Below are 114121 nucleotides of genomic sequence, written 5' to 3'. Positions count from 1 at the left end.
ATGATAGCCTCCTTTCTCATACTAAATATTTTAAAACAGCTTTAGTATTGGAAATCCTCTATGGTTTATACGGTGTTAATTATTTGAGTTTTTTATTCATTTTACTGATTATTCTCAAAAATATTAGAATATGGTAAAGTATAATAGTATAAAATTCGAATGGAGGTAGAACATGAATATTAAAGTTGCAATATTGGAAGATATTCCGCAAATAGAAATATTATATGAAGAACTGTTTTTAGAGATGTCAAAACTGCAACCAAAGTACATAGCTCCAGCAAAACAGGATGTGGGTTTTCTTACAAACACAATTTCGGAAGAAAAATCAGATATTTTTGTTGTTGAAATAGATAACAAAATTGCAGGCTTTTTACTAATTCAAGAATTAATTACTCCTCCTTATTCTTGTATTGTCCAGCATAATTATGCGTATATTATGGATGTAATTGTTGGCGGACAATATCAAAGTAAAGGCATCGGTTCACTTTTACTACAAGAGGCAAAAAAATGGGCAGTAGAACGTAAATTAGATCACTTAGAGTTAAGTGTCTTAGCAGAAAATAGCGGGGCTTTTGTCTTGTATGAAAAACATGGATATAAGGAAACGAGCCGTATTATGCGCTTAGAACTTTAAAAGTAAATACGATATTAGAGCCTGCATTGAAAGTTGCAGGCTCTTTTATATGGTCAGAAGTTTAAATTTATCCTTTTTATATTAACTTATACCTTTTTGGTACAAATATCCATAGTCAATTTTCAAATAACTTGGGTTGAATCTCAGGATATGTTAGGTATATTGGTAGACTGCTAAAAAGTTTTACTTCATCGATTTCAGAACCAGGTAATTGACCAATTCCTTAATCCTAGCAAGTTATAACCTTCCAAAACCTTTTTTGAATAATTGCAGATTGGTGATAAGTTGATTTCTTTACACCCAGTTTCTTCAATCTTCTTTTAACGCTCTCTCCCCCAAAAGTGCTAACCGTATTTCCCTGGTTGGCTAGCCATTATTTTTTCTTCTTTCCTATTCGTAAATCCTAATAATTGCGGTTCACCAATCAAACTTGAATTTTTAGATGTAAAATAACCGCTTTCTTTTCAATCATTTCCCCTTGGCTTAAACTTCTCCTATTAGTTTCGGGCTATGCTCCTGTTGAATGATGTCTTTTGATTCTTGATGTGAGTAACCTACTCCGCAAATTGTGATGAAACCTAAAATTTTTTCACGCAATATCCCCTTTTTATTGTTAAACGTTTATTTTCCGTTACAAAATAAATTTTTATCATCGCCATTTCCGTTATATTCTAAGTGTAATTGCACAATCTAAAACGTAACATACAATAACGGAGGTTGTAGCAATGAAAAAATTCTTGTACTTCGGGGCACTGGCTGCGTTCTTACTAACTGCTTGTTCTTCTCATGACGAAGCTCCAGCTAGTGAACAAGCAGAAGCAAAGGAGAAAACCGTTTTTGCTGAAACAAAAGAAAATTTTGAGAAAAGTTATCTATATGAAGCGGAAGATTCATTTACAAAATGATTGCTGAAGACAGATGATTAATTAAGGTTATCTGTTCTTGTTTTTATAAAATCCCTTATAAAAGATACGTCACAATGGAAACTTCCTATGGATTCAAGTACCTGACAAAGACGATTCATCCTATCATGTGGATGTAGGTTTTGAACCTGTGCATATGTTATGCTCCTTAGACGGAAATAGGAATTCACAAACGATACCTGCATTTTACAGTTTTGATTATTATGTAAAATAGCAATAAAAAATATGTCTGAATGTTGTTGGGCTATTTTAGGTCATGTATATTGAAATAACTTTATAACTTAAATAAGGCTTCCTGTATCTATCCTTATTTGTATTATCTTTTCCTTACTCTTTCCATAGTTAAAGAAAAAATCCTGCAGAAACAGGATTTTAAATGGACAGTATTTTTACAAAACTTCACCCCCATTATGAAATGGGGGTGTGGCACCTATTGAATGTTCTTATTTTACCAACAGTTCACGCTGAAACTGGTTTGACTTTTCTTTCTTTTTAAAAACTACGAACGATATGGTTGTACCTTGATTTGGCTTACTTTTAATTTGAAGTCCTTTACCGTAATGTTGTTTTAAGCGAAGATCTGTATTAAGCAATCCAATACCATTTGAACTCTCCGATTTTCTTTCAAGTAAACGTTCCATCGTAGCTTCATCCATTCCAATACCATCATCTGACACAATGATCTCAATATACGTGTCGAAATCTTCAATGCTAATATGAATATTCCCGCCATTTTCACGGGGCAATATCCCATGTTTCAAAGCATTTTCAATTAACGGTTGGATGGTTAGTGATGGTATCATGACGTCTGTGGAAACGTTTAGATCCCAAGTTACGTTTATCCGCTCCCCGAAACGTTCCTTATGAATGTATACATAAGATCGAATAAGATTTACTTCGTCTTCCAGTGGAACAAGCTCATCAATATTTTGAAACTTAAAGGATTCCCTTAAAAATTCACTTAGTGCTTCAACTAGCTTACTAGTACGCTTGATATCAATTTCACTTAATGTGATAATCGCATTTAATGTATTGAATAAAAAATGGGGCTGTATTTGTGCCTGAAGCCAAGCTGCCTCCATTCGAAGCCGTTCTTGTGCAGATTGTTTAACGTCGGTTAATGCCTTCACTCTTGATCTTAACTCTAAAGCGTCCACTGGTTTTGTAACGTAATCATTCGCACCAGATAAGAAACCATTTTTAATATCTTGCGGCTGACTTCTTGCTGTTAGAAGTAAAACTGGTAGTTCAGTTATTGAAAAATGCTGACGAATTGTACGAACTAATTCGTACCCAGACATATTTGGCATCATTACGTCTGATATGACTAAATCCCACTCTTGTGACATTAATATTTCAAGCGCTTTATTACCGCTTGTAACCATCTCTAAGTTGTATTTTTCTATGGAAAGTATTGTTTCGATTACTCTTAAGTTCACTGGATCATCATCAACGACCAATACTCTAGGCCGATTTACTTTCACGATTGAATGATTTTCAATTCGATCATCAAATGATTTTGTAGTAGTCACTACCGTTGATTCTTCCTTCGCATTTGATAGCAGTGCTACATTTTCTGTAGCATCTTGCACATCCGTTATTTCAGATATTGGGAGAGTAAACGTAAATTCTGACCCTTTCCCTACAACTGATTTTACCCATAATGTTCCCCCATGTAGTTCCACTAAACGTTTACTAATACAAAGACCTAGTCCAAATCCGCCTTCTATCATTGCCTTACTAAGAGTCCCCTGCTCATAAGGTTCAAAAATACGTTCAAAAGTTTCCTCATCTATCCCAATACCCGTATCCGAAATCACAATTTCCGCCATTCCATTTCTTACATGACCAGATACCTTCACTTCACCTTCGTTTGTATATTTCACCGCATTATGAAGTAAATTAAAAACAATTTGAATCACTCTATTTTCATCAGCCATTACTTTTGAGAAATTTTCAGGGATTTGATTCATTAACTGAATCTGTTTTCCGTCACCCATAACATAGAGGATATCTAATACACCCGATACAATTGCATGAATTGAAACAGTTCTAAACTTTAGTTTAGGGTTATTTTCTTTTAAGCTCATTACATCTAGTAAATCATTTAACATAAGTGACATACGACTTCCTACAGACAGCACTGTTTCTATATCCTTAACACTTTTGTCACTGAGTACACGTTCTTCTCTTTCCAAAACAGCTTTAGAAATGTTAAGGATTCCATGAAGTGGATTTCGTAACTCATGAGACGTATTAGCAAGAAATTCATCCTTTAACTTATTAGCCTTTTGAAGCTTAGTAGCAAGTTCTTTCGTATCTGAATAAACTTTTGCATATCCTTTAAACCATAATGTAGCCAAACAAGCCATTGTGATAATAAGATCAAATGGATACATAATCACTTTTATTCCAAAGATGAGAAGTAGACCATCCCAAATGTAATTATTGCCAAATGCTAAAATGGCAAGAAGTAAAAATATATTATTTCTGACCTCTTTAATAGTTTTTCTCATGACCGTTAGGATCGTTATTACTAACGCAATACCTAAAATAAATATATATATATCTTGATAAGTTATTATATAGCGAGTAGGCAACACGATTGCCATAAATGCAGCTATACCACAGATAATACTAAACCAACGTGTATATTTACTCACATGTTGAGGCATCCAATGTTTTATGCATTGAAGTAGTGAAAAGCCTATCCCTACCATAGCAAGATGAACTAATTTAAAGCCCCATTCGTAATTAATCGGAAACAAATAAGATAATAATTTGTCATCGCTTGCTAATAAGTAATAATTCATAATGCTCATCGATAATAGAGAAAAATAAAGTAATCTTTTTTCTTCTATGTTCCCTATAAAAAATAAAATGATAGCATAGATTGCGTGTATAAAAAAAACCACTGCAACTAGTTGCTGCATAGCTATCGACCATTGAGTTTCCTTAGCTAATATATTTTCTTTTCCTAATTTAATGGAGCGAACTATACCGCCACCACGAGGATCCTTAAAGTTTGAAGCCTGAACAATAATTTCGATTTCTTTATGACCATTCGCTTCAAAAGAAACAGTATATGGAACATTTTTGGCCACTGTATTTTCTGCTTTCTCCCCTATTTCACCTGATTTTGCTACCTGTCGTCCATTTACATAAATTTCAGAAGAACTCCGAACACTCGGAACTCGAATACTGTAGGTTATTTTGTTTTCTGGATTGACGAGTAATTTTAAGCGATAAGTACCGTAACCGTAAGGGCTCATTTTTTCTACTTGTAAAGAAGAACTCCATCCCTCAGGAACCTGTATGTATGTAGATTGAACCTTTTTAGATTCTAAGTGCTTTTCTTCACTAATCAACCAATTATAAGGATAAAACTCCCACTCTCCATCGAGTGTTATGGCATGTTCATCATTAAAATTCCAATTTCTTAAATCCATTTGGCCTTTTACAGCATGAGGTTGATCTGAATTATCAAATAATTCCAACCATAAAACTCGCGAGCCTGTTAGAAAGACAATAAACAAGCAAATGATGAGAACAATTTTACTCTTTTCCATTAACATTAATTGTCAAAGGTGTTATGTATTTTTCTGTTATGATACAAGCTCCTTAGACCAAATCACACCTCCTCCGATATATTATCGTAGCAGAGTTAACGTTACTTTTAAATCCATTTTTTGTAACACATCCAATTTTTACAAAAAATCAACAAATCAATATTTAATTTACAAAACTATACTTATTACTTCATAAGTTGAAATACTTTTTTACAACGTCTTAAAAAATCACCGCCCCGAATCTGGTGATTATAGATTGTAGACAAATGCGACTTTGTTTATGCTTTAAGCTTGTCTACAAAAGAATATACATCAATTTTTTAGTATCATAAGTACACGGTTTTGGCTCCAATCCCCTCTTCACAACGTTTCTGCGGGTATTCATTTTAAATGTTTCTAGGCATATGCAGCATGCTTTCACTGTCATACTGTGTACCACCCAGGTCGAATAAGATTGTACCCGTATTTCCCCTAAATTACATAAGCTTTAACTGTTTCAGTGCGTATTCTGTAGTCATTGTAATGTTTTCTGGAATTTCATTTATTGAAAACCACTGCACTTTCTCTAAAGCATGCGGTTCTCTATTTTCCACTTCACCATTCGTAATATGAGCAGTGAAAGTAGGCGCTACATAATGAACATCTTCTGAATGTATAATATGGTTGGTCACACATACCAATTGTGTAATTTCGATGTCCACTCCAAGTTCTTCTTTTATTTCACGTATGATCGCATTTTCTATTGTTTCCATATAGTCAACCTTACCACCCGGTAAGCTCCAACAGCCTGCTTCAGGTGCTTTTTTACGTAAAACGAGTAAAATTTTGTTAGCCTTATCTAGAATAACTGCCCCAACGCCAACTTTTGGTGATTTCACTTTTTCCATTTGTATTTCCTCCTATAATAACTAGCTGCTATCGGATGTATATAACTTCAAAATGTAAAATATATATCTTGAATGGTTACTTACGAAGATCATTCACTCCGCCAAGTAGTAGACGCCCTCTTCATAACTATTATACTCGTAAAATTAAATGTAAAAGTATAGGAAAAATTATTTCTAACTATAATCCATTATTTATTTTTATAAGTTAGATGATTACCATCTCTCCTTTTTACAGCTTTACGTATTATATATTGTAGAAAGGAGGGAGTAAAAATGAGTTGTTCAGGTAATGGTTACGGCTCAGGGTCCACTTTTGTCTTAATTGTAGTATTATTCATTCTTTTAATTATCGTTGGCGCTACTTTCATTAGTTACTAATTAAACGACACCTCCAATATCTCTATTGCTCATACTAAAGTAATACTAATTTATCCCTATACCTTCTATATGAATGACTAAGGGTCACTTTCCTCCAGTGACCCTTTTTTTCTACTTACATTTATTTAATTAAAGAAAAAATATTAGTGTCATACGGAACACCATTTTGGTGCATATAATTTTTTAAGATCCCTTCTTTTTCAAAGCCTAATTTGCTTAATAGTTTATTTGAAGCTTCATTTTCAGTAAAAACAATAGCTCCAATACGTATTAAATCCATCTCTTGAAAGCCAAATGCTAGGACTCTATTAATAGCCTCTTGTGCATACCCTTTTCCCCAGCTCTCAGGAAAAAGTGCATAGCTGATTTCAGCTCTTTTATGCTCAGTAGACCACTCTTGAAAGCCGATAGTACCAATAATACCTTTTTGTCCTTTTAATGAAATTCCCCATTTAATTCCACGTTTTTCATCATAATTCTTTGAAAAATTTTTAATTATTTGTTTAACCTGCTCTATATTTGTTAAAGGATTTTGCCCATAGTGGCGTAATACATCAGGATTTGAAAAACAGTTTAATACTTCTTGGGCGTCATGTTCAGTAAGTTCTCTTAACACTAATCGTTCAGTATCTAAAATAGGAAACATCTTCTTCACTCCATTTCCAATTAAGTTATCTTAGATTCTATACAAAAATGGTGATAATTGGTACAGAATTTTAGGTAGAACAATACTTTTTTATTTACACATGTAAAAATATAAATGGATCACGTAATGTTTTCTCATTCCAATCAATTGAGCAACTTCATCCTTAACTTGCAGTGCTGAACCCTTTTATCAATCATTCTGGATTAATTCCTATATACAAAAAGGTAAATTGCCCTGAGTTCGTTACTATGTAAAACATAGTATACCTATAAAAGGAAGTATCATAGTGATCCCGTGAAGACACGATGGGACGCTTGCTTATATTAGCTAGATGAGGTGGGAAATCCTACATTCAATCAACATGGTAGAAAAAAACTAAGTGGAAATGAATGCCCTGAATCACACTTTAAATAAAGGCTGCAACGTATTGTTACATCGTTTATTAATATATACTACCTTTTCTTTCTACAGGAAGGAGGGAGCTGCATTGAGTTATTCATCTTATGGCTCAGGGACGAATTTTGCCTTTGCTATTGTTCTATTCATTCTTTTGATTATTGCCGGTATTGGCTTGGTTTATTTATTAAGAACATTAATATGGAGCGGTGCGTAGCATAAAAGCTATTCTGTTTTGAACCACTATGATGTGTGTTTGATTACAGACAATTAACATGTAATGTCTCCGTTCTAGGGCTTGCGTGTATGAATTGAACCAATAACGGAAGTCCTTTTTTACGTTTTTATATTCTTCATTGGAATGTTACTACCCTTGTCTCACGCTTTTTAATAGGCGATTAAAATACTTCGATTCTACGATAATTGGATTAGAACTTTTCATTTCCTCAAGTTCTTTTATTACCGGGATATCATAAAAAGAATCATACTTAGCACCGCTTAGGAATTTTTCCTATGTACATATAAGACAATTCAGTGAGGATCCCATTTCATTTTCCAGTTTACTTACTATTATTAAATCTCTTACAACTTTAAATTCTAACCAGGATGCCCTGTTTTCTATATATATTTTCAACTATCCATCGATGGAGCCATTTTATTCAGTACAAAGTTGTTCTTCAAATCGATTTCAAATATTAAATACAAAAAGACCAGAACTCATTTTATTAATGAGTGACTGGTCCTCTGACAAGAATACTACATTATTCTACACACTTTCTAGACAAACCGTAAACAACACTTGATTTTGTACTATTTGGAAGGTTTAGACTACAACCACCTGTTTTCCAGGCTCGGTTTTCAAAGTCTACAAATATACAATACATCCTCTTTCTTCCAAAACCTCTATCCAACTAGGGACACTCAATTGATGATTCCATCTTAAATCTAGACGTTCTAAACCTTTAATATCCATTAAGGATTTCGGTAACTCTAAAAGTTGATTACTTCTTAAATCTAGTTCTAATAGATTTTGTAAGTTACCAATATCTTCAGGCAATGTTTTAAATTGATTATGTCTCAAATTTAATCGTCTTAATTTTTGACATTTATTTAATGAATGCGGTATATCTTCTAATTGATTGTCTTCTAAATCTAAAACTCGTAATAAAGCTAATTCTCCAAATTTCTCTGGAAGAGATGTAATTTGATTATTTTTCAAGTGTAATTCTCTTAGATTAGTTAAACTACTTATTCTATTTGGCAACTCTGTTAATTGATTATTCATTACACGTAGCTCTACTAGTTTGGTTAAATTTCCAATTTCCTCGGGCAAATTTTTTAAACTATTATCACTTAAATTTAAATATTTTACTTTTGTCAGATGGCCGATTTCACGTGGAATTGATTGTAATTTATTGTTATGAAAATACAAATAATCTTCCATATTCAAAAGGTGACCGATTTCTGGAGGAATACGGTCTATAGCATTATGCCCTGCATCTAACATTCTTAGCTCTGTTAAGTTCATTATTTTTGAAGGCATTTCGCAAATCTTATTGGCAGAGATGTTCAATACCTCCATACTTGTCATTTCAAAGATTTCTTCAGGTATTTTTATTAAATCATTATCAAAAAGATTTAATTCTTTTATTTCATTTATTAGTGCTTCCTCTATGATAGGCAAAGTTTGTAAATTCTTCTGTGATAAGTTTATTTTCATGTTCTTTCCTCCCACTTCAATCTCAAAACCTTAACTTGATATTCTTCTTTAGAATAGAACGAGTGTTTCGAATTTACAAGTAGTCGGTGTGAGAAATCGATTTCTTCATGAAGTAATTTTAGCTGTCACTCGGAAGACCTTTGATGCTGCCGCTACGTTTACACTACGCTTTCGCCCAGTAATACTATGTAGATCAGTTAGCGGATATCGCATAGATGCAATAATTTTAGGCCACCATCCTATGTGCACTCTTTCCGATTCCGTGACATCCGCTGAATGAAGCTAAATAAAAATAGTTCGTTGAAACTGGCGATGGAACACCGTATTTCCTTCTTGAGGCACCCCTGCAATATTAATCCCCCATGTATTCATGATAATAGGATCGTTAGGAAGAATTGGATCACCTGGAATTACAGGATCACCAGGAATGATTGGATCACTTGGAGTTTTAACAAGCACTTCATAACATGGATCACTTAGTTGCCAAGCATTTGGTGGAGTTGCATGGACTACAAGTAATTTTTTTGCAGGAATTGTAAAAGTAAGAGGCGTTGCTGGGTCATAAAAAGGTGAAGGTTGCGATTCTCCACATAAGAAGGCTTCTTTTGGCATCTCTTCTTGGGCACAATTTTGCCAATCTAATACCGATACTGTTACTGTTTGGGGTGCGTCAGTTTTATTTAAAAGAGAGACAACAATCGTCTCTGTAGATGGATTTCTCCATATTGCTCCTGTCGTAAAATTACTTGGAGCAGGAAGCCTAACAGAGCTACTTTGACAAATCGGACAAGAAGATACTTTATTCGATTGAAATACATTTTTACAATCACAATTGCAGGAAGAATTCATCATTGTCATACCCTCTTTTCAATCGATAATAATACTAGAATATGATAATTCATTTATAGGGTTTAGGTTATTCGTACATAGGCTTAAATAACAAGACTATTAAGTGCTTTACCTAATTCTACTTATGAAAAATATCAATATATTTTTCTTATTATTATTTTCCTATACATCCCATTGAGCATGATGGGCGTATCTTCCTCCACTACTATATTTTCAGGCGAGATTTCTTCAAAGCTCCGACCAATATCAGTTCCTAATAGGCTAATAATGGGTCTTAGTAAAATCTTAGGCAAGGACAGTTTTTCGTTTTTAGGAACAAATTTGTCAAAAACTATTATTCTCCCTTCTTGTTTTAAAACCCTCGTCATCTCTTGAAAACATTTAGTTGCGTCAGGTACTACCGATAGGATTAAACTAGCTACGACATAGTCAAACGATTCATTTTCAAATTCCATATGTTGAGCATCCATTTCTATAAATGTAATTATAGAATGTTCGAACTTTGCCCTCGCTTTACCGAGCATTTCCGGTGAATAATCAATAGCCGTTATTTTTAAATCATTATGATTAATTAACTCTAAATCAGCGCCTGTTCCTACACCTACAAATAGGATTTTTTGTTGATTATTAAATGCTATGGATTGAAATATTTGTTTTCGAGCATTCAAAAAAACACCAGAATTAAAGAACTTGTCATAAATTGGAGAACCTATCCTATAGATAAATCTATTCCAAGAATTACTCAAACCTTATCACTCCCACCTGAATATAATCCCTTCTTGAGACAATCATACATCATTTCCCTTTTGTATAAAATTACCTTTTGATACACCCTCTGTTGTAACATATGTAAGGCAAAAAAGGCATCAAGAAACCTTGATACCTTTTTTACACACCTTTAGTTATCCACGACCAGCCTGGAATTCAGGATATAAAGTCATTCCACCATCCGCAAATAGAGTAATACCCGTTACATAACTAGCCTGTGATGAAGCAAGCCATACTGCGACTGCAGCGATTTCTTCTGGCTTTCCGATATAACCCATCGGAACCATACTTTCTACATCAGCACGTTTGGCTGGATCAGCAAATTTCTCAGCATTTATAGGTGTATTGATTGCTCCTGGTCCAATGTTATTGACACGAATTCCCTTTGGCGCATATTCTAAGGCTAATGTTTCTGTCATTAACTTAATGCCCCCTTTACTAGCAGCATAATGCACAAACAGCGGCCAAGGAATTTTCTCATGAACACTGGACATATTGATAACCGTTCCTTTAATATCATTTTCAACGTAATATTTAATCGCTTCACGACTTCCTAAAAACGCGCCCGTTAAATTTGTATTAATGACTCTATTCCAATCGCTTAATGGCATTTCATGAGAAGCGACTGGGTTTTCTATACCTGCATTATTTATCATCACATCGAGTGTTCCAAATTCTTTTACAGCAGTCTGAACGAGATTAATGACGTCCGCTTCAACAGTCACATCTCCTTGTACAGCAATGGCCTCGCCACCTGCTTTTTTAACTTCTTCCACAACAGCATTTACTTCCGCTTCATTGGAACGATAATTAATAACTACTTTCGCTTTTTCCTCTCCAAAGCGAATGCCCATTGCTTTTCCTAGTCCCGTCGCAGCGCCTGTAATGACAATAACTTTTCCTTCTAAATCTGGATACATACAAGATCCTCCTTTTATCTTTTCGCAATTCCTAACATAATACCAGCAGCGACAATAAATACAATCCCGATAATAATTGCTATAAGTTGACGTTTTGATTTTTTCTCACCTAATATAAAAATTCCACCTAAAGTTGCGATGACAATCCCCATTTGAGAAAGAGAAAAACTTGTTGCAACTCCTACACGTGGCTGTGATATAAATAAAAACATATTTCCGGCAGCCCATATTAAACCAGGAATAATATTACGAATCGCATATTTATTAAATGGTTTATGCTTAAATGTTAATAAAACACCACCTATTACCATCCCGATTGCTTGTGGCAATAAAGCAGACCATCCACTTACATCAAATAAGCGTACTATTACCACATATACTAAATAACCAAAAGTTGAAACAAGTAAAATTAAAATCCCTTTTTTCAAGTTGCTTCCGTGTTCTTCTTGTTTCTCTTCTGGATTAGGAAGTGATGTGAGAACAATACCAATGATGATACTAATAAGCGCTAGAATACCTAATATAACCGACATTGTTGTCGACCATTCATGAAACACGATCACGCCAAATAAAGTCGTTGATACCAATTGCATCCCTGTTGAAATGGGCATTGTTTTTGAAACCCCAATTAAATCAATACTTTTTAATTGGTTTACTTGACCTAATGCCCAAAAAAGACCTGATACAATTCCGACTCCAAACACTATAGGAGATAACTCGGGCTTTACAAAAAAGTAAATACCTATAGAGAATATAAGTGCACCAAATGTTGTTCCAAGTACTTGACTATACGGTCCACCACCGAGCTTGACGTTAAATAATACAATACTTCCCCAAAATAGAGCTGGTAACAACGCTAGGATAATATCCATTTTTCTTTCACCTCACTAAACGCTATATTTGATTTAACAAAACATCTATAATACTTTTTTATATTGCGCTTAGTGAAGCTTTTTATACTTTTAATTAGAACTACCATTGAAGTTGTTTTAATTTGTTATGTAATACTTCCACTATCGTCACACAAAATAGACCAAGATGGCCAATTAAGCTATCTTGGTCTTATAGAATCCCTGCTTGCATTGTGGATTTTTTTACATTACTATTTATTAATTAATTCCTAAGGCAATCCACTATACAAAAGAGTTATTTCATCATAATAATAGTATAAGCTAATTTTTTAGCTTACACCGCCTTGTTACTATGGGTCACTTCTATACAGTGGCCCTTTTATTCAAAGTAAATTACGGAATAATTTATTTCCAAAATTATAATTTTAAGGTACTTTTTGTTGGATAAATACCTCACTCGCTTTCTATATCGATACATATTATAGATGTAGAAAGGAGGAATGCTTCATGGGATGGTTCAGTGGCAATTATAACAACAATTGTTGCTACGGAGGTTATAGCTATGGAGGTGGCAATAACGGTTCAACATTTGTTCTAATTGTTGTTCTGTTCATTCTTTTAATTATTGTCGGCGCTACATTCATGTATTAATCTTTTAATAATTATTTTGAGCTATTAAAATAATTAAACGTGTATACCTTACACCTCTTCATTCAAGGTCACTTTCACAGAGTGACCTTTTTAACTTAAGTAAACTTTGCTTAATGATCCAATTTGTCCACACTTCCCCAGCAATCATCAAAAAATTTCAATACCAACAATTTTTCTTTACATTTTATTTATAAGTATTGTCAGCACTAACTAAATTTATTTTTCAATACTAAGTTATCCCTATACCTTTATTAAGCGGATCACTTTCCTCCAATGATCCGTTCAATATAAACCTAAACAATAAAAACGATCACCCCTATAAAGATCTTGTCGTTTAGTAATAGCGTGGGTTCGGATAGGGCTGCTGTGGGTATTGGGGATGATAGTGGTGTTGGGGATGATAGTGGTGTTGATGATGGTGGTGCGGATGGCGATGATGAGTTGGGTAGTAATGCATTGGGTAGAAATGATGGGATGGATAGTGTTGGCTCGGATATAAATGAGTTGGTGAAACCGGGTAATATGGATGTCTGCCACCATATTGTCCCCCATAACCATCATGTCTGTAATCGTATTGCATATTTTCTCCTCCTTTCGATATCGATATAGGTTATGCTATTAAAGATTAACAGTCTACGCAAATGCCTATATACTCCCCAAAAACGCGCCCTCTTCAACCTACTTATAAAAGAACAATCATCATACCCTCCTATTTTCGATATTCCATCTAATTCTGAGAAATCCATAGCGCGCAGCTTAAATCAACTAGCATAAGTAATCGTTTTTGGTAAAAATCAAACGCTTGCATTTTTTCCATTTAATCCCATTACACCGCTCTATCTATGTTACAATTTAACTGTAGATAAAGTTCGATTGAGAAGCGAAATATATGACGAATAAACAATGTAAGAGATGTGGAAGTACCCAATTTACAGATGCTACAGACTATATCCCAGTAAAGCCAAGTAAAGGTTCATTTAAGGGGGCAAATAAACTATATACATTTTGTGTAAATTGTGGTGAAGTTGATTCAATTCGTATAGAAAATACAACTATATTTAAAAAATAAAAATTTATGATCGCCTATCAAAATCAAAATTATTAGCCGTTCAGCACTAGGGCTTGTGTGTAAAAACCCATACTAGTCCTTTTATTTTGTGTTCAGGTAGTGAGGTACCTCTTCTTTATAAGAGTAATGTTGGGTTATCTTGCTTCAATATTTGTGAAATGATATAGTTTCTCTATCTCTACAATTTGGGATAAATTACCGAGAATATCCGGTTTCAACTCATTCACTTTTGTCAAAGGGAGCCAACTAATTTTTTGACTAATGGAGTCCTGTCCATTGTATTTTGGCTGAATTGGAATTTGACCACGGTAAATAAATAAAATCTCGTGAAAATAGTCCTTATCGTGGAAGAAATTTTCGATTACCGCAAATAATTTTGGGGTACCTAGTCGCACTCCAGTTTCTTCCAATATTTCACGCTCGATTGCCTCAATACTCGTTTCTCTTAACTGTACTCTTCCTCCTGGCAAAGAAATTGACCCGTCAGGAAATTGACTTACTAATAGGTTGTCGTCGTGAACAATCCATGCTGCAACCCGAATGTTCAGTTTTCCTTCATTCATTTTTACTGTTAAATCTTCAGACATTTTTGCTCCTCCAATTACAATTATTTTAGTTTATATGTTGACAGATAATAAAATCAGACCTCATAATTTTCTCTTTCAATAGCCTTACGAGAAAAGTAGAGTAATGATCAAATTTTTCAATGCAATGTGACATTGTAACATTATTATATTACTCAACTAATTCAACAGTAAGTGTAGTAACAGCCATTGGTGCCGTACCTTGTACTTTTCCGTTATAACCGACTTTTACTTTATCACCAACTTTAAATGTTTCGTCGAGATTCTTTGCAAGATTTACATAAACAATTCCGTAAACCGCATTATTTTCTGATTCAGTTACATAAACTACGGCTTTCTGATCGTTTACCATCTCCTCAATTACCCCAACAAAAGTAGCTTTAACTTCACTTTTACACATAACCAACAAACTGCAGAATACAAGAAGAACGATGAATAAACTAAATGTCTTTTTCAAAATAGAATCCTCCTTTCATTTACCTTTCACATTTAAAATAGCTCGATTCAGATAGTTCCAAAGGAGTCGCTTAGTAGAAAAAGAAATAACAATTACAAAAATCCACCCATTTCTGGGTGGACTACTATAATCATACTTCCTTAGACGCTGTCGCAAAAACTAGAATTTAATTTTGCTTAATTCTACGCGGAATTTTAAATCCTAAAGCTATAGCTGCACCTATACAGCTAGACAGACATCCTAAGATTAAATAAATCGAAAGAGGTGATTCACCAATTAGAACAGAGGCTATACCTCCAATTACCGGAAATAAAGCTACCATGTACCCGCTTTTTGCAGCACCTATTCTGTCAACAAGCTTTAAATAAAATAGCCATGCTAGGAAAGATGCAATCAATGTTAAATACAATAAAGCTGATATGTATGTTATTGATGTAGGGATTATGATCTTTTGCCCCTGGAACAATACAATGACTGACATTAAAATACTTCCTACGGTAAAACCAATAGCGTTCGAATAAATAGGGTCAATCTTTCCTCTGGCATTCCTCGCAGAACTTACATCACCAATAGCTGTAAGTACTGTACCTAAAAGAGCAATCAAAATACCTTTTAAAACATCTAAGCTAGAAAAACTACTTAAAGAAGGATAAATGAGGACACAAACACCCACCACTCCTAACACTCCTCCAAACAAAACACGAGGATGTAGTTGTTCTTTTAAGAAAATCCGAAGAGCTAGCGGAGTCAATATCACTTTTAATGAAAAGATTAATGTTACAATTGCTGCTGAGCTCAATATTGTTGCGTAGTATAAGCATAAATAACTTAATGCAAAATTACATATACCAAATACTATGATAAAAGGTATATCTTTACGTGATGGCTTCCCTTTTGGTTTAAGAAATAACACTAGTGCAATAAATAAAAATGCAGTAATAACTAGTCGATAAGTCAAGGATAATTCTAAGCTCACTGGCGTTCCTTGAATTTTCACCGCAATAAAATTAAGACCCCAAACTATTAAACAAAATACATACATTAGATTTGTCACGATATTTACTATACCTTCTGTCGTTCTTTAATTGACGAAATATCAAAAGAGAATATTCAATAGTTCTAGGAAAAAATTCTCTATCCTTGAAATCATCGCCTTATATATAGTATCATCGCATATCATCTTTGTAAAAAGGTTTCTTCCATATCCTGCATCAATTTCATTAGATTTCTTGAAGCTATCGTATTTAATCCATTAAAATTAGAAATAAAGATTCAGAATATCCCCTATCAATCTTGTCTTACATATATTCACCTCATCACAAAGTCACCGTTAAGTCCGTTCTTCCCCGGTTAACTAAATAAAATTCAGAAGAATATGAAAATAATATATATTATGCTAAAATGTAGTGGTATTAATATGGATAATAGATAGATATAAAGGAACAAAGTACAATGAATATCGAGTGAAACAAGGTAAAACGGAAAAAGTAAATGAGTGGTTAGCTTTCTTGAATGAAAATATGGAAGATGTTCTAGTTACTCTTGAAGGCGAGAAAATGTACGTTGAAACGATTTTTCGAGAAATGTTAAATGGAGAAGAATATTTGTATTGGTATGTTGTTCAAGGGACAGGCGGAATCGATGTCGATGATTCAGAACATTGGATTGATAAAAAACATATTGAATACTGGGATGAATGTATTGATAAAACCTTTAAACCTGTAGATTTACAAACTGAGGTAGTGATGATTCCTGAAAAAGTACGAAATTCTATGAATTAAACACTTTCTTAAACAAATGAAAACTTAGGGCTTGCGTTTGAGATTGAATTTTAAATCTGCAAGTCCCTTTGTATGGATTCCTCAATCTCCGTATAACTCCTCAAATAATGCCGAAGCAACGATGTAAATGATGCCTTTACTCTTGGTTTAACTTCACTACAGTAGACTTTTTTCCGTTCATTAAAATTGCACATTACCTTTCCTCAACCACTCACTTTCTGTTCTTAATGAATTGAAGGATACTCTTATGAAAAAAAACTGTTACTTTTGCGGTTGATACTAAATATACAGATAGAATACAAGAAACGTTTAATATAGAAGAATTAGGTATTGATGAGAAGTTGAGCACTAAAGAACTTAAAAAGAAAACAGAGAGTATTTTTAAGGCTTGGGTTAGTTCTAGACTCGATATTTCCTACAGTATCGTAATTGACATGGATTGCGAATTGACATCCTATTTTTAATTTAACAGGGCTATTCGAAACACAAATGCAACAAGTATTGTCATTCATGCCTAATCTCAACATCTATCACCAACTACAAATCAAGCTATATAGGCTTTTAAATCGATTGTTCTAATAATGATGATAAATCTTATTATTGTGCGTTCTATCGATTTAATTTGTTCGATATCTTTTTCGGGAACTGTTGAAAAATGCACTTTTGCAACCCACTAGCCTTCAATCTTGTTTGTTAAATTGCAAAAAGGCAGTTGAAATTCAGATTCAACTGAACTTTCAACTGCCAACTCAAATATTTAATTTTTAGTAGTGCTCATTTAATAATATAAGGTTATTTTCGATTACATTTTGTTGCCGTGAACTACTTTTTTGTTCTGTACCTCTAAAAACTAGCGATTATCAAGGACTAGTAGGAGGAGTAAGTCCGAACAGAACAGGAGTAACTACAGTACTACCAGCTCCAAGGCGGACTTGTTGAACTTGCAGTACTTTTACTGTAAGATCCAGAACAATTTTTTCACGCAATGTGCTAAAAGTACCTTCTGGTGATGCCATAACTGGTGAAAAATCAAGTTCAAAGAAGTTTGCAGCGACTAACTCGCCAAATGGTTGTTCATTGTATTTCACGAGATTTTGGAAGAAAGCCTTATCTAATCTAGCATCCATTTGAGTTCTTTCATTCAGGAAGTTCGCTTCGGCAAACTCAGAAATTCCCAAGATTGGAGTAGGGCCTCCAGTTGTTTGTGGGAAAAATAGTTCTGTAAAACCAGAAAACGGAACATCGGCAATTCTATCTTGTAGCGCTCCATTACATGCTGCTGAAGCATATTCAATATTTTTACGAATATGTCCTGCTACAAATAATTTAGCTCTTGTTACCCTAAAAAAGTCAGTGTTATCAATACGTGCAAATCTAACAGGCACTAATTTAACTTGATTTAGGAATACATTTTTTTTCACTCTTTTAATTTCAGTTGCAGCAGGATTCAGCGTAATATCTGATTCCACAACTATTTGAAGTGTTGGTTCTGCAAGTACAACTGGAATTTTAATAGTTGGAGCTGTAACCGGTGTAGCGATTAGTGGAGTAATCTCACTACCTAATGGTACTAGTTCAGTTGATTCTACTGGACATGGTGATATTTGATTTAGATTTTCTGATTGACTCAAAAAAATTCCCTCTTTTCATTTTATTAGTATTAGAGAGCGCTCTCTATATTGCTAGGATATGTAGCGATTAAATCTATGTATGGATGTGTATACTAGTTATTTTCTAATATTTTAAAAATGAATTTTTAAAAGATAAAAATTGAGCATTAAAGTTCTAGATCACCTGATTTTAATTGTTTAGTTAACCAGCGTTTAGCCATTTCCGTGCACTTTTGTTATTACTTCACAATATCAATTTACAACATTTTTTAGTGAACTTCGCTAGTGTTAGGAAGTTCACTATATTGTGTTGAAGAAATTTCAATCTTTTACACAAGCACAAAAACAACAAAATAGACACATGCTAGAGGAACTGCGTAAGAAGATATACCTTTTAAACTCCATTTGTCCTCATCAGTTGACCAGAGAAAAACAAACAATGTTATCATGCTAATCCCGAAAGCGGTCGTAATAATGTTTAATAATCCAATAATCCCCATCCCCTTTTCTATCCAACATTAATATACTCTTAATAAATTAGGCTCATGCTAACCGCTTGACTGCTTCATCAATTAATGCATTGCGTTTACATAGCACCTTACTTATATTGTTCAGGTAATGATTTCAATATCGCTTGTATCTAAAAAAATGAAACTTTTATAACTCTCTTCCGTAAATACATAAATAGCCAATTCAATGGAGGTGCTTACATGAAAGATATTTTTAAAGGAATTCTAGCAGTAATCATAGCTTTAGCTATATGGGATGGAATTAAATACATATGGAATCTTTTTGTTTAAACGCCGAGAAAACAGCCAATCTTTGGTTGTTTTTTCTGTTTGAACAATTGTTTTCAATCTTCTGCTGAACAATTTCTTTCCACCCCACCGTGTATACATGCTTACAGGATGGAGGTATATGTACGTGTCGATTTTTTATTGGACATACAATCTGGAAAAATCACTACGAAAAAAGACAAAGTAAAAATCATTTGTGAATTAAGGCATAAATCTTTAGTAAAGGCACTTGTGGCGTTAGCGGACATTCCAAGAAGTACATTCTATGACATCGCAAAGAAAATAGATTTACCGGATTCAGACGCCGATCTAAAAAAAGGAATTAAAGCGATTTTTGTAGAACACGAAGGTCGTTCGTTATGACTACAGTCGTATTCGTGAAAGGTGGTCTTGTTCTTGGTATTTCAGTTGTTGTTTTTATAGTGGTACCTATAAACGACACCGAATCATCTAAAGACACTAAAGACAAAGAAAAAGTAGAAACAACTGCAAAACCTAAGGAGGAAACACCAGAAGAAAAAGCTGAAGCTGAAAGACTTGCCAAATTAGAATCTTTAAAATTGTCAGGATCAGGTGATTCTGTTACTAAAAAAGTCAAGTTAGATGCTGGTTTTGTAATTATCGATGCTACACATCAAGGTTCACGAAACTTCGCTGTAAAGTTATTAGACTCAAATGCTAATACTTTAAAGTTAGTAGTAAATGAGATAGGTAACTATTCAGGAAAAAAATATATGCTATACCAGCTGGTGAATATTTATATGAGGTAACCGCAAGTGGAGTGGACAATCAACATGTCACAAGACATCCCGAAAGATGTATCACCAGAAGGTAAAGTTTCTGGTATGGGTGATAGTGTTGTGTTTATGAACATATCAAAAGGAGCAAAGAAAGTTTCTTTTACACATGATGGCTCTAGCAATTTTGCAGTTAAAGCAAATGATAGTGCTTTATTAGTAAATGAAATTGGTGCTTACAGTGGCTCTAAAGTTCAAAAAGTAGAAGATACATCAATTTATTTCTTTGATATAATAGCCCATGGAAATTGGACTATGGCATTTGAATAAATAAAAAATTAAACCACTCAAATGAGTGGCTTTTTATTATTAAAAATAAACGATTTTTATTATGGTAAATAAGTCTCGTTTTGGTCAAAGTTGTCTTTAAAGGTTATTTAGAGAAATTACCTTTACTAACTTTAAAGGAGAATACATAAGTGAGTAATATATTTAAAAATGGTTTTATTTATCTAGCATTAATACTACTAGTACTAATTAGCTATAACGTTGAAAATGCACATGCTGAAGATGGCTATTCAGAAAATTTAATACCTAAAATGACTTCGAATGAATCAGAGTTTGGTAAAGCATCCTCTTCAAGTAACTATGTTGAAACATTGTATAGTTACTGTTAAAAAACTCGAAGGTACAGAATCTAAATCGATCATTTTAGATAGAAATGTATTAGAACTTCTAGAAGGTAGTCAAGATAAGTTAAAAGCAACAGTTACTCCAGATACTGCAAAAGTAATATGGTCTTCTAATGATGAAAGTATTGCCACTGTAGATCAAGATGGAAATGTAAATGCAGTTGGTGAAGGTGAAGTAATAATTACAGCCAAAATTGAAGGCACTGAAATTACAGCCACTAGTACAGTAATTGTTAAGAAACCAAGCAATGAATCTTCAAATGCAATTTTAAGCATCACATTAGTAAACGGTATAACAAAAGAGTATGACGTTACTAATAAAGTATTAAATGACTATTTGAAATGGTTTGATAGTGCTCAAGGCACATCGACATTTAAATTTTCTAAAACAATTTCACCTTACAAAAAGGTAACGGAATATATCGTACATGATAAAATTGCTTCATTTGAAGTAAGAGAATACTAAGACAAAAAAAACAGGTACTCAGCTATTTATGAGCTCCTGGTCTTTATTTTGATGACTAATTAATAAATTTTCAACCTGAGTTTTTAATGACATATTAGCATATCGTAGAACCACATCATTCCCTACTGTCGCTACATGTACATCTCTAAAGTATTCGTCTATCTTTTCCCATTTTACTAACTAATTTTATCTTTGGCTAACAGCCTCTTTGAGTTGTAATATTCTTGTGTTATGTCCTTTAGAAGCTTTTCAAGGATGGCAAGTAGACCTTACTCATTTTAAGATTTTCTATCACTTTGAAATCACGCTGTAATGATTGAACTGCCATATCTAAAATCACAAACTTATGAAATAATTGACGCTGTTCAATATTCAACATACAACGGAGCGCTCCTTTTGAATGATTGGAACAACTGCCAAAACATTATTGATAGTAAATGTGCACTTGGCTTGCCTCGTAAAACTATTTAAAAATTGGTTACGCTGCATTGCTTTAATCAGTTGTTCTTTCATCATTCCACACCCTTTATAAGGAAGTTTTTGGAAATAAAAAAGAACAGGTACTCACTTTTAAAATGAGCTAATGTGTCTTGTTTTCATTTGACACCTTCCTTTTCTGCATAATAAAAGCCCTCCACAGACTATATGGAAGGCGTAATTGAAACTAACTATTTTTTTATAACAAAGTCATATTTTTTACAACATCTGGTATTGTCCATGTACCAGTTGAGTTAATGAGTGAAATAAAGCAAAGGATCATAAGAAGTTACAACTTGCATCAGGTGAAGCTATGACACCAATGAAGGATGATGAGGGCGCTCCAATTAATCTATTGTTTAAAAAAACGAACGTCTTCCCCTCACATCCAGATAGTAATTTTAGAAAGACACAATCTACCTAATCTAACATTCCATGATCTAAGGCATAGCTACGCATCTTTATGGTTAGTAAAAATGTTAATTTTAGAATCATCCAAGAACAACTTGGACATGTTAACATTCAAGAAACAATTAATACCTACAGTCTCTTAACCATGAAAGATACAGAAAAAGCAACCGACTGCTTTGACTACATTTTATAAAATGGTCGATTTTTGCTCGGTTGCTCTTATTCTTAATGTTATAGACTCGCTATAAACGTTGATAAATCAACTATTCTTGAATTGCTGCTTCTAAAGCTACAACGATCATGTCGTTGAATTACGTGTACTTTTTAGAACAACAAGATACTTCAATAGCATTGATTTAACAACGTTTTACTCTTTATTAATTGCATATTAATGTATTTAACTTTTTATAAAGTTATTCAAATTTATGATGTTGGTCGCTTTTTGATCGCCAAAGTCGCCCCTTTTCTTTTATAGATAACAATGAAGACCATCCTTCACGGAGTGGTCTTTTTGGATTATTTAACTATGCACCATAGTTATCTTAAGTAAAATCTTTCTAAGGAGAAAATATAACTGTTAATAAATATGTTCTATATATTGAGAAATAATATTTACAATTTCGGATACAGGTAAAGTTCCATCGACCATGAGGTCAGAATTTGGTTTTATTTTTTCTAACATTTCTAGATAGCCGCGCCTTCCTTGTGAAATATAACTCTCTATATCCATTAAAATATTTTCTACAGAATTATTCTTAAAATCTCTAGATACTCGACGTGCCATTGCAATATCCAAAGGAGTATCAATAAACACAGCAAAATCTATGAATTTACTCGTTTCAAAGTGTTTATAGGCAAACGGAAAGTCCAGCACTATGTAATCTAAAGGTTCATTTAGTAACGCTTCTATATCTCTAATGAGAGGAGCCAAGTTCCACTCATCATAATTAGCTCCGTTGTCAATCCAATCTATAATGTCATCAGGACCATCAAAATCATATTCATCAAAAAATAGGATTTTAGAATTTTGTAATCTTTCGTTTAGGTGAGTCGATATAGTCGTTTTTCCTCCACCAGAAACCGCAGCTATAGCAATAACTAGTGGTTGCTTTCCTTTTCTCATAAATTCCCCCACTTTTATATTTCTATTCTCTAAACCATTTGTCCAACTAAACTACGTCTACAGCTTTATAATACCTTATGCCACATTCGTTTGGATAACTATTTCTCACATCTACCGTTCTATCCAGTTCTCCAAATTATATGGTCTACTACCTATTGATTGTGGAAGGCTATCACTCTCATTAGCAGTTATTATTTCGATTACCCTGTTTAGATTTAATACCAGTAAGCGTGGTTGATAGCCTTTGTTCCCCTACTCTTAACTACATAGGATAAAGACAAAAAGGAGATAACCATCATATGAATAATTGTAGGTGTAATAATGAATCATCAATATTTAAATGCGATAGGTTCGGGACATTTACGGCTAATGATGTAAACTGTATAAATCCTTCCATTCCTGCTGATGGCTCAATAATTCCATTTTCATCTGGAATTACACTATCGTTCGGGATTTTTTGGGAAGTATAGAGGCCAGCTTGTTAGGATTCGGTACCGCTATTAACTTTGTACCTATTATAAGTAATACAATTAATTTAACTAACTTTTTAACTGAAGCCTTCGCGGTACCACGTGATGGTAAAATCACAGCAATTTCAGCAACATTTTCCCCATCAGGTGGGTTTCTTTTTAATGATTCTGCAACAATTCGAGCTCAAATTTTCCTTGCACCTGAAGGTAGTAATATTTTTACTGGCACAAGTGCCAGCGTTGATTTAACTCCACCTATAATAGGTCCTTTTCCAAATGGATAAATAACTTTTGCTTCAGCTAGTATCCCACTGATTCCGGTAACTGTAGGTGATCGTTTATTAATGATATTTTATATTTCGTCGACAACAGGTTTTATTGAAATTGACGATATTATCGGCAATGCAAGTGCAGGAATTAATATTGTTTAACAATATCCCTATCCTCTAACCAATTGTAAAAAGGTACTGGGCGTTCTTTTGATGGAGTTTTTTCTACAGATATTGATTTATTAGGCTTCAAGTTAGAACGCTCTACAGCCTTACTGTAAGATCCTACAAATATGGCTCTTAATGTACTTGTAACTGTAAGTACACCTTCTTTAATATCCATTGCTATTTTGAATAGAACGTTTTTAGCTTTTACAAACTCAGGTGCACTTTGAATCTGAGTAGCTAATACAACCTTGTACAATTTATCTTTTAAGCTATCTGCTAATGGTAGTGATTGCATGAAATCAAATAGCATCACTTGGTACTCATTCATGTATTCCTTTTTCTTTTCAGCTTGCAAAGCCAAATCATTTTCTAATTCACATAAATTATTATTTGCTTGTTTAGAACTTAAAAGATTAAAAGAATTAAATGCAGGATTTATATATGAAGAAAAAATTAATCAGCATCTACCTTTATTTTTCCCACAACAAGTTATAAACTTCTATGCTGCTGGGTCGGAAGCTTTAAGAGTGCTGCGAGTGTATGCATAATACATTTACCCTTAGATACCGCTACTATTTGGATAATTATTTAATTGGAGTATTGTATAGGAATTTCTCCATGAATCGCTGTGCTTTATTGTTGAATAGGTTTCTAAGCTACTTTAGCCTGCTCGACTCGTTGTTTCGTAACAGCGAAGCATTTCTGTCAGTCATACCATTCATTTATCACCAATATTTGTAAAATATTCCGTTATTCAACTAGTGAAACAGATTAGTTTATAAAAGGTATCTTTTGAAAGTGACAGATTATCATTGGGAGGCATAAATAAATGAAAGAAAAAAAGTTTGATGTTTTAATGTTATTTCAAATATTTTTTGCAATCCTTGTTATGTTAATTGGTATTTACAGCAAAGTTGCGGAAAACTACAACTTACTACCATTGATGCTCATACTTCTGAGTATAACGTTACTTATAATGGGGTTACGAGAATATAAAAGAACTAGGAGTTTATTATGGGTTATCTTCCTTATATGCACTTCGTTATACATTTTATTCTCTGCGCTTAGAGGCATTATAATTAATTAAATACAAGTAATATTCAACTAACGTGCGCATTAATTCCAGAAGAACAGGACTTGAGTTTATGATTATAATTATATCACGCAAGTCCTTTTGTTATGCTTTCTCAATCACTCCAGTAGCTTAACACAAAACTTTGTAGCTCCCATCAAGCAATCTGGGTCAATGAATTTAGTTATGAAAGGTTCGAGGAGTGTCAAGAAAGGATTTATTAAACATAAAAAAGAAAAGATGACTTTTATAGTCACCTTTTCACTTGTAAGTAGCAATTTAGTTATTGAATTTTTGTTCGTAACGGTGGAAGAATGCCACTGTGTGCGCTCTTGCTAGAGAACCATTTGGTTTAAAGTCTTCATTTGTTTTAGTAGTTGTTAAACCATTATCACGAAGGAATTTAATAGCTTCTGACTGAGATACAGTCTTACCATAATGCATTGAAGCTAAGATACGAGCGAAGTTACCCCGTGTGATATCCTTCCCTGCAATGGCTTGTTTGGATGCTGTGTTTGCACCTAGAACTGGTAGAGAGTATTTTGTAGCCAGTTGGTAGTTTACGTCTCCATACCATGAAGTATTAGCTATCGTTGAAGCTAGTTCTGATGGTTTGAAGTAACGAAATAGGATAGATAACATTTGGTTTTCCGTTAAGTTATTGTACGGTTTAAGTAAGTTTTCGTACTTACCTGTTGATGGGTTTTTCACGTTTGGGTCTCCACTGATGATACCGATGTTGACTGCCCACTTAAAATCCTCAGCCCAGTATTGGTTTGCATTGTAATCAGCAAACTTTGATACATCAACGTTACCCGTTGTTGGCGGTGTTACCGGAGGTGTTGGCGTTGAAGCTGAGTAGTTTAAATAACTTGATGCTACATACCCCTCTGTCCCGTCACTTCTTTTCACAGGATACCAAACAAAATGGTTTTTCTTCGTTGATACTTTTTCATATTCAAAAGGACCCGTAATGGTAACAATTTCGCCTTCACGTAAAGTACTAAAAGGACTATCCATAGAAGGTCTTGTCCTAAATTTTACATTAGTAGTTGTTGCACTAACTTTTTGATTTGTTTCAAAAAAATACTTTGATTTTGTTAATGGTAAATCAAAAGGATAGTTCATCGCTGAAAATTTAATATTTCCCCTGCTGTTAGAGTCATATTGAAAATGTTCGCGTAAAAAAGGAAGTTCTGTTAAGTGTATTAATTCCATTTTATCAATAATTTGCAGAATTCTTTCTTGATAGGCATTTGCATTTCTTTCACCAGTTGCTTGGACAATTGGACTATTTACTGGCTTAGTACCGTTATAAGCCATGATAGCGAAGTACCAATGTTCCAGTACATCTCTCTCCCCACCGTTGATGCTAGGTAAATCCTTCCGCTTAAACATATTATCTAGAGTCTCTACACCAGCTTGAATATTATAGACAATATCGCTTTTTAGTCTATCTTGATTGTAGCCGGATTGATTTGTAATTTGCATAATGCCAATCCCGTTATCAGCTGTCACAATCGCTTCACCATTCATATCGAAATGACGCCAATTTCCACTTTCACCTTCCGCTATTGCCTTCACAATTTCAGGAGGAACATCATAATTCAGTGCTGTTTCGGTTAACAAACAGTTCATTGTAGAATAATCAGGGTTTTTTTTCGATGCCGAATCATACTTACAAGTATTTGCAATATCATTAGCTAATACATTTTTATCTATATTTATAGATAGAGAGAGGGCACCAATGACAATAACACTAACCAATGGTTTCAATATCTTTTTCATATCTGATTATTACACTTCCTTTCATATTTCATATTTTCCAAAGTTACCAGATTCAGATATATGTTATCATAAACCCAATATTTGAGATAGGGGTAATATCAATGTTTCTTTTATTTAACAGGATTGAGTGATAAATGACAGATCTAACATATGTTATTTAATTCGGTGAAAAGATTGTAAATAGTGATTGTTGGATTTTTACTTTTTTGTGACATAGGTAAGCTTCCTAAAGTCCATTGAAAAAAGCCCAAGCCAAATCTTACAGTCTCGTTAAATGGCTCTGTAAGCTTGCTATTGTTGTTGTAATCTAGCTCAAACTTAAAATCGTTTAGACCTAATCGTCTCGCTATGAGTAACGGTCAAACGATAAAGTTGCACAAATCCTACTACTATTAAAAATACATTGATGCTATCACTTACTACTTCATTTACAATTACAAGTAAAGAAGGAGGAAATAGAGAATGGATTTTTTCTTAAATTCTCCAAATATTCTACCGATAGTTGCTTCAACCATTGGCAAATCTTCAAACTCAAAAGCACCGATTTCATAAAATTTAATTGCATTACTTCGGTTATCCTTTTCACTCTCCGAAGTTGTAGAATTATAATAATCCTGATCCTTCTTTGAGTGATGCTTAATGATAATTCCCATTTAAATCTTCCTTTTCACTGTTTTATTTTAGGTAGTAAAATGGATATTTTAATCTCCACTTTACGAAATTTGAGTTTAGCTTTTTCCTTAGTTATTAAGGAAATTGTGTTGAGCTTTTCAACTCTTTATAATCAAAAAATCCTCAACAGGCTCTCATTTATTGAGTCACCCATTGAGGATTAAAAATCTTTTTAATTTTTAGTGTAGTCCCTTTTAGTCCCTTTGAAATTTATTCCAAACTTCAAACCGTTGATAAGACTATTCTTGAATAGCCGCTTCAAGTGCAACAACGATCATGTCGTTGAATGTAGTTTGGCGTTCTTCTGCTGATGTTACTTCACCAGTTAGAATGTGGTCACTTACTGTTAAGATAGAAAGTGCTTTACGGCCATATTTTGCAGCTAAAGTGTAAAGTGCTGCTGATTCCATTTCTACAGCAAGTACGCCGTATTGAGCTAATTTTTCGTTTTGGTGCTCATCAGAATAGAATAAATCCGCTGTAAAGATATTACCCACTTGTAAGTTTAAACCAGCATCTTTACCTGCATTGTATGCTTTTAATAATAAATCAAAGTCAGAGATCGGTGCGAAGTCGATAGCGCCACCCCAAATGATTTGGTTCATACGTGTATCAGATGTTGCAGCTTGCGCTAAAATAACGTCACGAACTTTTACATCTTTTTGAATTGCACCACAAGTACCTACGCGGATTAATTTTTGAACATCATATTCTTGCATTAATTCTGTAGCGTAAATCGAGATTGATGGCACACCCATACCCGTTCCCTGAACAGAAATACGTTTACCTTTATACGTACCTGTATAACCAAACATGTTACGAACTTCGTTATAGCAAGTAACATCTTCTAAAAATGTCTCAGCAATGTACTTTGCTCGTAATGGATCTCCTGGAAGTAAAATTGTGTCAGCGATTTCGCCTTTTTTTGCATTAATATGAATACTCATACTGCAATCCCTCTTTTCTGTCAGTTATCACTATAAATAATACTGTGTTTCTCATATTTTCGCAATGCTAGACGTCTAGCAACTTGAAATAAATTTTATTGTTTCCACTTATATCACGCGAGATCTACGTATAATGACCACAACTCATCAAATACTTCTATTTTTAAGTTATCTGTGGCGTAAGATTCAATATATGAAGAAAGCTCATCAAAGTCCATGCTCTGCTTCGGAAAATTATGCTCATTGAACACTTCCTCTGCAAACCGCACCCTCGGATCTGACCAATCTCCACCTCTGAATGTTAATACATACAAATAAAAGCTCTTTTTCATACTTAAATCCCCTTTTTAATCATCTGCTTTCCGCTAGTTTATCAAAAAATACCTTCTTAGTCACAATAATATCGTTTCTCCACTATAACTAGTAGCGCAATCTTTTAAGATAACTGGACTTTCCTCACAGAAAAATATATCTATAATTTATCTGAAAAATTAAAATTATTAGAAAAAGGATAGAAATACCTATAAAAATAAGGTAAAATTTAAATCAACTATTCAAAAGTTGGAAGGTGATGACGATCAAAGACTCTCATAAACACAGTAAATTCGTAAAGAAACGACTATCTTTCTTTAAAAATATTTTTTCTAAAAAGAAAAAATATGATTTAGAAGATGGTAGGCATAATATCCCTCCTATCAAAGAAAAACGACAACGTTATTACCATTTAATTCGAGGCAAAGTGCTTATTATATTTTCTCTTCTCATTATTATAAATGGCACAATGGGTTTATTTTCGTATATCAATATTGAAAATCTGCAAAGACAAATGAAGGATTTTACTGAGAAAAACGTTCAAGAACAATTAACGGTTAACCAACTTGCTTATGAAATTGCGAGGCTCACCAATTTAGAACAAGCCTATTTAATTACCGGGAACGGAAGCTTCGCTACTTCTTATAAAATGAAAATTGATACCATCGATAAAAAAATGGAGACCTTAGAAAAGCAGTTTACAGAAAGAGAGCTAGAGTTAGGTCATATACAGGCGATCAATCAATATTATAAAAATTACCTTGAGTATTCTAGTAAGGTTATGACAATGCGTGATGAACTTGGACTTGAACAAGCTCGTAAACTGATGATGGACGGTGCTGGAGAATCGATGAAGGCGTATATTGATAAAAATATCGAGTCCATTAATGAAGTTATGGATGCTGCAAATAAAGCGAAACTAGATAAGCTTAACAAGCAAGTTACTCTATCTATTACTTCTTTCTTCTTCATTTCAATACTTGGACTTATTGCCATTATTATTTTTGGTTTTATGTTATTTAAATCATTAAGAAACAATACACAAGCTATTAACGATTCCGTTCTCGATATTGCACGGGCTGGCGGAGACTTGACACGACGAGTTAAAGTTCGTAATCATGACGAGTTTTCATCTATTGCCACTTCAACTAATACACTAATTGAATCAATATCTAATTTGATAAAACGTGTTAGTAATCTAGCGGACCACGTTTCAAGTAGTAGCCAAGAGCTAATGTCTTTAGCTGACGAAAATGCCCGTACTATACAGAATATTGCAGATGCTACGGCTGATATCGCATCTGACAGCGAGAATACGATTTCAAGTATGACGAGCGCGCAACAAAAAATGAGTGATCTTGAGCATTCTGTGCACCAGTTAAATGAGCAAGCAATTGCTGTTCAGCGTGCATCTTTAGCTATGCAGGAGGCGGCTAATGATGGCAGTCGCTCCGTTCAACAATCTTCGTTTGTCATGCAAGCTATAGAAGAAACAATGGCTAGCACGACAACCACTGTTGAAGCGCTTGGCCGAAAATCCGCCGATATCACATCTATTATCGGCACGATTACTGCTATTTCAGAGCAAACAAATTTACTTGCCTTAAATGCTGCGATTGAGGCAGCACGCGCTGGCGAGCACGGACAAGGCTTTGCTGTTGTCGCTGATGAAGTTCGAAAGCTAGCAGCGCAATCTCAAAATGCTGCGAAAGAAGTAACATCCATTGTAACGTCCATTCAAGATGAAGTAACATCCATCATCTCTCAAAACCACGAGGGTGTATCTTCCGTTATTCGCGGGGTTGAAGTAACGAATGAAACAAATCAATCTTTAGCCAATATTTTGACCCATACTAAAGAAACATCGACAATTATCACGACTATGGTAGAAAAGATTGCACTAACACTTGATTATAGTCATAATGTAGCGAATGATTTTGTACAGGTAAATGCATACGCTGAACAATCAGCTACCAACACCGTCACTTCTGCCGCTGCGGCAACTCAAGGATCTGCATCCATGCAGGAAATTAATGCCGCTGCCACAGAGCTTGCACAACAAGCAGATAGTCTACGAAATCTTGTCAGTGAATTTAAAGTTTGAACGTCGTAAAAGGTTCTCAATCACATGTTTGCGTGAAGCTCAATGTAGTAGCTTACCCAAATTTCCCAGAACCTAACTTAATGTCATTCGATTTCGTGCATTGATTGGTCATTCGTCGGTTTGATGACTCTTTCTCTCGTTCTGACAAGTCCATCCGTCGTTTCGATGACTCTTTCCGTCACTTTAACCTTTCTTTCCATCACTCTCGATATAAAAATCATTTTAAACCATAAAAAAACTCCTAGCACGATTCCTGCTAGGAGTTGTTGTTATTTAAATAATGAAAGGTATTCTGCATAGCCTTCTTTTTCTAAATCCTCTTTTGGTATAAAACGGAGTGCTGCAGAGTTAATGCAATAGCGTAAGCCTCCAAGCTCACTTGGTCCATCCGGAAAGACATGTCCTAGATGGGAATCGGCTTCTTTGCTGCGAACTTCTACGCGACGCATTCCATGAGATGTATCGAAATGCTCCGTTACTTCTTCTTTTTCAACCGGTTTTGTAAATGCAGGCCAGCCGCAACCTGAATCGAATTTATCAAGCGAGCTAAATAATGGCTTCCCTGACACGAGATCTACATAAATACCCTTTTCAAAATGCTTATCATATTCATTTCGGAACGGTGGCTCTGTACCATTCTCCTGTGTTACGTAGTATTGCATGTCCGTTAACTGTTGTAAACGTTGTTCTTTATTCATTTTTCAGCCCCCAGTGATTCTCCTGAAACGCTTTGCGACCAGATCCTACAGCATAGCGCTCGTAGTGCATTGGATTTTTCTTATAATAATATTGGTGATAAGTTTCTGCAGGGTAAAACGAACTTGCCGGCAAAATTTTCACTGCGATAGGTTTATCGAATTTACCGGATGCCTGTAAATCAGCTTTAGAACGTTCAGCCAACTCACGTTGCTCATCATTGTGATAAAAAATCGCGGTTGTGTAGGACTCTCCACGATCATAAAATTGGCCTCCAGCGTCTGTTGGATCAATTAATGTCCAAAATGTCGCGAGTAATTGTTCATAAGAATATAGCTCATCATCAAACTGTATTTGCACCGCTTCTAAATGCCCTGTCGTTTCAGAGCATACTTGTTCATATGTTGGATTGACAACATGTCCACCCGTATAACCGGAAATTACTGATTCAATGCCAGGTGTTTCGTCAAAAGGCTTGACCATACACCAAAAACATCCACCTGCAAATGTTGCATATTGCATTGCCATTTATCTCACTCCTTATGCACCAGGAACAATAATTTCTAGTAAAATTTTATCCTTAGGCAAGTCTAATTCTTTTGCTTTGATACGAGACCCTGAAGCAATGTTTACGCGCGATAAATCAATATAGATTTCAGCCTTATCCGGATTGACTGAAATCCATGAAGGGAAATCCACCGTATCTCGCATAATTTTCATCGTTGTCTCAGGTGGAATATTTAACAGCCCAACATTCATTCCTGTCTGTTTTAATATAATATTCCCTTTCTCATCCACTATCGGATCGAAGTTCATAGAAATATCGATTTCTGTATAGAAAACCTTTAATGTACTTTTCAATTGAATATCGTCGCCAATCGTAAAGTCCAACGGTAATGGTGACCCCGCATCCTTTAAATACTTTTTCGATATAGATTCTAATTCCTTCCTTGTTGTTTGCACAACGAGTACATTTCCTTTTACTTCACTTTCAGCTTTTGTACTTTCCGCTAAATTTACTCCATCTACTGGTCTAGTTGCTAAAAAAACGACGAGGAGGATTGCAAAAAGCAGTGTGCCCGCTAAAGCAAAAAATGCAAATTTCCACTTATTCATTTTGTCACTCCTCGTACCCTATTTCCTTGTTAACAATTTGTTCCATGTTACATTTCTCCATTGCCTTTATTATTCGCTCATTCATTTTGTCATAGCCTTTAGCATTTGGATGGAAGAAATCCGTATGATAAACGAGCTCTTTATTTGAATCAAACAGGTCTTCCACTGACACATAGCACGCATTATTATCTTTCTTAGCTATGTCTTCAATGACTTTATTCCACTCCGTAATAATTGAATCAAATTCATTCGCTTCATTTGTCACGATGGAGAATGGATTATAAAAACCGATAAGTAATAAAGGTACTGTTGGATTTTTCTCTCGAATGCCTTCAATAATTTTACTATAACGTTTCTTATATGCCCGCAATTCTTTATCAAAAGCATTTCGTTTCAAATTAAACAGATCGTTTTTAACGATCTTCATGACATCGTTTCCACCCATTGTAATTGAAATGAGCTGTGCTTTTTGCAACTCTTCATCATAATGCCCTTTTTCCACTAATTTTAATAACTGATCACTACGTCTTCCTCTTTTTCCTCGATTATCGACTTCAACATCTGAAATCGAGGGCCAAGCTATTAATGAATCTGTTAATCTTCCAACATAACCGTCTTTACTATACTCATCACCAACACCGGCAGTTAAAGAATCTCCGAGTGCTAAGTAATGTAGTTGCTTTGCGTTATTATCATCAATCTTCCCTAAATCCTCTGGTGATGGCTCAAAAAAATGTTCATAAATTTGCGTCAATACATTCTTTGAGGTCTTTTCCTCATTTTCTGTTTGTTGCTCATCCTGTTTCATATCTTGCTCCGTCCTTGCTTGCTCCCCTTCTGGGTCTGCTTGCGGATCCGGTTCATCTATTGATATTGCACAACCACTTAGTACTAAGACGGTCAAACATGACAAAACCATTATTCGCCAAATGCTCATTTGACCACCTTCCATCATTTTCTTCTTCTATTATAGAATAGTTCATAGTGCAATGAAAAGTCACTATACCTAGGTTTTGAGTAAAAAATGTGTGTTTACATCTTTTATTCGAATAATGAGCTATGCATTTTTCAACAGCTACATGAAAATAAAAAGCCACTACAATTATTTATGTAGTAGCTCTTATATATTATTCTGCAAAATAAATAAAACCAATAGCACCTGGGCCAGTATGCGTTGAAATGATTGGTGAAGTAAAGGCAATTTCTACTTCATTAAAACCTGTTCCTTCAACTAATTCTTTTAATGGTCCACCCATCGTTGTCAAACCCTCTGCGTGAGAAATCCCAACTGATTTCACTGTTTTTCCAGCTGTGTCTGCTTGGAATTGTTTAAATAAGTAGTTCACAACCTGTTTATGGCTACGTACTTTGGATACTGGATTGTAGGCGCCACCTTCTAAGTTTGCAATTACTTTTATGTTCAATAAAGAACCGATAAAACCTGTCCCTTTTCCAATTCGTCCGCCTTTAATAAGATTTTCAAGTGTATCAACAATAACATACAAATACGTATTTTCGCGCACTTTCTCAAGACGCTCAACAATTTCCTCAACCGTAGCGCCAGCGTCGCGCATTTTAATAGCCTCACGTATTTGAATAGCTAAACCTATAGCAATAAAACGTGAATCGATCACAGTTACATCAGAATCTGTCATTTGCGCTGCCTGACGAGCTGATTCCACTGTTCCGCTCATACCACCAGTCATATGAAGAGAAATAATTTGATCTCCGTCTTTACCAAGCTCATCGTACAATTCTTTAAATTTCCCCGGTGCAGGCTGTGAGCTTTTTGGTAAATTTTTAGCATTTTTCATTAAGCCTAAAAAAGATTGTGGTTCTAAATCAACACCATCTATATATGTTTTATCGTCAATTTGAATCGTTAAAGGCACAATATGTATACCATGCTGCGTTACTTCTTCTTTTGTTAAATCACAAGTTGAGTCCGTTACTATATGAATTCGTCCCACTTCGACACATCCTTTTACTTCATTAAAATTATTATATAGACTAATGAATCATTATGTAAACATGACATTTGTCATTAGGTTTCGCTCGTTTTAGTCCATTTTGAATCCGCTACCTTGGATACTATAGCGCTTTGTTCAGTCCTTGTCTAACAATGTCCTCATACATTTCGACATTTATATGACACTTTTGATGTTGAAAACATGACAAATGTAAATACCAGGATGAAAATTATTGGGGTATAGTAAATGTATGCACGAAAGGAGTGTTCGATATGATTGATTCTTTTGACTACAAAACATGGAAGGAAGAATTGTGGAATGCCATTACTCATGGCATTGGATTTATCGCAAGTATTCCAGCTCTAGTTGTTCTAATTTTAGCAGCAGTTCAAACCGGAAGTGCGCTCCAAATTACTACGTTCACTATTTTTGGCACTTCTGTGATCATTTTATTTTTAATGTCAACATTGCTACATAGCATGCCTGAAAAATACAAACACTTTTTCGCTATTCTTGACCATTCCTCTATTTATATATTAATCGCTGGAACGTATACACCTTTCCTTTTAATCGCAATTGGTGGCAAGTTAGGTATTACGTTATTATGTATAATTTGGTCCCTTGCGATACTAGGCGTTATTTTTAAATGCTTTTTTATTAATCGATTCGAGAAGCTTTCTTTAATTTTTTACATCGGTATGGGCTGGCTAATTATTTTCGCCGTTAAACCTGTCTATCTTTTCTTAGGCTTTCATGGTTTTGCCTTACTATTAGCAGGCGGGCTTTTTTATACGATTGGAGCTCTCTTTTACGCATGGCGTTCACTTCCCTACAATCATACAATTTGGCATCTTTTTGTATTGGCTGGTTGTGGCTCAATGTATGCTTGTGTTTATTTTTACTTATAAATAAGAAAAATCGCTTCCATAAAAAAGAAGCGATTTTTCTTATTTGTTATTACCTTTTAATTCCTTCATTAATGCTTTTATTGCCCACATTATTTCTTGCTTATTTTCTTCATTATTCATTTTATTTCTCGCATGAAGTAGTACTGGTCTAATCGATTCTACTGAATGTCCAAATTCGTACATCCATTCGTAGCGCGGCACCATCCACGTATGAAAATGATGGGTCGTATCCTCATTGTAAAAATAATAAACATGCTCTATACCCAACGTCCCTTTGAGCCTTTCTGATTTTTGATAAAAGGCTTATATAATCCATTTTCTCCTCATCATTTAGCTCATCCAAACATTTAATATGGCGCTTAGATGCTAAAATAATTAATCCTTTTATCGGATAAGCAACATCTTGATGGGCATGAAAATAGTCAGTCTCAATAACTACTCCTCCATCCGGTTCAACGAGTCCATTCGTTATTGCACAGCTCAAACATTCAACTTCTACCGTTTCTCCATTGGATAAGGTTATTTTTCTCACAGATATACCCCTTTCCGTTTGATTCAACTATAGGAATGTGAAGCGGCTCATCGGACCTGGCCAGGAACTTTCCGTCACTTCGGTGGACTTATCGAATTTAAAACGCCCGGTCGAAACATAAATGCCCCCACTTCACGGGAATAAGCCTAATAATCATTTATTCCACAAATATTCCCAAACACCTTTATTTAGTAACACAAAAAAGCACGGTCATTCATAACCGTGCTTCCTTACTACTTATTGTCTTTAATTTTTACGCTCAAAAATCTGATATTGGAATGTGTAGCCCTCTGGTGCAGTTTCTGGCTCCTCTGAGGATACTTCTGTAAAATCCTCATATTTCGGGAAGTATGTATCCCCATTAAACGAATGATTAATTTTTGTAATGTACAGGCGATCTGCGATATCCATGGATAGGCGGAAAATTTGCTCGCCGCCAATAATCATTATTTCCGGAACATCCCCAGCAAGGACGAGGGCACCCTCTAAACTTGTCACCACTTCAATACCGTCCGCATGATAACTTGCGTCACGCGTAATGACAATATTGCGTCGACCAGGAAGCGGTCTACCGATGGATTCAAAAGTTTTACGCCCCATAATCATTGGCTTCCCCATCGTTTTGTCCTTAAAATATTTTAAATCCCCAGGCAAATGCCATGGCATGCCATTTTCATAACCAATCACATAATTATTATCATGTGCCACTATTAAAGAAATCATATTGTCCCCCCAAATACTATCGTTCATTATATTATAAACATAATTTAACTTTACAATCAGATTATTTCTGTATAGAAATTAAATTATTTTCAATTCCGATATCAAATCCTAGTAATATTATAAGAATAGTTTATAATGTAATTAACAAAAGAAATTTAAAGGATTGATGAAGATGACAAAATTAAGAGATGAAGCGATCCGTTATATAAAAGCAAGTGATTCTTCTAAACAGTACTATGAACTAACACCACAAGAAGCAAGAGCTATTCGAATTGTGCCGAAATGGACGTCACCGCACAGCCCACAGCTTGCGGCAATTGACAATAGAAATATTACTGTTCGAGATGGCGCACAAATTAATGTGCGCATTTATAAACCTGTTTTAGACGAAAAGCTTCCTGTCATTGTTTATTATCATGGTGGCGGTTGGGTATTTGGAAATGTAGACTCTACCGAAGCAGGCTGTCAGCTATTAGCAGAAAAAGCACAAGCAATCGTTATCTCGGTTGAGTATCGCCTAGCTCCAGAATACCCATTCCCTACACCGCTCTACGATGCCTACGACGCTTTAGTTTGGGTTAGCGAAAACATCCAAAATTTTGGTGGAGATGCAGCAAATCTGACAGTCGCTGGTGATAGCGCAGGCGGAAACTTAGCAACAGTAGCTGCCTATTTAGCTGCTATATGTAATGGACCCGTGATTAAAGCGCAGGCACTTATTTATCCTGTAGTCAATGTTGATTTTACAACGGCTTCTTACAATGCATACGGCGAACACTTTGGCTTAGACAAACAAGGAATGCAATGGTTTGCAGGTCATTACACAGATGAACAAAACTATATGAATCCACTTGTTTCTCCACTTCAGATTGAGGATTTTAGTGTTTTACCGAAAACGATCATTATTGCAGCTGAGGCTGATGTCCTCTACGATGAAGGTCTTGCATATGCGCATAAGCTTACAGACGCCGGAGTGACTGTTGAACATGTCAATATGACTGGTTTAATCCATAGTTACTTTAGTAAAATGAACTTTTTTGAAGAAGCGACGATTGAAACAGCTGAAAAAATTGCTAATTTCGTGAAATAAGTTTGTCTATCGACATAAAATAGTGCGATAATAGAGCAAAACGTTTTTTAAAGGATGACAACATGACACAATCTATTGCTTTACAAATTAACAATCCATTTTCTGATCAATTAAAAAAAGGCTACCCTCTTATTTCGAAAGATGCAGTTGATGCACGTCATCTTCCAAAAGAAGAAGGTGCACTATTAAGACTTATGGATAATCATAACCGTTTTATTGGTACAGGATACTATGGCATACAAAATAAAGGTATTGGTTGGGTGCTAACGACCGATGCTAACGAAAAAATTGACAAAGCCTTTTTTATGAAAAAAATTAATAAGGCCATACAAAATCGTGAAGCTTTTTTCAACAATCCTCAAACAACAGCCTTCCGAATCTTTAATGGCGAGGGTGATGGCATTGGCGGTCTAACGATTGACTTTTTCGATTCTTACTATATGGTGAGCTGGTATAGCGCCGGCATTTATTCATTTAAAGAAGAAGTATATGAAGCCCTTGCAGAGACAGTAAACTACAAGGCTATTTATGAGAAAAAACGTTTCGATACGAAAGGTCAGTATATGGAACAGGATGATTTTGTCATGGGAACGCCTGGCGAATTCCCAATTATCGTATCGGAAAATAATATGAAATACGCTGTTAATTTAAACGATGGCGCCATGACAGGTATTTTCCTTGATCAACGAGAAGTGAGACTTGCCATTCGTGACCGTTATGCAGAAGGTAAAAATATGCTTAATACGTTCTCCTATACGGGGGCATTTTCTGTTGCAGCGGCACTTGGAGGAGCTGTAAAAACAACAAGTGTAGATGTTGCAAAGCGTAGTTTAGCCAAAACAATTGAGCAATTTAGCGTTAATAGCATTGACTACGAATCACAGGACATTAAAGTAATGGATGTCTTTAACTATTTTAAATATGCTCAGCGCCACAATTTAAAATTTGACCTTGTAGTTTTAGATCCACCAAGCTTTGCACGTACGAAGGAAAGAACGTTCTCAACTGCGAAAGACTACCCTAAATTACTAGTAGATACAATCGCTATTACGGAGAAAAACGGTATTATTGTTGCCTCAACGAACAATGCAAGCTTCGGGATGAAAAAATTCAAGAGCTTCATTGACCAAGCATTTAAAGAAACTAAAACAGCTTATAAAATTGTTGAAGAATTCAACTTACCAAAGGATTTCCGAGCCCCACGTGAATATCCAGAATTCAATTACTTAAAGGTTGTTTTCATTCAAAAACTTAACTAAATGAAAATTAGACAGAATCACTATCACTCCCAAATGATTCTGTCTTTTTGTTTGGCAGAAATATTTAGATAAACCCTCTTGATACATTGTTAAAATTATCAGAATGTTATAAAATATCATTTACAGATTATTGATATATAGTCATATAATAGGGTTGAGTTTTATTTCAACTGGGTGCTTTCCTGGGGCATTTATCAAGTAGTACAAGACGGAAACTTGAAAAGGAGTGAATTAGACTGGAATTTTAAAAAATGTAATCATTCATGATGACAATGACTTCAGTTACTTTTGGATTAATTTGTACAACTTATTTTATTAATTCAACATCTACTGTTTTAACACTTAATATCATTTCATATTTTTGGCCTTTACTATTTCTATTAGGAATCGTTTTCGGATTATTTATGTTAAAAAATTATAAAACAAATAGTTTATTTGACAACTTAATGTCCATCTTTGTTATTTGCTTATATGTTTCCTCTTTCGGGTTCTTAAATAACACCAAATATCGATAAACGAAGATGATTGAATGGGTTATGTTCATGAAAAATTAATGATTACTACAGAAAGACTCGTTCTTAGATTATTTGAAACAACTGATGCAAAAATGGTTGCAAAGCTTTGCAATAACTATAATATTTACAAAAGCACCATGCACCTACCTTATCCATATAGTTTAGATGATGCCTTATCATGGATTGAACATCATTACGATAATTTTACGCAGGATATTTCGTACGAGTTTGCAGTTACAGATAAGGAAACCGGCGAATTATATGGAGCCATTGCATTATCGAATAATAAACGTTTTAAGCAAGGTGAAATCGCCTATTGGATTGGCGAGGAGTATTGGGGAAAAGGCTATGCCACAGAGGCGGCGCAGTCGATTGTTCATTTCGCTTTTGAAGAAAAGAAACTACATAAAGTATTTGCTCGATATTTTTCAACGAACCCCGCTTCTGGAAAAGTAATGGACAAGATCGGTATGAAACAAGAAGGAATTTTAAAGGACCACATCATTAAAGACGGAAAATATGAGGATTTGGTGTATTATGGAATAATTAATGAATAGCTCAAAAGTATTTCAATCAACTATTTCCTTCCTCAAGATGAAAAGGTTTTTCCCTCCCTTTAAAAAGGTGGCCTAAGAAGTCTTTCCACTTCTTAAGCCACCAATATTTTTCTTATAGATAGTCTACAAACCAATCTCTAATATATTCTAGTCGATTAATTCGTAACGTTGGCTTTCCGCTCCTTGAAAGTTCGTGATTGGCTTCAGGGAAGCGCACAAATTTCGTTTCTTTTTTACGATGTTTTAAGGCGATAAACAATTGCTCTGCTTGTTCAATCGGACAGCGATAGTCTTTTTCGCCGTGTAAAATTAACAATGGCGTCTCCACGTTGTCCACGTACTTAAGTGGTGAATGTTGCCATAGCTTCTCTATATCGTTTAGTCCCCCTTGGATTTGCCAGTCTGTAAAGTAATAGCCGATATCACTTACGCCATAGAAGCTTATCCAGTTAGATATGGAACGTTGCGTAACAGCTGCTTTAAAGCGATTTGTCTGTCCGACAATCCAGTTTGTCATGAAGCCCCCATAGCTTCCACCTGTAACACCGAGACGCTTTTGATCAATAAAATCATATTGCTCCAAGGCATAATCAACAGCAGCCATTAGATCATTATAATCATTGCCACCATAATCACCACGTACTGCATCCACAAATTTTTGACCATAACCATGGCTTCCTCGAGGATTCGTATATAGAACCGCAAAGCCTTGTGCAGCAAGGATTTGGAACTCGTTAAAATAACAGTTAGCATACATTGCGTGCGGACCACCATGGATTTCAAGAATAAGTGGATATTTCTCCCCTTCTTCATATCCAATAGGCTTCATCATCCAGCCGTTTACTTTCCAGCCATCTGCCCCTTCAAATTCAATTGCTTCTGGAACAGATAATGCTCGCGTCTTTAAAAATTCTTCATTAACTGTAGTAAGCTGTTCCTTTTCACCGGTATTTAAATTTACGTAAAATAGATCCCCAGGATTTGTAGTCGTGCTGATTGCGGCTACCGCTCTATCATTTTTAGCATCAAGTGAAAAACCATATACATATTGATCATCATGAATAGCTGGATACAATTCTCCCGATAGATTGCCAAAATAAATAGATGTATTTCCGTGATCTGTCAATTGGAAGTAAAAGCTTTTATTATCCTCTAGCCATTGAATGCGCGGAGGAACAACACCTTGAAGGAAATCACCGATAGCAAAATCACCGACAGGCGCGTCAAATTCACTCGTTACACATGTCTGATTATCATTGTCCAAATCATAAATCCATAGCTTTGGTTGTGTTGCATTTTCAAATTCTCTTTCACTTCCAATATAAGCTATGAAGCGGCTGTTCGGAGACCATGAAGTTTGGTAGAACACCCCTGATCCATCTGTTAGCTTACGACCATGTTTCGTTTCTAAATCCAATAAATAAATATCACATATGAATGAAAAGTCTAGATCCTCAGTTAAGTCCGCAATGTACGAAATATATTTTCCATTCGGAGACCATGTACCAAGCTGTAAATTATGTTTCCCTTCCGTCAGTAGCTCTAATTCTCCTGATGCAAGATGAACGATCGCAATTTGAGAAAATTGCTCCATATCCATAAATCCCGCTCCATCTGATTTATGTTTCATCTTTTCTATTACAAGTGGTTTTAGCTCTTTGTCTTCCTTTTGATTGTTCTCAACTTTATCATCAATGGTTTCCTCTTTACCAAGCTGTACAGAGAAGGCAATTTTCTCTCCGCAAGGAGACCAAGTAGGCGATGTCGCACCATTTTTACAATTCGTAACTTGTTTAGCTTCCCCGCCTGTTTTTGAAAGAACAAAAATTTGCGGCTTACCATTTCTCGATGACACAAACGCGATTTTACTGCCATCCGGAGCCCAAACAGGTGAATGCGTTTTATCTTCCCCAAATGTCCATTGTTGCGGTTTTTTATCATCCAAGTTTATGTAAAATAAATTAGACACATAGTCCTTTTTTTTCTCATCAATATGAGTCTGTACATACACCACTTCTGTTCCATCAGGTGATACTTGTGGATCTGCCACTGATTTTAATTTATATAGATCTTCTGGTTTTATCCCTTGTTTCAATGTCATAATTTCCTTATCCCCTTTGTGTGAAAATTTGATTACTTAGTACAATATTTCGATACACTAAGTATTATTCCTTCTTTTTCAGAGAAATTGTTTTTTATTCTAAAGAGGATTTCGAATACCAACTGATGACTTGCGTATAAAAAAAACGTAGCTCTTCGTAATAATTAGGAACAGCTACGGCTTTCATTTATTTCAAGAGTGAATCCGGGATTGATGGTTGTGCCCCCATTTGTGTAACGACATAAGCAGCAACTTTCGTGGCAAAATCGATTGAATTTCGAAGCGAATTTCCCCGGCATAGTCCTACTGCCAAAGCGCCATTACTGGTATTTTTTCCATCAAGTTCACTCCTATAGTTAATCTATAATTTTTACTGTTTTGGGAGGATGGGTTAGGAGAAGTTATTTTTTCGAAGCCGGATTTACTTGAAAGCGATAGAACAGCCAATCAGTCGCTAAGAGCCCTTGTTATGATAAGAGGGAGATTAAATCTTTCCAATAATCTGCAGAATTTGTTCTGCGATAAAATTTATAAAAGGGTTCATTCGGACGAGCATGTTTCTGATAGAGCTCAATGATTTGTTTTAAAAAGCCTTCAATAAGCTCTACTCCTACCTTTTTCGCAAAGAGTGTCCCGGCTTTTGCATTCGCTCCCATCGGCACTGCCCCTAAATAAACATCAAAGCTATCCTTTTGATAGACAAGCCCAATATCATCATACACCGCATTATAACAGGCAGAGGCACAACCATTGACATTTACACGTAATCTTGTAGGGACAGTGATTCCTTTTAATGAATGATATAGCTTTTCTGTAATTGGTGCTGCCTCCATCTTGTCACCATCACAAAAATCACATGCTTTCATCGCTACAATCGGACCTTGCTTTGCCACATAAAAGCCAGCGTCTTCTAGCTCCTCAATCGTCTTTTCAACTTCTACTGTTGGGATAGATAATAATAGGCAGTAAGAGGCAGAGTATTTTATGGCACCATTTTCCCTTACAACCTTTGCTATTGTTTGGAATTGTGCAGGGGTATAATGTTTATTAATAATGCCTGGACTTACTGCAAGGCGAGTAAAATCCGCATTATTGTTTAAGTTTTCGAAGGTTTTGTCCGGTATATTCGAACGGAATGCATTCATAAATACTTCTCCTTATGAAGAAAGAAGCTAGCCAATTGCTAGCCCCCAATTTATTGGATAGCTTAAAAACTCTCAGGATAGAAGCCTTTCGCCAAAATTTGAATGGCTTCTGCAGCACGTACCCCTTCAGAGGCAGCAGAAAGTGGTAGGATCACAAAGCGTTCGTTTTTGACCGCTTCCATTTCCTTTAAGGCTGGATCATTTTTTAAGAAATTTATTTTTGCTTCCGCTGTTGTTTCTCCGTAATCTATGACAACTACGACTGCTGGATTACGTTCTACTGCATCTTCTTTGGACACCGTAGTCCAACCCGATTCTACATCACCAAAAATATTTTTACCGCCGGCCATTGTAACAAGTTCATTCATAATGTTTTGTCCTGCAGTGAAGACCTCTTTATCACCACTATCAAACACTAGAACAGGTAGTTTTTCTCCATCTTGCGGTAATTTTGCACGGACATCCTCTACATCCTTTGTCATTTTTTCAATTAGTGCTTCTCCACGTTCTTCAACACGAAAAATTTTTGCGATATTTCGAATATCTATGAAAATATCGTCTAAAGTTGGTTTCGTCATGATTGAGGCTGTATGTAAATAAGTGTGAATGCCTAATGTTTCAAGCTCTTCTTGTGTACCAACACCTTTCTCTCCAAAGGCGCTTTTCCAACCACCAAATAAAAAATCTGCTTCTGCATCAATAACCTGCTCCTTTGTAGGATACTGATTTGCTAACACAGGCACTTTATCGTAGGCCGCTTGTAGGGGCTCATAAATTTTATCATCTAAGTACGCCGTCCCTACCATTGAATCTTCTAGCTCTAAAGCTAACATAATTTCTGTCACGTGCTGATTTAAGCTAATCGCTTTTTTTGGGGCTTCCTTATATACTTGCGTTGTTCCATTATTTTCAATCGTTATGTCTGACTTTTCAGCTTGTGAAGCCTCTACCTTCTCACTTTGTGTAGCAGATTCTAGTTTGTCCTTTTCACTACAAGCACCCAATATAGCCAGCAATGCGATTGCAAAGACTAGCCATGAGCTTTTCCATTTCTTCATGTCCTCTTCTCCTTTGATGTTAAATATATAGAAAGAAATCGTTTAGACTTCTATGCTACCAGATAGCGATTCTAGAAAAGGGCATAAAAAAATCCCCTTGTTTCCAAGAGGTTAGCATAGCAAAAGAAAGGTTTTTCAACCTGTTCACTATCCCCATCCTCGTGGATTCAGTAATAAATACATAATGGCAGGTATCCTGGCTTAGGTTCATCATCTATACGCCTTCCCATAGTGTGGCTACAGTGGCATCTTGTATAGACTCCCCATTTACAGTTGCGGGACAGCATCGGATTTGCACCGATTTCCCTTTTAAGCAAATAACAAAGGTCATTTACACCAATACGTCGTTTTTATTTTGTTGTATATATTAATTGACTAGTAAATTCGCAATCATACATATATTAACACTATTGCGACATAAACACTATATGAAATATTTTTTATACCAATTCTGTTACAATGTTGTTAAATGAATAAATAGAAACGAGGATCTTTTTATGCATGTAACAATTGGAGTACTTGCTCACGTGGATGCCGGTAAAACAACATTTTCTGAGCAGTTACTATTTCATACAAACAGTATTCAATCCCGTGGACGAGTGGATCACCAGGACACATTTCTAGATAATCATGAGCTGGAGCGTCAGCGAGGTATTACAATTTTTGCAGAGCAAGGTCGCATGACGCTTAGGAATGATACATATACCTTAATCGATACACCTGGGCACGTCGATTTCTCTCCAGAGATGGAGCGTGCCATTCGGGTTATGGATTATGCCATCATTATTGTTAGTGCCGTCGAAGGAATACAGGGTCATACTGAAACAGTGTGGCACCTCTTACGCCAATATCATGTTCCAACCTTCTTTTTTATCAACAAAATTGATCGTGAAGGTGCAGATGTTGAAGCAGTAATGGCTGCGCTTCAAAAAGATTGCTCTGCAGATGTTTTATTCGTAGACGAACCGCTCCGTTCCGACTATGTTTCAAACGACATAATGGAGTGGCTTGCTGAACGTGATGAACACATTCTCGATGCTTTTCTCAATGAAACATTAGATAGCTCTAACTGCCTTACTCATTTAACTCAGATGATTAAACAGGAAAAGGCCTTTCTATGTTTTTCTGGGTCTGCCTTAAAAGATAGTGGAATAAAGGAATTCCTAACACAGCTCCCCCTCCTTACAGAGACACAATTTAATAACAATACTCCGTTTCAAGGTGAGGTGTTTAAAATTCGTCATGATGGACATCAACGCTTAACTTTTATCAAATCTTTGCAAGGAACGTTACATGTTCGTGATGAACTTTCATTTGGAGACGTGACTGAAAAAGTGACGGAGATTCGACTATACAATGGCAACCGGTATGAAACTTCTCAAAAGGTAGAGGCTGGGGAGATTTTCGCATTAAAAGGGATTAGTCAAGCAAACATCGGCGATATTATTGGTTCTTCGAATAATTCTCAGCCCTTTGAGTTAGTACCGACTTTACAGGCAAAAGTACACTATGAAGGTACTCAGCATATAAAGGACGTGTTAAAAACTTTCCGTATTCTTGAAGCAGAAGAACCTTCATTACGTGTGCTATGGCATGAAAAATTCCAAGAAATTCATGTACATATTATGGGTATCATCCAACTCGAGGTTCTTATCGAAGTGCTTCATGAACGCTTCTCGCTAGACATTTCATTTAGCGAACCCCAGATTTTATATATGGAAACGATCGCCACAACGGTGACAGGCTATGGTCACTTTGAGCCATTAAAGCATTACGCAGAAGTCCATTTATTGATGGAGCCAAATACACGTGGCACGGGCAATACATTTGTCAATGCATGCCACGCGGATGATTTAACAGTTGGGCATCAACGACTCATTGAAAAACATTTATTCGAGCGCGATCATCATGGGCTGTTAACTGGTTTTCCAATAACAGATATTCGCTTCACACTCTTAACGGGACGCGCACATAATAAGCATACTGAAGGTGGCGATTTCCGTGAAGCAACATTCCGTGCATTACGGCAAGGGCTCGAACAAGCAGAAAATGTATTACTAGAGCCATACTACCGCTTTAAACTTAAAGCTTCTAGTGATTTCATCGGCCGCATGATGACCGACATTCAGCAAGCTGCGGGTACATTTGACGCACCAATCATAACTGAACATGATGCGATTGTAACCGGCCGGGCCCCTGTCTCAACATTTATGAGCTACAGTACTACCTTTGCCGCCTACACCAATGGGAAGGGCGTAATTTCCCTACAATTTGATGGCTACGATATATGTCACAATACAGAAGAAATTATCGCTCAAATCTGCTACGATAAGAACGCCGATCCCGACTATACATCCTCTAGTATTTTTTGCGCAAAAGGCAAGGGCTACTCCGTTCCATGGCACGAAGCACAAGCAGCAATGCATTGTATTGACTAAATTCATAAAAACAGGACATGATTTGTTAGATCCATGTCCTGTTTTCTTATGTTTCGTGGAGAGTTACTATGCTTTTTGGGTTATCTTGCTTCGCGTGGGTATTCCCTTTCCTTTCGCGGGTATTCGACCTGCTTCCGCAGGTATTCCCCTTCCTTTCGCGGGTATTTGCCTTCTCTCCGCGGGTAATCTTGCTTCGCGCGGGTATCTACCTATACGGACAACTCCATTCTATTAACTTGCAAGGAATATATCTTTCTCCTAAAGGCATTGAAATTCATCCCGCACATATTTAATTTACTAAGCTTGTATCGTTTTCTGACCCTGTCTATAAATAGGATATGAAGATTCCACCACAACGTAGCTATGGGAATGTGAAAAATCCATTAAAACCTTGCCAGGTCGACTTTTCAAAAGTTGTAAATTATCAATCAGTTCAAGCAATAGTTCATGACCATTTCCACGTGGGTGCCAATTTAAATGATGATCATTTAGTTCCTTCACAGCTTTTAGAAATTGAAGATACTCTCGCTCTATAAAATTGATCAGTTGTTTATTTTTATAAACTACTCGTGATAAATCTTCTAAATATACCTCATAAAAGCGCATCACTATCGAGCACAATAAATCATTGACCCGAGCAGCACTTAGTATTGGCTTAGGTGCTTGGGAAAGTCGCTCTAAATTTGGTTTTGCACGAGTCGAATCGATACGTGTAATTAAATGATAATGTTCGCCATTCACATCGTACACAATTGGATTTGTCGGCATATACATCATAAAATCATTTGTTTTTGTTTTAAGTTGGTCCGTAATATTCGCTTTTGCAAAAAGGTGGCCATTAAAACTTTCATTTTGAATCCAAATAATATCTTTGTTATATAAAATTTGTTCAAACAATCGTTCATTACTAATAAGATTGCTAGCTAATAATTGATCGACAAGGGATTCTACAACCATTCTTGTTGTAGCTTTCTTGGCAAGTTCAGTGCGTGGCTGCTTACAAATTTTCATTTCTACATATTGCGATTCCTGTGCTGTACTTACATGAATATTCGTCATCATTGCATCCTCTTTTCGTACATATTTTTCAAAACGGAAGTCTTCTTATACATAAAAAAAGGATTTCCTAAAACTAGAGGAAATCCTTCATTCTATCGTTTTCATTCATCACTTAATGTCAAATTATACCCAAGCATAAAAGAATCGCCTTGAAAGCGATTACCTTCTTTTATTTTGGGCATTTGACGTACGGTGACGAACAGAGCATTCTGTTTTGTCAACATGCCACCTCCTATTCCTCGTAGGGTTATGGTGTGTACTCATAATAGGCAGGTATCCTGACTCATGATCATCGCTACTTTTCCCCTTCCCGTCGCTAAACAGTGGTATACGAAAAGTCGCTCACATTTACAGTTGCGGGACAGTGTCGGATTTGCACCGACTTCCCTTTTAAGTAAATTGCACGCAATTTACACCTATTACTCCACGCTATTCAGTTGTAAAATTAGCCGTTTTAAAGATGTCGGAAACTGTAGAGTAAATATTCCTAACTGACTATCAAACTAAATTGTAATGTGTAGTTTACCTACTGTCAAGAAATTGAAAAACTGCAAATAAAAAAAGAGGGTGTTACCCCTCTAAATATTATAAAGAATCCTTATTCTTTTTATAATATTGATACATCATATCAACAAGTAGGTTCTGTAAATTTTCTCTGTTCTCTTCTACTTCCTTTATTTCTTCTTCTGTCGTAGCCACATTGTAAATAATTTCACCACGACTTACCCCATTTCTAGCTTTAATGTCGCCAACCTGATATATCTTTTTACTCACCACTGGCATTTCCACTAATCGAATGAAACTTTTAACGGTACGACCTGTTTCATTTTTAATCTCTCTCGCTAAGCTTTTAGCAACCATATTTAGTTTAGTTGAATTATCATATTGGTTAGGCGACTTATATTCAGCAGTATTAACTTCGCTTTTTTCTTCGTAAGTATAATCACATTTCCAATACGCCTTATCCTCCATTGCTATCACCTCTTACAACATTATTCGAGGTAAGACGGATATTACCTTTTAATATGTTCAAATAAATACAAAGTTCTTATTAGATTTTCCCCTGTCTTTTTAACATTTCATAAAATAATCTAGCAGCCTTGTCTATATTTAATTCTCCAATTCTAAAGTATGTGTAACCATCATTTTCAACTTTAACTACTTTTGAATTAGGAGGTGCAAATTTTAACGATGCTTCAATAAATTTCTTTTCAGAGTCAGTTAACTCAGCTTTATCGATTTCTGTTTCACGATAATTTTTATTTCTCATTAACATCCCTCATTCACTAAGTCTATGTTAATAAAGTTAAAGCAGTTTTTGCTAACCTTTTAACGTTTAACTCACCACATGTATAATAGATTGTCCCATCATCCATTTTGACTTTTCTCATGACTTGATTTCTTTTTATAGCCTCCTTCTCTAAAATATCTAATATTTTTTCGTTCGTTCATTCATCCATCCTTTCTTTATAGTTTTAAAAGTATCTAATCTATACTTATTTTCTTATGAATAAATTAAGTAAAAAACGAAAGAATAATTACCATTTTATGTATTATTTGTTTTTTATATGTACTTTTAAATCTAAGTTTCCTAAAATGGTAATATAGAGGGGGAATTTTTAAATGAAGAAATTATTTTACGTTGGAGCATTATCAACACTATTATTAACTGCATGTGGAGAAGAAGAGAAAGCTGCTCCTAAAGAAGAAACACCAGCTGCTGAAGAAAAAGATGCAACAGATAAAGTTACTGAAACTAAAGGTCTTTCACAAAATGAATTAAATGAAAAATTGAAAGCTGAAGCGATTAAATTAGATTTTGTAAAAGCAAATGGTGATGAAGTTGAAAAAAACACAAAGGTAACTATCAGTGGGAAAGTTACTAATATTGCTAGCGAAGGTACTGGAGGAACATTTACTGTTACAACAGCTGAAGGTGATGGTAAAGGCATGTACTCAGTAAACAATCTTTCTCTAAAAGATATTAGTATGGATTCTGAAGTAACTATTTATGGGACATACAATGGAAAAGATGATTTAGGATTCCCTGCAATTATTGCTACTATCATAGAATAATTATTTTAAGTCACTCAAATGAGTGGCTTTTTTTATTGAAAATAACCGATTTTTATTATGGTAAATTAGTCCCTTATTGTTTAAAGTTATCTTTGTAGTTTTTAGTATTGCTATATATAATTTAAAGGAGGATACATAAGTGAGTAAGTTATTGAAAAAAGGGTTTATTTATCTAGCATTTTTGTTAGTAGTACTTGTTAGTATAAGTGTTGGGAATGCATCTGCAGCTGAAGTAGTCGATTATGAAGAAGGGGTAACTAATTTAAATACTACTCTTGAGAATAGTGCTGTAGTTGGGGATAGTTTAAAAAAACCTGAAAAGGGTTGGAAGCGATATGATGATTCAAATCTTAAAATCGAGTATCTAGGTGATGTACACAAAACTCAAAATGATCAATATTATAACTCGGGATATTCATCTTATTTATTAAAACATCCATTTATTAACGAATTAAATGGAATTAAATTCAACTTTACTGGTACGAAATTTAGACTTATAGGACTTAAAAGTTCTGTGTACCGCTCTTCTAATATAGTTATAGAAATAGATGGAGTTACTGAACGTTTTAATCAAACTGGTTTTGTTGAAACTAAGAAGGCATTAGTATATGAAAAATCTGGATTAACTGATAAGCAACATTCCGTTTTTATTTATGCGGATGATAATACGTCAAAAGTTGGGACTGACAGTACTGTACGATATGATCTAGATGCTATAGATATAGATGGAGAGTTAACTAACATAGACTCTAGTGATTCTATTTCATTAGATAGAAATACATTAGAACTTTTGGAAGGTAGTTCAGAAAAATTAACTGCCACTGTAACACCAAATAGCGCAAATGTAATATGGTCATCAAGTGATGAATCAATTGCCACTGTAGACCCGAATGGTAATGTAACCGCTATTCGTGAAGGTCAAGCAATTATTACTGCTAAGGTCGAAAACACAGAACTAGTTGCGACTGCTACAGCTATCGTTAAAAAATTAAACAATGAATCATCGAATGCTATTCTAAGTATCACATTGGTGAACGGCATAACAAAAGAATATGATGTTACAAATACCGTTTTAAACAACTACTTAAATTGGTTTGATAGTGCTCAAGGCACATCAACATTTAAATTTTCAAAAACAATTTCACCTTATAAAAAAGTAACGGAATATATTGTTCATGATAAAATAGCTTCATTTGAAGTAAGAGAATATTAAACAAAAAAATGACCAGGTACTCACTTTCAATCGAGCGCCTGGTCTTTATTTTGGTGACTAATTAATAAATTTTCAACCTGCGTTTTTAGTGCCATATTAGCATATCGTAGAACTACATCATTGCCAGATGTAGCTACATGTACATCGCTAAAGTATTCATCTATTTTTTCCCATTTTACTACCTTAATTTTATCTTTGGCTAACAGCCTCTTAGAGTTGTAATAATCTTGTGTTATGTCCTTTAGAAGCTTTTCAAGGATTGGCAAGTAGACCTTACTCATTTTAAGATTTTCTATCACTTTGAAATCACGCTATAATGATTGAACTGCCATATCCAAAATTACAAAATTATGAAATAATTAACGCTGTTCAATATTCAACATACAACCTCTTGCTCCTTGTGGACGATTGGAACAACTGCCAATATACTATCAATCCTAAATGTACGTTTGGCTTGCCTCGTAAAACAATACGCCTGAAACGAATCACCAACAATCTTAATGATTTTGATTCGTCTTTTTGACACATTACCGTCCTTAGCCATGTACATCATATTTAAAAATTGGTTGCGCTGCATCGCTTTAATCAGTTGTTTTTTCATCATTCCACACCTCTCAACAAGAACATTCGTTTGTAATTTAGCAAGTGAAAATTAAGGAAATTAAAAAAATCCCAGGCTCAAAATTAATTGAGTACCTGGGCTTAAGTATTATTTATGTAAAACAAAATTAAGCATAATGATATTCACAGATATCTTTATTTCCATAGTTTTTTCTAGTAATTGATCTTCCTTAAAATCTATAAGTTCTTTTTCTTCTACATTAATAATTTTAGACAAGTTTTCAGTCGTTAACTCGTATTCAGTTAACAAAGTATTCAATATTACTTTTACCCTTTCTTTTGCATCAAAACCTTCAAAACCATAATTCAACATTGCTAATTTATTCTCTACATCTTCAAACTTTTGGTTTGTAATGTTATTTGAACCATTCATTAAATCTTCTACCTCATTTATGGTCATACCAAACATTTTCGAAAGTTGTTGGAACTTTAAATTAAATTTTTTAATTAACTTTTGAAATTGTTCTCTAAGGTAATCAGATTGATTTGATGGAGTGGATAGTAAAGATACTTCTATATTATCTTGAATTTCATCCATTATATTACACCTCTTTATATTTTTTACACAAAAACTTGTTTTATTATTACAATATTATATACTAAATATTGTAATAAATACATATTTCACGGAGGTAAAAAATGAAGAAATTATTTTCACTCGTTCTAACTTTATTGTTATTTATTGGATTTACGGCAATAAATAATGCACATGCCGAGGAATACTCTGAGGAGTTTCAAACAACAGTCAGTATCCCAGTCTACGAAGATGCTGATTCTTAGAGTATGAAGAGGAACCACAGTCTACAGAAATCGAAACTTCTGAAGATGCTTTAACAAGCGTTGCTCCACTTCTTGCTAAAAAGAAAGAAATTGCTAAAGTGAATTTTGGTGTTAATAAAAGCAATTTAATAAGTTATGAAGTGGTTATGAACAAAGGTTATAAATTTAAATCTTTTTCTGGAGCAATATCTACAATGGACTTAACAAGTGGTTTATCACAAGGTAGAAAAGATATTTCTGGACAAAGTGGATCAGTTCAAATCGCTAAACTTGACGGTCATTCATTCCGTTCAACATTAACTGGTGCTGTTACTACTTCAACAGATTATGGTTACAATCTTGGCGGAGCTAGTATAATGTGGGTTTATAAGAAATAATAAATTCAAAGGACTGAAACTATTGCTAAATGGCTCAGTCCTTTGAATTTTCTGCTTATTTACTCCGTCTTTGTTGAATCGTAATATACAATCCAATCAAACGATCAGTTGTCATTGCTCCACTTTGTAAATCCTTCAAATGTGAAGTTTGGATAATACCATCCTTTACAGCCAGTGCAATATAATTTTCTGCTTCTGTTTGCATAGTTGGTGAACCTGGATTCCAATTTGTATCCGTCACTTTATTTTCCTCCTTTTTGTCTTCCACAATTAATTGAACTTTTCCTTTGCTGTTACTTGGAACTATTACTTGTCCTTCTAACTTATAGCCTTTAGGCATCTTCCAAGTTGATTTAACTTCGAAATGAGGTCGGTCAATACTGCCTACCCAATCACCGCCCCATGTAATACCTAGCTTACGAGCGATAGCACCGATTCGATTTAAGATTGTTACATCATTAAAGGTTGATATTAATGAGTTTAGTTGAAAGAATTAAAACACTCTGTAAAGAAAAAAAGTTAACAATTGCTGAATTAGAGAGAAAAAATGGGATTTCCAATGGTCAAATTAGAAAATGGGATAATTCTACTCCTGGAATTGATAAACTAATTGCTATAGCAAATTACTTTGACGTTAGTATTGATTACATTCTTGGACGCTCTGAAAATAAAAGATGTGATAATTTAAAAGTTAATAATGAGAGTGATGCAGACAAAAAACTTCATGAGATATTAAACGAATTAGATGAAGAAGATAAAGAATTATTAATAGCATCATTAGAGAATTCGCTGCTATTAGCCAAGCAATTAGCGAAGAAAAAGTTTATGTAATACAAGTGTCGCTTGTACTCCTCTTTTTTTAAAAATTAAAAACAGGCTGAAAGTAGTTGGAAAAATCCTTTTACTCAGCCTGTTAAATTAAAATAATTAAAGGAGGACTAAGTTTCGTCCACCTATTCTTTATATATCCATATTGTTTAGTGGATTAAACTTATTATTCTGTTCATATAGAGCTGATCCCCATAACGCAAGGTACTTTTCTGTCATCGAAATCGAGGAATGTCTAAGTATTTTTTGTAGCGAGAAGACGTCTCCTCCAGATATAATATATCGGTGTGCAAAAGTATGCCTAAAAGTATAGGCAGAAAGTCGCACGTCCCTAAAGCCCATGACTTCCTGCAACTTCTTAAATACTCCCTTACATGATTCATACGACATCTGTTTACCATCCCTGTGTACGAATACGTGATCTATTGGAGATTTAAAGTAACGATTATAGTATTGCTTTAAGTCCATTAGTTCATTATAGACCTTTTCCGTTAGCGGTACTGTTTCCTGCTTTCGGCTCTTTCCAAATACTACAATATGCTTAGAGTGAATGTCCGTCCATTTAAGACCTCTCATTTCACCTAATCGTATGCCAGTTCCAAGTAGCGTCAAAATTATTACCGTATTCCTGTAGGCTGTAAACTCATGGTCTTTACGTTTCATGCGTCTGTAGTATCGGAGCGTCTGACGAATATGCAAGTCGTTAAAAACTTCTATACGTTCATCTGTGTGCTGTTTCTTTAATTTGAGACATGGATTGTGTTGTACAAACTCATTCTCTATAAGATGATTAAAGAACGCTTTAAGACATTTTACCTTATTGTTGATTGTGTTAGGGCTATTGCCTTTCTCATTTTTACAATACATCAAATATAATCGTAGCGTATTTGCAGAGATGTCTTGAACGTCTTGGATGTTATTCTCTCTTAACCATTCTTGGAACCCTTTAAAGAAACTCCTATAATTCGTGAGCGTGAATTCACTCGCATTCATTAGTTCTCTTTCATCCATGAAATCTTGACAAGCAAACTTAATTAACATAGTATCACCTTTTACAATTTATTAGATAATCGGAAAAAGGTAATCTACTGCTACATATTCCTAAAATTGCTTTAAACGTTTATATATCAACCTTTTCGAGATACACTTTGGTATGATTCCTCGTAGGGTTATGGTGTGTACTCATAATAGGCAGGTATCCTGACTCATGATCATCGCTACTTTTCCCCTTCCCGTCGCTAAACAGTGGTATACGAAAAGTCGCTCACATTTACAGTTGCGGGACAGTGTCGGATTTGCACCGACTTCCCTTTTAAGTAAATTGCACACAATTTACACCTATTACTCCACGCTATTCAGTTGTAAAAGGAATCTAGTAAATTCTTTATTCCTTATTGATTATTAAAATTAATTGTAAATGAGTGTATTTCGAAAGTCAATATATTCCAATTTATTGTACTTATGCTTTTCTTCTAGTTATCTTCTTTTCCATAATGCGTTACATAAAATTTTCATTTAACGTTTTCAAGGTAATTTCCTTTTTCAAAAATTTCTTTTGAACTTACGGCAGTCCATTCCTCTGGTGTTAAAGTTGGATTTAAATCAAGATAGGATTTAACCAATTTATAGCCCACACCGTAACCATAAAGACTAGGAAGACCATTACCTCCCATAAGTATTTCTAATGCCCGATTCGAGTCTGACTTTTCAAGATCTAATGCAATTTTTGACCAATCATCTTTGTTGTATGCTGTAAAATTGGATAAAAATAAATGTCAGGATAGACTAACTTATCAAACATTACCGCCTTTCCTTCAACTACTAAGTCCTCCAAAACAGTTAAAAATACACCTTTACTTGGGTACTTCTCAGTCCAAACACTATGTTAATATTCGTGTGCTATACCAGATCTTAATTCATCTTCTGTTTCATAATTATTGTATAGGACTATAATTTTACCTGTCCCCAAAGTTATCATAGATGCCTTCCATTTGTTTTAGGCAGAATACATACTGTTGTTTCATTTTCGGATGCAATAAGATCAGAAGATTTTATAAAAGCTTCTTTTATAATATTTACTGTTTTTTCCCCATCAATTTTTTCACTTACTTTTTGATTTTCTGTTAAGCAATCAGGATCTACATTTAGAACTGGATCAACAATGAGCAAGACCTTCGTTGCCTATTATCCAATTAACTTCCAATTTTTTTTTTGCTGTGCTACACTCTGTATACAGATACAATTTTCAGTTATTTTATAATAGAACGGGATGGGGGTCTTAGAAAATGCATAGATGCATTTGGGGTGCCTTAATGTGTATATATGGTGTGTCTTTATATATCAAATATTTTCAAAAACTAAGTGAAGGATGGAATATTACCCTTCATTTTTTATCAGGCAGTCTATGTATTATAGGAATTTCATTAATTATTCAGGCAAGAAGAACGGTTTAAAAATCTGGATCTATTAAGCAACATTTGTAATGCTATCGTTTCACACATGCCCGTATAACAAGATTAGCTATTATCTTATTCTTATTGAAATAAAAAGCAGGCTTAAGAGGTGAACGAAATGAATTTCGGACTAGGATCATTAATACTTTTTCTAATTGTACTACTTTTAATTATTAGTATTTTTGGATTTGTCATTAGAAAGTTGCTAGGAGTCGAGAGAAAGAAATGGTTTTCTTATGATTACGTTAACGAAAGACATAAAAAACTAGATTTATCAGTACGAATAATTTATTTGAGTCTAGTATTAATTAGTTCGTATTATAAATTTAACAATGATAATGTTGGAATTGCTTGGTATTATGAGCTATGGTTTATCATAATTGTCTTTTTAGTAACCTCTGAAATGTTACGAGCATTTATGGAATGGAAATACGCGGAAAATAAAAAAGATGCTGTTGCTACGATTGCAGAAATGCTGTTTATGATTAGCATAGTATTTTTGACGATAAAGACTGATTTTTTTGGCTTATTTAATAGTTGATTCGGAAGAAATTGAAAAAAACAAGGCTATTTCGCAAATAATCTATCCCTGCAAAATAGCCTTTTTTCTTTAGTTACTAAATCTCTGTGTAAGCTTTTGTAAATCTTCTGCTTGTACACATAGGTCTTGTGACACCACTGTGTTGATTGCTTGCATTGAGGCACTTTGTTCATCAACTGAGTGTAAAATAACTTCTGTGGAATTCGTTAAACTATCCATTCCATTTGCGATCGTCGAAACTAATTTTGTAACTTCATTCGCGCTACTTGAAAGCTCTTCAGCTGTTGCGGAAATATCCTCTAGCTGATTCGTCATTTTGCTAACATGCTGAGAGATTGTACCAAATGACTTTGTAGCTTCATCAATGACGTGAACGCCCTGCTGAACGTTTTTCAAGTCTTCTTCTACAGAAGTTGCAACTTGTTTTGTATCGCTTTCAATGCCAACTACTAGATCGACAATTTGAATAGCTGAATGCTTAGATTGCTCCGCTAATTTTCGAACTTCTTCCGCTACTACTGCAAAGCCTTTCCCATGCTCTCCCGCACGCGCAGCTTCTATCGCTGCATTTAATGCAAGTAAATTCGTTTGATCTGTAATGGCCGTAATCATGTCTGTCATAGATTTTATATCCGTCATTTTGCCTGATAATTGTTGCATTAAGTTACTTGTTTTTTCAGTAGAATCTGAAATGAATTCCATTTGATTTTTAGCTACATGTAAAATTTCCGCACCATTGCCTGCAATGTCATTTGCTTCTTTCGCATGATCAAATACATCTTGTGTAGCCACGGTAATACGTTCAATGCCATCAGCAGTTTCTTGCATAGCTATAGCGCTTTCATTTGCAGACTGTGCTGCTTTTTTAAGACCCTCAGTCGTATTTTCCATTTGTGAGTCTACTTCGTTTACTGCATCTGCAATTTCATTTGTGCTTGCTGATAGCTCTTCTATACTCGCTGATAAATCGGTAGAACTACTAGCAATTTTTTGTGTCATCATATGTAATTGTTCTTTCATCTCAATAAACGCTTTACCTAACGCCGCAACCTCATCATTGGATTTTATCTCGATAGGAGAAGTGTTCAAATTCCCCTCAGCTATAGCTTGAGCGGATACTGCTAGTTGTTTAATTGGATTAATAATTTTGTATTTCACATAGAAAATACACGATATTGTCGTAGTAAATCCTATTACTGTTAATACAGTGGACACCCACTCTAATGATGTTAAATTTGCTAGGTCTATAATCAAAATAAGACCCATGATTACATTTAAAAAAGAAAAGCCAATAATACTTTTTTGTCGTAAACTCATACTAAATTCCCCTAACTATAATATTATTCCTATAAACAATTATAGTTTAAAATCCCTAAAATTGATAGAAAAAAACACCAACTTTTGTAAGAAAATAGAATTATAAAATAGGAAGTTTTTTCGTATTGTTCAAAACTTTTGTGGCGAAATTGTGATATAAAAGTTCGACTCATCGTTAAGGGTGATTTCTGTAAAGATCAGGCGTCTTCTAGAGGGGGGCGGGCCAACAAATGTATTTTGCGCGAAAGCGAAGCGCCAACAAACACTTGCCCACAGACATGTAAATGAGTCGGAAATTATTACTATTAGTTAGAAAAACATTCATAAAGATTTCCCTTGACCATTTGAATTTTGAACATCTAAAAAAGCACTTTGCTCTAGACAAAGTGCTTTCAAACATAAATTATTTTAATTTCATAATACTTGATCCGGCAATACCTGGATGAGTCATCTCATATGGATCTAAAATTAAATCTAATTGTTCTTTCGTTAGTACACCCTCTTCAAGGCAAAGCTCACGTATTGAACGACCAGATAGAATTGCTTCGCGTGCAAGGCGTGCAGCTACTTCATAGCCAATATGTGGGTTCACTGCTGTTAGTACGCCAACACTTTTTTCCACATATTCTTTCATACGGTCTTCGTTTGCTTCAATATCCTTCAAGCAATTTTGTGTAAATGCTCGGAACACGTTATTCATAATACTAATAGATTGAATTAAGTTAAAGACAAGTACAGGCTCCATTACGTTTAATTCTAATTGTCCTGCTTCAGATGCTAAAGAAATTGTATGGTCATTACCAATTACTTGGAATGCTACTTGGTTAAGAACCTCTGGCATAACAGGATTCACTTTACCTGGCATAATAGACGATCCAGGTTGACGCGCTGGTAAAATGATTTCCCCTAATCCAGCACGGGGACCAGAAGCCATTAAACGAAGGTCATTAGCAATTTTCGACATATTAATCATACAGATTTTTAATGCGCCTGATACTTCTGTATAAGCATCCGTATTTTGTGTTGCATCTACTAAATGTGTAGCGCCTTTAAGAGGTAATCCTGAAATTTCAGCAAGATGAAGATCAACTGCTTGAATATAGTCAGGAAATGCATTTAAGCCAGTTCCAACAGCTGTTGCTCCCATATTTACATCATATAAATTTGGGCGAGTTTGGCGAATACGCGCAATATCACGAGTGATCACACGGCAGTATGCTTCAAATTCTTGCCCTAATCGAATCGGTACAGCGTCTTGTAAATGCGTACGACCCATTTTAATTACATGCGCAAATTGCTCCGCTTTTTGGTGGAACACTGCTTGCATGTTTTCCATTGTAAGAAGTAGTTCATCTATCAAATTCAACACAGCAATATGAATAGCTGTTGGGAAAGCATCATTTGTTGATTGAGACATATTTACATGGCTGTTAGGGCTAATTGTATGGTAATCCCCTTTTTCTTTGCCTAAAATCTCCAAAGCACGGTTAGCAATAACTTCGTTGGCATTCATATTAATCGATGTGCCAGCACCACCTTGGATAGGGTCTACGATAAATTCAGCATCCCACTCACCATCAATAACTTCTTGTGAAGCTTCGACAATTGCATCTCCGATTTCTTTTGAAAGTAGGTGTACCTCCATATTACTCAAAGCAGCTGCTTTTTTAACAATACCCATTGCTTTAATAAGTGCAGAATGAATTGTATACCCTGTAATCGGGAAATTTTCAGTTGCACGAAGCGTTTGGATTCCGTAATAAGCATTGCTTGGTAAGGCGCGTTCACCTAAAAAGTCTTTTTCTATACGTTGTGTGGACATAATTGTCGTCTCCTTTTATGTAATCCTCACACTTGATAGTAGCTAATAACTGTCGTATTGTAAACAGTCAATTGTCTGTAAAGTGAAAAATAATCATTTTCAACTTTACGTTATTGTGTCCGGAGGCTTTGTTTTCATTCATTCCATCACATTTAGCCGCTTCGCTTTCGCACAATAAACACTTGTTTCATAATAAAGATAAAAACCGAGCGCAATTTTTACGCTCGGTTTATCATTATTTATTAGAAGTCACTGTAAAACGGCTGTTTACATGCTTTGGATTTTCAATTTCATCCAACATCGCAACCGCATAATCTGCATAGCTTACATAACTTTCGCCAGAAGCATTCACTAATAAATGATCTTCTCCAGCAGTATAGCTACCTGTACGTGGACCCTCTGGATCAAAGAAAGCAGATGGACTTAAAAATGTCCAAGTAATAGTAGATTGTTGTAAGTCGTGTAGATTTTCACCTTGATTTTTAGCTGTTGCGTAGAACATTTCTGGAAAATCAGGTGTATCCATTACGCGTACATTTTTCTCTGGATCTACAAACAGACTACCTGCTCCACCGACAACCAATAATTTTGTATCAATACCCTTGAATATATCTATTAAATGGCGACCAGCTTTCACATGCAATTCTTCCTGACCAGCAGGAGCACCAAACGCATTAACGACTACGTCAAACCCTTTCACATCTTCTTGAGATAATGCAAAAACATCCTTTTCAATTACCGAAATATTTGTTGTTACTTTGGAAGCTGAACGTACTATTCCAGTTACATCATGACCACGTTGCAGTGCCTCCTCTATTATTTTTTGTCCTGCTTTCCCTGTTGCACCAATTACTGCGATTTTCATCATTCTAATTCCTCCTATTTTTCAATTGTAACCTCTTTAGTTACAGGTTAGATACAAAAGATCGACTTCGTTTATAAACGAAGTTGATCTAGCACATCCTGTAAAGTTTGTGCTTGAAGTTGTTCTTCCATTGCATGCCAAACAGATGTATAAACACCTTCCAATGTCCGTTGGATTTTTTGACCAACTGAACATGCTGGATTTGGCTCATCATGAATCGCAAATAACTGCTCTGGTCCATCAATCGCATGGTAAATAGCTAAAAGCGTTAAATCTTTTGGCTCTACTAAAAGGTCATAGCCTGCAATACCTGTTTGCGAAGTAAGCAAACCCGCTTTTTTTAGCACACCAATCATACGTCGCACAACAACTGGATTTGTATTCACACTTCCAGCAATGTACTCAGACGTCAGCTGATTTTTATCAGATGTTGTTGCAATAAGCGAAAGAATATGGATCGCTACCGAAAACCGACTGTTCACCATATGTATCACCACCCGTTGTAACTATTATAGTTACAGGTTTGAATAAAAGCAAACAAATTGCTTTATTTGTACCTGCATTTATTTTTTTCATTTTACGGAGTATTATACTTTCTTGACGTAAATGACTAATTCTTGTCGTATTTCTCCATCTTCCTCATAAAAATCTAAGTTATGAAATTCATACTTAAAATGGCCAACTGGAAACGTCACACTTTCCCCCTGTGCCGCAGCTAATGTCCCTGCCACATCATGTGACACCATATGCAAAAGCTCTGTACCTAAAACTGAATCTACAAACACCACGTTCATAATAAAACACCTCCTCAGCTATTATAGCTTAGAAGGCGCTTACATTTACAGTCTTTCTTTATAACGTTTCAAGCGAATTTCCTCAATGACTTCCATCATGATTTGTATTTGCTCCAATGTTAATTTTGTAGAGATGTTTGGTAGCTCAGATTCCACTGTTCCTCGAGGAGTATTCGTCAGCAAATTTGTCCTTAAACGCTGCTCACGCTCTCTTCCATCTATTTGAAAAACCAATGATTTCCTCACACCACTCACCTCAAAATCGTTATTTTAACTTCCATATTAAAACTTATATCGGAAAAAACTTCAAAAATTTAAATATCCTTTATATTTTTTAGAAAGTTTTGGTTCTTTTATATGTATTAAAGGGTTTCTCTCTTTTGGTGTTTTATGCGTGGGTTCTTTCTGTAGATTTGGCGGTTCTATCCATGATTTTTATGGTTCTATCCATCATTTTGGCTTCCTTCCGTCGCTTTGACTCTTCTATCCATTATTTTGGCCATTCTATCCACGATTTTGATGGTTCTATCCATCATTTTTGCTTTCATCCTTCACTTTGTCCTTTCTTTCCGTCGCTCTGACTCTCTTTCCGTCACTTCGGCTCTTCTTCACGTCACCCTGGTTCTTCCCTCCGTCTATCTGAACTATATATCTCCGCTTCAATGTTTATTTACATGAAAAAACAGCAGCCAAAAAGGCTGCTGCTTTAGCTTAAACGGCAATTGGTGCTTTAATTGTTGGGTGTGGATCGTAGCCCTCAATTGAAAGATCCTCGAGTTCGATGTCGAAAATAGACGCTTTATTTGGATTGATTTTTAAGGTTGGTAGGTCTTTAGGCTCGCGCGAAAGTTGTTCTTTTACTTGTTCCACGTGATTTGAATATATATGAGCATCCCCAATGCTGTGAATAAATTCGCCTACTTCCAAACCGCATTCGTGGGCAATTAAATGTGTCAGTAATGCATATGAGGCAATGTTAAATGGACAGCCGAGTAATGTATCGAGGCTTCTTTGCATTAGCTGGCAGCTCAATTTTCCATTTGCTACATAAAATTGGAACATTACGTGACATGGAGGTAGTGCAGCTTTACTGCCCTTTGCTCCTGCATTGATAACGTCTTCTGGATTCCATGCATTGACAATAATGCGTCGTGAATCTGGATTGTGCTTGATTTGATGGATTACATCTTGCAATTGATCGATGCTTTCCCCTGTTGATGTTGTCCAATTACGCCATTGCTTACCGTAAACATTTCCAAGCTCGCCGTATTTATTTGCAAATTCATCATCTGTTAATATGCGCTCACAAAATGAGGCTAACTCTTTTTGATAGTCAGCATTGAATGATTCGTCCACTAAGCAGCGACGACCAAAATCTGTCATATCGGGACCTGAATATTCATCAGACTCAACCCATTTTTTAAAAGCCCATTCATCCCAAATATGATTATTGTTTTGCAGTAGATAGCGAATATTTGTATCCCCTTTAATAAACCAAAGTAGCTCACTTGCTACAAGTTTGAATGGTACACGCTTCGTCGTTAATAGAGGAAAACCTTTGCTTAAATCAAATCGCATTTGATAGCCAAATACACTATATGTACCGGTCCCTGTTCGATCTTCCTTTTTAACGCCATTCTCTAATATATGTTGTAGTAAATTTAAGTACGCGATTTCTGGATGCGCCATGTTCATCAACAGCTCCTTCAAGTATGCTGTTGACCATTATATCATCTAATAACTACATGTAAATGCCCAAAAATAAAAACAATATTTACCTATCTAAGCCAAAGGAATTGTATTCTAGCCCCCTTGCGATTTCACTCTCCATCGTGATAAAAAACATTGGCATCAAAATAATATTAAATAAAACTGGGACAATAATAAACAAAAGGTCAATCCCTGGGTCAAAATAGATACAAAACGCGTTCAATAAGCCTGAAATGATTAGAAAAACAATTTGCATACCGATAATTATTATCGGTATAATTTGATACATATAATTTAGCTTTCGGAACTGATGCATATTTTCAGGGTCTTTAATAATTTTCTTTTTTAAGCGCCTCGATAAAATGAAACAGGCAATAAACTGCGCCAATACAAAGCTAAAATAAATAACAATATGTAGTACCATTTGCCCTTTCATAACAGTGCCATTAAAATGTCCTACCCGCTGATGTAGTAGCTCGTTGACCTCTCCCTCATAAACATATTCCTGTTCACTAAAATAAGTAGGCGGTTCTACAAAGCCGAGAGCTGCCAAATCCTTTGAGTTAGCTTGCCAGTCGATTAGTTTGCTAGCCAAAATTTTCAATTGAATGGGATCATTTTCGCCAAACATTCCTATTAAAAAAGTATATGGAATCGCTATCTTTATTTTCCCGTCTTTTTTTTCATGAATTAAATCTTTAATTGAAAAAGTATACGCCACATCCGTCTGGAGGATTTCATAACGAGGATCCTCGACCTTCCAATGACTTGCTAAGGAGGATTCTATGTTATTCTTCATTTCAACATACGGCGTATCATTATGTAAACTCTTTGGAATCTTATAGACAAAACGATTATCACTCCCAATAACGCAAATATCTACTTTCACCGTATCATTTCCAACGTTTTTAGCGATTGTTGTCATCGGGTACGACATTATGACGACTAGAAAAAGGACTATTAACAATCCTTTCTTTGTCATGCAACGCTCCCCCTTTTCGTCACACATGATAGTTTTACACTATCATAGGTTACACCGAAAAAACTACTTCGTTATTCCGAAAAAGCAATAGTGGTTTTCCGAAACAACTTTTTCGGTATTCCAAAATTACCAAAAATTATGGATAATATAGTAGTACTTAAGATTGAAATGGGGCATTATTATCATGCAAATAGTTGAGAGAAAACTATGAGAAAATGGACATATAGTATTTTCATAACCTACCTACTCATCGGTGTTTATGTGCTCGCAGTGGCAATGCGGATACCTTTAATTGATATTTCATTAGACACAAGTAGTGGACAACCTATCATAGATGAATTCATTTATCCCGATTGGGCACAGCAAAATAACATAGAAGAAGGTGATCTTCTACTAACAATCGATGGCAAGTCTGCAGAAAATGTTCGTTCTATCCAACTCGATTCTATCGTTAGAAGTGCAAAGGAACTAACGTTTATGAAGCCTAATGGGGATGTTCATACTGTTACAGTTAAGCATAAAGATATCCCGGAAGAATTATATTTCCAAATTATTTTTCCACTGTTTTATTTCGTCTTATCTTTTGGTGTCGCCATCTATTTATTGCTAAGAAATAAAGATAATCTGCTAACTATTCTACTAACATTATTTTTATTAACTTGTTCATTAGCTTATATAAGTACAGGTGCCTCAGTTAGAGGAAATTTAATTGGAATATTAGTAATATCTATTGGTATCGTTTTATGCATTGTACTTTTTATTCACTTTTTACAATTCTATTTCCGCTATCTACGTATAGAATGGCACTACATCGATACTAAGTGGCTTTATTTAATATTACTATTAATTCCTTGTAATGATTTAATTAATATTTTTTATTCTGACTTCGATACGATGGCATCATTAATTATCTTAGGATTGTTTGCTGTTCTAGTTCTCTACGCCATCTATATTTTACTAACGAGCTATTTACGAACTAAACTGGCAAAAATCCGTCTGATTACAATTGCATTTATTACGCCTTTCTTACCGTTTTTGCTGTTTTACGCTATACCTGAAATATTAGTTCAGAACTCTATTTTACATTTTCAAGTAGCTTCATTATTTTTATTGTTTATTCCTTTTTCTTTTATCTTCATACAAGTGAATGAACGTTTATTCGATATCGAATATCAATTATCACGTTTGCGTTATTATTCGACACTTGCCTTTTTTAGTACATTAATATTAACTGCAGGCATTACCTTAATGTTTATAAACAAATTATCGATTGTTGAAATTACAAGTGTCTTTATATTATTATTCCTAGTCATCATTGCTAGTTTCTATATTAAAGAGCAGCTTGATTTTAAATATCGAAAGATTATTTTTTCATCCACCGGCAATTATGTACATAATTTATATGCTGCCGTTAATCGTATGGGGAAAGCAAAAAACCAGCAAGAATTATTGGATCAATTCAAGTATGAAATAACAGAAAAGCTTGGTACTACAGCCTTTACAATTACAACAATAACGGAAAATACTCGTAATGAAGTTACTATGGGGAATCACCTACTATTACATGATACAGGTGAAGAAAAAATCATGTTACACATTAGACATGTATTACAAAAAGAGGAGCTTCTTTGGCTAGAGTTACTAACCCTCTATGTCTCTATGTTTATTGATAATTTAAAGCTTATTGAAGATTTAATTTATGAAATAAAGCTTATGAAGGATCACAATGATACACAGCTTCCTTGGCTCGACAAAATCTTGTGGAATATTATTGAAAAGGAGAAAAGTATTTTAGCTCAGGAATTACATGACACTATTTTGCAAGAGCAACTTCATTTAGCGAGAGAGTTAGATGTACTTACTAGCTCTCCTATTATTTATAAAGAAAAGGTATTAGATATTCGTGAGCAGTTGCTGAATGCATCGAAGGACTTACGTGAGTATTGTGAGAATTTAAGCCCTCCTTTGCTGGACACATTTGGGCTACAAATCGCCTTAAAAAAACTAATTCAAAAGGTGAAAATTAGAGCAGATTTTTTGTTAAAAACTCAAATAGAACGTGTCCAATTTGAAGATGTAACTTTACATTTAGTCGTCTATCGTCTTGTGCAAGAGCTCTTAAATAATGCCATTAAGCATGCTGAGGCAACTGAAGTATCACTAAGACTACAATCGATAAATCGTGGTTTCATCCTCCAATACGATGATAATGGTATTGGCTGTAATATTGAAAGTTTAATGCAATCTTCAAATTCTATGGGTATTAATGGTATTCGAGAACGAGTTCGCGCTTTTAATGGGGACATCACGATAACCTCCAATTTAAATGAAGGAATGCATATAGTTATTCAAATACAAGAGGACGTGGATTCAGATGATTAATATTCTTATTATAGATGACCATCCTGTCGTTTTAGATGGTACGAAAACATTATTACAGGATTTAACAAATGTCCATATAGAAACGGAACAAGATAGCTCCGCTGTTCTGTCGAGAATGGATGCTCAATCTTTTCAATTATTTTTGATTGATATTAATATGAAGCCAATCAATGGCATACAGCTTTCAGAAATGATTAAGAAAAAGCAACCAGAAGCTCTAATTTTACTCTATACAGGATATGAGCTTTGCGATTATTACGAACTACTGATTGAGAAGAAGGTCGATGGACTATTATCAAAGCTCGCCACGAAACAGCAAGTGATTCAAACCATTGAAGCCGCACTTAGGGGCGAGATCCTACTAGCAGCTGATTTTTTAGACTTTGTACAGCAGCGTACCAATCTTCCAAACGCACAGCAAGATGTTTTACTAAGTGACAAGGAACAAGAGATTTTACAGCTTGTCGCACAAGGATGTACAAATAAAGCAATTGCTTCAGCCATCGGGGTCACGCAACGCACTGTTGAAAATTATTTATCCAAGCTTTTTGTCAAACTAAACGTAGAATCTCGTGCAGAGGCGGTAATTGTCGCTAAAGAAAAAGAATGGTTAAAATAATGGGAATGTAAAATTTACATTACAAATTCGGAATATACTGGATAAATATTTGGAATTGTTATATAATGAGAACAATAATTACATTACTTCATCTTATCCGCTAAAATCATTGAAAATGTGATTTTTTTGCAAGCGATCGAAGCAATATGATTGTTTAATTTTTTTGGGAGGTTGTTCACATGACACAAGGTACAGTAAAATGGTTTAACGCAGAAAAAGGTTTTGGATTTATCGAGGTAGAAGGTGGAAATGATGTATTTGTACATTTCTCTGCTATTCAATCAGATGGCTTTAAAACTTTAGAAGAAGGCCAAAAAGTAGAGTTCGGCGTTGAAGAAGGTAACCGCGGACCTCAGGCTACTAATGTTGTAAAGCTTTAATTTATAGTTTTAACATGTAGATGCAAAATACAAGAGACATCCAAATTAATGGATGTCTCTTTTTTTACGGTTATTTAATTTGTACAGCTCCAGATTTTGAATGGTAGCATATAATATTCAAAGTTCCTATATAAAACGGATAAAACAAGAGCATCGCAAAAAGAATGAACCCTTGAGCTGGCCCTGGCATATTCCCCCGATAAGTGATTGGATACACATTCACAAATATAAACATAAAGAACGCTGTGTAAGGCATCCAAAAAATCGTTGTCCAATATACCAATCGACGATGCGCTATCCATTTATCTGTAAGCATGTATAGCGCAATAGTTGCTACAACAAAACCAACCGCATGCATAATATCGAAATATTGTCCTTCCCACCCGGTGAGTCTCACAATGCGATAATATTTACTTGCATTTCAAGAGAAATAAAGAATATTAACCCATATAACATACTCACTACATTCAATTTTAAAAAATAATTCATTCACAACATCCTTACGCGTAAGAATGTAAACCTGCTATAACTAAATTTACAAATACTTGATTGAACACGATAATTCCAAATCCAATAATCGCTAACCAAGCTGTCTTTTCCCCTTCCCAGCCTTTTGAAAGGCGGAAATGAAGGAAAGCGGCATAAAATAAAAATGTGATTAGTGCCCACACTTCCTTAGGGTCCCACCCCCAATACCTACTCCAAGCAATCTGTGCCCAAATCATGGCAAACAACAGACCCCCTAGTGCAAACAATGGGAAGCCTATAACAACTGCTCGATATGTAATTTCATCTATTAATACTGGCTGTACACGGTTTGTTAATGGCTTTAATAACACAATTAATCGTCTTCGCGTGATGAGTACAATCACTCCATATAAAATCGTTCCAACGATAAATGACCATACAATCGTATTCAATTTCTTCGCATCTAGCTTATTCGTAATCTGGAAAACACCAACCTGATCCCCACTAGCTGTTACTGCACCTTTATTAACAATCCATGGCGTCATCGTATATTCAGCTGTTTCTTTCTTTTCTAGCTTATTTTCAAATTGAACCTCGATTTTATCTCCTGCTAAGTTAAAGTAAGTTGCCACTCCAATAAAGCCAATCACGACAATTAAGCAATACATAACAAATTCCAAAGCAACTGTACTCATCGAAAATTTAGAAACATCTAATGTTCGTAACAAATAAATAATACCTGTTGCAAATGAGACCGATAAAACAGCACTTGAAAAGGCAACTGTCATAACATGAATCGTTAACCAATTACTTTGCAGCGATGGAACAAGTGGGGAAACTGTTTTTGTAAAAACGCTTCCATAACCGAGAATAATTAATGACACAGGGATAGTAAACAAACCTACAACGATTTGCTTATATAAAAAATGAATGATCAAATAACTACCAGTAAGCATAATGCCAAAGAACGTCATAAACTCATACATATTACTTACAGGTGCATGATCAACAGCAATCCACCTTAAAATGAAATAAACTAACTGTAAAGCAAATGCAATATATGTAAGTAAAAGCCCGATTTTCCCAAAAATCTTTCCTTTTGATTTCACGGCAAGTCCAATCGGTATAATGGCGATCAGAAGTAAAATAAATGCCACGAAAAATGAATTACTACTTAAACTTAATAATGTTTCGTTACTCAATATAACATCCTCCAAAGTATTTTTTGCTCATCTCCATAATGCGAGGTTGATTTTAGTTCCTACTGGGCGCTTTACCGCTGACGCTTCGCTTTCGCACAGAGCAAAGCTCCCTGAGAATTTCCAGCCTCCACTCCAACTTATATCAATGGTATTACCTTTCCCTCCCTGTTGTGATGACCCATTTTTTGAGGAAACTTTATTGTAGCTTCCAATAAAATCAACGTCATTCATCAAAGTAAGTGCCATCATTTCCCTTTAAATAGTTTTATTTTTTCAGAATTGTTACAATCCCGTGGCGCAAAGTAAAGAATAAATCTCTAAATGATGCCCTCATATCAAAAAAATAAACCATCTATAAAGGAAAATAGATGGCGAATTTCAAAAAGATGGAACGACTCTAACTACATCCTACTAAAATATGAAATAAAAGTTTATTTTTAAAAATTATTTCTATACTAAATCTTGAAGGACAAAATAAAAGAACTAAGCCCGGTGGAGTACCGAATTATCGCTTCGTCACCTCTCCTTTTCAGTCATACGAGCACGAAAATAACTTTTCATCGTTGCAACTCTCGTAGCAGAAACCTTATCGCGAGACATGCCTTGCTCCTATTTATATTTCACATAAATAATTTCTGGATCTCCTTCATCTAAATTTTCAATACACCCACTTTTTATAAAGCCTGCCGTTTCAAATACCTTATGCATACTAGTATTGGATTGGTTAGTAGAAGAAAAGATTTTTGGAGTTGCTGCCATTTCTACATAAAAAGCTAGTAACGCTGTGGCAATGCCCATTCTTCTCTCAGAGGGCTTCACAATAACTAATGAGATGAAGCAGTTTTCAAAAAAGTCATTCGTAAAAATAAGAAAACCACCAATCCCTTTTTCAGTTTGTTGAATGATACAACGTTTTCCGTTAATGGCTGTACGCAAATATTCGCTTCTTGAATAATCTCCAATTACTTCTTGATCAATCGCACATATTTCATCGAGATGCTCCATACGTGCTTCCAGCAAATGTGTCATTTTGTTCACCTCATTCTTTAGATACGAGAAGATTTTTGTGCAAAATTAAGTTGGTTCATCAATGTTTTTCTAATCAAGCATTTAGCTGTTAGTTTTACTTATGTAATAACTCATCACTTTAATCTCAGCCCTAAATCCTTTTGCCATCTTCCCTTCATCGACAAATCCGCATTTTTTATAAAGTGACTGTGCAGCAGTATTCGGTAGATTAACCCCTAACACAAGCTCATTAATAGTTGGAAAATGGTTTAAAACAAAGTCCGGCAAAAGCTGTAATGCCGCTTTCGCATAGCCTTTCCCCTGTTCATAAAAGTCTGTTGAAAAGGCGCGGATTAAAATAGCCTGTTCATTTGAGGAATATGGCGTAACGCCTTCTTTTTCATGTAACACAAAGAATGTCACAAGCTTATCTTCATCTAAAACAAGAACGGCATGACGATTTTTATCCTGCTTTACTAGTTCAATACTCTCTTTCGGAGACATCGTATAGCGAAGCTGCTCCTCTGTAATCGTATATCGTTCAATTAAGAAATCATCTTTTTTTTCATAAAATTTTAATCTCATCAAAGATCCCCTTTCATCTTAAATTGCCATTCTACCTAGGCGTAATTGTAACTGTCACATTACTATTGATACACAAAACATTCGCCGCTTACGAATCAAAAGCATACATTTCATATCGTTTACTCCTATTTTAAAAATAGAAAATATAATATAATCTAACATAATTTAGAAAAAACACTATAGAGAAGGTGTGCATATTGAAACTATTAGAAAGAGCTCAAAAACGAAAAGAAACTGTCATGCTCATTTTAGAAGAATTGAAGCTGCTAGAGAAATGGAATACTATTGGACAAGCTTATGTGGTCGGCGCTACAGCATATGATTTGCTAGTGGATCAAGATATCGATCTCGAAACATTTTGTGTACATCCAAATGCAGCAGAAGCTATGGCGATATTAACTGATTTAACAAGCAATCCAAAAGTTTTAGAATTAAAGTATCGTAATTATTTGAAAACACCATTTAATGGTATCTATTTTAAAATACAATATGAGCAAATGCCATCAGAAATTTGGACTATTGATATGTGGCTGTTTTCTGAAACACGAGATGGCCCTCTATCAAGAGATTTAGTAACGTTAATGAACGATTCCTTAACAAATGAAAGTCGGAAATATATTTTAGCTATTAAAGAAGAACTTCTTAAGAAATCCCTAGTGCTTCCTTCAATTTATGTGTATGAAGCAGTGTTAGACTACGATATTCAATGCACAGAGGAATTTCTTACTTGGATGGAACAACAAGATGTAGACATTCAGACAAATTGGCGCCCTTCAAAATAATAAATAAAATCAAGCGTTTCCTTAAACATTTTTAAAACAATCACCATAACGTCTAGGTGATTTCCGTTCCGACTGGGCGCTTTCCTTGGGGCACCCAGTCGGAACGGAAATCAGCATAGATAAATTACATATTTTTTAGTAAATTTCATCCTATTTAATTATTACAAGCTACTCACTTTCCCAGCAGGAAGCATTGCTCTGCTATGAAAGTAAAACAATAGGAGCACTCGAGTTTTCATCAACAACAATTAGTAAAGTGGGCATACATTATAATATCAACAAATATCATTCTTCCAGTCACAGAAAACCTTTCATTTCCATATTCAACAGACTTGAACAAAAACATCATTCCCACTAATAACCAAAAATGCTACTATAAAGTTATCAATACATAAGGAGTTGAGTGAATGAGTGCGAAAAGTGCAGTAGATGTTTTGTTTAAACAACAAATAATCCAAGTGTTGTAAACTCTAACTGCAGCTCTTGAACATGGGAGAAAACAAATGGAAAACTATTTTAAAGAATTTCTTACAGGGCAAGCTATTACATTACAGCAAATGACTTCTTCCGACCTAGAAGCATTTGTAAAAATTGAGAGTGAACTGAAGGCGTTGTTATTGGCTAATGACGACATTCCCTTTCCAAATACATTTGAGGATCATTCTTCATTCTTTCAAAGTATTAGTGGAAAAAAAGAAGAGTTTTTCTTCGGTATATTCGAAAAGTCGTCAAATGAGCTTATCGGTTCCTGTGCTGTCTATGGAATCAACTGGAAGAACAGTACTTGCTCTGTAGGCATTTCAATTGGAGAACAATGGCATGGTAAAGGCCTTGGAACGGATGCAATGAAAACACTTATTCACTTTATTTTTAATTATATTCCCATTAATAAAATCAAGCTTCAGGTTTTCAGCTTCAATAAAGGAGCTATTCGTTCTTATGAAAAGTGTGGCTTTACAAAAGAAGGTATTTTACGAAATGAACTTTTCCGTTTCGGTCAATTTCATGATGTAGTTTTATTTGGCCTTTTACGAGAAGAATGGAATCAAATAGAATAAGCTTTTTTCTTCGTGTAGAAATATTTCAGCATTCTCGATAAACCAACGAGCTACAATTTTTTTTCGATAAATTGTAGCTCGTTGGTAAAACAAATTACCATCAACAGTTGAGTGATGATCATACGTGTTCTTCACTATAATTGTTCGTAGCATGTAAAGCTCCTCACATCAAAGAAAAAATATTCTTCCATTTCATTCTTAAAAAGTGTTGTTTATACGTTCAATTCCCCTACAAAAGACATTTAATCTCCCATCGCCTTCCTAGATGCCATCTGGTCTAATTATGCCAATACGAAAAGGATGGCCCAATAGTAATCATTTCCATTTCATAACTTAGAATATGATGTAACCACCAAGGTGATGAACACTTTCTTACCTGAACATGCTGAATAAGACTGAACATTATTTTTGTATAAAGTGTTCAAAGTCATCTGATGGTTATATATGTTTTTAAAAAAATAAAAGGAAGTGACTTTGATGACTTGGCAATATGGTTCTTTTCCTAATGATATAGGCCCATGTCAACAAGAAGGGTCCACAACTTGTGTTGGTGATATGTATTTTGAATGTAGAAATGGTCAATGGAGACCTACCTCCGAATATTGTCAAAGTGATAATACACCAACATGGTCACAATATCGTTATGGTCCACAGCTATCACCACAATATCGTTCTATCGAAGATATGGGACCATGTCAACAAGAAGGGTCCACCGCTTGTATTGGTGATATAAGGTATTATTGTAGAAATGGTCGTTGGAAACCTACCTACCAATATTGTCAAAGTGATAATACACCAACATGGCCACAATATCGTTATGGCCCACAGCTATCGCCACAATATCGTTCTATCGAAGATATGGGACCATGTCATCAAGAAGGGTCCACAACTTGTATTGGTGATATGAGGTATTATTGTAGAAATGGTCGTTGGAAACCTACCTACCAGTATTGTCCGAGTGATATGTATCCCTATGATTAAATATTTATACTTTATTTATAGAGTATAGGGAACGCAAGGGTGTTTTCTCTACTAACTCACATAAACTTCAACTACACCCACCCCATTAGTTAAACAAGAAACTGGAATAGCTAAATGAAATCAATTCGTAAAAACATCGATTCAATTCTTGAACGAGCTTGTATGTCCCGTACACAACAGGTTGACGTATCCTCTGTTTTCGGAAGTTGAATATTTCTGAAACACTGTAATATCAACGTTCTCACAACTTCACTTTTTATTGATTTGCAAGATTTTATACATTGTTGATTTACCAGGCAAGGGGGCTGCCAGTAGACAGCTCCTTCTCTTTTTCTTCCCAAACTCTTTGAACATCACTTAACACGAAATGCTGAAATGTAAGTTGATAAACATCAGGCATTGAAAGTCTGTTCCAAAATGAGTAATCATATTGTGCATCAAAATATTGCATCATTAAAACCATTATATTGCCGTGTGTACCAATCACTATATTGTCATTTGGATGTGCAAGAATAATTTTTTTCAACGTAGTAATAGCTCTTTCCTGGGCGGCTTCATTTGATTCTCCACCTTCGAATGCGAAATTTGGATAACTCCATACTTGTTGCATGGCAGTGTCAAAATCAATTATATTTCCATTAGATAGTGTTCTTTCTTTCAAAGAATCTACCTTACTTATTTCTAACTTATGCCCTTGTGCTATGCCTTCCACCGTCTGTACGGCTCTTTTATATGGACTTGAATATATAGCATGGATTATTTTATTGGTAAATAATCTAGTAACACGATCCCGATCCTCCAATCCTTTATCAGAAAGCGGACGATTGTACTCATCAACTGTATAGTGAGAATGCGCGTGTCTTACAAAGTATAATACCGTCATAATTGTTTCCTCTATTTTTCTTCAGATTTTGCCTTCTTTTCTTTCACATAATTATATATATCTACCTTCCATATATCATCCTCTTTTAGTAAAGAAAATATCTTACGGTAGTGCGAGCTTCCGAAAATTATATCCAATTGTACAACTGCTATACTTTCTGTGCTTGTTTCTTTATCCAATGAAATACTATCGTAGTATCTGTACATTAAATAATTTTGTATATCCTCATCTAATAAATAATCTATATACTCTGCTATAAAGGTTTCTTTATCTGGAAGTTCATTGTTGTTGTAGGTAATTGCATATAATTTATCGAACTTATTTTCAAATATTAAATTCATCATAATTAACACCATTTCCTCTGGTGTAAAAGTCTTTATACTATTCATATTCCCATTGCTTAAAAATTCATCATATAAAACTCTTTTTTCCTCTGGCAATTCCTCTAAATATGTAAAATCATAATCCCTATCAATAATAGGAGGGGTCGGTTTAAATTCTCCTTCATGTTGAACGGAATGGTTAGTAACTATCGTTGATTTTGGAGACTCTTCTGTTTTTGTTTTCACTTCTGAACACGAAATTAACATTAAATAAGAAACGATCATAACACTTAATAATAGTGACCTTACCTTCAACATTGTATCCCCCCTATTATTCAATAGATTTAAAACCCACATTTCCACCATTCAATATATTTCGAAAATTCTCAACATTTTCATCCAAAGTAAAATCCCTTCAATTACAAACAACAAAGAAGTTTATTTGATAAATTGTGACAAGATATGAAGCCTATGAAATTTTCAGTCTATGACACCAAATATTTTTATAGTAAAAAAGATGCAAATCTATTAAACATCACCCTGTCCCTTTTCTAAAATCTAGCCAAAAAAAAACCCTAATATTTTAGCATGAAGGGTAATAAAATATATGAATAATACAATAAAAGTAATTTTAGTAGTCTAAAATATCCATTGTTACTGTTTTTAAATTTACTGCCCAATTTAAGAATAAACATTTTTTTCTATGACTAAATTACGAATTTCTCAACCTATACACAATGTGACATATTTTTCATTTTAGGTGAGATACAATGAAAAAGTTGAATCGAGGTCAATGTATTTCAAGAATATATGGAGAAAAAATAATAGGGGGAAAAGATTTTGGTTAATTATTTAACGCATAAACAATTCTTGAAGATGGAGATTGAAATTAAAAGAAAAATTATGTATAGCAAGGCAATGGATTTAGGTTTCACCCATCCAAGTGTAGTAGATTGTAGCCAAGAATTAGATGTCCTACTAAATAAATATTCAAAAGCGATCAATAAAGCTAGCTAAAACTATTTTCGATGAGTCGTCTAGTTTTACCCTGTATTAGTTTTTGGTTATAAAACCTATTGCTGTTGTTAAGATACGTATAAATAACATAGAAATGGGCTATCTTCTTTATGACAGGAAAAAGGAGGCCAAATAATGCAGGTATTTATTTTATCACTGGTCGCTTCAAGCTTTTTACTACAGCAACCTCAAGATTCAGTAGAAAACACAACACCGGTTCTTTGCATACCTTCTAGAACTACATCTTATAAATACCCAAATAATCAATATCAAGCATTTCGTACTGAGAATGATTTTTATCATATATTAAATAGGACAATCTATGAGGAATATAACAATGCTACCTTGAACATTCGTCAAAGAATAGCCTTTAAGGACGTATCGAAGGCTGAGGAAACATTTAATCTAAAAACAAATTTTATACGTAAAAAGACAGACCTCTCTCAACATACTTTTATTCATCCCAATCGACAAGTATATTTTTTAGCATCCTTTAAGCAATTGGATCAGGAGACTTATCATAAATACCTGGTCATTGACGCTGAGACACAAACTATCCTTTTAGGAAACAGTAATTACCAAAGTAATACCATTAAATAATTGTATTTCGTTTGTTGTTTAATTTATTGTATGCTTGAAAATTGATTAATAGTAGCAAATTCAAAGAAAAAATTAACATTTCTAAGCGAATCCCGAAATTACCATTTATTCCATAGCTGTTATAGCTCGACTCTTGGGAGTGATTCCCCCTAGAGTCGAGCTAAATTATTTTATAGGATTCATTTAATAGTTAAAGCTTTTTGCTGTATTTCTTGCTTTATTTCCTCAATAAACTGCTGTAATGTTTTTTCAATTAATGCTTGCTCACCATATTTACGAACAGTAACATGTTGAGTATCCATTTCTTGATCACCGATCACTACAATATAAGGTATTTTTTTCATTTGTGCTTCTCGAATTTTTTTACCTAGCTTTTCTTGTCGATCGTCAATGCTTACACGGATTTGTACATTTTTTAAAGCATCCACAACTTGCTGTACATATGCTCGATGCTTATCTGCCACCCCAATAACTTTTACTTGTTGAGGTGCAAGCCACGTTGGGAACGCCCCTCCAAAATGCTCAATCAGTATGCCTAAGAAACGATCAATTGAACCGAATACCGCTCGATGAATAACAACAGGTCTTACTTTTTCATTCTGTTCATTGACATATGTTAAGTCGAATTTCTCAGGTAGTTGAAAATCGAGCTGCACTGTTGCACATTGATGACTGCGATGAATGGCATCTTTAATATGAATATCAATTTTTGGTCCATAAAACGCTCCGTCACCTTCATTTATTGTAAAAGGGAAGCCTAGATTCGTTAGTACGTTTTCTAACGCCGCTTCGGCTTGGTTCCAAAGTTCAAGTTCGCCCATATAATCAGAGGGACGTGTTGATAATTCAATATCGTATTGGAAGCCAAAAACCTGGTAAACCTCATCAATAATTTTTAGTGCAAGCGCAATTTCATCTTCAATTTGCTGTGGCGTAACAAAAATATGTGCATCATCCTGGCAAAAAGTACGAACTCGTAAAAGGCCATTTAATGCGCCACTAAATTCATGTCGATGAACTTGACCAAATTCAGCCATACGAATCGGTAAATCTCTATATGAATGGTAATCATTTTTAAAAATCAGCATATGTCCAGGGCAATTCATAGGTTTTAATGCAAAGCTTTGGTCGTCTACATGAGTAAAGTACATATTTTCTTTATAGTGATCCCAATGCCCTGACTTTTCCCATAAACGCTGGTTCATCATCGATGGTGTCCGTACTTCTTGGTAATCAAATTTTGCTTGTAATTGACGTAAATAAGACTCTAATTCATTGCGTATAATTTGACCATTTGCTAAATAAAACGGCATCCCTGGTGCTTCCTCTGAAAACATAAATAACTCTAGTTCTTTTCCTAGCTTTCGGTGATTGCGCTTCTCCGCCTCTTCTAGGAAAACAAAATGTTCCTCAAGCTCTTTTTTTGAGGCAAACGCTACACCATATATACGCTGAAGCATTTGATTATTACTATCTCCGCGCCAGTAAGCACCTGACACATTCATTAATTTAAAGTGTTGTAATTTCCCTGTGGAAGGTACATGAGGTCCACGACAAAGATCATAAAAATCGCCTTGCTCATAAACCGTCACCACTTCATGCTCAGGTATATCCTGTAATAATTCTAGCTTTAGCGCATCATGAGTAAATAGCTGTTGTGCCTCTGCTCTCGTTACTTCTTTGCGCTGTATTTGTATATTTTCTTGAACAATTTGTTTCATCATTTTTTCAATTTGTTGTAAATCACTAGGCGCAAAGGAATGCGCAATGTCGATATCATAGTAAAACCCATTTTCTATAACTGGTCCGACCCCAAATTGAGCATCAGGGTATAAACGCTTAATTGCTTGTGCTAATAAATGGGCTGTTGAATGACGAATCACCTGAATTCCTTCTTTTGTGCTAGCATCGTACAGGGAAATTTGTGAATCCTCCAAAATCGGGCGCGTCAAATCAATGATGGTTCCGTTCACACTCCCTACGATTGCCTTTTTACGTAAAGCGGGACTAATCGCTTGTGCAATGTCGGTTAATGTAACACCTTTTGAAAATACTTGTTGTTTACCATCTGGAAATTGAATGTTAATAACTTGATTTGACATGTTTTCTACTCCTTTATTTTAAAAATGAAAAAAACACATGCTCGCGCCCCATAAAGGGACGAGCATGTGTTGATTACCCGTGGTTCCACCCAAATTCCCACTAGATGCTCTAGTGGCTCATTGTTATGCAGTAACGTTGCAAATACGGTGCAAGTTTCCAAGCACTGCTCAAAGGTAGTAAGTTTCGCTAGCTGCATTAGGAAGCTTTCAGCCCTTGCCTCCCTCTCTGTAAATCGCTTATCAAAACTCGTGTCCTTCTCATCGCCAATTTCATTGTTTTGTGAAATTGTTACTTACTATAACGAATGTTTCATTACTTGTCAATAATTGAAAATTTTTCTCAAAACAATTTCGACTCTAATTCAACTTGAATATTCTGGCAAAAATATGTATCAAAACGCTGCTGATCACTTCGACCATATAATCCCTTATGCTGAGTTTTATCCATTTTTCACTTCTAAAGTGTCTTTGTAAGACTGCCACTGAATATGAATAATTGGGGCAGCATCCTTTTTAAAAATTTTCGTACTTTCTTTTTTTGTTAAGATAAACTGTTTATCGGTATTTACTCGAACATCATTGAAAGTTATTGATTCTTTTGAACCTTCTATCGTTATTTGTAAATCACCTAAGTCTTTCTCTTCTCCAAGATAGAAAATTCGTAAGCCCTCTTCCGTATTACTATGATATACAGCCTTCCAATGCTCACTTTTCGATATAAAATGTACCTCTTCTTGTTGATTCGTACTACAAGCAGCTAACACAAATATCATCAAAATTAGGAAACATAACTTTTTCATTAAATATTAATTTTCCTCCCCTAGAAAGTTTTCTACTTCAATCTACCCTTCTTGAAAACTGTTACTCAGCTTTAATAGTGATGATCCGTGTAAACCCTCCTTATGTCATAAATTGTGTAAACCAAGCAATATATTTTGCCCCAGGAATAAATATAAGCTGTGCTAAACATGTACCTAGTAGCCTTGAACCCATCATCATCACAGACGCTTGTTTCAGACTTAAATAACTACCTCTTTGATTAATAACATCGTCTGCAAGAACGGAAATTTTAGGGTCAATAAATATAATTAGTAACATCGTTGCTACCCCATTAATAAGTCCTGATGCCATCACAGCAGTTGTATTTCTTTCTGGAACTAATAAAGATGCGTAAAGTGCAGACAGGACACCAATTGTATAAATGGCGGTTATCACGATATTCACAATAAATAATTTAAGGGGTATATCACGCCAGTTAATTCCCTTTAAGTATGAAAAGCTTGGCAAATGGATATGTTTTATTCCACGTTTAAAATACTCTATACTAAAACCTTTCTTGAATAATGCTGGAATAGAACCTTTTTCCTCAGATAAATGAATAATGGCTCTTGAAAATATCGCTATAAAAGTCGGCAATAGTAGAATGCCTACTAAAGTACCTATTGAAGCGGCTCCAATAAGCACTCGGAATTGCTGCTCCACAAACGCTAATGTATTTTCTTTCGGTGCTGTATCAGCCAAACTTCCGGTAAAAGGCTGCTGCATCATATTTGCCAACCTTGACACCATAACCATCACATTGAACAAAGATAGTGCAGAGGCTAGTAATTTCACACGTGCACCTGATAATCGAACTGCATACGCAAGTGTTTCTATCGAATGGATGATGAGAATAAATAAAGCAATCATGATCAATTTATTTGTTAAAATATCCAAAGTCTTGTACCTTCTTTTCGATTATTGATTAGACATCTTTTGACCCAAGGTTGAACTCATATCGTAATGAATACAACCGAGACACTCCCTCCCTTTAATATTCTACGAAATTCACTTTAATAAGTTCCGTTATTTCCCACCAAATAGAAAAGCTATTCATCAGGCTTTTCCTCCTAACGAATAGCTTACTCTGTATTTATTGATTTACTGCGAAGTCATTATTCCAGCTAGTTGAATCAGATAGCTGATAGGTCACCATATTAGCAGTAACAGCAAGAATCACACCTGCTCTAGACTTATCAGTAGAAATTGGGTCTTCTAATACTAACACAACATATCCCTCTCCCCGTCCCAGATGATCAATATCATTTGTAGCTATTTCGAAGGTTGTATAGGTTGTCTCATTTGCAGCACGGAGTAATCGTTGCTCCTGATAGACCCCATTTTCCTTTAAATTATAGCAAACAGGCATCCATCCTTGTGACCAATCAATACTGCCTATTATTTCTTTATTACGTTGTGCTAGTTTACCAATTGAAAATGTAAAATATATTTTCATAATAGCTTGACCTAATTCATTAACCCCTTCAGAAACAGCTGTTACATCTAACTTGACATCCACCTTCGAGTGCTTCTGAATAACCACTAAAGTCACAGTAAAAATACAGATAACAAGTACTATACTAACGATTAAAAATCCCATTTAGTCCCTCCCGACACCGTAATAGCTATTACTATCAGATTACCATGTTTTAGGAGTCGCAGTATTTTTTCACCAAACAATCTTATGAAATGACATAGGCATAAAGGATAAGACAAATAACGAGTATATCCAGACTTAGCCATTGGTGAAGACAAAAAATCAGTGGGTAAGAAAACCCCACTGATGATAGTTTCACTTTTTTGCTTGTAACTCGGCCGTTAAAGTAAATGGTATTTTTAAATACTTGTACTTAATCGTTATTTTTTTAATAGAAGGCGCTTCAACCTTTACTGCATAATGCTGAGGCTGCTTTCCAATGGCCTGACGATCTATGTATTGACTCGGAAAAATGGTTATTTGCTTTAATTTATGATAGGTAATATTCGCATTACCAACCAATTTTGTCTCCGCTTCAAATGGTTCAGACTTACTCACGGCAAGCTCGGCACTTTCAGGTACTTTATCATTGACGAAAATTTGTTGAAGCTCTATCTCATGCAGTCCTTTATTTTCTATTTCTAAGATTCTTATAGTTGAATCATCTACAGGATTCGTATAACTGTTCATGACGAGTGGCGGATTGCTTTTTAAATAAATGATGAAGGCAGCCCCCACTACTAGAACACTAAACAATAAAACAAATAATAATTTTTTCATGTCATTCCTCACTTTCTTGCTACCTATCAAGTATAGCGAGAAATCGTAGGTGATGAAACCTTGAATAATAGAATCAGGATTTTTCTTCATCTCCACCTAACTTCTTTAAACCAACTAAAAACAACCTGACTCATTATAAGCCAGATTGCTTTTCTAATCGTATTTCATCACGTATTGGAATTCCATCATTGCCGATTAAAGGAATTTCAGGTTTATATGCTCTTGCTTGTTCGACCGCGTTTTGTATAATTTCAACTAAGTGATAACCTCTTTTTTGATAAAATTTTAATGCGTGTAAATTATCATTTGTCGTTATTAGAGTAATTATTGTACAGCCTTGTTCGAAAGCAATTTCTTCAACCGCTTGTACTAGCAATGAACCTATCCCTCTTCCTTCTACAATACTATCAAGGGAAATAATTTCACATTCTTCCTCTCGCATGATATACGTTACAAGACCTAAAATCATGTTGTTTTCATCTACATAGACGAACCCCTCTAATTTACTACAGTCATAAATCCCACTGGAAATGACCATTTCTGTACTTCCCCAATGTTATTTAAAAAACTGCCGCACATTATTTTGTGGTACTTGCTGAATAGGAATTATTGTCATTTTTTATTCTCCTAAATTGATATATTGAGCATACTAGTAATAGCTTTTTGAACACCTAAAAATACTGCCCACGAAACAATGCCTAGTCCAATGGCAAAAACGATATGGATCGATGATTTCATCGCCAAATAAATAACAAACAGCATCACCATTGTTGCCGGTAAACCAACGATCACGCCAACCGTAAATCGCTGAATATGCTCACTCGATTCACTTTGCACAGTAAGCCAAATGATGCTTAAAATACTGACAAGTGGCAACGCTGCGATAATGCCACCATAGCTAGGAAACCTTCTAGCAATCTCTGTCACAATACCAATAACGGCTGCCGAGCATAAAATTTTTACAAAAGTGTACATTATTTAGCCACCTCGCTTAATAAACTAAATGCCTCTAAGATCTTTCGTTGCTCTTCTTCCGTAAGCTGGTTTAGTGCAAATTGCAGTTTCTTCTCATCTAATTCTGTGTTTTTCTTTAAAACAAGAAGCCCTTCAGTTGTTAAATGAATATGTACTTTACGCTGATCATCGATGTCCCGTTCCTTTTTCACCCAGCCGTTACGCTCCAGCTTTTTGATATGCTCAGACGCTGTATTATGAGAAATATTCAGTAACTCTGCAATATCACGCACTGTTACTTCAACTTCCTTTTGAATCATCTGTAAAATACGCACGCTCTGATGCGAAATTGAATCTTCATGTTTTGTGTGTAGATGGTAGAAAATCGTTGTAAAATAATTGTTTATATCTTTAATCATTAAACTTACCCCTTTATTATATCAATACGAACGATTATATCGTAAAGTACGATATAATAAAAGAGAATTACTCCCATATTCAAAAGTTGGAATTTTCAAACTTTTTAACACTCGAATAATTCGGTATCCATTTAAAGGAAATTCAACATAAGGAAGTTTTCCACATGCTAAATAAATGGGCTGTCCATTGGCAGCCCATTTACTAGTTTTATCGAGATCCTAAAATCAAAGAATTTTCACAAATACACCCTTATGAAATTAATTCTATCTCATCTTCCTACGCAAAATTTGAAAGAACAAAAACACCACCACAATGCGAGATCGGGTAAAATTCTAATTGGCATATTCCTTTTAACAAGGAACTTATCTCCTCATGGACAAAGTAAATTTCATCATCATCCCAATAGCCAATACTTTCTTCACGGCATTTTTCAAGGTCCACTCTTGTATGAAACGCAATATCGCCGATAAAAATTTTGCCTTCATGTGTTAGATGTTGCAATAATTCTATAATGTATTGCACCTTCATTTCATCGGTAAAATGATGCAATGCATAGGTGCTAATAATGGCGTCATATTTTTGATGAAGAAGTGCTGTTGGCAGCCCTTTTGACAAGTCCCACTCCATTAAGTTTGCATTAGGCATTTTTTCTTTTGCAATTTCGATCATTTTTGAGGAAAAATCGAATCCATTGATCATATGCCCATTGTCATATAGCTTTGCCGTTAACACCCCAGTCCCAAATCCAATGTCTAATACAGTGGACTTTGGAATATGCATGACCTCATTAAAAATCGTATTTAATACTTCTTTATATCCTGCAAATGGATATTGATTGCTTTCTTCACTTAGCTGAACCGTTTTATCGTAACCATCAGCCCATAAATTAAATCCTTGTTGACTTAGCATAATAGTCCTCCTAGGTTTCAATAGGTTAAGAATTCGGAAGGTCTATTCGCACTAAACATCCCATGTTAGTTACTAACAATCCCTCTCCATACATATAAATTTTCATGACCTATAACCTGTTTCATAAAAATTCCCCCTTTCAAATTCAAGCTCATCCTCTTATCGTGTAGGGTGTTTTCTTTTCCGACGGGCCACTTTTTTTGTAGGCGTGCCATACACACGACATACTTCTTTCAAAATGTCATCCATAACTATTAGCAATGAACTAACATTAAACTATTATACCATTTTTTCTCATTAAATAAATTAAATTTTCTAACTTTATATAATTCCAAAAAAATGTTATAATAACGGTAGTCTCTTTTCAAGGAGGAATCGAAATGAACGCATTCTTTTGTAATGCTTGCTCTAGACCAAACACTTTACAGGTCAAAGAGGTCTAGAAAAGTTAACGCAATTAACATAAATTGAATGATCTCTTTAGGCCAGTAACCCTTATTAAAAGCCTACTATTTTAGGAGTGAATTCAAATGGAAAAACAAACAATTCAGCCGTTCTTAACGGTCGCAAACTATCATTTACTTGAGCAACAAATGAATAAAATTATACAAACACTTGCAACAACAAAGGATAAAAACATTATCTTAGCCGTACATGGTATTGTTGAAAGCGAAATTACAGCAAAATTAGCGCTATCCACTGCGGAAACAGAGCTAATTGAACAGCTTTTTAATGTGACAGATCGCGCTCATGGCGAAGCGTATTTAGAGCGCTTAAAACCATATGTCATCCCATTCAAAGCAGTCACTGCAAGCACGCTGAAGAGCCTATTTAAAAAGGAAAAAAAGCTCAAGCTACCGAAGCTTGAAGAAATGGACTTTCAGCAGATTTGTTATTTAGCTTGGGATGATCCCGGTACACATCGAAAATATGTCGTATTGGAACAAGATGAACAGCTAAAAGCGATTAAAGGAACTTTCTCTAACAATACAATTAAAGGAATATGTGCACTATGTAACCGCCATTCTGAAGTTGGCCTATTTACAACGTCTGTAAAAGGGCAAGTCGTTGGAACGTTCACGAATTATAGTAATTACATTTGCGCAGATAGCCAAACATGCAATCGACATGTAACGGATATAGAAAAAACAAAAGAGTTTTTCGAACGTGTCACTCAATAACGTAAAACTTTAATCAGTGGGGTATTTTTCATCCCCACTGCTGCATTTTATTTTTCACATCAAGCTTTATGTACAGTTTTTTAGAGATTAAAAAGCCTTCTCCATTACGGAGAAGGCTTTTTGGATAGTCATTATTAATATCTAAGCTGATTTTTATCTACTTTTATAATCGACGATGCAATAATGACAAAGCCAAGCATTAAAATAAAGATTAAATCGAGTAAACCTGTATGCATAGACACAGTAAATACTGTAATGGTAAATGCATAGGCGACAGCATGGAAACTTCGAATGCCCTCCTGCTTCACTTTATTATAAATAAGCGAAATTAAAGCACCGTATAAAAAGAAGCCTATTGCTACTAATAAATAGCCTCCATCTAAAAATAATTGGCCGATAAAGGTTGGAGTAGTCGTGCGGTTTTCACGTGTAATGTTCTTCCCCTTCTCCACACTCACGGAATTGACAACTTCAGTTACCTTCATACGAGGTGAAGTTTGCTCACCAGGTAATACCGTACTAAAGATCCCTTTATGAACTTCCCCGTTTAAATACCCGTTCTCCTGTGTATACTCAATAATTGTACTTAACACAATATGCCCTGTTACACTTTCTTCATTTAGCGCACGGACCCATAGTGGTGTCTGGTTTACCTTTTGCTCTGCCGTTAACAGCTGCTCTCTCGCCTCTTCCGTTAGCTCCACATCCGGCTGATCTCGGCGATTGAATTCTAATGACCGGTCCTCCGTTAACACACGAATAAAACTAAACATTGAGAATGCTACACCAATAACTAAAAGCGTTGTTAAAAACCAAGATAGTTTCACACGTTTTACTACGTAGTGGATAATGATGAGCCCTGTGAATAGCATAATAATTAATGGTGTTCGATAAGCTACTAACACAAATAAAAACATAACTACTGCATAGATAGCACCGTAGATGAACGCTTTTTTCCACGTCATACGCTTTTCCAAAATCATTTTATAGGATAGTAGCAACAAAGCTCCAAACCATAGTAATTGACTAAAGAAGTTCAGCTTCGGATTCAGATTTCGGCGATTTGACTCATCCGTAATACCAAGGCCGCTTCCAAAAACCATCATTATGTAGGCACTTAAACCAAGTAATGTGAGAAACACAATAAAATGAATCACATATTTCCCTAAAAACGACAGGCCAAATGAAGGGATTGTCCATTTCTGCTTGTCTATAACGTAAACACCTATGTAATAGCAAATAACCGCTAAAATCACTGCTGGCCAAATGGATACATGTATATTGAACTGTTCAAACCTATGCCAATCAAACATGCTTGTAAAGAAATATAGCAGTAAAATAAATGGTAAAAAGAAATACGGCGAAAATGTATCGATTTTATTTAATTTTCTGAAAAAATGTTTCATATCCTAAGATGCTCCCCTCCCAAACTTTATATCAATTTCCAAATATGTAAAATAAAAATAGTATATCATATTAACAGATAATACGATATATACTTTCCCTATTTTAGTTAGTTATAATTGTAGCGTCCGTTGTCCCATTTAACGTTATATCCTCGCCGCACTAAACTGCCTCATTAGCTCAATAAGAAAGTTGCTTTGCCAATCCTAAACTAATAAAAAACCATAACTCAAAAGAAATTATTATCGGTCCCAAACAATTAGTATTATTCAGAAGCGGACCAGACACGATACTAGAACATCTAAAAAGTAAAATAGTGAGCTAAAAATCAAAGTTGATACGAATTGATCGAGGGAAAGTTAGAAGATACGGATTTTTGTTTTTCTCATAAAAAGTATGTGATCCTATGCTGTCAATCGCGTTACACAGACAATTCAAAAGTATACTTCAACGTGCCTTATATGAAACTAACTATATTTATGAATGACCATATACTAGTAAAAGCAATAGCTGAACAATTAGGCAACAAACAGATAATGGTTCATACATACATGTATTGAGAGAAATGGAAGATAAAAATATTGACTAATTCGACCATGCTGCAAAAATGGGGCTAATCTTTAACAGAAAGCCCCTAAACCTTTATTTATCAAGACAACCACTTCGGCGGTGTGTTTTTCTGCCAGAGTTCAAATGAATTTATATTGTGTAGTTTCCTATAGATAGATTGTTATAGTATCAATGTTTCATAGCGTACAACACTTTTTGATTTTAATATTATTGTATATTTTTATATCTCTTTTAGGGTACATCTGGGGTACTAAACATTTTTATGTACATTCATACCTGCGCCAAGTACATCATATTCACTATTGTTTACGCTGCATTGCTTTAATCAATTGTTCTTTCATCTTCTACATTCCTCGCGACGAGAACGTTTGTTTTTAATTATATTAAAACAGACGTTTATATTGAATAAATGTATCCCCTTTACAAGCAGGATTTGCAATATATTGAAAAGGCCTTTAAAGAGAGTGATGAAACAAAGATTGGAGAAATACTGCAAATTTCGAATAAAAAGGGTGTTTCTATTTTTGAATCTGAATATAAAGATTCTTTTATTCAAGAAGTTATGGAGAAATTATCATAATATCTGTAGGAGGCTAGCCGAACTCTCACACCTCCGTACGTATGGTTCCTATACGTCGGTTAATCTATATATTAAAATTTCTATTTACTTAATCAAAAATTTCCATTAAAATGCAATATGCAAATAGAATTTATAAAGGAGTAAGGCAACATGGATTCATTTTTAATAAATAATAAAATATGTAATGTTAATATCGTTCCTTATGAAGACAAATGCGGAAATGGAACTTATATGATTTGTTACAAAGGATGGAATCTTGATTTTCACTACGATGATAAAGAATTACTATACGCTTCTATATCTGAAGATGGACCCTATTCAATATATTTCGGAAGCTCTCCATTTCCTACTTTCGGTAAAGATATAGGAATAGTAAAAGAATACTTACAGGAAAAACACGGGATAACAGATTTTCTATATTATGACTCAGACAGAGATGAAGCTAGTTATGTAAATTTTTAATCTTAATTTCAAAATATCTAACTTACAAGAGATAGCTACATATTATCATGTGACATAATAATTTTATGTAAAAGTATAAATTACAACAAAAGTCACTCAAGTTTTAATTTGAGTGACTTTTCATTGTGTATATAAGACTGTTCACGATCTCTTTTGTTTCGATTGAAAACATTTCTTCTCCTTGCATATTTGGTTCATCTTAAAAAATAACTTTAATTTGAGGCAAACTAAGGCTGAAAAATGTATATGTTTTGTTTAATTTCATCTGTATACGTTTAAAAATCATTAATCTTTTTTCTTACTTTCTTTCTAAACTTAAAGCCAAATCGATTAGCATGTACCTCATTCCTTGCAAGAAGTTTATATGCATCTAGAATATTAGACATGTGAGTTAAAATATAGATACCGACTGCAATCAGCCCAATACAAATCGGGTAATAAGGTGCTAAAAAATCATCGGAAATAATTTTTTCCTTACAAATCCAATTGGTAAGAACCAGTGATGGCCTTTCTTTCCCCCTGAGATTAATTGCTTGTAAAAAGCTGAGAAGAGCCGTAGAAAAATATAGAGTTAATTGGGGTTTTGAAACATTTTTAAACAATAGAATACCTACCTTATTTTACCTAAATGATAAACAATAATACATTCAAACCAAACTAAGGCACCTATGGAAAATGATGTTCTCTACCTCGATTGTAAATGTACAACAGGAAACCCGTTAATACTAGGTGCTCCTAAAATTAACTATGAATTTACACTTAAAGTGACTCGTCTGGAACTGTGCGTATTACAGGTAAACATGATGGTTTTCCTGCATATGAGTTTTGGCGTAAATTAGGTGGAAAAACTGCTAAACAGTATGGTTACATGACCCGCGAGTTACAGCTGATACAGTTCTGTCACTTGGACTGCCTATGGAATATACAAATGTTGATAAAGGACTTTCATATGATGCATAAAAAAATAACAAAACCGCTGTACAATCTTTTTGTACAGCGGTTTTAGTTATTTAAACCATCTTCTACAACAACGTCTTGCAACAAACAAACTTTAAAAACTTCCTAATTTCTTCAAGTATTCATCGAACCCCAAGGTAATTGATGAACCCACTGATATAGAATATCAACGATAAATTTCCCTAGAGGTAGTGTAATTGGTAAAAATACAAAGCTATAAAAAATCCCCGATAAAACAGTAGTTTGTATACTAATTGTTTCCATTCCACCTCGCACAATAGTTTCCCCTATTATTGTGCCAACGGTTCCTCCAAACAAACTGACTATTAATACTAAGACGATAGTAATTTTCCATCTTTGCTTATTCAATAAATTATTTTTCATAGATAAATAATAACCAAGATAACCAAAAGCACATGTACAAGGAATGAATAAAGCTATATATAACCAGCTTTCTCCAAAATAATTTGTAATCCCCCCCATAACTCCTTGCAATATATTCATCATCAGAAAAGGAACAATTAAAGATATAATCATTCCAATCAAAATCCCTTTTAAAGTTGCATTGAATTTCATGCTTCATCTCCTTAGTTGGGTCATAGTCCTTAAATATCTGGATAAATAACATACCCTCATACGTTATTGGATAAAGAAAAATCATTCACTTAGTTATCGGAATTAAATAAATAATCAGTTAATTATCTCTTTATTTTACCACAAAAAAATACCAAACTGGAAACTTAGAAAGAGCATAAGAGAATTAAATATGGAATTAAAAGCGTATTGTTGATGAAGATGAATCTAGACCCCATGGAGGCAGGCTCAAAATAAAGTAGAATTTTTAAATTTGGAGGGAAATGTATGAAGAAAAAAATAGGACTTGTTTTGTTTGCAATTGGTATAGTAATGATGTTAATAGGTATGACTTATTTAATGGGATATTCAACAAATGAATTTTTAAAGTATCCTTTGTATTTAGGATTGTTATTAATAGTTATATTTTTTCCTATCCATAAAAAATATTAAAAAGAAACGATGGCGTTACAACTGAAATAGTATCGATAACGGTACTTGTTGCTGTATTGATAACAGTAACTATACTAGAGCCAAGGTTTGTAGCATAAGCACGGGTACCATCTGGTGTAATCGCAATATTATTAGGTGAAGCTCCAATCGGAATAGTGCCAATAACTTTGTTGTTTAACGTATTAATGATCGAGACCGTATTAGAACTAGAGTTTGTAACATATGCACGGGTACCATTGGAGGCGATAGCAATTTTCCCGGGATTGTTTCCAACTGGAATCGTAGCCACAACGGTGTTGCTAGCAGTATTGATAACAGAAACAGTTCGCATATGAAAAGATTAAGAATTATAATTATGCTCCTTCTTATCATTCTATGAAGAAGCTTCAAATTGATATAAACAAATTACACTTAAGGAAACACTGTTTTTTTGTATATAGGTTTGAATAAAAGATAGCCTAGGCTATCCCTTTTCTCCTAGAATGCTAAAAGCTATCTCATTTCGAGATGGCTTTTTATTATGCTTTCAACTATGAATCGTTGAGGGTTAAACAGTTTATTGGAAAGAGCAAGTTTATCTCTAAAAATGTTGCTATATTAATGTTTTCGAACAAAAAAACACTCGTATTTTAAACGAGTGTTTCGTGACTTTTAGGATAACCATTTCGGCGGTGTGTTTTTCTCCCAATAAATATCCCCTAAATTATTGTGTGCCATAAAGTCGTCCTCGGCACTATGGTAGTGGAAGTTGTAATAGTAGCCGTCCTGCGGTCTTTTTTCCGTGCGGACATGGAAGCGAATTAAATCCATACCTGTTTCATTGCTAGTAATATTAAAAATTTTTTCACCATAGTTTCCACTTGGCTTTTCTGAAATTGTTAACGATGCTAATGATTCTTCGTCTAGGCCTTCTACTGTCATCGCAATGGCTTCCTCCATTTTAGGGAAGATAATAGTGTCAAACTCATTGCTAATTTTCGGGCCAATTTTTGTGCCGAATTTCATATAGGATTGCTCTTTCGCCGCATCAACGAGCGATGCATTATAGTCAATCGGGTCTTCCTGTATTTCTGTTTGTTCTATCGGAAGAGCAGCCGCTTCTGCAGTACTTGTCCCGGATGCTGGTCCGATTGAGGCACGATTTGATGGATTATGATCAAATGCTTCCCATATCTCATGTGTTGGCGTAATTAATCCAAATGTTAAAAACGCAACCATAATAACGATACTTTTTTGAATCCATTTCTTCATTAATTTACACCTTCTCTTTATGTACAAATTGGTAATTCTATTTCTAATATATACGCATAAGCCCTATAAAAGGTTTCATAATTTTATAATTCATTGTACAATATTTATGTATAAAGTAAAAACTTCACATCCTGTGAAAACGCTTGTATGACCATCGTCCTGTTGCCCCATACTAATCGGGCATTTACTCGCAGTATGCAGGATAAGTGTGTCGTTTTTTTAAAAGGAGGTACAAAACATGGAAATCGCAATGGGTATTGGTCTTTTAATAATGTTAGGTTATTTATCATCTTTATGCTTCACGAACTAATACAATTACTTTGCAAAGAGCAATAATTAATTCCCACAAAGCCTACTACATCAATATTCTGTAGGCTTTTTATTTTTTATCAACAATGCGTATAAACACTTTAATAACATTAAATTGGGGCTAATTAATAACGCTTTGGTGGGCATGTTAATAGGAATGTGTAAGTAGGATTGGGAATAATACCCCAGTCCTTTTTATTTTGCTTTCCACAAAAAACACCTGCTGTAGCAAGTGCTTATTTCATTACTTTTCTTTATTCGCATTTTTTTGAGATTCAACTTCCTTACGTCTTTGCTCTTCTTCCAATATGCGGGGTATAGAAGTTTTCATAAAGAACCCTTGCATTCGTTTATTTGTTTCAATTGGAATATTAGGTGGTTTAATTTTATTTTCTGACACTATATTCACCCCTTTCTATTTCATTGTGCCCAAATTGAAGTTATGATTCACCAATTACAGTATCATACAAATGCTGTGCATGAATATTAAGAGTTTTTACTTCTTCTGACATTTCCTTGTATAACAGAAAAAATGCCATATCAATTAGACGCACTGTATCTCGGATTTCATCGATTGCACAACACGCCATTCCGGGATTTCTATCCCAACCTTTATGAGTAATCTCGTCAATTCTGTCCATTAAACGAGCTACGGCACCTTGTACAACCTCTAATTGGTACAACCTCTAATTGAATCATCTGTGCAGATAAGTTATATGTAGTTCATCGTCAATAACTTCACGAGCATTATTGATATCGTTTTCTATTTCAGCAAGTAATGCTTCATCAGATTTCAATTGTGCCTTTTGTTCATCGGTTAATTTACATTCACATCTTGCATTCTTACGTTACTAGATGAAGTAACTTAAAGCGTTACGTTCAGCGATTAATTGTTTGTAACTTCTTTTAACATTGAACCTACTCATTGTTCATCCTTCCAAAATTCATAGTTAATTGCATAATAAAAAGCCATCTCGAAATGAGATAGCTTTTAGCTACAACATTGGTTTGAATAAAAGAAAACCATAGGCTAACCCTTTTACTCCATAGAATACACTTGGTGAAAGAATAAACCATGCTAATTTTTCATCTAATTCTTCAACCTTTTCTTTACTAGTCTTTTTCTCTATAACTTTTTCTATTAACAAAGCTATGATAATAATCATACCTGCCAATAGTAATGAAGTAATCATTTTCCACATTAATGAAAAAGCTAAGAAAAGATAAACTTCTGGGAACAGTATGAAATCAAAAATAGGTATGAATCAATCTATTATCGTTCCATCTAGAATGCTCTCAATTGATGGTTGTTCGTTTGTTAATTGTCTTTTAACTTTTTTAATAATTTCCTTTAAAAAATCTCTCATTATCTATTCACCCACAACTCATTTTTTGTTTCCAATTATTTCTACGGAATTGGAGATAAAAAGTTTCGTGCAGATTTCAACAAACCATAAAAAATAGCCCCCTTATCAAATAAATAAGAGAACTATATATAATTCATAATCTATCACTTATCTACAACCGGCTTTAATAGATTTGCTGGAATAAAATCAAAATTCTTATCTCCTACCATCAAATAACCATTAATCTCAATTCCTGGTGAATAAAAGACCGTTCCCTTCAACTCTTTTCTAGAGTATCTTGTTATCATCGGACCATTGTATAGCTCTGTATCTTCTGTTAATATATAAGAGCCTTCATTTCTTGTTATTTTTTCAAAAATTCGAATATCAGTGCTATCAAGAATACCGGTATTAATTACAGGTCCTCCTTCAATATCTCCTGCACAATAATGGCGATATAATTTTCCCTTCTCAATAGAAACTAATAATGATGATGGATTGCAAACCTCTTCACGTTTTCCAACTTTTAAATTCTCACCATATTTGATGTAGGAATATGGATATCCAGGATTTTCAACACCAAGATGATTAATCATGACAAATGCCGGATTGTTATAGAAAGATGTACGAATATCGATTGGTACTTCTTTAAAAACAACCAAATCCGTTGCTTGTACCCGAAATTGCCCCATTTGATAGAATGTTTTTCCATCATATTTCTCAATATCATACGTTTTAAAGAAATTATTACGCTTAACCATCAGCGAATCAAACGTACCATCTGAATTTTTCTTGTATACCTTGATGTCTTTTTTAAAGGTCATTTTTCCAGTCTGCCCTTTTACAACTTCTGCTCCATCATACATTACTTTTGCTTCTGATTTTGTTGGATTTACTACCGCAAATACAAATGCTACCAGTAACACAATAAATATTTTTTTCATTATTCTCCCCCTACATTTTATAAAAAACATAATATCTTAGTATTATATACTAGTAATCCGATATTCTACCAACAAATGTTAAAAACCCAACAAAAGTAGAGTGTTTACCTTTTAAGCATAGCTTTACTCTGTTCTTCTAGCGGAATAATTAATCCAAGCTTCGGTTGATCGGTCATTGCACTAATAATTTGTGTGACGATTCGATTTGGATAAAAAATAGGCTTTTCACATGTTAAATTCGAAAAATCATCTGTGCTTAATTCGATGACCATATCCACCTCTTGTTCTAACTTTGATAATTCCATTTGTAACAACGGAGTAGTTTTCTTCTATCAATTATTATGGATCTGCCATCCCGTAATCGAGAGAAAGTTGTGTTCTTTTCATTTCTCGCTAAAACTGTTAGTAATTCCGCCTCGTTTAAGGAATCCAACGCTCCTCTTTCAACAATTTTAGTATCTTTATTAAATATTTCTGTAAATGTCGGTATAATATCTGAACGAGATGATTGTCCGATCGTCAAAAACCAACTTTATTCATTTGTAGTCACCCCTAAAGTTTGAAAATATATCATTGAACCGTAAAATTTATTTAGAAGGTTACATTCATCTTTATCGGAAAACTTAGCTGCATCCTCAAAAAGCCGTTCGTATGGTGTTTTAACATCATAGCTATTCCTCCACAATTAGACAGTATCTTAGCGAAAAAAATTAAAAAATTCTGAATTTAAATGTGCAAAAAGCCCTTCAATCTATTTGTTCGACGATTCTATCCACGATTTTGGCCTTTCCTATCCATCACTTTGACTGTTCTATCCACGACTTTGGCCTTTCTATCCATCACTTTGACTGTTCTATCCACGACTCCGGCCTTTCTATCCATCACTTTGACTGTTCTATCCACGACTCCGGGCTTTATATCCATCACTTTGACTGTTCTATCCACGACTTTGGCCTTTCCTATCCACAGCTTCAGAAATGACCTTCCCAATAAATTAGACAAGGGGCAGCCTCGCTACTGCGAAGCCACCCCTTTAGTATTTAATAGGTAACATGTTTCGTAAATTGTAAAGTCTCAACCCAATCATCTGGGGAATATTATATTGAAACGTAGTTGTTTCATCACCGCGGTAAAATTCCACTGTGTGCTTTCTAACTTAAGCAACGCAAACCCAACCTTCTTTTGCGTCCTTGCAGCCCCAAAGCATGCGCCAGTGTGAATAAGTATCTTCAAAAACAAAAGTAGAATTCCAGATTACGTAAATATGCCACCTAAAATAGCACGATTCATATTATAGCATATAGTTTTTTAAAAGTAAAGATTTCATTTCAAGTTACCAAGGTATAACCTTTGAACATTCAATTTGATACCCATGTTGAGCATACCACTCTAGTAAAGAATCCCAATAGTTTTCGCAAATCACAATAATTTGTTGTGCGTCAGAGAGATTACCGGACATCACCAACTCACAAAGAACCTCAAATCCCTCAGGCTTATCTGTAAACGACAGTGCTTCAGGTAATACTTGAGCAGAAGTTGTGAAAAATTGTTTATTGTGTAATCCTAAAATCATCGCACCTGCAATGGCAATTTCCATCGCCAAAATCGGTAAAAATGTTAGCGGACCCTGCAATCCAATATTTCTCATTTTACCAATATACTCATACATTTCTTCTACTAAAGTTCGACAGATCGCTTCTTTAAATATCGAGCTATCTATTGAGCTAGCTTTTACTTTTAGTTCAGTAAAAAAATCATTCGGGTCATAAATAGGTAAAATATTGAAAAATTGTCCATGGGTCAGTGGCCATCTTTCGTCAACTGTAGTTGCTTCTTCAATTATATGTTCTGCGCTTTCAAAGTTCACTTCTGCTTTCCAATCTCCGGCTGTCCATTCATAGCAAAAGTCTTCATCTAAAGCGTTTAAAATACATTTAATTTCTATATCTGAAAATGGTCCATCTGTTTTTCGGGCTAATGATCCGTAAATCCCAATCGCTTGCACCTTCGAACCATATCTTTCTAAAACTTGGTTGGCAATTGAATAAGCAATTTTCATTCTTTCTTCTCTCGTTATTTTTTTCGGACCAATCATATTTTCTCTCCTTGTGAATAAATTATTAAATTGAGCTATATAATTGGCCGTGGAGGACCACGAGCTTAACGAGGAATTTTATCTGCCGTCATGTGCAAAATCCCCTTTCCTTAATTAACATTCTACATTCTTTTTTCCAACAAATCCGAAATTTCGTCTATATCCATGCCAAACATAACCGAGTCATGTGATAGAGGCGCAAAATAATATGTAACTTTTTCTTCCCCATATAATTTCTCTAACCGCAACCACCTTTCAGTCGGTAGCACACAAAAAGCCAACGTATCTCCGCCAAGTGAATCCATGTACCAGCGGATATGATATTTCGGAGCAATAAAGTCCTGCACAGCTTTCAAAGTTGTATCCCTATCCGTTCTTTCTTCATCATACGGGATTGCTTTCTTCACTTCATCTTTTATTAAGAAAATATCAACACACCTTGGCTTATCAATTTCAACTAGTTCAACATTTATTTTATCTTCTTCAAGTAAGTATTCGTTAAAATAATCCACGATAGATTCGTCAAAATCTTTCCAATCCACCCATACTAATGCTTCGCTATCCCAAAAGCTTTCTTCTTCCGCTAATGGATTTTTCAAAAATAGCTCGATTTCTCCCTCTATTTGATTCATACACATCCCCCTCAAATTTGATTTTAACGCACAAAGATTTGTAAATTCTTTATACCTCTACTGCATTTTCGCAATCCTGATACTTGCCAACCCCAAAAACAAACAATCTAACACTACTATATATTACCATATTTTAGATAAAAATAGAGGCCGTTCACAATGAACAAGCCTCTTAAAACGCTTAATATTTACTTCGTTCAACATCCAGAACACCATAATGAAACTTCGCAGTTGTTCTTGTTAACTGCTGAAATCTGTATTTAGCAAACCATTCTGAGCGAAAATGAGCCTTTAACACTACCCGTTTTCTCGCCACGCGATACGCTTCCTTTACCCATTCTTCCGTTAATGTCACATGTTCCCCAGCTATGCGTAGTGCTTCAAAATTATTGGCTTCTTCAATAATTTCTTCAAACATCGGATCCATATAGACGACATCAAACGTATTGTCCGGCAACGTTTTCAAATAATTAATCGCCTCAGTCTGCACCACATCTATATGGCGCATACATGCAGTTAATGGCAGCTCAGTCGTATCGTAGGATTTCATCCCTTGCTCAACAATAAATGCTACATTCGGATTCGCTTCAAGCCCAACGACTTGTCCCGCCTCGCCAACTGTATAAGCTGCCAGCATAGCGTCAGCAGCAAGTCCCAATGTACAATCTAGCACTGCATCTCCCTTTTCAAGCTGTGCCGCTTCTAAAAACGGCTCCGCTTCCCCACGAGCAACACGCTTTAAGCGAAAGGCCGCTGAATTCGGATGGAAGAAAAACGGTTCATTGGCACCAAGAGCATAATACTCAAAACGATTTTTTCCAGCGACAATCACATGTGCATGCAATTCCTGAGAAATCTTTCGAACAGAACGCTTTTTTCTTGGCTCAAACGAAGCATGTAATTGTTCACACGCAAAAGCAGCGAGCGCCAACGATAAATCGTCTGGTCTGCCCGCTGTCGTAACAATAGTTTTTATTTCTCGCATGTTTGCTCTAAAACACCTGTTAAATGTGTAACAATTTGCTCCACAGGGAACCCTTCAATTTGTTCACGTGGAATAAAGTATGCCAATTCCCCATCCTTTAAAATCGCCATCGAAGGTGAACTTGGTGGCACATCCTCAAAAAATCCACGCATCGCTACAGTTGCTTCAGGATCCTGTCCAGCAAATACAGTCACAAGATGATCAGGCTTAACTGCCTCCACTGCCTCACGAGCAGCGGGACGCGCCAATCCAGCCGCACATCCACAAACCGAGTTAATCACAACCAACGAAGTCCCCTTCGCATCTGCCATAAATTCATTTACCGCATCAGCCGTCGTAAGCTCCGTAAATCCAGCCTCCACTAACTCCTCGCGCATTGGCTTCACTACCTGTTTCATATATTCATCGTAAGCGTTCATGCTTTTACCCTCTTTCATATGTATTCGCAAATGTTATTATAGCAAGGTTTTTCACGAATGTACAAAGACTTGCCTTTTGCCCGATTTCATGCGTTTTCGGGGGAAATGTGACTTTTTCGTGATTTTAGTGACTTTTTTGTGTAACGAGGCTTGGTTTGTTAAACACTTGTTACACACTTAAAAAATGGGTTTTATTATTATTTATTCTACTGTTTTTAATTACATTACATCCATATTTTTTATAAAGATTTTCCATTTACTTTATCGTTTTACTCCAATAAAATGTAAATAAATACATACAAAAGAGGTAACAAAATGAATCCATGGATAAAGACCATTCTGGGTGTAGTCATAATAATCGGCTTCAGTATAACGTTGAATCAATTGATGGAACCTGGTATTTTAAGCACAATGTTAAAAGGCTTAGTTATTTTAATTGTATTACTTATGAATAATTTCACTACCAATAAAAATACAGAACAGAACACAAAATAAACCAAGAATAGCCATTAAGCTATCTTCAAATTTAAAGAATCCCTTTATAGCATCGATTGCTTTTTTTACAGCATCCTTTGCTTTGGTTATCGGTGACTTAATTGCTGAATAAATAGAATTCCAGTTTTCTTTAACCTTCCCAAGCAAATCACCGTTGCTGCCATCACTCCAATTTAGAGAGGCTTTTATAAATAATAATGACCAGGTACTCACATTTCATGAGCGCCTGGTCATTTATTTTGGTGACTTAATAATAAATTTTCAACCTGCGTTTTAAGTGCCATATTAGCATAAGTAAATACTTGATCCTCGCCAGCGGTGGCGATAATTAAATCACTAAAGTTTTCATCGACCTTTACCCACTTCACGACTCTAATTTTATCTTTGGCCAACAGCCTTTTAGAGTTGTAACATTCTTGTGAAATGTCGTCTAAAAGCTTATCAAGGATTGGCAAATATACTTTGCTCAATTTAAGGTTTTCAATCACTTTATAATCACGCTGTAACGACTGAACAGCCATATCATAAACCACATATTTGTGCATTAGTCTCCTTTGTTCAAAACTTATCATACTACCGAGCGCTCCTTGTGGACGATTGGAACAACTGCCAACACACTATCAATCATAAATGTACGCTTTGCCTGTTTACTGAAACAGTAAGCTTGAAACGAATTACCAACAATTTTAATGACTTTTATACGCCTTTTAGAGACTTTGCCGTCTTTAGCTAAGTACATAAGTACATCATATTTAAAAATTGATTACGTTGCATTTCTTTTATCAGTTGTTCTTTCATACCAGTTCCACCTTTCAAAAAAGAACTTTTGTTCCCTTCTTTATTTTACGCACAAACGTTCTCTTTTACAAGCAGTAAAATTTTCATGTACTTGATTAAAAATTTCTATTAAAATGCAATATGTACATAATTTCACAAAGGAGTTAACGCAACATGGAAACACTAACTATAAATGAAAGAACTTATAAAATTAAGTTTATCCCGTTTGAAGACAAATGTGGGCTGAAAGAAGATGGAACACATGACATAGCCTATAGTGGTCACAATATTGATATTCAGTTTAACGATGAAATATTTAATGGAAAAATATATGAAGAATTAAAATATAAAATCTCTTTTTTTCTAGTCCTTACCCTTTTTTGGAGAAGATATAGAAATGATAAAGAAATATTTTCAGGAAGAACATGGAGTTCAGGAATTTTATTTTCTTGACATAGACAGCGATGAGGGTTATGTAAAATTTTAATCGTGGTAATGAGGTAATTGTATGTGCTTATTAAAAGCTTTTGCGTCTAGTGGATTAAGTATGTTACATATCATACTGCCAGTAATAATACTAATGGCAGTTGAAATTGGATGTATTGTTGTTTTTTAGTCAATCTTTGAAAAACTACTCCCCAGCAAAATTTATAAATCCCTTTTAGTTTGTGTGGCATTAGCTACTTTTTACGTTTGGGTTGTGCCAATGAATTTAGGATATTCTGAGTTTTTTTGAGCGATGTTTTAATCGCTCTATTTTCGTTTAACCCTCAAATTATTCAGTACTATCTCTCCATCTACTTCAATTTCATAGCTTTCATTTGATGTTAGGTATTTAAAAAATCCCATCTTTTCATTAAAAATATTATCTAATTCTCTTTAATAGACATATTACCAATCACCTTCCAACATTAAATCATAAAATATTAGTGCATGAACAGCTTTCTTAGTACAAACGCCTATAATTTACGGGGTTACCAACATATTACGAAATGGAGGTGACAAATAATGAAAAAAATGGACCCACAAAATTTGATTTGTGATAGTTGTTGTGAAAATAACCGATTTTTTTTGCCCCGTATAAAAGCTGTTGACATATGTTCTATTCAACCTCCTCCAGTTGTTATCCCTGAAGGAACTATTATTCCAACGATAAACCGATATTTCTATATTGTTACAGAAGATATTGATTTAACAAACGGAGTAACCCTTCCAGCTAATTTATTTACAGATGATAATGGCAATTCAGTATCAGAATTCAAACTTTTTAAACCCAATGGTTATGTCAATCTTTACATTAATGCAGTGATGCAAGAGGGAGGTGCATATAAAGTAACCTCAGATTCGTTAACCCTTAATCCATTTAATACAACAATTTTTGCTGGAACTCCAATCATTATTGAATCATTGGGATTCCAACAAATGTGATTTAAAAATCTTCCGAATTATTCTTTTTCACTTGAAAGGAGGTGAAAAAAATGGCACTTTCCATTATTAATATTCATGTAAACGTTAATGGTACTTCCACAAGATTTTTTGATGTGTTAGCAGCAAATTTAACAGTTGCTGACGGTACTACAGTCCCTGCAACTGCCTTTCTAGATGATAGTGGGACTGCTGCGACTGCTTTTCCAGTAGTAACTCACGGCTACTATAATTTCTATATTAACGGTGTATTACAAGAAGGTGGATCGTATACAATTTCTGCAACAGAGTTAACCTTTAACGGTGTTACAGGCACAATTTCAGCCGGAACTCCATTAGTAGTAGAAGCTGTAGAATTAGTTACACAAACTTAATGACTAATAATTAACAACCAAATCATAAGTTTTAATAGTGTAAACTTTCTATCCTTTCTTCTATTTTGGTACTTTAGGGTCACTTTTATCCCAAGTGACCCTCCAATCCTATATAGATTTATAGAGAAAGCATTATATAATAATCCCTTCTCTAGTTCTTTACATTACCGCTTTATCCATTTTCTCCCAAGGAGATGGCCCTTTTTCTCGTCCTCTTCTCACATTTTTAAAGTGTTATAAATGTTTTTTAATCCCATTACATACATTAGTTTTGGGATAGCAACCTGTTGCATGGCATCGCCCCAAGTTGTTATTGCATTAGCTATCCCCTTTTCCCCTATGGTATACTAATGTTTTTATGCGCCATCAAAGGGCATAAACCAATTCTTAGCTGTAGCGTCTGCAAACGCTGCGGCTTTTTTGTTCATTAATCTACAAAGTCAAAACCACCGTATAGCTGTTCCCAAGCCCATTCGTTATAACTCTCAGCAACAGCCTCTTGGAGTTCTTCGCCTGTTAGATTTTTATCAATTCCTAATTTTTCAAGTATAAATGTCATTTTACTTAGCATCTTGTCCATTCATTCCGACTAAAAAAGGAACTTTCATTTTTTCCCCCTTTTGTTACCGAACATTTTGGTTTAAACACCCGAATTTTAAAATAGGATACAGAATAAGATATAGTACTGATTAATTTAGGGAGGTTAACATTTGAGTAAACGTAAAGATAATTTTAATATTAATGACCTTTTATCGAATGGCGAAAATGATGCCGCTAAGCTTGCTGTAATTGCTGGACTAATTACTACATTAGGTGACGGCCTATCTACTATAGCAGCAATGATGGCTTTAGAGGAAGCTCAATCCCAACAATCAAATACCAACAATAATAGCTACTCAAATAAAATAGATGAATTAGAAAAGCAAGTTCAATATTTAACAAAGGAACTAAATAAACTTAAATACTTAAGAAAATGAACCTCTTTCCCTAATACACAAAATTTATCAGACACAATCCTCTTATTTTTCATTAATGAGATTTTCTATTTTATATCAATTTCAAGTCAATTAATTAATATCCAAATTTTTCATTACAAAAATTGCTATATCGTTTATAATACATACTTGAATGAAAAAATACGATTCGGTTGGTAGTCCGGATGCATCATAATTTTGATGTCAATAACCTTCCCCTCCTTGGGATGTCCATCATTCGAGTTTAATTTTAAGGAGGGACCTACTATGAAACTAACCATTTGCTATGATGGACAATTTTATATAGGGCTAATAGAAAACATTTTCGAAAATAAATACAAAGCATACCGGTATATTTTTGGAAAAGAACCTAAAGATCAAGAAGTCTATGATTTTGTAAATACGAATTTGTCGGATTTTATCAAAAATAATGATAACCATAGCGGAATACCTATCCAACAAAATAAAGTTAAAAAAATCAACCCTAAAAGGCTTCAAAGAAAAGTAGCGAAAGAACTTAAAAAAACTAGTATTTCTACTAAAGCTGAAGAAGCGATTAAAGCTGAAATGGATCTTAGAAAAAAAGAAAAATCTGTTACCTGCAAACGACTAAAAGAAGAACGTAAAGAATATATTAGAAATATCAAAGTTCAAAAGTCTAAAAATAAACATAAAGGTAGGTAATTCATTCTTTTTACTGACAACATTAGTTGTCAGTTTTTTTATTATTTGATTACTGCACATTTTCTTTTTGACACGATTGTCATTCCCCTCTTTCTTAATCACATTACAATTTATGGTATAATCAAGAAAAAGGGGTTTTATTAGAATAATGCTTGTAATATTATTTTTTATATTTGTAATTTGGTTTTTGTTTAAACTCATTAACTTGCAAGAAGAACAAAACAACTTACGCGAGAAACAAAACTGCTTGCAGGAGGAACAAAACGAAATTCTAAGGAATATATACAACAATCTAGATAAGTAGTATGCATAGATGGGAAATCCCATCTTTTTTTACTGAACAAAATCTTTTGAATTCACTTACTCCACCTACGCAAACGACTAATCTGCTCAAGCTCTTTCGCAATGCTCCGTAGTTGCCTATAAGTCTTGCATCATCTGAATTTCTTGGTAGGATCATAAGCTTTTCGTTTTGGACACCCTTCACATTCGAGAAAAGCTATGTGGTCCTGTTGATTGATTAGCCATGCTCTACGCTGTTTAACTTCATTGCTACTGTTCATGCATTATACCTACAATGCATCCAAGTAATGCATCTCCATCCTTTGATTTTTAAATGGGAATTTTCACACCTAGTCTTCTGGACTACAAAGAAATTTCTGTCAATATAGAGATTAAAGTTTTTTATTAGCCAGACTCTAGCCAAGCGTTATTTGCTAACGCGGAACCTTTTATTTTCTTAGATGAAACACTTAGCCAACAACAACAGTAGCAAGAATTTTGTCATGAATTGTCTCATGTACTACTACTTACCGGAGATCCATTCTCCATGTCTCCCCTGTTTCGTGAATATCAAGAACGAAAAGCCAATAATTTTATGTATCATATGCCGACCTTCATGGTAAAGGATTTGCAACTATATGATTTTATCCTACAAACAGTAGAGTTGTTTAACGTTGAATATGAATTTTCATTGAAGCTTTTATTCACTTCTACATTTAAGCTTTTTTAATCATTCAGAAACTGTTCTCATTTAGCATTTAACCATAATAAAAATCCCGTATTTTTACCGTCTAATCACTCGTTCTTTATTGTATCGTCTAGCAAAATCATGCTCGTTCAAAAACTCTCGCACTTTAGCTTGTCTGTTTCTCAATAATCGCTTGTACTTCTTAATTGCATCTTCATCACCGATTTCCCCAGCGACATAGGTTTTCTGGGAAAATGTGAATTTCAAGTGATTTTGGGACTTATCGTGTAACGGTCAGTGGTTTGATTTATAGTCCTATAATAATAAGCAACAAAAAGTCCTGACTCAAACTTGAGTACCTGGTCTTAAGGATTTATCTTCAACTTTTATGTTTCTTTAAAAAACTATAGATAAGTATGCTTATCCCTAAAACAAAAAAGAGAGGAACAAATAGATTATCAAAAAACGTACTTATTTTTACATCTGGAATTTCTCCAGTCATTTCGCCTGCGAAAAAACCAGCTTTAACAATACTTGTTGAGAGCATTGTATATCCACGTTCTAATGTATAAATCAAACCAGACATAATTAAAAGTACAACTCCAATTATTTTCAAAAATTCCCACTTCCTTATCCTGTTTTGGTAATTTATTATAATTCGTCTATGAATAATTCCTTTAAAGGAAATCTTCTTATACCCGCTCATTTAAACTCTTTTGAATAGAATTTACATGAAGTAGTTTCTATCCTTCACGACCCCTTGCTTCATATTTCATATTTTTTCTTCCATATACCACTCCTTAATTTAGATCAATACGAAACTTTGAATTGACACATATACTGAAAATAAAAATAGCCCCATCAGTAACCAACCATAAACTTTTCTTTCTCTCTGAAATTCTTCAATACCTAGAGTTAACATGAATAAACCCAAGAAGAATACCATTAAAAAATTCAGATTATAATCACGTGATATTAGTCCATAAGCCGAGAGAGCGATTACTATGATTGCAAAAACAATTTGTAAAAGTTTCAGCATACTATTCCCCTCCTCTTTAAATGTCATTTTTATTTTGCATTCAATAAAAAAGATGCCATGGAAAGCATGTATGTCTTGCATGCAACAAGTTTATGGGTGCAGGTCGGTCTGTCCTAATATTTAGGGTTTAATATTTACCATGGGAGAACAAATGTAACACTCGGCAAATTTGTAACCTATTTACATCTAACTACAATTAGGCTTTTAGTTTAATAAAGGAAATATATTCATAATAGGTTCCTCATAAGGATGAATACCATTTATAACGTTCTTTACTTCTTCTATTTTTTGAATACGGACACCTGAGTTCCAACTTACATTCAGTTCCAAATGAAATTTCTCCAGCGAAAGGTACAGCTTTTTCAAGTGGCCTCCAATTTCCTTTTTTAACAGTGTAAGAAACGACATGGTCATAATTACAGACTGTTAAAACCCCTAAATTATTTAGCTCATTCTTTAATTGTTCAATATATTCTTCTGGCAATAAGACTTCAACCTTTATAATTTTTATATCTATTGGGCACCTCAATAATTTTTATATTTACCTAAATTATACATAATAATCACGGACAAATCTTTAAAAATTGAAATCTTATAACTCCTAAACCTATCACCAAAAGACCAGGTACTATCTAAATTGAGCGCCTGGGCTCTTGTGTATAGAGTTATCTAAAAACTATAAACAGGGTACACTCTCCCCCTACTGGAGAGTTTATTCTTTTTACATACTTAAATAAATGGAGGGAATTACGATGTATCATCCTAGATTAAAAGGAAATTCTTATGAGGCAGGAAAGCATTATGCTGAAATTCTTTATAAAAATGGTTTTAGGTTTCCGCAAGTAACGGGAGAGAAATTAATATTTGGAGAGTCGTGCAAACAAATTCTTACAGATTTTGATCCCCATATTGTGAAGGAAATACAAGGATTTGCTGAAGGTTGTCATTCTACTTTTCAAGAGGTAAGCTCATTTCTCTTAAGTATTGGCGTATTTGAATTGGCAGGTCAATGTAGTATTTTCTCCGCCTTTAACGGAAAAGAAATGTTTATTGGTCGAAATTATGATATGCTCTTTAATCTTAAAAATACTACAGAGTCCTCACTCGTTTGTTTTGATAATAAAAATAAATACCTTGGGCAATCCGATTGCTTTATTGGAAAGGTTGATGGTATAAACGAACACGGATTATTTGTAGGGATTTCATCCGTTCCTCATGATGGAATTAAACCAGGACTGAATTTTTATTTTGCAGTTAAATATATTTTAGAAAATTGTTGTACGGTAGATGAAGGAATAGACGTGTTGAAAAGATTCCCAAGTTCTGTGGCAAATAATTATTTGTTAGCAGATCCTCAAGGGAATATGGCTGTTGTAGAAGTTACTCCTAATAGTTATCAAGTACGCCTTCCTACTAATAATTACATTCATTGTACAAATCATCACGAAAGTACATCATTAACTGAAAGTTGGAATTGGAGCAAATCAAAAGAACGCTTTGAAACATTAGATACCCGTCTTAAACAGAACGTAAATAATATGGACCTAACCATTGCCCAATCAGTTATGTCGGAAACTAAAGGTCATGTTTGTTTAAATCTAAAAGAACAACAATTTGGTACTCTTTTCTCTGTTATAGCTAACCTAAATACATTAGATATACATAGAGCAGAAGGTCAACCAAACAGAGCAAAATATAAATCAGATCGACGATTAATAGATGCTGTTTTAAAAGATGTCTAATTAAGACCATCACTACAATGAATTCATGACTTCCATATTGTAAACTCCTTTTGCATAATAAAAGCCCTCCACAATTATCTGTAGAGGGCCTAATATTAAAGCATTTTATTTAATTCATTTATAAACTCTTGGTAAGTTTTAATATTCCCACTTAAGTGAGACTCTTTTTTAGTAAGCTCTACTACTTCATCCACAGCCATATCAATATTTGCCTTTACGATTTCAGTTTTTGAGCCAGGTGTAACACGTTGTTTTAATTCATTTAATAGCAAAACTCTTTCTTTGCCTTTATCCAAATCAGCTTGTACCTTCAATAATTCTTGTTCCCATTTATCAATAAATTCTTGGTACGCTCTAATTTCTGCAATGATGGTTTCTTGACTGCTTTTTACTTCTTGCATAGGAATCCTCTCCTTTCATCTACTCAATTCGACAAAAGGAGAGAATTACCTTTAACAAGTTTTTGACCATCTACAAAGTATTTAATTTCATAGTAAACGTAGCATAAGCAAGTGTTATTTTTATTGCCCCAAACAGGTTATTTCCTTAAAACGGAAGTAAATAGAGAGGTCCACTGCAATAAATTTTCTTTCGTTACCTTTTTTTGCCCTTTCAACATAGGTTTCCCTCCTGCATTGTGATATAATGATGTCGTGAACACCATCAAAGGGCATAACTAATTCGAAGCTGTAGCGTGTTAAGACGCTGCGGCTTTTTCTTAAAAAGGAATGAACCTATGAATCAATTAAACCAAAATATCAGCTACCCGCCAAGCTTGTAGGGAGTGCCGTTACATCCCTTGACCTCCATGCAAGCTTGGGTTTCTCAAGGGAGCTGATATTTATGAAAAATCGTTCAAAAGCTTATAATCGCCATCAGAGAGCGCGAATTATTCGAAAGAAATGGACCATTTTAAAAGACGTTATGTTAAGAGAAAGTGAAGACATGCCTGAACGCGGCAGATTGAGCAAAGGTAAAATTCATTGCTCCTGTAGAATGTGTCGATACGAGCAGTTTCACTCGATTCCAAAAGCTAAACATAAAGCAAAATTAAAAGCTATGGAACAGGAAATAGACGATTATGTCTATTTCCTTTTTTAAAAGAGCCCAGGCTCAAAATTAATTGAGTACCTGGGCATTGCTGTTAGCCACCACGCTGTTTAATGAGGATTTTTAGTCCTTCAAAATCGCCACCTGTCAAAGTTCCTTGGTCAAATTTATCTAACCACGACATATTAATTAGATTTTTATCTACAGATTCTTTAATATAATCACGAACTGCTGCTTTTGTAGTTACACTTGTAAATCGCATTATGTCATCATCCTTATCTGTTTGTTGTTGATCCAAACCATTTTTAATATCTAGTTTGAATTGTTCATCTGTGATTCCCATAGTTTGTAAATACGGAAATGGATCTCTGTGCGTTGTACCGCCTAAAGTATCTGTGACCCAACGATGCGACTTAATACCATTGCCACTACTATCAAGTACAATAGGTAAACCTGCCTCTTTCGCAAGTTCTCTTAGTAACCAAATATAAGCAGCGTAATCCTTTTTAAATTGTTCCTTGTCATTTGATCGAGCCAACTCTACTTGTGCATAGCTAAGCGGATTACCTTTAGGACCACAGCCATATTGCACACGATTAACTGGTGCGACTTGCACGATCCGTCCACCACCGCCTACCCAGTGAGAAGTAAAAGCATTTGCTTTATTTTTATTCATAAAAGCTATTTCATTTTCCAAAGCATTCGGTCCATTATTATTCGGATTGCCAGATTCATGAGCAATAACATATTTAACTGCAGTTAAAGCTAAGTTCGGCAATCCGGACATTAAGCGTTTTTCTATAATATAAGTCATTTTCTCATTTCTCCTCTCGTTGGATTATGCCTTTGAAAAAATCAATAAATGGATATTCACTTATCATCATTAGTCAATTTATAATGATTTAGAATCCAATAAACAATAGATAAAATGCGCTAATCCCTAGCGGTTCTAGCAACAGAACTCCTACAGGAATTGTATAAACAAATACAACTAACAACATTTTACGAAATATTCAGAAAAAACTTTATCTTTTTAATCCATTATACTGACATTTAAAAATTATCGCTAAAATATATCTATTAACTTTGAACTACCCGATTCTAAAAAACGTTGTAACCATTCAATCATTCACATAACTCATACTTCATTTTATTATTTGAAATATAAAATACCTCCACAATTATCTATGGAGGGCATAAAAAATAACGCTAGCTTATGCCGCGTTTACTTCTTTTCGTATGGTATAAAAAATGTATGAGCATTTGGCGTAACGTATAGAAAGGAATAGTCCCTTTCCATTTGCTCTTTGTCAAATACTATTAAAAACATACTTATTAATCTAAGCATGTGCAAATATAAAAAGCCCAGGCTCAAAATTTAATTGAGGTTCCGGGCTATCTATAGTGTTCTTCGCATTAAATTTCTATCGCTGATTTTCTATTGGTATGGTTACATACACTCACTGGCTTCGTAGCATGTCCATGGTCATCTGTACACCAAGACTGAGATTGGAAAGCAAGGAATATACCAACCCATCTGTTTTCCTCCTCAAAATGAATGAGGACACCACCATCTTGCCATATCCCGTCGTCTTTTCTAAAATCTCTACTATTTCCTTGATTCATATGAATATCATGAATGCCTCTGCCTGGAGAAAAGCCGAAATATTTATCTACTTTATCTTCATTTTTAAACTTTTCACCGTAAGCGTAAACAGTAGCTTTTTTAGTAATAGCCTCTTGCATATACTTATTCACTTTTTCATTTAAGTCATTATCTGGCCCATTTTCTGTTGCAGGGAGAGGAATCATTTTTGACGGATCAAATAAGCCACCTCGAATATAATCTAATGCAATTTCATAATTTTCACTAGTAACCTCTGTAAATCCTTCTTCGAAATTAGGGATAATGGTTATTTGACTCGAGTTAAAATCTTCACTCACAAAATACAAGACTTCTGATGGCTTTACTTTTGAGGCGACATTGATTGCAATCCTATAATTCTCCACGCTTTTATCCTTCTTTGTTGCCCGAACATGCACTTGGTAATGAGGGGTTTTGTCAAATGAATCCACAGGTCTCACGTCAACAACTTTACCTTTTAACACTCCATACTTGAATAAGGGCATAGAACTATAACCTCCAATTTAATAGATTTTTTCCATTCTTAGCTCACTTAGTATTTTGTCAAAATAAAAGATAGTGACTATATAGAAGAACCTAGTCTCTTCAGACATTTTTATGGTTTCGTTACTAATTCATTTGTTTTATTCAATCTATATCCCCTATTCTAGCATTCCTAAAAATGGAACTTCAATCATTTATTCTCACCAAATTTCGACGTCCACACCGCCACCTTGTTGAAGTTTCATTGTTCGTGAGATTATTGTCTGGTATGCATTGTTGAGGCAATGACTGATATTTTTACTGGTGAGAATATTCATTTCCAGTTTAGCTTTGCAAATCACTTAACAAGAACAAAATATATGCTAAAAAAATTGTTGATTTTTCCTGTTTTTTGTTTTACATTTACAATATCCATGTGCTGTTTAACAGGTAACTGTTAAGCAGCTTTTTTTTGACTACATGAAATATTATTGGAACTCCCATTTTATAATGATTAACCTACACTCTCCGCCATCCTCTGGATCCATCACTTATACCAATCATTAACATTCACTCATTCCATCACCTTTTACTGTTGTAGGCCATTAGTGACCCTATCCTCTTCCATGTCATCAACTTGCTAACTAACATGCTTCTTAAACTACGAATCCTGTCATATACCCATTCAATCGCTACTATAATCTTCTATGATCAATTATTTTCATGAAATCCACCATATAAAATCTCCATTCCATACCATCTTAGCCGCTACGTGTTCGGTATTTAGCGATATAGCATGTAGCTACACACTTTTTTTCAGTCTAGAGATATAAAACAGATGCACATTTTAGGCTTTCATCATTTAATAAATGGCTTTGAATTGTTGTGAATACAGTGGTTTGACGTTTAATTTGTAAAAGGAGCTGTTATGAATGTCTTCAAAAAAAGTATCTATCGGTCTTACACAATTTACAGATTTTACTTTCAAAGGCGTTACTGGTAAAACCTCAATGGTTAGACAAATAAAATACCAAGATGAATACAATCCTGCTTTCGATTACTGGAAACCTTTACGGGATGGAATCCGAAAATTTCACGAGAAAAAATTTAGTAACGATTACTTGCTTGATCTTGCTGAAAAGGCTTCTCAAACGAAACAAAAAAATTACTTAGAAGCAGTGAAAGCACATTTAAAATTTATTAAAAATAAAGAGATTGAATGGTTTGAACCAGGCAAATCCAATTGGTATAGCGAATATTTAACTGTTCGCTCATCACCAGAACTTGGATTAAAGATCGATGGTGTTCCACACTTAATCAAGTTATATTTCAAAGGGAAGGACGAACGAATCGATAAAAATAAATGCCGTTCATCTTTGACATTATTAAATCAATCTGACTTCACCATTGAGCATTCACCTGATATAAAACCGGCAATTTTAAACGTCCAAAAAGGACGATTAATTTCAGAAGAACCCTCTACTGAAGATCATCTAATTGCGCTCGAATCAGAAGCAGCACAATTTATGGTCATCTGGAACAAAATTTAATACGAGTATTAGGGATATCACAAAGAAGGTCACTCTTCAATGAGTGGCCATTCTGGAAAAACGCTATGTGTTTTTTATGTTACTATTTACATATGAGGTGATTAAAATGCCGTTTATAAGAAAGTACATATATATCTTTTGTTTTTTAATTATGTTTTTATTTATGACGATTTGGGAATATCTTAGAAATGGAAATTGGGCTATACTTGAAAATTTTTCCTTTTCCTTATTGTTTGTAATCATCTATGCTTTTGCAAATTGGGCATGGGATAGTAAAAAGTATGAAATGAAATAGCAAGGTGATCCGTTAATAAATCAATAGCTAAGCTTTTAACAATGTATCGCCCTAGTGAATAAATCCATTTTTTCATTACTGCGGTAGTAAGTAATTTCATGCCCCGCAAAATTAACACCCCTAAACTCCCTCTTCATTTGTTATAATTAAACTAAATTTACTGAAAATTCTTCGATGTTTTAACTACTATTATTTTAGATTTTTTACAGGGTTTTACTTAATGATGGTGGAATAAATCATCACGAAAGTGGAATCCATATTTTTTAAGTTGCATTTTTGGATATTAACTTTTATTTATTTGCGTGCCTATGCAAAACCTTCTAGAGAAAATAAAGAAAATAGTCTACTTCTTTTTCTTTACATTGCAAATTAATTGAATTACAATCGGGAAGTTTTAAAAAGCTGAATCCATCTAAGCAAATAGTTTACTGTACATTATCTTTCTCACATGATGTATGTTTAGATTCAAAAAAGTATTAAATATAAAGGATTTATCGGAGGAATTATCGTGATAATTAGGAGTGCAAAAGTTCAAGATTGTTATTTATTAAGCAATTTAGCTTATAAATCAAAAGCCTACTGGGGATATACAGAAGATTTTCTGCAACAATGTAAAGAGGATTTAACAGTAACAAAAGAGTACATAGAAGAAAATCCAGTTTTCGTCATGGAGAATGACAACAAGATCATTGCATTTTATAGCTTAATTATTAATGAAATGAAATTAGATACATTATTCATAGACCCTGATTATATTGGTAAAGGATTCGGGAAAATGATATGGGACCATTTACTAATTAAAGCAAAAGAGTTAGGATTAAGCGAGTTTACGCTTGATAGTGAACCTAATGCAGAAGGTTTTTATTTAAAAATGGGCGCAAAGAAAATAGGCTCAATCCCATCTACTGTGTTTCCTAACCGTCATCTTCCTCTCATGAAAGTAAAAGTGTTTTGAAAAAATAAAATGTATTTCGCGGCTTGAGTCCTAAGTTTAATGGGCTCAAGCCGTTTGCAATTGTTTAATCACTTTAAATCCCCTATTGAAATTACAAACTAAACAACGCATATACCTCCAAATTAAATCCATCTATAACTTATATTTGCATTAATTGTAAATATAAGTTAATATTACGTTATATGTTATATCGTCAAACGTAATAAACTTTTAAAAGGAGGAATTGTATGAAAAAGGATAGATTTTCAGAGCCTTCATTGTTTATTTTGATTAGTCTTGCAGAAAAAGATTGTCATGGCTATGCGATTATGGAGGATATTGAAACAAATTATAGTATTAGGCTAGGTGCTGGAACTTTATATGGAGCAATTGCACGTTTAGAAAAAGCAGGTTATATTCAAGTGCTTGAATCAGATGATCGCAAAAAACCTTATAGGCTAACAGATGCAGGTCGAGAATATTTAAGCAACCAAATTAAAGAAATCCAAGCAATAACTACACTTGGCGCAAAAAGGCTTGGCCTTATATGAAATCATTAATTTATCTGTATCCAAAAAGTTGGAGAAAACGATATGGCGATGAAATACTTGATCTATTAGAACAAAAAGATTGGACATTCTTTATGACGATCGATTTACTAAGAGGTATAGTTGATGCGTGGAAAATCGAAATAAATGAACGAGAAGTTTTTGGTATTCGAATGAGCAATGTTTTATTGCTTGTCGGTTTGATTAATATATTTATTATTCTACAATACAGATCATCACAGGAGGTAATTATAATCGAACAAATCACATTGATCATTGCGATAGTATCTTTTCTCTTAGCAGTATCCATTTTCATTGTACATCTTTTTAAAGAAGGCTTGCAAAAAGCTTTTTCAAATAGCACTAAATTATCGAAAATGAGTCTTGGATTTATGGGCATATATGGATTGAGCATAATAACATTTTTGGTACTAGCTAATTAAGCATCGTAAGAAAGCCCTTTAGTATAAACCCAATGTCAATTAATAAAGCGTATTCAACCA

General features: G+C 34.6%; 129 protein-coding genes, 7 pseudogenes and 3 riboswitches. Of the genes and pseudogenes, 50 read left to right on the top strand and 86 right to left on the bottom strand.

Going from position 1 to position 114121, the window contains the following annotated elements; all coding sequences use genetic code 11:
* Window positions 1-172: 172 nt before the first annotated feature.
* Both AC3WSO_RS11910 and AC3WSO_RS11905 read left to right on the top strand, forming a co-directional pair.
* Window positions 173-634, top strand: coding sequence for a GNAT family N-acetyltransferase (locus tag AC3WSO_RS11910; protein ID WP_492530996.1), 462 nt, complete (start codon window positions 173-175; stop codon window positions 632-634).
* A gap of 725 nt (window positions 635-1359) precedes the next feature.
* Window positions 1360-1539 carry a hypothetical protein gene (locus tag AC3WSO_RS11905; RefSeq protein ID WP_492530995.1) on the top strand — a complete coding sequence of 60 codons (180 nt, stop codon included), beginning with the start codon at window positions 1360-1362 and terminating at the stop codon, window positions 1537-1539.
* Window positions 1540-2000: 461 nt separating this feature from the next.
* On the opposite strand, the gene AC3WSO_RS11900 is transcribed toward AC3WSO_RS11905, so the two are convergent.
* Window positions 2001-5054 (bottom strand): hybrid sensor histidine kinase/response regulator, encoded by a 3054-nt coding sequence (locus tag AC3WSO_RS11900; RefSeq protein WP_492530993.1) that lies wholly within the window; start codon window positions 5052-5054, stop codon window positions 2001-2003.
* 548 nt (window positions 5055-5602) lie between these two features.
* Window positions 5603-6013 (bottom strand): NUDIX domain-containing protein, encoded by a 411-nt coding sequence (locus AC3WSO_RS11895; protein WP_492530992.1) that lies wholly within the window; start codon window positions 6011-6013, stop codon window positions 5603-5605.
* Window positions 6014-6286: 273 nt separating this feature from the next.
* Between AC3WSO_RS11895 and AC3WSO_RS11890 the strand changes: the two genes are divergently transcribed.
* Complete coding sequence (locus AC3WSO_RS11890) at window positions 6287-6391, top strand: YjcZ family sporulation protein (protein ID WP_386828324.1); 105 nt, start codon at window positions 6287-6289, stop codon at window positions 6389-6391.
* A 121-nt stretch (window positions 6392-6512) separates the two neighbouring features.
* Here AC3WSO_RS11890 and AC3WSO_RS11885 read toward each other — a convergent pair whose 3' ends face one another.
* Entirely contained in the window at window positions 6513-7037 is a 525-nt protein-coding gene (locus AC3WSO_RS11885; RefSeq protein WP_492530989.1) for a GNAT family N-acetyltransferase, read from the bottom strand.
* A 487-nt stretch (window positions 7038-7524) separates the two neighbouring features.
* On the opposite strand from AC3WSO_RS11885, the gene AC3WSO_RS11880 reads away from it, so the two are divergent.
* The gene (locus AC3WSO_RS11880) at window positions 7525-7650 is read left to right on the top strand and encodes a YjcZ family sporulation protein (RefSeq protein WP_492530987.1); all 126 of its coding nucleotides are present in this window, start codon (window positions 7525-7527) and stop codon (window positions 7648-7650) included.
* A 648-nt stretch (window positions 7651-8298) separates the two neighbouring features.
* Here the strand turns inward: AC3WSO_RS11880 and AC3WSO_RS11875 are convergent.
* The 5 genes from AC3WSO_RS11875 to AC3WSO_RS11855 all read right to left on the bottom strand — a co-directional run bounded on the left by AC3WSO_RS11875 (window position 8299) and on the right by AC3WSO_RS11855 (window position 12562).
* Window positions 8299-9153: a leucine-rich repeat domain-containing protein gene (locus tag AC3WSO_RS11875; RefSeq protein ID WP_492530985.1), complete on the bottom strand. Its 855-nt coding sequence runs from the start codon at window positions 9151-9153 to the stop codon at window positions 8299-8301.
* Between the two features lie 282 nt (window positions 9154-9435).
* The gene (locus AC3WSO_RS11870) at window positions 9436-10005 is read right to left on the bottom strand and encodes a hypothetical protein (protein ID WP_492530983.1); all 570 of its coding nucleotides are present in this window, start codon (window positions 10003-10005) and stop codon (window positions 9436-9438) included.
* Window positions 10006-10136: 131 nt separating this feature from the next.
* Window positions 10137-10748, bottom strand: coding sequence for a class I SAM-dependent methyltransferase (locus tag AC3WSO_RS11865; protein ID WP_492530982.1), 612 nt, complete (start codon window positions 10746-10748; stop codon window positions 10137-10139).
* Between the two features lie 156 nt (window positions 10749-10904).
* A complete protein-coding gene (gdh, locus tag AC3WSO_RS11860; protein ID WP_492530980.1) occupies window positions 10905-11690 on the bottom strand; it encodes a glucose 1-dehydrogenase in 786 nt (261 codons plus the stop codon).
* 14 nt (window positions 11691-11704) lie between these two features.
* The gene (locus tag AC3WSO_RS11855) at window positions 11705-12562 is read right to left on the bottom strand and encodes a RhaT/GlcU family sugar-proton symporter (RefSeq protein ID WP_492530979.1); all 858 of its coding nucleotides are present in this window, start codon (window positions 12560-12562) and stop codon (window positions 11705-11707) included.
* Between the two features lie 486 nt (window positions 12563-13048).
* Here AC3WSO_RS11855 and AC3WSO_RS11850 point away from each other — a divergent pair, with 486 nt between their 5' ends.
* The 3 genes from AC3WSO_RS11850 (at window position 13049) to AC3WSO_RS11840 (ending at window position 14261) form a co-directional block, all read left to right on the top strand.
* Entirely contained in the window at window positions 13049-13192 is a 144-nt protein-coding gene (locus tag AC3WSO_RS11850; protein WP_323650038.1) for a YjcZ family sporulation protein, read from the top strand.
* Window positions 13193-13558: 366 nt separating this feature from the next.
* Entirely contained in the window at window positions 13559-13801 is a 243-nt protein-coding gene (locus tag AC3WSO_RS11845) for a hypothetical protein (protein ID WP_492530977.1), read from the top strand.
* Between the two features lie 280 nt (window positions 13802-14081).
* Complete coding sequence (locus AC3WSO_RS11840) at window positions 14082-14261, top strand: hypothetical protein (protein WP_492530976.1); 180 nt, start codon at window positions 14082-14084, stop codon at window positions 14259-14261.
* Between the two features lie 134 nt (window positions 14262-14395).
* On the opposite strand, the gene AC3WSO_RS11835 is transcribed toward AC3WSO_RS11840, so the two are convergent.
* The 3 genes from AC3WSO_RS11835 to AC3WSO_RS11825 all read right to left on the bottom strand — a co-directional run bounded on the left by AC3WSO_RS11835 (window position 14396) and on the right by AC3WSO_RS11825 (window position 16356).
* Window positions 14396-14848, bottom strand: coding sequence for an NUDIX hydrolase (locus tag AC3WSO_RS11835; protein WP_492530974.1), 453 nt, complete (start codon window positions 14846-14848; stop codon window positions 14396-14398).
* 148 nt (window positions 14849-14996) lie between these two features.
* Window positions 14997-15302: a hypothetical protein gene (locus AC3WSO_RS11830; protein WP_492530972.1), complete on the bottom strand. Its 306-nt coding sequence runs from the start codon at window positions 15300-15302 to the stop codon at window positions 14997-14999.
* 166 nt (window positions 15303-15468) lie between these two features.
* The gene (locus AC3WSO_RS11825) at window positions 15469-16356 is read right to left on the bottom strand and encodes a DMT family transporter (protein WP_492530970.1); all 888 of its coding nucleotides are present in this window, start codon (window positions 16354-16356) and stop codon (window positions 15469-15471) included.
* A 409-nt stretch (window positions 16357-16765) separates the two neighbouring features.
* Here AC3WSO_RS11825 and AC3WSO_RS11820 point away from each other — a divergent pair, with 409 nt between their 5' ends.
* The gene (locus AC3WSO_RS11820; protein ID WP_492530969.1) at window positions 16766-17083 is read left to right on the top strand and encodes a DUF6176 family protein; all 318 of its coding nucleotides are present in this window, start codon (window positions 16766-16768) and stop codon (window positions 17081-17083) included.
* A gap of 860 nt (window positions 17084-17943) precedes the next feature.
* Here AC3WSO_RS11820 and AC3WSO_RS11815 read toward each other — a convergent pair.
* Window positions 17944-18714 (bottom strand): CsxC family protein, encoded by a 771-nt coding sequence (locus tag AC3WSO_RS11815; RefSeq protein ID WP_492530967.1) that lies wholly within the window; start codon window positions 18712-18714, stop codon window positions 17944-17946.
* Between the two features lie 926 nt (window positions 18715-19640).
* Here AC3WSO_RS11815 and AC3WSO_RS11810 point away from each other — a divergent pair.
* From AC3WSO_RS11810 to AC3WSO_RS11790, 5 genes and pseudogenes are all read left to right on the top strand, one after another.
* Window positions 19641-19841, top strand: a pseudogene (locus AC3WSO_RS11810) (IS3 family transposase); the annotation flags it as partial.
* Between the two features lie 8 nt (window positions 19842-19849).
* On the top strand, window positions 19850-20260 hold the full coding sequence (locus tag AC3WSO_RS11805) for a hypothetical protein (protein ID WP_492530965.1): 411 nt from the start codon (window positions 19850-19852) through the stop codon (window positions 20258-20260).
* Window positions 20261-20266: 6 nt separating this feature from the next.
* Complete coding sequence (locus AC3WSO_RS11800; protein ID WP_492530963.1) at window positions 20267-20557, top strand: hypothetical protein; 291 nt, start codon at window positions 20267-20269, stop codon at window positions 20555-20557.
* 149 nt (window positions 20558-20706) lie between these two features.
* Window positions 20707-20904: a hypothetical protein gene (locus AC3WSO_RS11795; protein ID WP_492530961.1), complete on the top strand. Its 198-nt coding sequence runs from the start codon at window positions 20707-20709 to the stop codon at window positions 20902-20904.
* Window positions 20837-21385, top strand: a complete 549-nt coding sequence (locus AC3WSO_RS11790) for an Ig-like domain-containing protein (protein ID WP_492530959.1) — start codon at window positions 20837-20839, stop codon at window positions 21383-21385. The genes AC3WSO_RS11795 and AC3WSO_RS11790 overlap by 68 nt, the downstream gene beginning before the upstream one ends.
* A gap of 238 nt (window positions 21386-21623) precedes the next feature.
* On the opposite strand, the gene AC3WSO_RS11785 is transcribed toward AC3WSO_RS11790, so the two are convergent.
* Together AC3WSO_RS11785 and AC3WSO_RS11780 are read right to left on the bottom strand one after the other, a co-directional pair.
* On the bottom strand, window positions 21624-21713 hold the full coding sequence (locus AC3WSO_RS11785; RefSeq protein WP_492534332.1) for a hypothetical protein: 90 nt from the start codon (window positions 21711-21713) through the stop codon (window positions 21624-21626).
* Window positions 21714-22850: 1137 nt separating this feature from the next.
* Window positions 22851-23396, bottom strand: coding sequence for a nucleoside/nucleotide kinase family protein (locus tag AC3WSO_RS11780; protein WP_492530957.1), 546 nt, complete (start codon window positions 23394-23396; stop codon window positions 22851-22853).
* 478 nt (window positions 23397-23874) lie between these two features.
* Between AC3WSO_RS11780 and AC3WSO_RS11775 the strand changes: the two genes are divergently transcribed.
* Entirely contained in the window at window positions 23875-24150 is a 276-nt protein-coding gene (locus tag AC3WSO_RS11775) for a hypothetical protein (protein WP_492530956.1), read from the top strand.
* A 133-nt stretch (window positions 24151-24283) separates the two neighbouring features.
* Here the strand turns inward: AC3WSO_RS11775 and AC3WSO_RS11770 are convergent, their stop codons facing one another.
* On the bottom strand, window positions 24284-24631 hold the full coding sequence (locus AC3WSO_RS11770; RefSeq protein WP_492530954.1) for a hypothetical protein: 348 nt from the start codon (window positions 24629-24631) through the stop codon (window positions 24284-24286).
* 501 nt (window positions 24632-25132) lie between these two features.
* Between AC3WSO_RS11770 and AC3WSO_RS11765 the strand changes: the two genes are divergently transcribed.
* A complete protein-coding gene (locus AC3WSO_RS11765) occupies window positions 25133-25390 on the top strand; it encodes a DUF3953 domain-containing protein (RefSeq protein ID WP_492530953.1) in 258 nt (85 codons plus the stop codon).
* 264 nt (window positions 25391-25654) lie between these two features.
* Here AC3WSO_RS11765 and AC3WSO_RS11760 read toward each other — a convergent pair whose 3' ends face one another.
* The 4 genes from AC3WSO_RS11760 to AC3WSO_RS11745 all read right to left on the bottom strand — a co-directional run bounded on the left by AC3WSO_RS11760 (window position 25655) and on the right by AC3WSO_RS11745 (window position 29114).
* The gene (locus tag AC3WSO_RS11760) at window positions 25655-27163 is read right to left on the bottom strand and encodes a transglycosylase SLT domain-containing protein (RefSeq protein ID WP_492530951.1); all 1509 of its coding nucleotides are present in this window, start codon (window positions 27161-27163) and stop codon (window positions 25655-25657) included.
* Window positions 27164-27597: 434 nt separating this feature from the next.
* Window positions 27598-27816, bottom strand: coding sequence for a hypothetical protein (locus tag AC3WSO_RS11755; protein ID WP_492530950.1), 219 nt, complete (start codon window positions 27814-27816; stop codon window positions 27598-27600).
* A 258-nt stretch (window positions 27817-28074) separates the two neighbouring features.
* Window positions 28075-28782 carry a purine-nucleoside phosphorylase gene (gene deoD / locus AC3WSO_RS11750; RefSeq protein WP_492530949.1) on the bottom strand — a complete coding sequence of 236 codons (708 nt, stop codon included), beginning with the start codon at window positions 28780-28782 and terminating at the stop codon, window positions 28075-28077.
* A 113-nt stretch (window positions 28783-28895) separates the two neighbouring features.
* A complete protein-coding gene (locus AC3WSO_RS11745; RefSeq protein ID WP_492530947.1) occupies window positions 28896-29114 on the bottom strand; it encodes a YozE family protein in 219 nt (72 codons plus the stop codon).
* A 239-nt stretch (window positions 29115-29353) separates the two neighbouring features.
* Between AC3WSO_RS11745 and AC3WSO_RS11740 the strand changes: the two genes are divergently transcribed.
* Window positions 29354-31198: a methyl-accepting chemotaxis protein gene (locus tag AC3WSO_RS11740; protein WP_492530946.1), complete on the top strand. Its 1845-nt coding sequence runs from the start codon at window positions 29354-29356 to the stop codon at window positions 31196-31198.
* 269 nt (window positions 31199-31467) lie between these two features.
* Here the strand turns inward: AC3WSO_RS11740 and msrB are convergent, their stop codons facing one another.
* The 5 genes from msrB to AC3WSO_RS11715 all read right to left on the bottom strand — a co-directional run bounded on the left by msrB (window position 31468) and on the right by AC3WSO_RS11715 (window position 34980).
* On the bottom strand, window positions 31468-31896 hold the full coding sequence (gene msrB / locus AC3WSO_RS11735; protein ID WP_492530944.1) for a peptide-methionine (R)-S-oxide reductase MsrB: 429 nt from the start codon (window positions 31894-31896) through the stop codon (window positions 31468-31470).
* The gene (gene msrA, locus AC3WSO_RS11730; RefSeq protein WP_492530943.1) at window positions 31889-32422 is read right to left on the bottom strand and encodes a peptide-methionine (S)-S-oxide reductase MsrA; all 534 of its coding nucleotides are present in this window, start codon (window positions 32420-32422) and stop codon (window positions 31889-31891) included. Before msrA ends, msrB begins: the two co-directional genes overlap by 8 nt.
* Window positions 32423-32434: 12 nt before the next feature.
* Window positions 32435-33010 (bottom strand): YpmS family protein, encoded by a 576-nt coding sequence (locus tag AC3WSO_RS11725; RefSeq protein WP_349659925.1) that lies wholly within the window; start codon window positions 33008-33010, stop codon window positions 32435-32437.
* 4 nt (window positions 33011-33014) lie between these two features.
* On the bottom strand, window positions 33015-33947 hold the full coding sequence (locus AC3WSO_RS11720) for a GDSL-type esterase/lipase family protein (protein WP_492530941.1): 933 nt from the start codon (window positions 33945-33947) through the stop codon (window positions 33015-33017).
* Window positions 33948-34137: 190 nt separating this feature from the next.
* Window positions 34138-34980 (bottom strand): DegV family protein, encoded by an 843-nt coding sequence (locus AC3WSO_RS11715; protein WP_492530939.1) that lies wholly within the window; start codon window positions 34978-34980, stop codon window positions 34138-34140.
* 272 nt (window positions 34981-35252) lie between these two features.
* On the opposite strand from AC3WSO_RS11715, the gene trhA reads away from it, so the two are divergent.
* A complete protein-coding gene (trhA, locus tag AC3WSO_RS11710; RefSeq protein ID WP_492530938.1) occupies window positions 35253-35888 on the top strand; it encodes a PAQR family membrane homeostasis protein TrhA in 636 nt (211 codons plus the stop codon).
* 39 nt (window positions 35889-35927) lie between these two features.
* Here the strand turns inward: trhA and AC3WSO_RS11705 are convergent.
* Together AC3WSO_RS11705 and AC3WSO_RS11700 are read right to left on the bottom strand one after the other, a co-directional pair.
* Window positions 35928-36420, bottom strand: a pseudogene (locus AC3WSO_RS11705) (HIT family protein).
* Window positions 36421-36666: 246 nt separating this feature from the next.
* A complete protein-coding gene (locus AC3WSO_RS11700; RefSeq protein ID WP_492530937.1) occupies window positions 36667-37143 on the bottom strand; it encodes a dihydrofolate reductase in 477 nt (158 codons plus the stop codon).
* A 172-nt stretch (window positions 37144-37315) separates the two neighbouring features.
* Here AC3WSO_RS11700 and AC3WSO_RS11695 point away from each other — a divergent pair, with 172 nt between their 5' ends.
* The 3 genes from AC3WSO_RS11695 (at window position 37316) to AC3WSO_RS11685 (ending at window position 40564) form a co-directional block, all read left to right on the top strand.
* Complete coding sequence (locus AC3WSO_RS11695) at window positions 37316-38233, top strand: alpha/beta hydrolase (RefSeq protein ID WP_492530935.1); 918 nt, start codon at window positions 37316-37318, stop codon at window positions 38231-38233.
* A gap of 62 nt (window positions 38234-38295) precedes the next feature.
* Window positions 38296-39492, top strand: a complete 1197-nt coding sequence (locus tag AC3WSO_RS11690; protein WP_492530933.1) for a class I SAM-dependent rRNA methyltransferase — start codon at window positions 38296-38298, stop codon at window positions 39490-39492.
* A 529-nt stretch (window positions 39493-40021) separates the two neighbouring features.
* A complete protein-coding gene (locus AC3WSO_RS11685; protein WP_492530931.1) occupies window positions 40022-40564 on the top strand; it encodes a GNAT family N-acetyltransferase in 543 nt (180 codons plus the stop codon).
* A 112-nt stretch (window positions 40565-40676) separates the two neighbouring features.
* Here AC3WSO_RS11685 and AC3WSO_RS11680 read toward each other — a convergent pair whose 3' ends face one another.
* The 4 genes from AC3WSO_RS11680 to AC3WSO_RS11665 all read right to left on the bottom strand — a co-directional run bounded on the left by AC3WSO_RS11680 (window position 40677) and on the right by AC3WSO_RS11665 (window position 44868).
* Window positions 40677-42665 carry a S9 family peptidase gene (locus AC3WSO_RS11680; protein WP_492530929.1) on the bottom strand — a complete coding sequence of 663 codons (1989 nt, stop codon included), beginning with the start codon at window positions 42663-42665 and terminating at the stop codon, window positions 40677-40679.
* Between the two features lie 187 nt (window positions 42666-42852).
* The gene (locus AC3WSO_RS11675) at window positions 42853-42978 is read right to left on the bottom strand and encodes a hypothetical protein (protein ID WP_492530928.1); all 126 of its coding nucleotides are present in this window, start codon (window positions 42976-42978) and stop codon (window positions 42853-42855) included.
* Window positions 42979-43132: 154 nt separating this feature from the next.
* Window positions 43133-43810, bottom strand: a complete 678-nt coding sequence (locus AC3WSO_RS11670; RefSeq protein WP_492530926.1) for a precorrin-3B methylase — start codon at window positions 43808-43810, stop codon at window positions 43133-43135.
* Window positions 43811-43872: 62 nt separating this feature from the next.
* Window positions 43873-44868, bottom strand: coding sequence for an ABC transporter substrate-binding protein (locus AC3WSO_RS11665; protein ID WP_492530925.1), 996 nt, complete (start codon window positions 44866-44868; stop codon window positions 43873-43875).
* Window positions 44869-45037: 169 nt separating this feature from the next.
* A riboswitch (cobalamin riboswitch) is annotated at window positions 45038-45224 on the bottom strand.
* 141 nt (window positions 45225-45365) lie between these two features.
* Here AC3WSO_RS11665 and AC3WSO_RS11660 point away from each other — a divergent pair.
* Window positions 45366-47306: a GTP-binding protein gene (locus AC3WSO_RS11660; protein WP_492530924.1), complete on the top strand. Its 1941-nt coding sequence runs from the start codon at window positions 45366-45368 to the stop codon at window positions 47304-47306.
* A 297-nt stretch (window positions 47307-47603) separates the two neighbouring features.
* Here the strand turns inward: AC3WSO_RS11660 and AC3WSO_RS11655 are convergent, their stop codons facing one another.
* The 3 genes from AC3WSO_RS11655 to AC3WSO_RS11645 form a co-directional block, all read right to left on the bottom strand.
* Window positions 47604-48368, bottom strand: a complete 765-nt coding sequence (locus tag AC3WSO_RS11655; protein ID WP_492530922.1) for a hypothetical protein — start codon at window positions 48366-48368, stop codon at window positions 47604-47606.
* 248 nt (window positions 48369-48616) lie between these two features.
* A riboswitch (cobalamin riboswitch) is annotated at window positions 48617-48800 on the bottom strand.
* A gap of 150 nt (window positions 48801-48950) precedes the next feature.
* Complete coding sequence (locus AC3WSO_RS11650) at window positions 48951-49337, bottom strand: hypothetical protein (protein ID WP_492530920.1); 387 nt, start codon at window positions 49335-49337, stop codon at window positions 48951-48953.
* 79 nt (window positions 49338-49416) lie between these two features.
* Window positions 49417-49635, bottom strand: coding sequence for a hypothetical protein (locus tag AC3WSO_RS11645; RefSeq protein WP_492530919.1), 219 nt, complete (start codon window positions 49633-49635; stop codon window positions 49417-49419).
* A 353-nt stretch (window positions 49636-49988) separates the two neighbouring features.
* On the opposite strand from AC3WSO_RS11645, the gene AC3WSO_RS11640 reads away from it, so the two are divergent.
* The gene (locus tag AC3WSO_RS11640; RefSeq protein ID WP_492530917.1) at window positions 49989-50441 is read left to right on the top strand and encodes a hypothetical protein; all 453 of its coding nucleotides are present in this window, start codon (window positions 49989-49991) and stop codon (window positions 50439-50441) included.
* A 139-nt stretch (window positions 50442-50580) separates the two neighbouring features.
* Complete coding sequence (locus tag AC3WSO_RS11635) at window positions 50581-51654, top strand: Ig-like domain-containing protein (protein WP_492530916.1); 1074 nt, start codon at window positions 50581-50583, stop codon at window positions 51652-51654.
* Window positions 51655-51680: 26 nt separating this feature from the next.
* Here AC3WSO_RS11635 and AC3WSO_RS11630 read toward each other — a convergent pair whose 3' ends face one another.
* The 3 genes from AC3WSO_RS11630 to AC3WSO_RS11620 form a co-directional block, all read right to left on the bottom strand.
* Window positions 51681-51953 (bottom strand): YhjD family protein, encoded by a 273-nt coding sequence (locus AC3WSO_RS11630; protein ID WP_492530914.1) that lies wholly within the window; start codon window positions 51951-51953, stop codon window positions 51681-51683.
* 77 nt (window positions 51954-52030) lie between these two features.
* Entirely contained in the window at window positions 52031-52255 is a 225-nt protein-coding gene (locus tag AC3WSO_RS11625; RefSeq protein WP_492530912.1) for a WYL domain-containing protein, read from the bottom strand.
* Between the two features lie 108 nt (window positions 52256-52363).
* Complete coding sequence (locus AC3WSO_RS11620) at window positions 52364-52813, bottom strand: HTH domain-containing protein (RefSeq protein ID WP_492530910.1); 450 nt, start codon at window positions 52811-52813, stop codon at window positions 52364-52366.
* A gap of 101 nt (window positions 52814-52914) precedes the next feature.
* Between AC3WSO_RS11620 and AC3WSO_RS11615 the strand changes: the two genes are divergently transcribed.
* Window positions 52915-53055 (top strand): hypothetical protein, encoded by a 141-nt coding sequence (locus AC3WSO_RS11615; protein WP_492530909.1) that lies wholly within the window; start codon window positions 52915-52917, stop codon window positions 53053-53055.
* Between the two features lie 194 nt (window positions 53056-53249).
* The gene (locus tag AC3WSO_RS11610) at window positions 53250-53432 is read left to right on the top strand and encodes a hypothetical protein (RefSeq protein ID WP_492530908.1); all 183 of its coding nucleotides are present in this window, start codon (window positions 53250-53252) and stop codon (window positions 53430-53432) included.
* Window positions 53433-53487: 55 nt separating this feature from the next.
* Here AC3WSO_RS11610 and AC3WSO_RS11605 read toward each other — a convergent pair whose 3' ends face one another.
* Window positions 53488-53673, bottom strand: coding sequence for a hypothetical protein (locus AC3WSO_RS11605; RefSeq protein ID WP_492530907.1), 186 nt, complete (start codon window positions 53671-53673; stop codon window positions 53488-53490).
* Between the two features lie 233 nt (window positions 53674-53906).
* On the opposite strand from AC3WSO_RS11605, the gene AC3WSO_RS11600 reads away from it, so the two are divergent.
* On the top strand, window positions 53907-54263 hold the full coding sequence (locus AC3WSO_RS11600) for a helix-turn-helix domain-containing protein (protein WP_492530905.1): 357 nt from the start codon (window positions 53907-53909) through the stop codon (window positions 54261-54263).
* A 129-nt stretch (window positions 54264-54392) separates the two neighbouring features.
* On the opposite strand, the gene AC3WSO_RS11595 is transcribed toward AC3WSO_RS11600, so the two are convergent.
* The 3 genes from AC3WSO_RS11595 to AC3WSO_RS11585 all read right to left on the bottom strand — a co-directional run bounded on the left by AC3WSO_RS11595 (window position 54393) and on the right by AC3WSO_RS11585 (window position 56429).
* Window positions 54393-55301 (bottom strand): tyrosine-type recombinase/integrase, encoded by a 909-nt coding sequence (locus AC3WSO_RS11595; protein WP_492530903.1) that lies wholly within the window; start codon window positions 55299-55301, stop codon window positions 54393-54395.
* A 132-nt stretch (window positions 55302-55433) separates the two neighbouring features.
* Window positions 55434-55617, bottom strand: a riboswitch (cobalamin riboswitch).
* 154 nt (window positions 55618-55771) lie between these two features.
* The gene (locus AC3WSO_RS11590) at window positions 55772-55933 is read right to left on the bottom strand and encodes a DUF2268 domain-containing putative Zn-dependent protease (protein ID WP_492530901.1); all 162 of its coding nucleotides are present in this window, start codon (window positions 55931-55933) and stop codon (window positions 55772-55774) included.
* Window positions 55934-56234: 301 nt separating this feature from the next.
* Window positions 56235-56429 (bottom strand): hypothetical protein, encoded by a 195-nt coding sequence (locus AC3WSO_RS11585; RefSeq protein WP_492530900.1) that lies wholly within the window; start codon window positions 56427-56429, stop codon window positions 56235-56237.
* Between the two features lie 402 nt (window positions 56430-56831).
* Between AC3WSO_RS11585 and AC3WSO_RS11580 the strand changes: the two genes are divergently transcribed.
* The gene (locus AC3WSO_RS11580; RefSeq protein WP_492530898.1) at window positions 56832-57254 is read left to right on the top strand and encodes a DUF4181 domain-containing protein; all 423 of its coding nucleotides are present in this window, start codon (window positions 56832-56834) and stop codon (window positions 57252-57254) included.
* Between the two features lie 69 nt (window positions 57255-57323).
* On the opposite strand, the gene AC3WSO_RS11575 is transcribed toward AC3WSO_RS11580, so the two are convergent.
* The 8 genes from AC3WSO_RS11575 to AC3WSO_RS11540 all read right to left on the bottom strand — a co-directional run bounded on the left by AC3WSO_RS11575 (window position 57324) and on the right by AC3WSO_RS11540 (window position 64744).
* On the bottom strand, window positions 57324-58571 hold the full coding sequence (locus AC3WSO_RS11575; RefSeq protein ID WP_492530897.1) for a methyl-accepting chemotaxis protein: 1248 nt from the start codon (window positions 58569-58571) through the stop codon (window positions 57324-57326).
* 403 nt (window positions 58572-58974) lie between these two features.
* Window positions 58975-60393, bottom strand: a complete 1419-nt coding sequence (aspA, locus tag AC3WSO_RS11570; RefSeq protein WP_079561085.1) for an aspartate ammonia-lyase — start codon at window positions 60391-60393, stop codon at window positions 58975-58977.
* Window positions 60394-60628: 235 nt separating this feature from the next.
* Window positions 60629-61258, bottom strand: coding sequence for an NAD(P)-dependent oxidoreductase (locus tag AC3WSO_RS11565; RefSeq protein WP_492534330.1), 630 nt, complete (start codon window positions 61256-61258; stop codon window positions 60629-60631).
* Window positions 61259-61329: 71 nt separating this feature from the next.
* On the bottom strand, window positions 61330-61743 hold the full coding sequence (locus AC3WSO_RS11560) for an Rrf2 family transcriptional regulator (RefSeq protein ID WP_492530895.1): 414 nt from the start codon (window positions 61741-61743) through the stop codon (window positions 61330-61332).
* Window positions 61744-61845: 102 nt separating this feature from the next.
* Window positions 61846-62052, bottom strand: a complete 207-nt coding sequence (locus AC3WSO_RS11555; protein ID WP_197143701.1) for a thymidylate synthase — start codon at window positions 62050-62052, stop codon at window positions 61846-61848.
* A gap of 45 nt (window positions 62053-62097) precedes the next feature.
* Entirely contained in the window at window positions 62098-62286 is a 189-nt protein-coding gene (locus AC3WSO_RS11550; protein WP_492530893.1) for a hypothetical protein, read from the bottom strand.
* Window positions 62287-62763: 477 nt separating this feature from the next.
* Window positions 62764-63741, bottom strand: a complete 978-nt coding sequence (locus tag AC3WSO_RS11545; RefSeq protein ID WP_492534329.1) for a thymidylate synthase — start codon at window positions 63739-63741, stop codon at window positions 62764-62766.
* An 85-nt stretch (window positions 63742-63826) separates the two neighbouring features.
* Window positions 63827-64744, bottom strand: coding sequence for a hypothetical protein (locus tag AC3WSO_RS11540; RefSeq protein WP_492530891.1), 918 nt, complete (start codon window positions 64742-64744; stop codon window positions 63827-63829).
* A 207-nt stretch (window positions 64745-64951) separates the two neighbouring features.
* Between AC3WSO_RS11540 and AC3WSO_RS11535 the strand changes: the two genes are divergently transcribed.
* From AC3WSO_RS11535 to AC3WSO_RS11525, 3 genes are all read left to right on the top strand, one after another.
* The gene (locus AC3WSO_RS11535; protein WP_492530890.1) at window positions 64952-67126 is read left to right on the top strand and encodes an ATP-binding protein; all 2175 of its coding nucleotides are present in this window, start codon (window positions 64952-64954) and stop codon (window positions 67124-67126) included.
* A complete protein-coding gene (locus AC3WSO_RS11530) occupies window positions 67119-67745 on the top strand; it encodes a response regulator transcription factor (RefSeq protein ID WP_492530888.1) in 627 nt (208 codons plus the stop codon). The genes AC3WSO_RS11535 and AC3WSO_RS11530 overlap by 8 nt, the downstream gene beginning before the upstream one ends.
* A 179-nt stretch (window positions 67746-67924) precedes the next feature.
* The gene (locus AC3WSO_RS11525) at window positions 67925-68125 is read left to right on the top strand and encodes a cold-shock protein (RefSeq protein WP_053592785.1); all 201 of its coding nucleotides are present in this window, start codon (window positions 67925-67927) and stop codon (window positions 68123-68125) included.
* A 500-nt stretch (window positions 68126-68625) separates the two neighbouring features.
* On the opposite strand, the gene ccsB is transcribed toward AC3WSO_RS11525, so the two are convergent.
* The 3 genes from ccsB to AC3WSO_RS11510 form a co-directional block, all read right to left on the bottom strand.
* Window positions 68626-69795, bottom strand: a complete 1170-nt coding sequence (gene ccsB / locus AC3WSO_RS11520) for a c-type cytochrome biogenesis protein CcsB (RefSeq protein ID WP_492530886.1) — start codon at window positions 69793-69795, stop codon at window positions 68626-68628.
* A 609-nt stretch (window positions 69796-70404) separates the two neighbouring features.
* On the bottom strand, window positions 70405-70824 hold the full coding sequence (locus AC3WSO_RS11515; RefSeq protein WP_492530884.1) for a GNAT family N-acetyltransferase: 420 nt from the start codon (window positions 70822-70824) through the stop codon (window positions 70405-70407).
* An 81-nt stretch (window positions 70825-70905) separates the two neighbouring features.
* A complete protein-coding gene (locus AC3WSO_RS11510) occupies window positions 70906-71388 on the bottom strand; it encodes a GNAT family N-acetyltransferase (protein WP_492530882.1) in 483 nt (160 codons plus the stop codon).
* A 197-nt stretch (window positions 71389-71585) separates the two neighbouring features.
* Between AC3WSO_RS11510 and AC3WSO_RS11505 the strand changes: the two genes are divergently transcribed.
* Window positions 71586-72170, top strand: a complete 585-nt coding sequence (locus tag AC3WSO_RS11505; protein WP_492530880.1) for a hypothetical protein — start codon at window positions 71586-71588, stop codon at window positions 72168-72170.
* Between the two features lie 503 nt (window positions 72171-72673).
* Window positions 72674-73228: a GNAT family N-acetyltransferase gene (locus AC3WSO_RS11500; protein ID WP_492530878.1), complete on the top strand. Its 555-nt coding sequence runs from the start codon at window positions 72674-72676 to the stop codon at window positions 73226-73228.
* On the opposite strand, the gene AC3WSO_RS11495 is transcribed toward AC3WSO_RS11500, so the two are convergent.
* Complete coding sequence (locus AC3WSO_RS11495) at window positions 73199-73381, bottom strand: hypothetical protein (protein ID WP_492530877.1); 183 nt, start codon at window positions 73379-73381, stop codon at window positions 73199-73201. The two genes, AC3WSO_RS11500 and AC3WSO_RS11495, sit on opposite strands and share 30 nt — an antisense overlap.
* A gap of 324 nt (window positions 73382-73705) precedes the next feature.
* Between AC3WSO_RS11495 and AC3WSO_RS11490 the strand changes: the two genes are divergently transcribed.
* Window positions 73706-74209: a hypothetical protein gene (locus AC3WSO_RS11490; protein ID WP_492530875.1), complete on the top strand. Its 504-nt coding sequence runs from the start codon at window positions 73706-73708 to the stop codon at window positions 74207-74209.
* A gap of 289 nt (window positions 74210-74498) precedes the next feature.
* Here AC3WSO_RS11490 and AC3WSO_RS11485 read toward each other — a convergent pair whose 3' ends face one another.
* Both AC3WSO_RS11485 and AC3WSO_RS11480 read right to left on the bottom strand, forming a co-directional pair.
* A complete protein-coding gene (locus AC3WSO_RS11485; protein WP_492530872.1) occupies window positions 74499-75092 on the bottom strand; it encodes a histidine phosphatase family protein in 594 nt (197 codons plus the stop codon).
* A gap of 11 nt (window positions 75093-75103) precedes the next feature.
* Window positions 75104-75733 (bottom strand): hypothetical protein, encoded by a 630-nt coding sequence (locus AC3WSO_RS11480; RefSeq protein WP_492530870.1) that lies wholly within the window; start codon window positions 75731-75733, stop codon window positions 75104-75106.
* A 522-nt stretch (window positions 75734-76255) separates the two neighbouring features.
* Between AC3WSO_RS11480 and AC3WSO_RS11475 the strand changes: the two genes are divergently transcribed.
* Together AC3WSO_RS11475 and AC3WSO_RS11470 are read left to right on the top strand one after the other, a co-directional pair.
* Entirely contained in the window at window positions 76256-76432 is a 177-nt protein-coding gene (locus tag AC3WSO_RS11475; protein WP_492530868.1) for a Spo0E family sporulation regulatory protein-aspartic acid phosphatase, read from the top strand.
* 135 nt (window positions 76433-76567) lie between these two features.
* On the top strand, window positions 76568-77032 hold the full coding sequence (locus AC3WSO_RS11470; RefSeq protein WP_349659971.1) for a hypothetical protein: 465 nt from the start codon (window positions 76568-76570) through the stop codon (window positions 77030-77032).
* Window positions 77033-77211: 179 nt separating this feature from the next.
* On the opposite strand, the gene thrS is transcribed toward AC3WSO_RS11470, so the two are convergent.
* From thrS to AC3WSO_RS11425, 9 genes and pseudogenes are all read right to left on the bottom strand, one after another.
* The gene (gene thrS / locus AC3WSO_RS11465) at window positions 77212-79134 is read right to left on the bottom strand and encodes a threonine--tRNA ligase (RefSeq protein WP_492530866.1); all 1923 of its coding nucleotides are present in this window, start codon (window positions 79132-79134) and stop codon (window positions 77212-77214) included.
* 440 nt (window positions 79135-79574) lie between these two features.
* Window positions 79575-79934 carry a hypothetical protein gene (locus AC3WSO_RS11460; protein ID WP_492530864.1) on the bottom strand — a complete coding sequence of 120 codons (360 nt, stop codon included), beginning with the start codon at window positions 79932-79934 and terminating at the stop codon, window positions 79575-79577.
* A gap of 100 nt (window positions 79935-80034) precedes the next feature.
* Window positions 80035-80823 carry a lipid II flippase Amj family protein gene (locus AC3WSO_RS11455; protein WP_492534328.1) on the bottom strand — a complete coding sequence of 263 codons (789 nt, stop codon included), beginning with the start codon at window positions 80821-80823 and terminating at the stop codon, window positions 80035-80037.
* Between the two features lie 223 nt (window positions 80824-81046).
* Window positions 81047-81553, bottom strand: a complete 507-nt coding sequence (locus AC3WSO_RS11450; RefSeq protein WP_492530862.1) for a hypothetical protein — start codon at window positions 81551-81553, stop codon at window positions 81047-81049.
* 192 nt (window positions 81554-81745) lie between these two features.
* Window positions 81746-82210 (bottom strand): hypothetical protein, encoded by a 465-nt coding sequence (locus AC3WSO_RS11445; RefSeq protein WP_492530860.1) that lies wholly within the window; start codon window positions 82208-82210, stop codon window positions 81746-81748.
* A gap of 133 nt (window positions 82211-82343) precedes the next feature.
* A pseudogene (locus AC3WSO_RS11440) lies at window positions 82344-82826 on the bottom strand (GNAT family N-acetyltransferase).
* A gap of 11 nt (window positions 82827-82837) precedes the next feature.
* A complete protein-coding gene (locus AC3WSO_RS11435; RefSeq protein WP_492530858.1) occupies window positions 82838-83185 on the bottom strand; it encodes a DUF3147 family protein in 348 nt (115 codons plus the stop codon).
* Complete coding sequence (locus tag AC3WSO_RS11430) at window positions 83185-83583, bottom strand: MarR family winged helix-turn-helix transcriptional regulator (protein WP_492530857.1); 399 nt, start codon at window positions 83581-83583, stop codon at window positions 83185-83187. The genes AC3WSO_RS11435 and AC3WSO_RS11430 overlap by 1 nt, the downstream gene beginning before the upstream one ends.
* Before the next feature lie 277 nt (window positions 83584-83860).
* The gene (locus AC3WSO_RS11425) at window positions 83861-84493 is read right to left on the bottom strand and encodes a class I SAM-dependent methyltransferase (RefSeq protein ID WP_492530854.1); all 633 of its coding nucleotides are present in this window, start codon (window positions 84491-84493) and stop codon (window positions 83861-83863) included.
* Between the two features lie 530 nt (window positions 84494-85023).
* Here AC3WSO_RS11425 and AC3WSO_RS11420 point away from each other — a divergent pair.
* Entirely contained in the window at window positions 85024-85674 is a 651-nt protein-coding gene (locus AC3WSO_RS11420; RefSeq protein WP_492530852.1) for a FusB/FusC family EF-G-binding protein, read from the top strand.
* A gap of 134 nt (window positions 85675-85808) precedes the next feature.
* On the opposite strand, the gene AC3WSO_RS11415 is transcribed toward AC3WSO_RS11420, so the two are convergent.
* The gene (locus AC3WSO_RS11415) at window positions 85809-87080 is read right to left on the bottom strand and encodes an oligosaccharide repeat unit polymerase (RefSeq protein WP_492530850.1); all 1272 of its coding nucleotides are present in this window, start codon (window positions 87078-87080) and stop codon (window positions 85809-85811) included.
* 1298 nt (window positions 87081-88378) lie between these two features.
* Here AC3WSO_RS11415 and AC3WSO_RS11410 point away from each other — a divergent pair.
* The gene (locus tag AC3WSO_RS11410) at window positions 88379-88690 is read left to right on the top strand and encodes a hypothetical protein (protein WP_492530848.1); all 312 of its coding nucleotides are present in this window, start codon (window positions 88379-88381) and stop codon (window positions 88688-88690) included.
* Between the two features lie 275 nt (window positions 88691-88965).
* On the opposite strand, the gene AC3WSO_RS11405 is transcribed toward AC3WSO_RS11410, so the two are convergent.
* A complete protein-coding gene (locus AC3WSO_RS11405) occupies window positions 88966-89292 on the bottom strand; it encodes a hypothetical protein (RefSeq protein ID WP_492530846.1) in 327 nt (108 codons plus the stop codon).
* A 173-nt stretch (window positions 89293-89465) separates the two neighbouring features.
* On the opposite strand from AC3WSO_RS11405, the pseudogene AC3WSO_RS11400 reads away from it, so the two are divergent.
* A pseudogene (locus AC3WSO_RS11400) lies at window positions 89466-89696 on the top strand (hypothetical protein); the annotation flags it as partial.
* Window positions 89697-89761: 65 nt separating this feature from the next.
* Here AC3WSO_RS11400 and AC3WSO_RS11395 read toward each other — a convergent pair.
* Complete coding sequence (locus AC3WSO_RS11395) at window positions 89762-90223, bottom strand: hypothetical protein (protein WP_492530844.1); 462 nt, start codon at window positions 90221-90223, stop codon at window positions 89762-89764.
* Window positions 90224-90508: 285 nt separating this feature from the next.
* Between AC3WSO_RS11395 and AC3WSO_RS11390 the strand changes: the two genes are divergently transcribed.
* A complete protein-coding gene (locus AC3WSO_RS11390; RefSeq protein ID WP_492530842.1) occupies window positions 90509-90673 on the top strand; it encodes a hypothetical protein in 165 nt (54 codons plus the stop codon).
* 19 nt (window positions 90674-90692) lie between these two features.
* Here the strand turns inward: AC3WSO_RS11390 and AC3WSO_RS11385 are convergent.
* The 13 genes and pseudogenes from AC3WSO_RS11385 to AC3WSO_RS11325 all read right to left on the bottom strand — a co-directional run.
* A pseudogene (locus tag AC3WSO_RS11385) lies at window positions 90693-90998 on the bottom strand (YncE family protein); the annotation flags it as partial.
* A gap of 326 nt (window positions 90999-91324) precedes the next feature.
* Window positions 91325-91924: a YpjP family protein gene (locus AC3WSO_RS11380; RefSeq protein ID WP_492530841.1), complete on the bottom strand. Its 600-nt coding sequence runs from the start codon at window positions 91922-91924 to the stop codon at window positions 91325-91327.
* A 553-nt stretch (window positions 91925-92477) separates the two neighbouring features.
* Window positions 92478-92633 carry a hypothetical protein gene (locus tag AC3WSO_RS11375; RefSeq protein WP_492530839.1) on the bottom strand — a complete coding sequence of 52 codons (156 nt, stop codon included), beginning with the start codon at window positions 92631-92633 and terminating at the stop codon, window positions 92478-92480.
* A 40-nt stretch (window positions 92634-92673) separates the two neighbouring features.
* Window positions 92674-92916 carry a hypothetical protein gene (locus AC3WSO_RS11370; protein WP_492530837.1) on the bottom strand — a complete coding sequence of 81 codons (243 nt, stop codon included), beginning with the start codon at window positions 92914-92916 and terminating at the stop codon, window positions 92674-92676.
* 312 nt (window positions 92917-93228) lie between these two features.
* Window positions 93229-93435 (bottom strand): hypothetical protein, encoded by a 207-nt coding sequence (locus tag AC3WSO_RS11365; RefSeq protein ID WP_492530836.1) that lies wholly within the window; start codon window positions 93433-93435, stop codon window positions 93229-93231.
* Between the two features lie 308 nt (window positions 93436-93743).
* Window positions 93744-94523: a hypothetical protein gene (locus AC3WSO_RS11360; RefSeq protein ID WP_492530835.1), complete on the bottom strand. Its 780-nt coding sequence runs from the start codon at window positions 94521-94523 to the stop codon at window positions 93744-93746.
* Between the two features lie 104 nt (window positions 94524-94627).
* Window positions 94628-95046, bottom strand: a pseudogene (locus AC3WSO_RS11355) (AroM family protein).
* Between the two features lie 810 nt (window positions 95047-95856).
* Window positions 95857-96618, bottom strand: coding sequence for an ANT(4')-I family aminoglycoside nucleotidyltransferase (locus AC3WSO_RS11350; protein ID WP_492530833.1), 762 nt, complete (start codon window positions 96616-96618; stop codon window positions 95857-95859).
* A gap of 122 nt (window positions 96619-96740) precedes the next feature.
* Window positions 96741-97250, bottom strand: coding sequence for a hypothetical protein (locus tag AC3WSO_RS11345; RefSeq protein WP_492530831.1), 510 nt, complete (start codon window positions 97248-97250; stop codon window positions 96741-96743).
* Window positions 97251-97431: 181 nt separating this feature from the next.
* Window positions 97432-98235 (bottom strand): class I SAM-dependent methyltransferase, encoded by an 804-nt coding sequence (locus AC3WSO_RS11340; protein ID WP_492530830.1) that lies wholly within the window; start codon window positions 98233-98235, stop codon window positions 97432-97434.
* A complete protein-coding gene (locus AC3WSO_RS11335; protein ID WP_492530829.1) occupies window positions 98223-98654 on the bottom strand; it encodes a BrxA/BrxB family bacilliredoxin in 432 nt (143 codons plus the stop codon). Before AC3WSO_RS11335 ends, AC3WSO_RS11340 begins: the two co-directional genes overlap by 13 nt.
* Window positions 98655-99095: 441 nt before the next feature.
* Window positions 99096-99362, bottom strand: coding sequence for a hypothetical protein (locus tag AC3WSO_RS11330; protein WP_492530827.1), 267 nt, complete (start codon window positions 99360-99362; stop codon window positions 99096-99098).
* Between the two features lie 17 nt (window positions 99363-99379).
* Entirely contained in the window at window positions 99380-99721 is a 342-nt protein-coding gene (locus AC3WSO_RS11325) for a YhjD family protein (RefSeq protein WP_492530825.1), read from the bottom strand.
* Between the two features lie 379 nt (window positions 99722-100100).
* Between AC3WSO_RS11325 and AC3WSO_RS11320 the strand changes: the two genes are divergently transcribed.
* The 3 genes from AC3WSO_RS11320 (at window position 100101) to AC3WSO_RS11310 (ending at window position 101725) form a co-directional block, all read left to right on the top strand.
* Entirely contained in the window at window positions 100101-100379 is a 279-nt protein-coding gene (locus AC3WSO_RS11320) for a hypothetical protein (RefSeq protein WP_492530823.1), read from the top strand.
* Between the two features lie 555 nt (window positions 100380-100934).
* Window positions 100935-101354 carry a DUF4183 domain-containing protein gene (locus tag AC3WSO_RS11315; protein WP_492530822.1) on the top strand — a complete coding sequence of 140 codons (420 nt, stop codon included), beginning with the start codon at window positions 100935-100937 and terminating at the stop codon, window positions 101352-101354.
* Between the two features lie 50 nt (window positions 101355-101404).
* Window positions 101405-101725 (top strand): DUF4183 domain-containing protein, encoded by a 321-nt coding sequence (locus AC3WSO_RS11310; protein WP_492530820.1) that lies wholly within the window; start codon window positions 101405-101407, stop codon window positions 101723-101725.
* Between the two features lie 427 nt (window positions 101726-102152).
* Here AC3WSO_RS11310 and AC3WSO_RS11305 read toward each other — a convergent pair whose 3' ends face one another.
* Window positions 102153-102284, bottom strand: a complete 132-nt coding sequence (locus tag AC3WSO_RS11305; protein ID WP_492530818.1) for a hypothetical protein — start codon at window positions 102282-102284, stop codon at window positions 102153-102155.
* A gap of 151 nt (window positions 102285-102435) precedes the next feature.
* Here AC3WSO_RS11305 and AC3WSO_RS11300 point away from each other — a divergent pair, with 151 nt between their 5' ends.
* Complete coding sequence (locus tag AC3WSO_RS11300; protein ID WP_492530817.1) at window positions 102436-102702, top strand: hypothetical protein; 267 nt, start codon at window positions 102436-102438, stop codon at window positions 102700-102702.
* 264 nt (window positions 102703-102966) lie between these two features.
* Window positions 102967-103383, top strand: coding sequence for a YjdF family protein (locus AC3WSO_RS11295; RefSeq protein ID WP_492530815.1), 417 nt, complete (start codon window positions 102967-102969; stop codon window positions 103381-103383).
* Between the two features lie 1349 nt (window positions 103384-104732).
* Here the strand turns inward: AC3WSO_RS11295 and AC3WSO_RS11290 are convergent.
* The 3 genes and pseudogenes from AC3WSO_RS11290 to AC3WSO_RS11280 form a co-directional block, all read right to left on the bottom strand.
* A complete protein-coding gene (locus tag AC3WSO_RS11290; RefSeq protein ID WP_492530814.1) occupies window positions 104733-104969 on the bottom strand; it encodes a hypothetical protein in 237 nt (78 codons plus the stop codon).
* A gap of 189 nt (window positions 104970-105158) precedes the next feature.
* Window positions 105159-105392, bottom strand: coding sequence for a DUF3953 domain-containing protein (locus tag AC3WSO_RS11285; protein ID WP_492530812.1), 234 nt, complete (start codon window positions 105390-105392; stop codon window positions 105159-105161).
* Between the two features lie 204 nt (window positions 105393-105596).
* A pseudogene (locus AC3WSO_RS11280) lies at window positions 105597-105909 on the bottom strand (cytochrome C biogenesis protein).
* A 235-nt stretch (window positions 105910-106144) separates the two neighbouring features.
* Here AC3WSO_RS11280 and AC3WSO_RS11275 point away from each other — a divergent pair.
* On the top strand, window positions 106145-107134 hold the full coding sequence (locus tag AC3WSO_RS11275; RefSeq protein WP_492530810.1) for a C45 family autoproteolytic acyltransferase/hydrolase: 990 nt from the start codon (window positions 106145-106147) through the stop codon (window positions 107132-107134).
* A gap of 95 nt (window positions 107135-107229) precedes the next feature.
* On the opposite strand, the gene AC3WSO_RS11270 is transcribed toward AC3WSO_RS11275, so the two are convergent.
* A complete protein-coding gene (locus AC3WSO_RS11270) occupies window positions 107230-107535 on the bottom strand; it encodes a hypothetical protein (protein ID WP_492530809.1) in 306 nt (101 codons plus the stop codon).
* 442 nt (window positions 107536-107977) lie between these two features.
* Between AC3WSO_RS11270 and AC3WSO_RS11265 the strand changes: the two genes are divergently transcribed.
* Window positions 107978-108235 (top strand): hypothetical protein, encoded by a 258-nt coding sequence (locus AC3WSO_RS11265; protein WP_492530807.1) that lies wholly within the window; start codon window positions 107978-107980, stop codon window positions 108233-108235.
* Between the two features lie 43 nt (window positions 108236-108278).
* Here the strand turns inward: AC3WSO_RS11265 and AC3WSO_RS11260 are convergent, their stop codons facing one another.
* Both AC3WSO_RS11260 and AC3WSO_RS11255 read right to left on the bottom strand, forming a co-directional pair.
* Window positions 108279-108998, bottom strand: coding sequence for a peptidoglycan recognition protein family protein (locus AC3WSO_RS11260; protein WP_492530806.1), 720 nt, complete (start codon window positions 108996-108998; stop codon window positions 108279-108281).
* A 602-nt stretch (window positions 108999-109600) separates the two neighbouring features.
* Window positions 109601-110314 carry a DUF2278 family protein gene (locus tag AC3WSO_RS11255; protein WP_492530804.1) on the bottom strand — a complete coding sequence of 238 codons (714 nt, stop codon included), beginning with the start codon at window positions 110312-110314 and terminating at the stop codon, window positions 109601-109603.
* A 909-nt stretch (window positions 110315-111223) separates the two neighbouring features.
* On the opposite strand from AC3WSO_RS11255, the gene AC3WSO_RS11250 reads away from it, so the two are divergent.
* The 4 genes from AC3WSO_RS11250 (at window position 111224) to AC3WSO_RS11235 (ending at window position 114061) form a co-directional block, all read left to right on the top strand.
* Window positions 111224-111841, top strand: coding sequence for a hypothetical protein (locus AC3WSO_RS11250; protein ID WP_492530802.1), 618 nt, complete (start codon window positions 111224-111226; stop codon window positions 111839-111841).
* A gap of 803 nt (window positions 111842-112644) precedes the next feature.
* Entirely contained in the window at window positions 112645-113091 is a 447-nt protein-coding gene (locus AC3WSO_RS11245) for a GNAT family N-acetyltransferase (protein ID WP_492530800.1), read from the top strand.
* 227 nt (window positions 113092-113318) lie between these two features.
* Complete coding sequence (locus AC3WSO_RS11240; protein WP_492530798.1) at window positions 113319-113621, top strand: PadR family transcriptional regulator; 303 nt, start codon at window positions 113319-113321, stop codon at window positions 113619-113621.
* Complete coding sequence (locus tag AC3WSO_RS11235) at window positions 113618-114061, top strand: hypothetical protein (RefSeq protein WP_492530796.1); 444 nt, start codon at window positions 113618-113620, stop codon at window positions 114059-114061. Before AC3WSO_RS11240 ends, AC3WSO_RS11235 begins: the two co-directional genes overlap by 4 nt.
* The last annotated feature ends 60 nt before the right edge of the window (window positions 114062-114121 follow it).

It is taken from the genome of Lysinibacillus sp. EB106-09-02-XG168, from assembly GCF_058791475.1.
The sequence above is the reverse complement of the archived record's forward strand: the minus strand, read 5'-3'. Positions and strand labels throughout refer to the sequence as shown.

Excerpts from the sequence above, each read along its gene's own strand:
- AC3WSO_RS11910 (WP_492530996.1), top strand. The coding sequence starts at position 173 with ATGAATATTAAAGTTGCAATATTGGAAGATATTCCGCAAATAGAAATA.
- AC3WSO_RS11905 (WP_492530995.1), top strand. The coding sequence starts at position 1,360 with ATGAAAAAATTCTTGTACTTCGGGGCACTGGCTGCGTTCTTACTAACT.
- AC3WSO_RS11895 (WP_492530992.1), bottom strand. The coding sequence starts at position 6,013 with ATGGAAAAAGTGAAATCACCAAAAGTTGGCGTTGGGGCAGTTATTCTA.
- AC3WSO_RS11890 (WP_386828324.1), top strand. The coding sequence starts at position 6,287 with ATGAGTTGTTCAGGTAATGGTTACGGCTCAGGGTCCACTTTTGTCTTA.
- AC3WSO_RS11885 (WP_492530989.1), bottom strand. The coding sequence starts at position 7,037 with ATGTTTCCTATTTTAGATACTGAACGATTAGTGTTAAGAGAACTTACT.
- AC3WSO_RS11875 (WP_492530985.1), bottom strand. The coding sequence starts at position 9,153 with ATGAAAATAAACTTATCACAGAAGAATTTACAAACTTTGCCTATCATA.
- AC3WSO_RS11870 (WP_492530983.1), bottom strand. The coding sequence starts at position 10,005 with ATGATGAATTCTTCCTGCAATTGTGATTGTAAAAATGTATTTCAATCG.
- gdh (WP_492530980.1), bottom strand. The coding sequence starts at position 11,690 with ATGTATCCAGATTTAGAAGGAAAAGTTATTGTCATTACAGGCGCTGCG.
- AC3WSO_RS11855 (WP_492530979.1), bottom strand. The coding sequence starts at position 12,562 with ATGGATATTATCCTAGCGTTGTTACCAGCTCTATTTTGGGGAAGTATT.
- AC3WSO_RS11850 (WP_323650038.1), top strand. The coding sequence starts at position 13,049 with ATGGGATGGTTCAGTGGCAATTATAACAACAATTGTTGCTACGGAGGT.
- AC3WSO_RS11840 (WP_492530976.1), top strand. The coding sequence starts at position 14,082 with ATGACGAATAAACAATGTAAGAGATGTGGAAGTACCCAATTTACAGAT.
- AC3WSO_RS11835 (WP_492530974.1), bottom strand. The coding sequence starts at position 14,848 with ATGTCTGAAGATTTAACAGTAAAAATGAATGAAGGAAAACTGAACATT.
- AC3WSO_RS11805 (WP_492530965.1), top strand. The coding sequence starts at position 19,850 with ATGACTACAGTCGTATTCGTGAAAGGTGGTCTTGTTCTTGGTATTTCA.
- AC3WSO_RS11790 (WP_492530959.1), top strand. The coding sequence starts at position 20,837 with ATGAATCAGAGTTTGGTAAAGCATCCTCTTCAAGTAACTATGTTGAAA.
- AC3WSO_RS11785 (WP_492534332.1), bottom strand. The coding sequence starts at position 21,713 with ATGGCAGTTCAATCATTACAGCGTGATTTCAAAGTGATAGAAAATCTT.
- AC3WSO_RS11780 (WP_492530957.1), bottom strand. The coding sequence starts at position 23,396 with ATGAGAAAAGGAAAGCAACCACTAGTTATTGCTATAGCTGCGGTTTCT.
- AC3WSO_RS11770 (WP_492530954.1), bottom strand. The coding sequence starts at position 24,631 with ATGAATGAGTACCAAGTGATGCTATTTGATTTCATGCAATCACTACCA.
- AC3WSO_RS11765 (WP_492530953.1), top strand. The coding sequence starts at position 25,133 with ATGAAAGAAAAAAAGTTTGATGTTTTAATGTTATTTCAAATATTTTTT.
- AC3WSO_RS11760 (WP_492530951.1), bottom strand. The coding sequence starts at position 27,163 with ATGAAAAAGATATTGAAACCATTGGTTAGTGTTATTGTCATTGGTGCC.
- AC3WSO_RS11755 (WP_492530950.1), bottom strand. The coding sequence starts at position 27,816 with ATGGGAATTATCATTAAGCATCACTCAAAGAAGGATCAGGATTATTAT.
- deoD (WP_492530949.1), bottom strand. The coding sequence starts at position 28,782 with ATGAGTATTCATATTAATGCAAAAAAAGGCGAAATCGCTGACACAATT.
- AC3WSO_RS11745 (WP_492530947.1), bottom strand. The coding sequence starts at position 29,114 with ATGAAAAAGAGCTTTTATTTGTATGTATTAACATTCAGAGGTGGAGAT.
- AC3WSO_RS11740 (WP_492530946.1), top strand. The coding sequence starts at position 29,354 with ATGACGATCAAAGACTCTCATAAACACAGTAAATTCGTAAAGAAACGA.
- msrB (WP_492530944.1), bottom strand. The coding sequence starts at position 31,896 with ATGAATAAAGAACAACGTTTACAACAGTTAACGGACATGCAATACTAC.
- msrA (WP_492530943.1), bottom strand. The coding sequence starts at position 32,422 with ATGGCAATGCAATATGCAACATTTGCAGGTGGATGTTTTTGGTGTATG.
- AC3WSO_RS11725 (WP_349659925.1), bottom strand. The coding sequence starts at position 33,010 with ATGAATAAGTGGAAATTTGCATTTTTTGCTTTAGCGGGCACACTGCTT.
- AC3WSO_RS11720 (WP_492530941.1), bottom strand. The coding sequence starts at position 33,947 with ATGAGCATTTGGCGAATAATGGTTTTGTCATGTTTGACCGTCTTAGTA.
- trhA (WP_492530938.1), top strand. The coding sequence starts at position 35,253 with ATGATTGATTCTTTTGACTACAAAACATGGAAGGAAGAATTGTGGAAT.
- AC3WSO_RS11700 (WP_492530937.1), bottom strand. The coding sequence starts at position 37,143 with ATGATTTCTTTAATAGTGGCACATGATAATAATTATGTGATTGGTTAT.
- AC3WSO_RS11695 (WP_492530935.1), top strand. The coding sequence starts at position 37,316 with ATGACAAAATTAAGAGATGAAGCGATCCGTTATATAAAAGCAAGTGAT.
- AC3WSO_RS11690 (WP_492530933.1), top strand. The coding sequence starts at position 38,296 with ATGACACAATCTATTGCTTTACAAATTAACAATCCATTTTCTGATCAA.
- AC3WSO_RS11685 (WP_492530931.1), top strand. The coding sequence starts at position 40,022 with ATGGGTTATGTTCATGAAAAATTAATGATTACTACAGAAAGACTCGTT.
- AC3WSO_RS11680 (WP_492530929.1), bottom strand. The coding sequence starts at position 42,665 with ATGACATTGAAACAAGGGATAAAACCAGAAGATCTATATAAATTAAAA.
- AC3WSO_RS11670 (WP_492530926.1), bottom strand. The coding sequence starts at position 43,810 with ATGAATGCATTCCGTTCGAATATACCGGACAAAACCTTCGAAAACTTA.
- AC3WSO_RS11665 (WP_492530925.1), bottom strand. The coding sequence starts at position 44,868 with ATGAAGAAATGGAAAAGCTCATGGCTAGTCTTTGCAATCGCATTGCTG.
- AC3WSO_RS11660 (WP_492530924.1), top strand. The coding sequence starts at position 45,366 with ATGCATGTAACAATTGGAGTACTTGCTCACGTGGATGCCGGTAAAACA.
- AC3WSO_RS11655 (WP_492530922.1), bottom strand. The coding sequence starts at position 48,368 with ATGATGACGAATATTCATGTAAGTACAGCACAGGAATCGCAATATGTA.
- AC3WSO_RS11650 (WP_492530920.1), bottom strand. The coding sequence starts at position 49,337 with ATGGAGGATAAGGCGTATTGGAAATGTGATTATACTTACGAAGAAAAA.
- AC3WSO_RS11645 (WP_492530919.1), bottom strand. The coding sequence starts at position 49,635 with ATGAGAAATAAAAATTATCGTGAAACAGAAATCGATAAAGCTGAGTTA.
- AC3WSO_RS11640 (WP_492530917.1), top strand. The coding sequence starts at position 49,989 with ATGAAGAAATTATTTTACGTTGGAGCATTATCAACACTATTATTAACT.
- AC3WSO_RS11625 (WP_492530912.1), bottom strand. The coding sequence starts at position 52,255 with ATGAAAAAACAACTGATTAAAGCGATGCAGCGCAACCAATTTTTAAAT.
- AC3WSO_RS11620 (WP_492530910.1), bottom strand. The coding sequence starts at position 52,813 with ATGGATGAAATTCAAGATAATATAGAAGTATCTTTACTATCCACTCCA.
- AC3WSO_RS11615 (WP_492530909.1), top strand. The coding sequence starts at position 52,915 with ATGAAGAAATTATTTTCACTCGTTCTAACTTTATTGTTATTTATTGGA.
- AC3WSO_RS11610 (WP_492530908.1), top strand. The coding sequence starts at position 53,250 with ATGGACTTAACAAGTGGTTTATCACAAGGTAGAAAAGATATTTCTGGA.
- AC3WSO_RS11600 (WP_492530905.1), top strand. The coding sequence starts at position 53,907 with ATGAGTTTAGTTGAAAGAATTAAAACACTCTGTAAAGAAAAAAAGTTA.
- AC3WSO_RS11595 (WP_492530903.1), bottom strand. The coding sequence starts at position 55,301 with ATGTTAATTAAGTTTGCTTGTCAAGATTTCATGGATGAAAGAGAACTA.
- AC3WSO_RS11590 (WP_492530901.1), bottom strand. The coding sequence starts at position 55,933 with ATGGGAGGTAATGGTCTTCCTAGTCTTTATGGTTACGGTGTGGGCTAT.
- AC3WSO_RS11580 (WP_492530898.1), top strand. The coding sequence starts at position 56,832 with ATGAATTTCGGACTAGGATCATTAATACTTTTTCTAATTGTACTACTT.
- AC3WSO_RS11575 (WP_492530897.1), bottom strand. The coding sequence starts at position 58,571 with ATGAGTTTACGACAAAAAAGTATTATTGGCTTTTCTTTTTTAAATGTA.
- aspA (WP_079561085.1), bottom strand. The coding sequence starts at position 60,393 with ATGTCCACACAACGTATAGAAAAAGACTTTTTAGGTGAACGCGCCTTA.
- AC3WSO_RS11565 (WP_492534330.1), bottom strand. The coding sequence starts at position 61,258 with ATGAAAATCGCAGTAATTGGTGCAACAGGGAAAGCAGGACAAAAAATA.
- AC3WSO_RS11560 (WP_492530895.1), bottom strand. The coding sequence starts at position 61,743 with ATGGTGAACAGTCGGTTTTCGGTAGCGATCCATATTCTTTCGCTTATT.
- AC3WSO_RS11555 (WP_197143701.1), bottom strand. The coding sequence starts at position 62,052 with ATGAACGTGGTGTTTGTAGATTCAGTTTTAGGTACAGAGCTTTTGCAT.
- AC3WSO_RS11545 (WP_492534329.1), bottom strand. The coding sequence starts at position 63,741 with ATGGCGCATCCAGAAATCGCGTACTTAAATTTACTACAACATATATTA.
- AC3WSO_RS11540 (WP_492530891.1), bottom strand. The coding sequence starts at position 64,744 with ATGACAAAGAAAGGATTGTTAATAGTCCTTTTTCTAGTCGTCATAATG.
- AC3WSO_RS11535 (WP_492530890.1), top strand. The coding sequence starts at position 64,952 with ATGAGAAAATGGACATATAGTATTTTCATAACCTACCTACTCATCGGT.
- AC3WSO_RS11530 (WP_492530888.1), top strand. The coding sequence starts at position 67,119 with ATGATTAATATTCTTATTATAGATGACCATCCTGTCGTTTTAGATGGT.
- AC3WSO_RS11525 (WP_053592785.1), top strand. The coding sequence starts at position 67,925 with ATGACACAAGGTACAGTAAAATGGTTTAACGCAGAAAAAGGTTTTGGA.
- AC3WSO_RS11515 (WP_492530884.1), bottom strand. The coding sequence starts at position 70,824 with ATGACACATTTGCTGGAAGCACGTATGGAGCATCTCGATGAAATATGT.
- AC3WSO_RS11510 (WP_492530882.1), bottom strand. The coding sequence starts at position 71,388 with ATGAGATTAAAATTTTATGAAAAAAAAGATGATTTCTTAATTGAACGA.
- AC3WSO_RS11500 (WP_492530878.1), top strand. The coding sequence starts at position 72,674 with ATGGAAAACTATTTTAAAGAATTTCTTACAGGGCAAGCTATTACATTA.
- AC3WSO_RS11495 (WP_492530877.1), bottom strand. The coding sequence starts at position 73,381 with ATGCTACGAACAATTATAGTGAAGAACACGTATGATCATCACTCAACT.
- AC3WSO_RS11490 (WP_492530875.1), top strand. The coding sequence starts at position 73,706 with ATGACTTGGCAATATGGTTCTTTTCCTAATGATATAGGCCCATGTCAA.
- AC3WSO_RS11485 (WP_492530872.1), bottom strand. The coding sequence starts at position 75,092 with ATGACGGTATTATACTTTGTAAGACACGCGCATTCTCACTATACAGTT.
- AC3WSO_RS11480 (WP_492530870.1), bottom strand. The coding sequence starts at position 75,733 with ATGTTGAAGGTAAGGTCACTATTATTAAGTGTTATGATCGTTTCTTAT.
- AC3WSO_RS11470 (WP_349659971.1), top strand. The coding sequence starts at position 76,568 with ATGCAGGTATTTATTTTATCACTGGTCGCTTCAAGCTTTTTACTACAG.
- thrS (WP_492530866.1), bottom strand. The coding sequence starts at position 79,134 with ATGTCAAATCAAGTTATTAACATTCAATTTCCAGATGGTAAACAACAA.
- AC3WSO_RS11460 (WP_492530864.1), bottom strand. The coding sequence starts at position 79,934 with ATGAAAAAGTTATGTTTCCTAATTTTGATGATATTTGTGTTAGCTGCT.
- AC3WSO_RS11455 (WP_492534328.1), bottom strand. The coding sequence starts at position 80,823 with ATGATTGCTTTATTTATTCTCATCATCCATTCGATAGAAACACTTGCG.
- AC3WSO_RS11450 (WP_492530862.1), bottom strand. The coding sequence starts at position 81,553 with ATGGGATTTTTAATCGTTAGTATAGTACTTGTTATCTGTATTTTTACT.
- AC3WSO_RS11445 (WP_492530860.1), bottom strand. The coding sequence starts at position 82,210 with ATGAAAAAATTATTATTTGTTTTATTGTTTAGTGTTCTAGTAGTGGGG.
- AC3WSO_RS11435 (WP_492530858.1), bottom strand. The coding sequence starts at position 83,185 with ATGTACACTTTTGTAAAAATTTTATGCTCGGCAGCCGTTATTGGTATT.
- AC3WSO_RS11430 (WP_492530857.1), bottom strand. The coding sequence starts at position 83,583 with ATGATTAAAGATATAAACAATTATTTTACAACGATTTTCTACCATCTA.
- AC3WSO_RS11425 (WP_492530854.1), bottom strand. The coding sequence starts at position 84,493 with ATGCTAAGTCAACAAGGATTTAATTTATGGGCTGATGGTTACGATAAA.
- AC3WSO_RS11420 (WP_492530852.1), top strand. The coding sequence starts at position 85,024 with ATGGAAAAACAAACAATTCAGCCGTTCTTAACGGTCGCAAACTATCAT.
- AC3WSO_RS11415 (WP_492530850.1), bottom strand. The coding sequence starts at position 87,080 with ATGAAACATTTTTTCAGAAAATTAAATAAAATCGATACATTTTCGCCG.
- AC3WSO_RS11410 (WP_492530848.1), top strand. The coding sequence starts at position 88,379 with ATGGATTCATTTTTAATAAATAATAAAATATGTAATGTTAATATCGTT.
- AC3WSO_RS11395 (WP_492530844.1), bottom strand. The coding sequence starts at position 90,223 with ATGAAATTCAATGCAACTTTAAAAGGGATTTTGATTGGAATGATTATA.
- AC3WSO_RS11390 (WP_492530842.1), top strand. The coding sequence starts at position 90,509 with ATGAAGAAAAAAATAGGACTTGTTTTGTTTGCAATTGGTATAGTAATG.
- AC3WSO_RS11380 (WP_492530841.1), bottom strand. The coding sequence starts at position 91,924 with ATGAAGAAATGGATTCAAAAAAGTATCGTTATTATGGTTGCGTTTTTA.
- AC3WSO_RS11365 (WP_492530836.1), bottom strand. The coding sequence starts at position 93,435 with ATGTGGAAAATGATTACTTCATTACTATTGGCAGGTATGATTATTATC.
- AC3WSO_RS11360 (WP_492530835.1), bottom strand. The coding sequence starts at position 94,523 with ATGAAAAAAATATTTATTGTGTTACTGGTAGCATTTGTATTTGCGGTA.
- AC3WSO_RS11350 (WP_492530833.1), bottom strand. The coding sequence starts at position 96,618 with ATGATTGGTCCGAAAAAAATAACGAGAGAAGAAAGAATGAAAATTGCT.
- AC3WSO_RS11345 (WP_492530831.1), bottom strand. The coding sequence starts at position 97,250 with ATGAATCAAATAGAGGGAGAAATCGAGCTATTTTTGAAAAATCCATTA.
- AC3WSO_RS11340 (WP_492530830.1), bottom strand. The coding sequence starts at position 98,235 with ATGCGAGAAATAAAAACTATTGTTACGACAGCGGGCAGACCAGACGAT.
- AC3WSO_RS11335 (WP_492530829.1), bottom strand. The coding sequence starts at position 98,654 with ATGAACGCTTACGATGAATATATGAAACAGGTAGTGAAGCCAATGCGC.
- AC3WSO_RS11325 (WP_492530825.1), bottom strand. The coding sequence starts at position 99,721 with ATGATAAGTTTTGAACAAAGGAGACTAATGCACAAATATGTGGTTTAT.
- AC3WSO_RS11320 (WP_492530823.1), top strand. The coding sequence starts at position 100,101 with ATGGAAACACTAACTATAAATGAAAGAACTTATAAAATTAAGTTTATC.
- AC3WSO_RS11315 (WP_492530822.1), top strand. The coding sequence starts at position 100,935 with ATGAAAAAAATGGACCCACAAAATTTGATTTGTGATAGTTGTTGTGAA.
- AC3WSO_RS11310 (WP_492530820.1), top strand. The coding sequence starts at position 101,405 with ATGGCACTTTCCATTATTAATATTCATGTAAACGTTAATGGTACTTCC.
- AC3WSO_RS11305 (WP_492530818.1), bottom strand. The coding sequence starts at position 102,284 with ATGACATTTATACTTGAAAAATTAGGAATTGATAAAAATCTAACAGGC.
- AC3WSO_RS11295 (WP_492530815.1), top strand. The coding sequence starts at position 102,967 with ATGAAACTAACCATTTGCTATGATGGACAATTTTATATAGGGCTAATA.
- AC3WSO_RS11285 (WP_492530812.1), bottom strand. The coding sequence starts at position 105,392 with ATGCTGAAACTTTTACAAATTGTTTTTGCAATCATAGTAATCGCTCTC.
- AC3WSO_RS11275 (WP_492530810.1), top strand. The coding sequence starts at position 106,145 with ATGTATCATCCTAGATTAAAAGGAAATTCTTATGAGGCAGGAAAGCAT.
- AC3WSO_RS11270 (WP_492530809.1), bottom strand. The coding sequence starts at position 107,535 with ATGCAAGAAGTAAAAAGCAGTCAAGAAACCATCATTGCAGAAATTAGA.
- AC3WSO_RS11265 (WP_492530807.1), top strand. The coding sequence starts at position 107,978 with ATGAAAAATCGTTCAAAAGCTTATAATCGCCATCAGAGAGCGCGAATT.
- AC3WSO_RS11260 (WP_492530806.1), bottom strand. The coding sequence starts at position 108,998 with ATGACTTATATTATAGAAAAACGCTTAATGTCCGGATTGCCGAACTTA.
- AC3WSO_RS11255 (WP_492530804.1), bottom strand. The coding sequence starts at position 110,314 with ATGCCCTTATTCAAGTATGGAGTGTTAAAAGGTAAAGTTGTTGACGTG.
- AC3WSO_RS11250 (WP_492530802.1), top strand. The coding sequence starts at position 111,224 with ATGTCTTCAAAAAAAGTATCTATCGGTCTTACACAATTTACAGATTTT.
- AC3WSO_RS11240 (WP_492530798.1), top strand. The coding sequence starts at position 113,319 with ATGAAAAAGGATAGATTTTCAGAGCCTTCATTGTTTATTTTGATTAGT.
- AC3WSO_RS11235 (WP_492530796.1), top strand. The coding sequence starts at position 113,618 with ATGAAATCATTAATTTATCTGTATCCAAAAAGTTGGAGAAAACGATAT.